75 protein-coding genes and 2 tRNA genes (1 of these 77 cut by a window edge) are annotated in these 88,077 nt (G+C 57.1%); 44 read left to right on the forward strand and 33 right to left on the reverse strand.

All coding sequences use genetic code 11. From position 1 onward, the window contains the following. The 6 genes from ACR0KC_RS20310 to ACR0KC_RS20335 all read left to right on the forward strand — a co-directional run. On the forward strand, positions 1–326 hold the 3' portion of the coding sequence (locus ACR0KC_RS20310) for a CCA tRNA nucleotidyltransferase (protein ID WP_480772196.1). The gene continues 829 nt to the left of window position 1, outside the view; the window shows 326 of its 1,155 coding nt (coding positions 830–1,155); its start codon lies off the left edge, out of view; its stop codon occupies positions 324–326. Between the two features lie 194 nt (positions 327–520). Beyond that, positions 521–2,359 carry an ABC transporter ATP-binding protein gene (locus tag ACR0KC_RS20315; protein ID WP_170636716.1) on the forward strand — a complete coding sequence of 613 codons (1,839 nt, stop codon included), beginning with the start codon at positions 521–523 and terminating at the stop codon, positions 2,357–2,359. Beyond that, a complete protein-coding gene (locus ACR0KC_RS20320; RefSeq protein WP_170399345.1) occupies positions 2,356–4,188 on the forward strand; it encodes an ABC transporter ATP-binding protein in 1,833 nt (610 codons plus the stop codon). Before ACR0KC_RS20315 ends, ACR0KC_RS20320 begins: the two co-directional genes overlap by 4 nt. A gap of 39 nt (positions 4,189–4,227) precedes the next feature. Further along, positions 4,228–5,451: a class I SAM-dependent RNA methyltransferase gene (locus tag ACR0KC_RS20325; RefSeq protein WP_480707511.1), complete on the forward strand. Its 1,224-nt coding sequence runs from the start codon at positions 4,228–4,230 to the stop codon at positions 5,449–5,451. Between the two features lie 22 nt (positions 5,452–5,473). After that, entirely contained in the window at positions 5,474–6,259 is a 786-nt protein-coding gene (locus ACR0KC_RS20330; protein WP_170408783.1) for an ion transporter, read from the forward strand. A 62-nt stretch (positions 6,260–6,321) separates the two neighbouring features. After that, positions 6,322–6,840, forward strand: coding sequence for a L,D-transpeptidase family protein (locus tag ACR0KC_RS20335; protein ID WP_170399336.1), 519 nt, complete (start codon positions 6,322–6,324; stop codon positions 6,838–6,840). Between the two features lie 7 nt (positions 6,841–6,847). Here the strand turns inward: ACR0KC_RS20335 and ACR0KC_RS20340 are convergent, their stop codons facing one another. From ACR0KC_RS20340 to cysQ, 7 genes are all read right to left on the reverse strand, one after another. Beyond that, positions 6,848–8,281, reverse strand: coding sequence for a nodulation protein NodH (locus tag ACR0KC_RS20340; protein ID WP_480707512.1), 1,434 nt, complete (start codon positions 8,279–8,281; stop codon positions 6,848–6,850). Positions 8,282–8,287: 6 nt separating this feature from the next. Continuing rightward, positions 8,288–9,988 (reverse strand): DUF5927 domain-containing protein, encoded by a 1,701-nt coding sequence (locus ACR0KC_RS20345; RefSeq protein WP_480707513.1) that lies wholly within the window; start codon positions 9,986–9,988, stop codon positions 8,288–8,290. Beyond that, the gene (locus tag ACR0KC_RS20350) at positions 9,985–10,971 is read right to left on the reverse strand and encodes a glycosyltransferase family 2 protein (RefSeq protein WP_480707539.1); all 987 of its coding nucleotides are present in this window, start codon (positions 10,969–10,971) and stop codon (positions 9,985–9,987) included. Before ACR0KC_RS20350 ends, ACR0KC_RS20345 begins: the two co-directional genes overlap by 4 nt. 146 nt (positions 10,972–11,117) lie before the next feature. After that, positions 11,118–12,191, reverse strand: coding sequence for a glycosyltransferase family 2 protein (locus ACR0KC_RS20355; RefSeq protein WP_480772197.1), 1,074 nt, complete (start codon positions 12,189–12,191; stop codon positions 11,118–11,120). Next, positions 12,161–13,144: a UDP-glucose 4-epimerase GalE gene (gene galE, locus ACR0KC_RS20360; protein ID WP_480707515.1), complete on the reverse strand. Its 984-nt coding sequence runs from the start codon at positions 13,142–13,144 to the stop codon at positions 12,161–12,163. Before galE ends, ACR0KC_RS20355 begins: the two co-directional genes overlap by 31 nt. After that, on the reverse strand, positions 13,141–13,941 hold the full coding sequence (locus ACR0KC_RS20365; RefSeq protein WP_170408777.1) for a 3-deoxy-manno-octulosonate cytidylyltransferase family protein: 801 nt from the start codon (positions 13,939–13,941) through the stop codon (positions 13,141–13,143). The genes galE and ACR0KC_RS20365 overlap by 4 nt, the downstream gene beginning before the upstream one ends. Continuing rightward, positions 13,941–14,738: a 3'(2'),5'-bisphosphate nucleotidase CysQ gene (cysQ, locus tag ACR0KC_RS20370; protein WP_480772198.1), complete on the reverse strand. Its 798-nt coding sequence runs from the start codon at positions 14,736–14,738 to the stop codon at positions 13,941–13,943. The genes ACR0KC_RS20365 and cysQ overlap by 1 nt, the downstream gene beginning before the upstream one ends. A gap of 122 nt (positions 14,739–14,860) precedes the next feature. Here cysQ and ACR0KC_RS20375 point away from each other — a divergent pair, with 122 nt between their 5' ends. Next, the gene (locus ACR0KC_RS20375; RefSeq protein ID WP_170408775.1) at positions 14,861–15,688 is read left to right on the forward strand and encodes an ABC-2 transporter permease; all 828 of its coding nucleotides are present in this window, start codon (positions 14,861–14,863) and stop codon (positions 15,686–15,688) included. 54 nt (positions 15,689–15,742) lie between these two features. On the opposite strand, the gene ACR0KC_RS20380 is transcribed toward ACR0KC_RS20375, so the two are convergent. Continuing rightward, positions 15,743–16,345: an alpha-ketoglutarate-dependent dioxygenase AlkB gene (locus ACR0KC_RS20380; protein WP_170613526.1), complete on the reverse strand. Its 603-nt coding sequence runs from the start codon at positions 16,343–16,345 to the stop codon at positions 15,743–15,745. Positions 16,346–16,557: 212 nt separating this feature from the next. Here ACR0KC_RS20380 and dnaK point away from each other — a divergent pair, with 212 nt between their 5' ends. From dnaK to radC, 3 genes are all read left to right on the forward strand, one after another. After that, positions 16,558–18,465 carry a molecular chaperone DnaK gene (dnaK, locus tag ACR0KC_RS20385; RefSeq protein WP_170399312.1) on the forward strand — a complete coding sequence of 636 codons (1,908 nt, stop codon included), beginning with the start codon at positions 16,558–16,560 and terminating at the stop codon, positions 18,463–18,465. 74 nt (positions 18,466–18,539) lie between these two features. Continuing rightward, positions 18,540–19,691 carry a molecular chaperone DnaJ gene (gene dnaJ / locus ACR0KC_RS20390; RefSeq protein ID WP_170399308.1) on the forward strand — a complete coding sequence of 384 codons (1,152 nt, stop codon included), beginning with the start codon at positions 18,540–18,542 and terminating at the stop codon, positions 19,689–19,691. 159 nt (positions 19,692–19,850) lie between these two features. Further along, the gene (gene radC / locus ACR0KC_RS20395; RefSeq protein ID WP_170515434.1) at positions 19,851–20,606 is read left to right on the forward strand and encodes a RadC family protein; all 756 of its coding nucleotides are present in this window, start codon (positions 19,851–19,853) and stop codon (positions 20,604–20,606) included. Between the two features lie 3 nt (positions 20,607–20,609). On the opposite strand, the gene ACR0KC_RS20400 is transcribed toward radC, so the two are convergent. The 3 genes from ACR0KC_RS20400 to secA all read right to left on the reverse strand — a co-directional run bounded on the left by ACR0KC_RS20400 (position 20,610) and on the right by secA (position 25,927). Further along, entirely contained in the window at positions 20,610–22,166 is a 1,557-nt protein-coding gene (locus tag ACR0KC_RS20400) for a phosphate ABC transporter substrate-binding/OmpA family protein (RefSeq protein WP_480772199.1), read from the reverse strand. Between the two features lie 25 nt (positions 22,167–22,191). Continuing rightward, a complete protein-coding gene (locus ACR0KC_RS20405; protein ID WP_480772200.1) occupies positions 22,192–23,109 on the reverse strand; it encodes a hypothetical protein in 918 nt (305 codons plus the stop codon). A gap of 100 nt (positions 23,110–23,209) precedes the next feature. After that, the gene (gene secA / locus ACR0KC_RS20410) at positions 23,210–25,927 is read right to left on the reverse strand and encodes a preprotein translocase subunit SecA (protein WP_480772201.1); all 2,718 of its coding nucleotides are present in this window, start codon (positions 25,925–25,927) and stop codon (positions 23,210–23,212) included. Positions 25,928–26,102: 175 nt separating this feature from the next. Here secA and ACR0KC_RS20415 point away from each other — a divergent pair, with 175 nt between their 5' ends. The 3 genes from ACR0KC_RS20415 to mutT are packed head-to-tail and all read left to right on the forward strand — an operon-like array spanning position 26,103 to position 28,577. After that, a complete protein-coding gene (locus tag ACR0KC_RS20415; RefSeq protein ID WP_170399297.1) occupies positions 26,103–26,951 on the forward strand; it encodes a peptidylprolyl isomerase in 849 nt (282 codons plus the stop codon). Positions 26,952–26,955: 4 nt separating this feature from the next. Continuing rightward, positions 26,956–28,182 carry a bifunctional glutamate N-acetyltransferase/amino-acid acetyltransferase ArgJ gene (argJ, locus tag ACR0KC_RS20420; protein WP_170399294.1) on the forward strand — a complete coding sequence of 409 codons (1,227 nt, stop codon included), beginning with the start codon at positions 26,956–26,958 and terminating at the stop codon, positions 28,180–28,182. Beyond that, positions 28,179–28,577: an 8-oxo-dGTP diphosphatase MutT gene (gene mutT, locus ACR0KC_RS20425; protein ID WP_223117286.1), complete on the forward strand. Its 399-nt coding sequence runs from the start codon at positions 28,179–28,181 to the stop codon at positions 28,575–28,577. The genes argJ and mutT overlap by 4 nt, the downstream gene beginning before the upstream one ends. Positions 28,578–28,593: 16 nt before the next feature. On the opposite strand, the gene ACR0KC_RS20430 is transcribed toward mutT, so the two are convergent. Beyond that, positions 28,594–29,103, reverse strand: a complete 510-nt coding sequence (locus ACR0KC_RS20430) for an LCCL domain-containing protein (RefSeq protein ID WP_170613516.1) — start codon at positions 29,101–29,103, stop codon at positions 28,594–28,596. Between the two features lie 189 nt (positions 29,104–29,292). Between ACR0KC_RS20430 and ACR0KC_RS20435 the strand changes: the two genes are divergently transcribed. The 10 genes from ACR0KC_RS20435 to ACR0KC_RS20480 all read left to right on the forward strand — a co-directional run bounded on the left by ACR0KC_RS20435 (position 29,293) and on the right by ACR0KC_RS20480 (position 40,187). After that, positions 29,293–31,236, forward strand: a complete 1,944-nt coding sequence (locus tag ACR0KC_RS20435; protein ID WP_480707540.1) for an AMP-binding protein — start codon at positions 29,293–29,295, stop codon at positions 31,234–31,236. Positions 31,237–31,311: 75 nt separating this feature from the next. Then, positions 31,312–32,130, forward strand: coding sequence for an ABC transporter ATP-binding protein (locus ACR0KC_RS20440; RefSeq protein WP_170426283.1), 819 nt, complete (start codon positions 31,312–31,314; stop codon positions 32,128–32,130). A gap of 29 nt (positions 32,131–32,159) precedes the next feature. Beyond that, complete coding sequence (locus tag ACR0KC_RS20445; protein WP_170408767.1) at positions 32,160–33,146, forward strand: branched-chain amino acid ABC transporter permease; 987 nt, start codon at positions 32,160–32,162, stop codon at positions 33,144–33,146. 3 nt (positions 33,147–33,149) lie between these two features. After that, positions 33,150–33,407: a hypothetical protein gene (locus tag ACR0KC_RS20450; RefSeq protein WP_170408766.1), complete on the forward strand. Its 258-nt coding sequence runs from the start codon at positions 33,150–33,152 to the stop codon at positions 33,405–33,407. A gap of 3 nt (positions 33,408–33,410) precedes the next feature. Then, positions 33,411–34,487, forward strand: coding sequence for a branched-chain amino acid ABC transporter permease (locus tag ACR0KC_RS20455; protein WP_170408765.1), 1,077 nt, complete (start codon positions 33,411–33,413; stop codon positions 34,485–34,487). A 73-nt stretch (positions 34,488–34,560) separates the two neighbouring features. Beyond that, complete coding sequence (locus ACR0KC_RS20460; protein WP_170408764.1) at positions 34,561–35,844, forward strand: ABC transporter substrate-binding protein; 1,284 nt, start codon at positions 34,561–34,563, stop codon at positions 35,842–35,844. Positions 35,845–35,916: 72 nt separating this feature from the next. Continuing rightward, the gene (locus tag ACR0KC_RS20465; protein WP_170399269.1) at positions 35,917–36,750 is read left to right on the forward strand and encodes an ABC transporter ATP-binding protein; all 834 of its coding nucleotides are present in this window, start codon (positions 35,917–35,919) and stop codon (positions 36,748–36,750) included. Positions 36,751–36,769: 19 nt separating this feature from the next. Then, complete coding sequence (locus tag ACR0KC_RS20470; RefSeq protein ID WP_170426281.1) at positions 36,770–37,987, forward strand: acyl-CoA synthetase family protein; 1,218 nt, start codon at positions 36,770–36,772, stop codon at positions 37,985–37,987. A 106-nt stretch (positions 37,988–38,093) separates the two neighbouring features. Further along, on the forward strand, positions 38,094–39,758 hold the full coding sequence (locus ACR0KC_RS20475; protein ID WP_170515416.1) for an ABC transporter permease: 1,665 nt from the start codon (positions 38,094–38,096) through the stop codon (positions 39,756–39,758). A 78-nt stretch (positions 39,759–39,836) separates the two neighbouring features. Further along, positions 39,837–40,187, forward strand: coding sequence for a DUF2794 domain-containing protein (locus ACR0KC_RS20480; protein ID WP_480707521.1), 351 nt, complete (start codon positions 39,837–39,839; stop codon positions 40,185–40,187). On the opposite strand, the gene ACR0KC_RS20485 is transcribed toward ACR0KC_RS20480, so the two are convergent. The 3 genes from ACR0KC_RS20485 to ACR0KC_RS20495 all read right to left on the reverse strand — a co-directional run bounded on the left by ACR0KC_RS20485 (position 40,184) and on the right by ACR0KC_RS20495 (position 42,754). Next, positions 40,184–40,921: a C40 family peptidase gene (locus ACR0KC_RS20485; protein ID WP_480707522.1), complete on the reverse strand. Its 738-nt coding sequence runs from the start codon at positions 40,919–40,921 to the stop codon at positions 40,184–40,186. The two genes, ACR0KC_RS20480 and ACR0KC_RS20485, sit on opposite strands and share 4 nt — an antisense overlap. After that, entirely contained in the window at positions 40,918–42,300 is a 1,383-nt protein-coding gene (locus ACR0KC_RS20490; protein ID WP_480791480.1) for a leucyl aminopeptidase family protein, read from the reverse strand. The genes ACR0KC_RS20485 and ACR0KC_RS20490 overlap by 4 nt, the downstream gene beginning before the upstream one ends. A 64-nt stretch (positions 42,301–42,364) precedes the next feature. Beyond that, positions 42,365–42,754: a hypothetical protein gene (locus ACR0KC_RS20495; protein WP_170399254.1), complete on the reverse strand. Its 390-nt coding sequence runs from the start codon at positions 42,752–42,754 to the stop codon at positions 42,365–42,367. 214 nt (positions 42,755–42,968) lie between these two features. Between ACR0KC_RS20495 and ACR0KC_RS20500 the strand changes: the two genes are divergently transcribed. The 3 genes from ACR0KC_RS20500 (at position 42,969) to ACR0KC_RS20510 (ending at position 45,165) form a co-directional block, all read left to right on the forward strand. Continuing rightward, on the forward strand, positions 42,969–43,448 hold the full coding sequence (locus tag ACR0KC_RS20500; protein WP_170399250.1) for a phosphoribosyl-AMP cyclohydrolase: 480 nt from the start codon (positions 42,969–42,971) through the stop codon (positions 43,446–43,448). An 86-nt stretch (positions 43,449–43,534) separates the two neighbouring features. Next, positions 43,535–44,071, forward strand: coding sequence for an SRPBCC family protein (locus tag ACR0KC_RS20505; protein ID WP_170399247.1), 537 nt, complete (start codon positions 43,535–43,537; stop codon positions 44,069–44,071). Between the two features lie 401 nt (positions 44,072–44,472). Beyond that, complete coding sequence (locus ACR0KC_RS20510) at positions 44,473–45,165, forward strand: M48 family metalloprotease (RefSeq protein WP_480444271.1); 693 nt, start codon at positions 44,473–44,475, stop codon at positions 45,163–45,165. Positions 45,166–45,308: 143 nt separating this feature from the next. Here ACR0KC_RS20510 and ACR0KC_RS20515 read toward each other — a convergent pair whose 3' ends face one another. The 3 genes from ACR0KC_RS20515 to ACR0KC_RS20525 form a co-directional block, all read right to left on the reverse strand. Further along, complete coding sequence (locus tag ACR0KC_RS20515; RefSeq protein WP_170399241.1) at positions 45,309–46,331, reverse strand: aspartate-semialdehyde dehydrogenase; 1,023 nt, start codon at positions 46,329–46,331, stop codon at positions 45,309–45,311. A gap of 113 nt (positions 46,332–46,444) precedes the next feature. Continuing rightward, on the reverse strand, positions 46,445–47,479 hold the full coding sequence (locus ACR0KC_RS20520; protein ID WP_480707525.1) for a glycosyltransferase family 4 protein: 1,035 nt from the start codon (positions 47,477–47,479) through the stop codon (positions 46,445–46,447). Positions 47,480–47,494: 15 nt separating this feature from the next. After that, the gene (locus ACR0KC_RS20525) at positions 47,495–48,667 is read right to left on the reverse strand and encodes an MFS transporter (RefSeq protein ID WP_480772202.1); all 1,173 of its coding nucleotides are present in this window, start codon (positions 48,665–48,667) and stop codon (positions 47,495–47,497) included. A gap of 145 nt (positions 48,668–48,812) precedes the next feature. Between ACR0KC_RS20525 and ACR0KC_RS20530 the strand changes: the two genes are divergently transcribed. After that, positions 48,813–49,955, forward strand: a complete 1,143-nt coding sequence (locus ACR0KC_RS20530) for a DUF3095 domain-containing protein (protein WP_170567238.1) — start codon at positions 48,813–48,815, stop codon at positions 49,953–49,955. Here ACR0KC_RS20530 and ACR0KC_RS20535 read toward each other — a convergent pair. After that, positions 49,952–51,361, reverse strand: a complete 1,410-nt coding sequence (locus tag ACR0KC_RS20535; RefSeq protein WP_480772203.1) for a pyridoxal phosphate-dependent decarboxylase family protein — start codon at positions 51,359–51,361, stop codon at positions 49,952–49,954. The two genes, ACR0KC_RS20530 and ACR0KC_RS20535, sit on opposite strands and share 4 nt — an antisense overlap. A 127-nt stretch (positions 51,362–51,488) precedes the next feature. Between ACR0KC_RS20535 and hpaR the strand changes: the two genes are divergently transcribed. Together hpaR and ACR0KC_RS20545 are read left to right on the forward strand one after the other, a co-directional pair. Then, complete coding sequence (gene hpaR, locus ACR0KC_RS20540; RefSeq protein WP_170426263.1) at positions 51,489–51,923, forward strand: homoprotocatechuate degradation operon regulator HpaR; 435 nt, start codon at positions 51,489–51,491, stop codon at positions 51,921–51,923. Positions 51,924–52,086: 163 nt separating this feature from the next. Next, complete coding sequence (locus ACR0KC_RS20545) at positions 52,087–53,001, forward strand: helix-turn-helix transcriptional regulator (protein WP_170399212.1); 915 nt, start codon at positions 52,087–52,089, stop codon at positions 52,999–53,001. Here ACR0KC_RS20545 and ACR0KC_RS20550 read toward each other — a convergent pair. Both ACR0KC_RS20550 and ACR0KC_RS20555 read right to left on the reverse strand, forming a co-directional pair. After that, complete coding sequence (locus ACR0KC_RS20550) at positions 52,994–54,208, reverse strand: winged helix-turn-helix domain-containing protein (protein ID WP_480772204.1); 1,215 nt, start codon at positions 54,206–54,208, stop codon at positions 52,994–52,996. The two genes, ACR0KC_RS20545 and ACR0KC_RS20550, sit on opposite strands and share 8 nt — an antisense overlap. Positions 54,209–54,214: 6 nt before the next feature. Next, a complete protein-coding gene (locus tag ACR0KC_RS20555) occupies positions 54,215–55,240 on the reverse strand; it encodes a LacI family DNA-binding transcriptional regulator (RefSeq protein WP_170399205.1) in 1,026 nt (341 codons plus the stop codon). A 114-nt stretch (positions 55,241–55,354) separates the two neighbouring features. On the opposite strand from ACR0KC_RS20555, the gene ACR0KC_RS20560 reads away from it, so the two are divergent. Further along, positions 55,355–55,431 (forward strand) — tRNA-Arg (locus ACR0KC_RS20560). 88 nt (positions 55,432–55,519) lie between these two features. On the opposite strand, the gene hmgA is transcribed toward ACR0KC_RS20560, so the two are convergent. Continuing rightward, complete coding sequence (gene hmgA, locus ACR0KC_RS20565) at positions 55,520–56,881, reverse strand: homogentisate 1,2-dioxygenase (protein ID WP_480772205.1); 1,362 nt, start codon at positions 56,879–56,881, stop codon at positions 55,520–55,522. A 309-nt stretch (positions 56,882–57,190) separates the two neighbouring features. Next, a tRNA-Leu gene (locus ACR0KC_RS20570) sits at positions 57,191–57,277 on the reverse strand. A gap of 198 nt (positions 57,278–57,475) precedes the next feature. Between ACR0KC_RS20570 and ACR0KC_RS20575 the strand changes: the two genes are divergently transcribed. Beyond that, positions 57,476–58,459, forward strand: a complete 984-nt coding sequence (locus tag ACR0KC_RS20575; protein ID WP_480772206.1) for a complex I NDUFA9 subunit family protein — start codon at positions 57,476–57,478, stop codon at positions 58,457–58,459. Here the strand turns inward: ACR0KC_RS20575 and ACR0KC_RS20580 are convergent, their stop codons facing one another. Then, complete coding sequence (locus ACR0KC_RS20580) at positions 58,460–59,263, reverse strand: undecaprenyl-diphosphate phosphatase (RefSeq protein ID WP_480707530.1); 804 nt, start codon at positions 59,261–59,263, stop codon at positions 58,460–58,462. 228 nt (positions 59,264–59,491) lie between these two features. On the opposite strand from ACR0KC_RS20580, the gene ACR0KC_RS20585 reads away from it, so the two are divergent. From ACR0KC_RS20585 to ACR0KC_RS20615, 7 genes are all read left to right on the forward strand, one after another. Next, positions 59,492–60,925 carry an NAD(P)-dependent oxidoreductase gene (locus ACR0KC_RS20585; RefSeq protein ID WP_480772207.1) on the forward strand — a complete coding sequence of 478 codons (1,434 nt, stop codon included), beginning with the start codon at positions 59,492–59,494 and terminating at the stop codon, positions 60,923–60,925. A 109-nt stretch (positions 60,926–61,034) separates the two neighbouring features. After that, positions 61,035–65,567, forward strand: a complete 4,533-nt coding sequence (gltB, locus tag ACR0KC_RS20590; RefSeq protein ID WP_480791477.1) for a glutamate synthase large subunit — start codon at positions 61,035–61,037, stop codon at positions 65,565–65,567. A 185-nt stretch (positions 65,568–65,752) separates the two neighbouring features. Then, positions 65,753–66,703, forward strand: a complete 951-nt coding sequence (locus tag ACR0KC_RS20595) for a Hint domain-containing protein (protein ID WP_480772209.1) — start codon at positions 65,753–65,755, stop codon at positions 66,701–66,703. Positions 66,704–66,741: 38 nt separating this feature from the next. Next, entirely contained in the window at positions 66,742–67,482 is a 741-nt protein-coding gene (mtgA, locus tag ACR0KC_RS20600; RefSeq protein WP_170636748.1) for a monofunctional biosynthetic peptidoglycan transglycosylase, read from the forward strand. A gap of 60 nt (positions 67,483–67,542) precedes the next feature. After that, a complete protein-coding gene (fzlA, locus tag ACR0KC_RS20605; RefSeq protein WP_170399162.1) occupies positions 67,543–68,208 on the forward strand; it encodes an FtsZ-binding protein FzlA in 666 nt (221 codons plus the stop codon). A 76-nt stretch (positions 68,209–68,284) separates the two neighbouring features. Then, positions 68,285–69,322, forward strand: a complete 1,038-nt coding sequence (gene queG / locus ACR0KC_RS20610) for a tRNA epoxyqueuosine(34) reductase QueG (RefSeq protein ID WP_170515246.1) — start codon at positions 68,285–68,287, stop codon at positions 69,320–69,322. A gap of 62 nt (positions 69,323–69,384) precedes the next feature. Then, the gene (locus ACR0KC_RS20615; protein WP_480772210.1) at positions 69,385–71,388 is read left to right on the forward strand and encodes a hydantoinase/oxoprolinase family protein; all 2,004 of its coding nucleotides are present in this window, start codon (positions 69,385–69,387) and stop codon (positions 71,386–71,388) included. A 26-nt stretch (positions 71,389–71,414) separates the two neighbouring features. On the opposite strand, the gene msrA is transcribed toward ACR0KC_RS20615, so the two are convergent. Both msrA and msrB read right to left on the reverse strand, forming a co-directional pair. Further along, on the reverse strand, positions 71,415–71,927 hold the full coding sequence (msrA, locus tag ACR0KC_RS20620) for a peptide-methionine (S)-S-oxide reductase MsrA (protein ID WP_480616042.1): 513 nt from the start codon (positions 71,925–71,927) through the stop codon (positions 71,415–71,417). After that, on the reverse strand, positions 71,927–72,373 hold the full coding sequence (gene msrB, locus ACR0KC_RS20625) for a peptide-methionine (R)-S-oxide reductase MsrB (RefSeq protein ID WP_170399151.1): 447 nt from the start codon (positions 72,371–72,373) through the stop codon (positions 71,927–71,929). The genes msrA and msrB overlap by 1 nt, the downstream gene beginning before the upstream one ends. Positions 72,374–72,516: 143 nt before the next feature. On the opposite strand from msrB, the gene ACR0KC_RS20630 reads away from it, so the two are divergent. Beyond that, positions 72,517–73,038, forward strand: a complete 522-nt coding sequence (locus tag ACR0KC_RS20630; protein ID WP_480772211.1) for a glutathione peroxidase — start codon at positions 72,517–72,519, stop codon at positions 73,036–73,038. On the opposite strand, the gene ACR0KC_RS20635 is transcribed toward ACR0KC_RS20630, so the two are convergent. From ACR0KC_RS20635 to ACR0KC_RS20660, 6 genes are all read right to left on the reverse strand, one after another. Continuing rightward, on the reverse strand, positions 73,014–73,901 hold the full coding sequence (locus tag ACR0KC_RS20635) for a DMT family transporter (protein WP_480707533.1): 888 nt from the start codon (positions 73,899–73,901) through the stop codon (positions 73,014–73,016). The two genes, ACR0KC_RS20630 and ACR0KC_RS20635, sit on opposite strands and share 25 nt — an antisense overlap. Positions 73,902–74,082: 181 nt before the next feature. Beyond that, complete coding sequence (locus ACR0KC_RS20640) at positions 74,083–75,630, reverse strand: hypothetical protein (protein ID WP_480707534.1); 1,548 nt, start codon at positions 75,628–75,630, stop codon at positions 74,083–74,085. A gap of 174 nt (positions 75,631–75,804) precedes the next feature. Further along, positions 75,805–76,092, reverse strand: coding sequence for an HU family DNA-binding protein (locus tag ACR0KC_RS20645; protein WP_010442901.1), 288 nt, complete (start codon positions 76,090–76,092; stop codon positions 75,805–75,807). A 130-nt stretch (positions 76,093–76,222) separates the two neighbouring features. Continuing rightward, positions 76,223–77,686, reverse strand: coding sequence for an AMP nucleosidase (locus tag ACR0KC_RS20650; RefSeq protein WP_480707535.1), 1,464 nt, complete (start codon positions 77,684–77,686; stop codon positions 76,223–76,225). Continuing rightward, positions 77,683–79,485 carry an adenine deaminase gene (ade, locus tag ACR0KC_RS20655; RefSeq protein WP_480772212.1) on the reverse strand — a complete coding sequence of 601 codons (1,803 nt, stop codon included), beginning with the start codon at positions 79,483–79,485 and terminating at the stop codon, positions 77,683–77,685. Before ade ends, ACR0KC_RS20650 begins: the two co-directional genes overlap by 4 nt. 157 nt (positions 79,486–79,642) lie before the next feature. Beyond that, on the reverse strand, positions 79,643–80,518 hold the full coding sequence (locus ACR0KC_RS20660) for a LysR family transcriptional regulator (protein ID WP_170399135.1): 876 nt from the start codon (positions 80,516–80,518) through the stop codon (positions 79,643–79,645). A 117-nt stretch (positions 80,519–80,635) separates the two neighbouring features. On the opposite strand from ACR0KC_RS20660, the gene ACR0KC_RS20665 reads away from it, so the two are divergent. Together ACR0KC_RS20665 and ACR0KC_RS20670 are read left to right on the forward strand one after the other, a co-directional pair. Beyond that, positions 80,636–81,391, forward strand: a complete 756-nt coding sequence (locus ACR0KC_RS20665) for a class II aldolase and adducin N-terminal domain-containing protein (protein WP_170515321.1) — start codon at positions 80,636–80,638, stop codon at positions 81,389–81,391. A gap of 24 nt (positions 81,392–81,415) precedes the next feature. Continuing rightward, positions 81,416–82,402 carry a sterol desaturase family protein gene (locus tag ACR0KC_RS20670; protein WP_170613458.1) on the forward strand — a complete coding sequence of 329 codons (987 nt, stop codon included), beginning with the start codon at positions 81,416–81,418 and terminating at the stop codon, positions 82,400–82,402. A gap of 65 nt (positions 82,403–82,467) precedes the next feature. Here the strand turns inward: ACR0KC_RS20670 and ACR0KC_RS20675 are convergent, their stop codons facing one another. Then, the gene (locus ACR0KC_RS20675; RefSeq protein WP_170408735.1) at positions 82,468–83,100 is read right to left on the reverse strand and encodes a class I SAM-dependent DNA methyltransferase; all 633 of its coding nucleotides are present in this window, start codon (positions 83,098–83,100) and stop codon (positions 82,468–82,470) included. An 88-nt stretch (positions 83,101–83,188) separates the two neighbouring features. Between ACR0KC_RS20675 and ACR0KC_RS20680 the strand changes: the two genes are divergently transcribed. From ACR0KC_RS20680 to katG, 3 genes are all read left to right on the forward strand, one after another. Further along, positions 83,189–84,046, forward strand: a complete 858-nt coding sequence (locus tag ACR0KC_RS20680) for an SDR family oxidoreductase (protein ID WP_170515316.1) — start codon at positions 83,189–83,191, stop codon at positions 84,044–84,046. A 46-nt stretch (positions 84,047–84,092) separates the two neighbouring features. Continuing rightward, on the forward strand, positions 84,093–85,076 hold the full coding sequence (locus tag ACR0KC_RS20685; protein ID WP_170567193.1) for a glycosyltransferase: 984 nt from the start codon (positions 84,093–84,095) through the stop codon (positions 85,074–85,076). Between the two features lie 423 nt (positions 85,077–85,499). Next, the gene (gene katG / locus ACR0KC_RS20690; protein WP_480772213.1) at positions 85,500–87,701 is read left to right on the forward strand and encodes a catalase/peroxidase HPI; all 2,202 of its coding nucleotides are present in this window, start codon (positions 85,500–85,502) and stop codon (positions 87,699–87,701) included. Positions 87,702–88,077: the final 376 nt, after the last annotated feature.

Here is an 88,077-nt window from a genome sequence, read left to right on the forward strand (position 1 = left end):
GTCTTAGCCGCGCGCAACTGCAGCGTCTGGCTCGGATGCGCGACGAAGCGATGGCGACGACCAGTGTCGCAGAATTGGGTTATCGCTATGGGTCGGAAGGCGGATTGCACGAGACACTTTTGCGTCATGCATTTCTTGAACAGCCTTGGTCCGAAGACCTGAACCGAGCTTTGCAAAAAGGGTCTGCGGCCAGTTTCCCGATCAAGGCGGCGGATTTGATCCCCGCCTTCTCGGGCTCCGCGCTGGGCGCAAAACTGGCCGAGCTTGAGGCGCGTTGGATCGCGTCGGATTTCGCGCTTAGCCGCGAAGAATTGCTGGCCGACTGATTTGAAGTCTCAAAAAGGGATGACAAACCCGATTTGATTTGGCAGGGTGCGCCTGACTCATATGGAGGGAGGAATGCGAATGTATTACGGGATCTGGTTCGGCTAAAGCCCGGAACACTTTGACCCGTGGGGGTGGTGTTCTGGCGCCATCTTTCTTCGCATGACCTATTTTCTGCTCAATCGGAGCACTCTCCATGTTTCGCTACTTCGAAAATCTCATTGACCCTTTTGTTGCCTATGAACAGGTTGACAAGCCACCGACGCGGCTGTGGCCTTTCATGCTGGGATACTCGCAGCCTTTCAAACGCGTTTTTGTATTGGCCGCGCTGATGTCCGTGGTCGTTGCTGCTGTCGAGGTCGGGCTGATCTTTTATATGGGTCGCGTTGTGGACCTGTTGGGCAGTTCTCCTGCTGAATTCTGGCAGGCGCACGGGACTGAATTGGTCGTGGTTGCCGCCTTGATCCTGTTTATTCGTCCCATCCTTCAGCTTGTTGACGTCTTGCTGCTCAACAACACAATCCTGCCGAACTTTGGCACTCTGATCCGTTGGCGGGCGCATAAACATGTTCTGCGTCAATCGGTTGGCTGGTTCGAGAATGACTTTGCCGGGCGCATCGCAAACCGGGTTGTTCAGACCCCGCCCGCCGCGGGCGAGGTGGTGTTTCAGGTCTTTGACGCGATTTCATTCTCGATCGCCTACATGATCGGCGCGGCCATTTTGCTGATGGCAGCTGATCCGCGCCTGTTGCTGCCGTTGCTGATTTGGCTGGTGTTCTATGGGGCCTTGGTGCGGTGGACCGTCAAGCGGGTCGGCCCCGCGTCGCAGGCGGCGTCGGATGCAAGATCTACCGTGACGGGCCGGGTGGTGGATAGCTATACCAACATCCACTCCATCAAGATGTTTGCCCATGACACTCAGGAACAGGACTATGCGCGCGAGGCGATTGCGGAAACCCGCCGCACTTTCCAGATCGAGATGCGGATTTTCACCATTATGGATGCCGCGCTGGTTGCATTGAACGGTGTGCTGATCGTGGGAGTCGTTGGTTGGGCGATCTTGCTTTGGACGCAAGGTAGCGCAACGGTCGGTGTGGTGGCCGCCGCCACAGCCTTGACGCTGCGGCTGAATGCCATGACCGGGTGGATCATGTGGGCGCTGACCAGCTTCTTTCGCGAATTGGGTATCGTTGCCGAGGGTATGCAGACCATCGCGCAGCCCATCGATCTGTTGGACGAACCTGATGCGAAACCTTTGCGGCTGGGTAATGGCCAGATCGAAATACGCGATCTGTCTCATCACTATGGACGGGAAACCGGTGGTTTGGATCACGTCAACTTGACCATCCGGCCAGGCGAAAAGATCGGCCTGATCGGTCGCTCAGGTGCCGGAAAATCGACCCTAGTAAAGCTGCTTTTGCGGTTTTACGACGTCGAGAAGGGTGCGATCCTGATCGATGGCCAGGATATCTCGAAGGTCACGCAGGACAGTTTGCGCAGCCATATTGGCATGGTTCAGCAGGACAGTGCTCTGTTGCACCGCTCGGTTCGGGCCAATATCCTCTATGGTCGGCCTGATGCGACCGAAGAACAGATGATTGCCGCTGCGAAACAGGCCGAAGCGCATGAGTTCATCCTCGATCTGCAAGACCCGGAGGGCCGCACTGGCTATGATGCGCATGTGGGCGAGCGGGGCGTGAAACTGTCGGGCGGTCAGCGGCAGCGTGTAACGCTGGCGCGGGTGATCCTGAAAGACGCGCCGATTTTGCTATTGGACGAGGCGACATCTGCCCTAGATTCCGAAGTCGAAGCCTCGATACAGGAAACACTCTACGGCATGATGCAAGGCAAGACCGTGATCGCCATCGCGCACCGGCTCAGCACGATTGCTCAGATGGATCGCATCCTTGTGATGGATGGCGGCCGGATCGTTGAACAAGGTGGTCATTCCGATCTGTTGGCGCAAGGAGGGCTTTACGCTCAGTTCTGGGCGCGGCAATCTGGAGGCTTCCTAAACCCGGAGGCCGCTGAATGAGGATTGCCGACCTCATCCAACCGTTCAAAGACACAGAAACGCCCCCGCCGCAAACGCTGGGGGCGTTCATCCGTTGGAGCTTGTCCGGCGCCTGGCCGATGCTGTTCGTCGCAGCCGCCTTCTCGGCGATCGCGGGTGCGATGGAGGCTGGCACCGCCTGGGTCTTGGGCCGCGTGATTGATCTGACCACCAACAGCAGCCCCGAGGCGTTTCTGACCGGCGGCAATCTCGCGATCATTTTGGGTGCTGTCGCATTCTTCATGCTTCTACGCCCCGCACTGTTCGGACTGTCATCGGTGGCAAACAACTACATCGTCATGCCCAACATCACGCCGTTGGTTTTGGCAAAACTGAACCGCTGGACGCTGGGCCAGTCTGTGACCTATTTCGATGACGATTTCGCCGGACGTATCGCCCAAAAACAGATGCAGACATCGAACGCCATGACGCAAGTGGTGTCCGAAACAATCAGCGCTATTGTCTTCGCTATTGCCTCACTTGCAGGCTCATTGCTTTTATTAGGGTCTATTCACCCGCTTGTGATGCTGCCATTTGTTGCCTGGCTTGTTGTCTATTTCCTGCTGGTGCGCTGGTATCTTCCACGCATCCGCGTACGCTCTGCTGCGCGGGCGGGGGCGCGGGCGATGGTGTCGGGGCAGGTGGTCGATACGATCACCAACATCAAGACCGTCAAGCTGTTTGCCCATTCCGAGTTCGAAGATCATACCGCCCGAAATTCCATGGTCGACCTGCGTGAACGGTCGCTGGAATTCGGCAAACTATCGGCCAGTTTCCGGTTCATCCTGATGACTCTGGCGGGGGTTCTGCCGGTCCTGTTGATCGGCGCAACGCTATGGCTGTGGCGGGCGGGTGGCGCGACCGCCGGGGATATCGTAGCGGCGGGGGCCGTGGCGATCCGTATCTCACAAATGACAGGCTGGGTTAGTTTCACACTGATGGGTCTTTACGCAAATGTCGGTGAGATTGAAAACGGGATGCATACTCTGACCAAGCGCGACCGGGTCGAGGACGCGATGAACGCCTCTGAACTGATCGTCTCAGAAGGGGAGATTGCGTTTGATCATGTCAGTTTTGCTTATGGCCGCGATATTGGCGGTGTCTCCGATCTGCATTTCACCGCCGCACCGGGCGAAAAGCTGGGCATTGTCGGGGCGTCTGGTGCAGGGAAATCAACGTTGGTTTCACTGCTGCTCAGGCTCTATGACGGCGAAAAAGGCGTCATTCGCATCGACGGGCAGGATGTCAGCCAAGTCACTCAGGACAGCTTGCGCCGCCAGATCGGCATGGTCACGCAGGAAACCGCAATGTTCAATCGTTCGGCGCGCGAGAACATCCTCTATGGTCGTCCTGACGCGACTGAAGATGAGCTGATAGAGGCCGCGACCAAAGCCGAGGCGCATGAATTCATACTCGGTCTCGAGGATGCGCAAGGACGCAAGGGCTATGACGCGCATCTGGGCGAACGCGGCGTGAAGCTGAGCGGCGGGCAACGACAGCGGATCGCCTTGGCTCGCGCTATCCTGAAAGACGCACCGATATTGGTTCTGGACGAGGCGACGTCGGCATTGGACTCCGAGGTCGAGGCAGCGATTCAGACGGCACTGCACCGGGTGATGCAGGGCAAGACCGTGCTGGCTATTGCCCACCGCCTGTCCACGCTTAGCGAGATGGATCGGATTATTGTTCTGGACCACGGTCACATCGTTGAAAGCGGGACGCACGAGGCTCTGCTGGAGCGTGGCGGGTTGTACGCCCGGTTCTGGCATCGCCAATCGGGCGGCTTCATTCAGGCCGAGGCTGCAGAATAAAGGGTTTTGTTGCGCTCAAACCCCAGTTATCAGGCCTCCATGACGCAGCAATACACAATAAACCGCCTTGGACATCAGGGCGACGGAATCGCCGATGGTCCGATCTATGCGCCACGCACTCTGCCGGGTGAAGTGGTCAGCGGTACGTTGCTGGGTCAGTTTTTGAACGATATTCGCGTCGAAACACCCTCGGATCAGCGGGTGAAGGCACCCTGCCGTCATTACAAGGCCTGCGGCGGCTGCCAGTTGCAACATGCGACCGATAATTTTGTCGCCGAGTGGAAAGTTGAGGTGGTGCGCAACGCGTTGGCCGCGCAGGGGCTCGATGCCCCGATGCGGCCCATTCACACTTCGCCTGATCGATCCCGCCGTCGGGCCACCATCGCCGTGCGGCGCACCAAGAAGGGTACGCTGGCCGGGTTTCATGGTCGCGCTTCTGACACGATTACCGAAATCCCGGATTGCCATTTGCTGCACCCAACCTTGATTGCTGCCATCCCGGTGGCCGAAGCCTTGGCGTTGTTGGGTGGCAGTCGGAAAGGTGTGTTGGCCGTAACGCTGACCCTGTCCGAAGGCGGATTGGATGTTGCGGTCAAGGGCGGCAAACCGCTGGATGGACCGTTGGAGCTGGCGCTCGCGCAGGCGACCGAGCATCACGGCCTTGCCCGGCTTAGTTGGGATGATGAGGTTATCGCCATGCGTGTACCTCCGATCCAACGCTTTGGAACCGCTGGCGTCACCCCACCGCCCGGAGCGTTTTTGCAAGCCACAAAAGACGGAGAACAGGCTCTATTACAGGCCGTTTCCGATGCGACGCAGGGGGCCAAGCGGATTGTCGATCTATTCGCGGGCTGCGGAACCTTCTCGCTGCCGCTGGCGCAGACGGCCGAGGTGCATGCGGTTGAAGGTGAGGCCGAGATGACGAAGGCCTTGGATCAGGGCTGGCGCAAGGCGCAAGGCTTGAAACACGTCACAGCCGAGGCCCGAGACCTGTTCCGCCGCCCGCTCATGCCCGATGAACTCAAGAAATTCGACGCCGTTGTGCTTGACCCGCCGCGTGCTGGGGCCGAGGCGCAGGTGGCCGAGCTGGCGCAGGCCATGCGCCCGGTGGTTGCTTATGTCTCGTGCAACCCGATCACCTTTGCCCGTGACGCAAAAATGCTGGTTAACGCCGGATATGCCCTTGAATGGGTACAGGTGGTTGACCAATTTCGATGGTCGTCACACACCGAACTTGCTGCTCGGTTCATTTTGAACAAATAACCCTGAGATAAGGACCGCCCGCATGGTGATCGCCCAACGACTGCTGCCCATCATCGAAGCACCGGCTTTCGGGAAATTCATCACCGGTGTGATCCTGTTCAACGCGGTACTGCTGGGGATGGAGACATCGCCTACGCTGATGGACGCAGCGGGCCCGCTGATCGTGACGCTGGACAAGCTGTGCCTTTCCATATTCGTCATCGAAATCGTCATGAAACTGATCGCCACAGGGCGCCGGTTCTTCACCAGCGGCTGGAATGTGTTTGATTTCGTGATCGTGGGCGTCGCCCTAGTTCCCAGTGCAGGGGCGCTTTCAGTTCTGCGGGCACTGCGTATCCTCCGGGTGCTGCGCGTCATCTCGGTCGCGCCGCGCCTGCGCCGAGTGGTCGAAGGCTTCATCTCAGCCCTGCCGGGCATGGCCAGCGTGTTCCTGCTGATGGCGATCCTGTTTTACATCGGCGCTGTGATCTCAACCAAACTTTTCTCGGGCACGTTCCCCGATTGGTTCGGCGATCTGGGTCTGTCGGCCTATACGCTGTTCCAGATCATGACGCTGGAAAGCTGGTCCATGGGCATTGTCCGCCCTGTGATGGAGGTGTATCCCTACGCTTGGCTTTTCTTTGTTCCCTTCATCATGGTGACCACCTTTGCGGTGGTGAACTTGCTGGTCGGTCTCATCGTGAACTCGATGCAGGATGCGCACCATGCCGAGGATGAGGTCAAGACCGATGCCTATCGTGATGAGGTTCTTGAAAGGCTGGAATCGATCGAACGCCGCCTGACGGAACAGTCGAACAGCAAAAAGTGATTTAAGTTTCGCGAAAATCTGGCATAATAATTGACAAAAAAGAGCATCAGGCAGTGAAAATAATGGATCGTCGAGCATTCGGAATGGGCGCAATGGCAACGCTGAGCCTTTCAGCGTGTGCCTCAGCGAAACCCAGATTTCTTTCTTATCGCGGGCCCGAGGTGACCTCGATGGTCATCAACAAAGGTGCACGCAAGCTGTATTTGCTCCATAACGAGCAGATTTTGCGGGAGTATGATATCGATCTAGGATTTGCGCCCACCGGCACGAAAAACAAAAAAGGCGATGGCCGTACGCCCGAGGGCACCTATCTGATCGACCGTCGCAATCCGCGCAGCAGGTATCATCTATCGTTGGGTATATCGTATCCCAATTCGGAAGACTTGGCTAAAGCCAAGGCCGCAGGTGTTGATCCGGGCGGCGACATCTTCATTCACGGACAACCCAATCTGCGATCCGAGTTCAAGCGGGCGAAGAAGACCCCGGATTGGACGGCAGGTTGTATTGCGGTCAAGAATGATGAGATCGAAGAGATCTACGCCATGGTGAATGAAGGAACCGTGATTACCCTGCGCCCCTAAGCAAGGTTCAAAGCGGTTTCCAGTCACCAAATCCAAATATTGTATAGTCGCGCTGGTATGCTTCCTTCGCCAGCGCTTCAAGCTGTGCGTCGTAAATCTGATCAAGTGCAAACGGCGCGTCCGGCTTGGCCCTGTTTGGGGTTGGCGGGGCTGTATGCCCAACTTTGTAGGCAAGGTCGGGCAAGGCGGTTTCCATCTCATCCTCGCGCAGGATCAGGTCGGGCATGGTGAAACCGGCCATGCCTTCCAGCGTCTGCGCCTGTCCGCACCATTCCCCATCCACACGGATCGGGGTTTGACCCGCCAGAATACTGCGCAGCATGCCCAAAAAGGCCGCGAACGCCTCGGAATGCTGATCGCGGGTATAATTGCTGAGATCACCCTTGGCAGGCAGCGGGACCTTGTACCGTCGGCTCAGCATATTGCGAATGCTGACATATGCGCCGGGGCCTGTGTGCAGAATACGGTCGCAGAACACAGCGTGCGCGCGCGCCAGCGGATGGCGCAGCACCGTGAATTTGAGGTGACCGGGATGATCCTGCATCCATTGACGGGTCTGTTTTTGATTGCGGCCGGTGATCAGGTCGGCTTGTGACACCCCGTCCAGATCGGCAATCCACTGCACCACTTCAGCCTCGGGGCCGCCGCGCACCGGAAGGTACATCAGCGAAGTTTGCGCAGCACCCACATAGCGCGAAACAGCCGGCCCGCGGTGCGGCTCGTAACTTGGGATATGGTGTAGCTTGAAGCGGTCACGTTGCGACAGGGCCAGCTCCATATCATCCGGATTGGTCACTTTCGACAGGGCAGGCGCTGGGTTTTGACGTTTGAGATGCTGGTTCAGCTCCTTAAGACGTGCGCTGACGCCAAGCCACGCGGCAAGGCCGTTCAGAACGTCCAAATCTGTTAGATCGTCATAGTCGATATAGAACGGTGTTTGCCCGGTGGTCTGCAGATGTTTGAGCACTGTTTGTTGAAATGCTTGCCGCTGGTCGAGCTGTTCGGCGAATTCTTCGGCATCGAAGGTGATTTGCGCCTCCCGCCGTTGCTTGATGTTTACCAACCGCCACTGCTTTGTTTCCAAGGCGATTTTCCACGATATGTAGCTATCCAGAGGGTTGCGCATCAGAATGATTTTGGCGCAGCGCGGATCATCCAGCGCCGGTGGCAGCGCCCGCGCATCGTGGTCGCTGAAAAAACGAAAGCCGTTCATCTCGCCCGGCGCCTTTCGGATAGCGTCGATTAGCGCCATCGGGTCGCGTTCACGATCTTCCAGGGTAAAGCCCAGAACACTGTCCAGTTTTGGCAGGCCGACGAAATAGGGGTTAAACGCTTCTCCGTGACACGTGACGCCATCCAGCGTGTTCAGCTGCAATTCAAGCAGGTTCGAACCGGTCCGCATATCGGCCAGAACGATGAAATAATCGAAGCGGCGGGTCATTTTATGTTACTGCACCAAATAGGGCTTCTTGAACGATTTGGACTGTGCGCCAAACACGTCATTCACAGGGAAATCCCCCATCAGATAGGGATGCATCCCCTGGTTCTTGAGGTTTTGCAGGAACTTTCCGAACCCGGTCAGATCCACCATCGTCGGTGCCTCGGTCAAATGGGTGGGCTTGGGCGCGCCCATGTCTTCCAGAACGGTCTGCAGTTGCTCCATCGGGGATTCCACAAACTCCGCCATTGTCCATATTCGAATGCGCGTCTTTGCGCGGGCGGCATCCAGCAGCTTGAGCTGTTTGCTTTCGATCTGTTGTAGGCGGGCAGCTTCGCACCGGATATCGGCAAAATTCAGGTTCGAACGGAACAATGGAACCGCCCAGGCCCCCGAGATGACCGCAATATGTGCATTCTGGTCTTGCGTCAGGAATTCATTGATTTTCTGAATATCCGTTGGCCCGAATTGAAAGCACTGACGCTCGCCTCGTGTATTCCAGATGAGGTTCGCCAGAAAGGCCGAGGGGTTATAGTCGCGTAGCGTGGCGCAATCGCTGAGCGCACCGTTGATGATCGTCTCATCTTCGGCAAATTGCGCCCGTTCGGGACCGAACAGGTGCCCATGCACCCGCCCGCCGATGGCGTTTGTCAGCCAAGGTTCGAAATCCTCGAACAACTCGGTAAAGCCTTGAAACACCGAATAGGGAAAGGCTGTCAGGCTGCGTTCCGTAGCCGCGCGGGGGAAGCGGCTTTGCATATAAAGACCATCCCGTCCGCGAACGCGCCGCTCGACCGCTTTGGAAAACACCCGGTCGATCTTGCCGGGGTTGGGCTCGGCGGGGGTCAGTGCGCCTTCGTGGTCGGTCAGGAAGGTCTGATACAACCGGTTCGCGCTGTGCCAGACTTTGCGCGCCACGAAACAGTCGGACCGGCGCAGCAATTGCAGGTGATCGTCGTAGAACATGTGCGGCCGACCTTGATAGTCGAACTTCGAAAGGGTCAGCGATCGGCTTTCGATATGGGTGGAATAGAGCCGTGCCAGTGTCTGAAAATAGCTTTCATCGGGAATCCAGACCTGGCGAAAATAGCGATCATATTCGGCGCGTTTGGGATCCTGAAGAATGGCCGACAAGGTTTGGCGGGTCAGACACCACCACTGGCTGCCCATATGGGGCACCAGACCGTCTGGAATTCTGCGGCGCAGACCGAGGGCGCGTTGCAACCGCACGTAATTGTCAAACAGTTTTCGTTGCCTGCGCCATGAGAAGGGGAAACTCAGGGTGAAACGTTCCAGATCCAGGCCGCCGATCGTCCAGCTGACGTCGCGCGTGGTTGCGCTTTCGATGAAATCGACACGGGGCCGGTCGGCCAGATAGTCGATCAGATCAGCGACCGGACGCAGCGGCAGACACGCGCCCGAGGACAGATATACATGCCGGACGTTCGGAAACCTCTCCAACATCAGCGATGCAGCGGATTGCGATGCGGCGACAATACCCCAGCCGCCCCATTCACAGACATGGCGTTCGGAAAACAGAATAAGCGGTTCATCCGAACAAGCGGCGACAAAATCGGAATAAGCCGGATCGCCGACTTTCTGATCTACATGAATGACCACAGGACAGCCCGAGGCGGCCCAATGGCGTGCCACCTGCTCAACCCGATCCAGCGCAGTGTGCACCAGCATTATGATGCCCAAGCTGCTCATGCCCAGTTCCCCTTGGACATCAGGCCGAGGATCTCAATCTGTCGCCAGTTGATGTATTTCTCGGACCATTTGTTCCAGAAAACCGGATTATCCTCTAACTGCTTGGCATAAGCCTTGTACTCGCCCGACGCAGCATAGTGCTGTCCGCGCAGCAACTCTTCTTTAGCTTTTTCCCCAAGCGTATTGATCAGCTTTGCATGCAACAGTGCTCCGCTGGTTTTTTCACCGCCCTGCTCTTCATAGACCTGATTGAGCCCGCGCGGCAGCAAGGCGTGGGTTGAGCTGACATATGCGTAGCGCCGGTGCCATTTCACAAGAGGTATCTTGTTCAGGGCCGGAGCCTTCAGGGGATTGTCCTGAAAGAAAACCCGTGCGCGTGCACCGCCTTGAATCCACAGATTCCCATAGGTCGGGTTGCGGGTAATCATGAAGTTGCCTGAATCGAACCAAGGCGCGACTTCAAAGGGGTTCTGGCCCTCATGATAGGGCGCATCCATGATTCCGGTTTCGGGATACATGTCGATCAGCATGGTGCCGAAACTGCGCACACCAGTATCGTCCAGCCAGTCGGTCAGGGCGCGGATCGGGCGGGTATCGCAAAAAGGATAGATAAAGAATTCATCCGGATCGACCGTCAGAACCCAGTGCTTATGCGCATAGCGGCGCAGCAGGTAGTTGGACCAATCCAGACCAAAGGTCGCATTCTTGTAACCTACATCCGTCCACCACACCGAAACGTCCGGCTGGCCGCTCAGGTATTCATGGGTGCCGTCATCGCTGTTGTTGTCCACGCACAGGAAGTGATTGATACCAAGCTTTCGATAGTACTCAAAAAAATAGGGAAGGCGGATCTTTTCGTTCCGCATCACACTCATCAACAAGATGTCGTTTTCTTTGATCTTGTTGGTGTTATCTTGCACCGCTTTCAGATCCCGGCGCCGACGCAGGCAACGCAGCAGGCGGCGCTTGCGCCGCAATCTCATGCGATAGGAATCCAAAAGGCTCACGCGGCTGCCCAACCTTTTTTGATACGCGCGTCTGCCCGGGGCCGCCTGAGGCCTGAGTGGTGCCGGACATTAACGTTTTATGACATCTCTGCACCTTGTGAGGCAACGGGTTTAAATCCGGTTTACTTCCCCCCTGTGGCAGGAAATCCGCCCGCGTTCATGAGCCCAAGGTCTTGTAACTGTTGCCAATCACCTAGTTTGACCGAGTCAGAAGTCCAAAGATCAGGCCCGCTGATGATCCCGTCATAATAGGCGTCGAACCGATCGGGGTCATGAAAATGTTGCCGCCTCTGTTTTTCGATCCGCGATTTGTCGACAACCTCGGGCAGGAATTTCGTGTGTAACAACACGCCCGAGGCGGTCTGCCCACTCGGACCGTCATATTCAAAATTCAGGAACCGGGGCAGCGCGGAATGGCACGAATTCACATAGGCCATATGCCGTGACCACCGGGTTAGAGGGATTTTGTTCAGGGTCGGTGATTTTTGGGGCTGATCTGCAAAAAACACCCGCTCGCGTACGCCTCCCTGAACCCAAAGGTTGCCCATCGGCCTTTGGCGCTGGGCACGATAGGGGCCGGGGTCAAACCAGTTCAGGCAATCGGTTGGATCGGAATGCGGATCATAACTTTGCTTGCCCAGCCGACCTTTGGGATAGAGATCCAGCATCATCGCCCCAAACGTGGTTTGACCGCGCGCGTCCAGCCATGCAGTTAAATCGCGCATCGTATGGGTGTTGTGATGGGCGTAGATCAGCAACTCATCGGCGTCGACCATCAACGTCCAGTGGTCGTGCCCAAATTTCCACTGCAGCCAAGTCAGCCAATCCAACCCGAACCGAGACGCTCGATAGCTCGCCGTAGTCCGCCACAGCGACACATCCGGCTGTTTAAGCAAATACGGGACCGAGCCGTCATCGCTGCCATTATCCACCATCAGAAAATGATCAACGCCCAGCGTGCGATAATGGTGAAAGAACCACGGCAGACGGCTGATCTCATTCCGCAGCGTGGTAAAGGCCAGAATGGCGCCGGGTGTGATCTTTTGCGTGTTGTCAGTCAACGACTTCAGTTGATGGCGGCTGCGAAAGGATCGCCACAACAGCCGCTTGCGTTTCAGGCGCAGCTTGTAGCGCTGCACCCAGGTAAGCGGCTGATCCTCAAGGTTCACTTGGTATAGCTGCCATTCTGATGCCAACGCCAGGCATCCGTGATCATCGTCTCTAACGTTGATCTTTTTGGTGTCCAGCCCAGCTCTTCCTTGGCTCGGACCGAGCCTGAAACTAGACGCGTGCAATCCCCGGCTCGGCGCGGGCCGATGCTATACGGCACCGCACGGTTGGTGACGGCTTTGGAATGCTCGATGACTTCCATCACCGAAAACCCCGACCCGGTGCCCAGATTGAACACGCGGCTTTCTTTGCCCTGTTCTAGCCACTTTAGCCCCAGTACATGTGCATCGACCAGATCACAGACGTGTACATAATCGCGGATGCAGGTGCCGTCGGGTGTGTCGTAATCGGTGCCGAATACAGTCAAGCCACCCCGCTTGCCATCGATGGCGTCCAGCATCAGCGGCACCAGATGGGTTTCTGGTTGGTGAAACTCTCCAACTTCGGCATCCGGGTCGGCCCCGGCCACGTTGAAATAGCGGAAGATCACGTGCTTTAGGCCATATGCGGCTTGGAAATCACGTAAGATGTCCTCGATCGCTCGTTTCGAAGCACCATAGGCATTCAATGGCTGCTGCTGAGTGCTCTCGTCCAGCACAACGTTGTCATGTTCGCCATAGATGGCGCAGGTCGACGAGAACACAAAGTTCAAACATCCCGCATCCACAGCCGCTTGTATCAGTGTCAGCGAACCGGTGACATTGTTCGACCAATACGTTCCGGGCTCAGCCATCGCTTCGCCGACCTGACTGAGGGCGGCGAAATGTATCACGGCGGCGGGTTGGTATTTGGCGAACACTTCGTCCAGCCGGGCGCGGTCCAGCAGGTCGCCCTGCTCGAAAGGGCCGAATTTCACCGCGTCCTGCCATCCGGTGACAAGATTGTCATAGGTTACGGGCGTATACCCCGCCCTTGCCAGTGCCTTGCAGGCATGAGAGCCGATATAACCTGCACCACCTGTAACCAGAATATTTGTCATTCAAGCCCCATAGCGGCCATCATTTCTTCGATCTTGGCCACGTCCTGCGGGTTGTTCAGCTCCCAGAACTGACGACCTTTGGCTTCAACTTCGACACACAGAACCTTGCGGCCGTTTTCCATGAAGCGCAGCTGTTCCAACCCTTCCAGTGTCTCCAGCGGACCGCTAGTCCAGCCCGGATAAGCAGTCAGAGCGTCAGGCCGATAGGCATAAACTCCGACGTGGTGGAATACCGGTGTCGGGTCACTGCTGGCATAGGTCTCGGCTGTGAAAGGGATCACTTCTTTCGAGAAGTAAAGCGCGCTGTGGTCATTGCCGAACACCGCTGTAGTGCCCCCGACCCGGCCTTGCTTGCGATCGTTCAGTAATCCGTTCAGTGCGTCCCCGTCACAGCGCAGCACGGGGGTGGCCACACCCGCATCTGGCGCGTTGCGCAGACCCGAGATCAGGTCTTCAACAAACCAATGCGGGGTCAAAGGCGCATCCCCTTGCAGGTTGACGACGATGTCATAACCGCCACCCAGAGCCGAGTGCGCCTCGGCGCAGCGTTCGGTACCGTTGCGGCAGGTGTCTGAAGTCATCACCACCTCGGCACCAAATCCCTCTGAGACTTCGCGGATACGGTCATCGTCGGTTGCCACAACCACGCGATCTACGCCTGACACGGAAATCGCAGCGCGCCAGGATCGTTCGATCAGAGTCATGCTGGTTCCGTTTGCCCCGGTCAGCGGAACCAGAGGTTTGCCTGGATAGCGGGTCGAAGCGTAGCGCGCGGGAATGGCAATCAATACTGACATCAGGCTTCCTTCAGCTCAACGCCTGGAGCATAGGCGATGAAAAATGGATTGGCATAGCCGTCTTTGCCATAGGTCAGCGGCGAATGGTCGTCAAAGCGCACCACATGTCCGCCCGCACCGGCCAGAACCGCGTGGCCCGCAGCGGTGTCCCACTCCATGGTGCGGCCAACACGGGGGTAGAGGTCGGCCTCTCCCGTCGCCACCAGACAGAACTTCAGCGACGACCCGGCACTTTTGGTGTCGCGCACCTGATATTTGTTGATGTAATCCTCGGTCGCCTGATCCCGATGCGACTTGGATGCAACGATCATCAGCGCCGAATTGTCTGGTTTAGAGACTGATATTGGCGTCAACACACCCGGCTGATCTTTGTCCAGTGCGCCGGTTTCCTCGACAGCTTGCCCATCGGCTTGCGTATAGAACATCCGCCCCCGCGCCGGTGCGTAAACCACACCGCGCGTCGGCACGCCGTTCTCGACCAGAGCAATATTTACCGTGAAATCGCCCCGCCGGTTGACGAACTCTTTGGTGCCGTCCAAAGGATCAACGATCAGAAAGGTTTCACCCTTTTCGGAATGCGAAGCTGCCTGTTCCTCGGTCACCAGCAGGATATCTGGAAAAGCCTCGCGCAATCCGGCCGAGATCAAAGCATCCGCCGCCTCGTCCGCCTCGGTTACCGGGCTTGAGTCTGACTTGACCTTGACGCCGAAATCATCCGCTTCATAGATCTGCATGATCTTGTCGCCTGCCTGCAAGGCCAGCCGCCGGATGACGGGAATAAGCGCGTCATAGGTCACAAAAAAGCTCCGTTCCTGTGGTTTGTTGATCAGGGCATCTCACGGACTTATGATGCGATGGATACGGAACAGCAAGAATTTCGTGCCAATTTGCGGCTGACACAGCAGGAAAGAGTATTCGAGTGTTTCACTACAAGCGAAATCAGTCGTTGCTGGGCGGGGTTTTCACCACCGCCGAGCTTATATTCCATGCGGTGGTCCGCAATATCCGCTCGCAGCATTCAAATGCGGTGATCGCAATCCTGATAAACATTGTTCAGGTCGTTCTTCTGGTGACGGCGTTTTATATACTTATGACGCTAATTGGTCGAATGACCGGCATGGCCAAAATCCGGGGCGAGATGGTGTTGTTCCTGCTCTCCGGAGTTTTTCTGTTCCTGACGCATATCAAGTCTGTCGCTGCTATCGCCGGGGTTGGATCCGGCAACAATCCGATGACACTGCATTCGCCGATGACCATGATGGTGATGTTGTCAGCATCTGCCTTCGGTATTCTGTACACGCAGCTTGTCTCGATCCTGGTCATCCTGTTCGTCTACAGCGTAGCCGTCTCGCCCCTTGTAATTCAGGAGCCCGGCGGTGCTTTTGGGATGCTTTTGCTGGCATGGTTTGTAGGATGCTCAGTCGGTCTTGTGTTTCTGGCGCTAAAGCCCTGGTTTCCAAATACGGTAAGCATCCTGACAAGTATGTACCGTCGTCTGAACATGATATTTTCTGGCAAGATGTTCGTCGGCAACGCATTGGGTGGGTTCATGCTGACTATGTTTGCGTGGAACCCGCTGTTTCACATCATAGATCAATGCCGTGGTTTTGTGTTCCGAAACTACTTTCCCCGCAACTCCAGTTGGGAATACGCGCTTTGGGTCGGGATAATCCTGACGATGATCGGCCTGCTGGGCGAGTTCTATACCCGTAAGCAGGTCTCGAAAAGCTGGGATGCGCGACGCTGATCTTGGCGGTGCACACTTTATCCTGAAAAGCTGATCCCGAATTTGGATTGTGTTTCACGTTGCGACTCTCAAAGTCAGGTTGATGCGTCCGCCCTTTGGCAAAAGTTTGGATGATCCAAACCGGATGCGATCAACCCCGTGATAGGTCAAGCGTGCCGGGCCGCCCATGATCACCACATCGCCCGAGCTCAGCCAGATCGACTCGGTCTTGCCGCCCCGTGTTGTATTGCCGATGCGGAATAGCGCGTCATCGCCCAATGAAATCGACAGCACGGGCCACGAGAAATCGGCCTCATCCTTGTCCTGATGCAGGCCCATCTTGGTGCCTTCACCGTAATAGTTGATCAGACAGCAATCGGGCCGGCGATCCGCGCCCGTCAGGTCCTGCCAGATGGTCAAAATCTCATCTGGAATCGCGGGCCATGTCATGCCCTTTGGGTGCGTGTCCTGATACCGATAGCCCGCCCGGTCAGTGACCCATCCCAGCACCCCGGCCGAGGTCATGCGCACTGACATTTCCTTGCCCGAAGGTGTCACGGGCCGATAAAGCGGTGCCACTTTCAGAATCGGCCTAAGCAGGTCAACTAGATGCGACTGCGCCGCCGCATCCAAATAGCCTTTCCGAATATCAAATCCGCGCAATAACAGCCGCGCCATTCCAGAATCCCCAAACCTTGCCAAAACCTTGCCAAAAAGGCCACAGATTCCCGAAAACCTGCGTTTCTGAACGCTTGCAGGCCCCTGTTCTCGCCCTTATATACGCCTCGACGCGCGATGGTGTAGTGCTGTCGCGCACATCAATCGGGGGCAGGATGCCGCAACGGGTCCAACCCTCGGGACATCGCCTTGAATGGAAAGGGATTGAAAATATGGGAAAAGTAATCGGGATTGACCTCGGTACCACCAACTCGTGTGTGGCCATCATGGACGGCTCGCAGCCGAAGGTCATCGAAAACGCCGAAGGGGCGCGGACCACGCCCTCGATCGTCGCTTTTACAGAAGATGAGCGTCTGGTCGGTCAGCCTGCAAAACGTCAGGCGGTCACCAACCCCGACAACACGATCTTTGGCGTCAAGCGTCTGATCGGTCGTCGTGTGGATGATGCAGAAGTCGAAAAAGACAAGAAAATGGTGCCCTACGCCATCGTTGATGGCGGCAATGGCGACGCGTGGGTTGAAGCCCGCGGTGAAAAGTACTCCCCAAGCCAGATCTCGGCCTTCACTCTGGGCAAGATGAAGGAAACCGCAGAAAGCTATCTGGGTGAGGAAGTCACGCAAGCAGTCATCACCGTTCCGGCATACTTCAACGATGCTCAGCGTCAGGCCACCAAAGACGCCGGTAAAATTGCCGGTCTGGAAGTGCTGCGGATCATCAACGAGCCGACAGCGGCTGCTCTGGCCTATGGTCTGGACAAGGAAGAAACCCAAACCATCGCGGTTTATGACCTTGGTGGTGGTACTTTCGACGTAACCATTCTGGAAATCGACGACGGCCTGTTCGAGGTGAAGTCGACCAACGGCGATACCTTCCTAGGTGGTGAAGACTTTGACATGCGCATCGTCAACTATCTGGCGGATGAGTTCAAAAAGGAACACGGTGTCGACCTGTCTGCCGACAAGATGGCCCTGCAGCGTCTGAAAGAAGCCGCTGAAAAAGCCAAGATCGAGCTATCCTCGACCTCGCAGACCGAAATCAACCAGCCGTTCATCTCGATGGGTTCGAACGGTCAGCCGCTGCACATGGTCATGAAACTGACCCGTGCCAAGCTGGAATCGCTGGTTGGCGACCTGATCAAGAAGTCGATGAAGCCTTGCCAGGCTGCCCTGAAAGACGCGGGCCTGTCGGCTGGCGACGTGGATGAGGTTGTTCTGGTCGGTGGTATGACCCGGATGCCGAAAGTGATCGAAGAGGTCACCAAGTTCTTCGGTAAGGAGCCGCACAAAGGTGTGAACCCGGACGAAGTTGTTGCCATGGGCGCCGCCATTCAGGCCGGCGTTCTGCAGGGCGACGTCAAAGACGTGGTTCTGCTGGACGTGACCCCGCTCAGCTTGGGCATCGAGACACTGGGTGGCGTGTTCACCCGACTGATCGACCGCAACACGACCATTCCGACGAAAAAGTCCCAGGTCTTCTCGACCGCCGAGGACAACCAGAACGCCGTGACCATCCGCTGTTTCCAGGGTGAGCGCGAAATGGCTGCGGACAACAAGATCCTCGGTCAGTTCAATCTGGAAGAGATCCCGCCCGCACCGCGCGGCATGCCTCAGATCGAGGTGACTTTTGACATCGACGCCAACGGCATTGTCTCGGTTTCGGCCAAGGACAAAGGCACTGGCAAAGAGCAGAAGATCACCATTCAGGCCTCGGGCGGTCTGTCGGACGAAGATATCGACAAGATGGTCAAGGATGCCGAGGAAAACGCCGAGGCAGACAAGGCCCGCAAAGAGCTGGTCGAAGCCAAGAACCAGGCCGAAAGCCTTGTCCACGCGACCGAGAAATCGATCGAGGAACATGGCGACAAGGTCGACCCGTCGACCGTAGAAGCGATCGAGCTGGCCGTTGCTGCGCTCAAGGATGAGCTGGAAACGGACAATGCCGACAAGATCAAGTCGGGCATCCAGAACGTGACCGAAGCGGCCATGAAACTGGGTGAGGCGATCTATAAGGCACAGGCGGAAGAGGGCGAAGATGAGCCCGCAGCCGCAGATGCCGCGCCGGGTGACGATGACATTGTCGACGCCGAGTTCGAAGATCTGGACGACGACAAGCGTAACTAACGGGTAACCGGGCCAATTTGGGCCGGTCCGGTTGCCGGGCCGGCCCGATTACGTTGAGGCAGAAGGAAATACTGATGTCCAAACGCGACTATTACGAAGTGCTCGGCGTGTCCAAGGGCGCTTCTGCGGATGAGATCAAGAAAGGCTTTCGCTCGAAAGCCAAACAGCTGCATCCCGATCGCAACAAGGACAACCCCGATGCCGAAGCGCAGTTCAAAGAGGCCAACGAGGCTTACGATGTTCTGCGTGATGCTGACAAGAAAGCCGCTTATGACCGCTTTGGTCACGCTGCGTTTGAAAACGGCATGGGTGGCGGCGGCGGCCGTCCCGGTGGCGGCTTCGGTCAGGGCGATTTCTCCAGCGCGTTCTCTGACGTGTTCGACGATCTGTTCGGCGACTTCATGGGTGGCCAGCGTGGGGCAGGCGGGGGCCGTCGCGCTGCACGCGGTTCAGACCTGCGCTATAACCTGCGGGTCACGCTGGAAGAGGCTTATGCAGGCCTGCAGAAAACCATAAACGTTCCTACGGCTGTGGCCTGTTCCTCTTGCGAGGGAACTGGTGCCGAAGGTGGTGTTGAACCTACTGCCTGTCCGACTTGTTCCGGCATGGGCAAGGTTCGCGCGCAACAGGGCTTTTTCACGGTTGAGCGCACCTGCCCGACCTGCTCTGGTTTGGGTCAGATCATTAAGAACCCTTGTAAGTCGTGCCAAGGTGCGGGGCGTGTTGAAAAAGATCGCGCATTGTCCGTGAACATCCCTGCCGGTGTCGAGACCGGCACCCGGATTCGTCTGGCCGGTGAGGGTGAGGCCGGAATGCGTGGTGGTCCTCCGGGTGACCTCTATATTTTTGTCGAAGTTTCCGAGCACAAGCTGTTCGAACGTGACAGCGTGAACCTCTATTGCCGTGTGCCAGTCAGCATGGCCAAGGCAGCACTTGGCGGTTCGATCGAGGTGCCGACCATCGACGGTGGTCGCGGTCGTGTACAGATTCCTGCCGGCAGCCAGTCGGGTCGCCAGATGCGCCTGCGTAGCAAAGGCATGCCCGCTCTGCGTGGCGGAGGCATCGGGGATATGTTCATCGAACTTGCCGTGGAAACTCCGGTCAATCTGACCAGTCGTCAGAAAGAACTTCTGCGTGAGTTTGACGATTTGGGTGAGGATAACCATCCGGAATCTAAAAGCTTTTTCTCTTCTGTAAAGTCCTTCTGGGATGGCATGAAGGGTTAAACGGTTAAGCAGGGGGGCTCTGCCCCCATCGCCCTTTGGGCGACCCCCCCCGAGATATTTATGGCCAGATGAAACAGGGGATCCGTGTGTTGCCGATCCGGCGGGCAGGGATAGAGCGCGTTAACTTTTCGGAAACCGATTCTGCGTCAGAGTGGTGTTATGACCCAAGACGCCTTTGCCGAAGCCCCCATGCTGTTCGATACGGATGAAGCACCGGCGCAGCCGCTGCCCGTTGGTCGGTTACCCTCCTACATCAAAGACCATCGCAAGCGGCTGCGCGAAAGGTTCATGTCTGGCGGATCAGCAGCGATGCCGGATTATGAACTGCTGGAACTTGCTCTGTTCCGATCCATCCCGCGTCAGGATGTGAAACCGCTGGCGCGCGCGCTGATGGATGCGTTTGGTGATTTCAATCGTGTGTTGACTGCACCCGAGGAACGGCTGCGTCAGATCAAAGGCGTTGGGGACACGGTGATTACCGATCTGAAAATCCTTGAGGCCTGTGCCCATCGCATGGCGCGTGCCCGGGTGATGCAACGGCATGTGATCTCGGGATGGGATGCGCTTCTGGACTATTGTCACACCACGATGGCGCACCGCGAGATCGAGCAGTTTCGTGTGTTTTATCTAGATCGCAAGAATGTGCTGATTGCGGATGAAGAGCAGGCCAAAGGCACAGTCGATCATGTGCCGGTCTATCCGCGAGAGGTCGCGAAGCGGGCGTTGGAACTCAATGCCTCGGCTCTGATCCTGGTCCACAATCATCCATCCGGTGATCCGACGCCGTCGCAGTCGGATATCGATATGACCAACCGGATTCAGGATGCGTGTTCCGCCCTTGGGCTGACTTTGCATGATCACCTGATCATCGGGAAATCGGCTGAACTGAGTTTCCGCTCGCAAGGCTATTTGTAAGGGTTATCGGATCCAAACTTCGACCCGACGATTCACCTTGCGGCCCCATTCGGTGTCGTCGCAGGCCATCGGCATGGCCTCGCCAAAGCCCTCGACACTGATTTCGATGCTGTCGGGGAGGCTGGTTTCGACCGATGCCAGCACTGCGTTTCGGACGGTTTTGGCTCGCTGCAGGGCAATACGTGAATTGGCGACCGCCGCGCCCTCGCCGTCACTAAACCCAACAAAGATCAATTGACGCGCCTCCAACGTTCCGCTCTCCAAAGCTTGCGCAAGGTTCAAGATGTTTGACCGGGACTGCGCATCGGGTCGCGACGACCCCGGTTCGAACCGAAAGGACAAAGATAGCCGCGAAAGTGGACGGAGAGTTTCGATCATGCGCTGCAACTCTTGCAACCCGACCTCAACTCCACCGGTGCTGATCGCATTGGCCAGCCGATCGCCTTGCAGCCCAACCTGGATTGTTTCAAGGGATTGATCGACAAATCCGGCTTGCCGGATGACCATCTGTGCGGCGCTGCTTTGGGTATAGGCCAAAAACTGTCGCGCGACTTTGGGCAATCGTCTTTGTGGCAAATAGAAAAACATGGGTGAGGTCAGCGGATAATCTTCGGTCTTGACCGATTGCCGTGTTGCCGACAGGGCATGTCCGCACCCACCGGTCAGAGGCAGGGCGCGCACAGTCCCGGCCTCGGCAAGACTGGCGACGCCGAGCGCGAACGGGTCGTTCGAGACCGTGCGCACCAGATTGCTGTTTCGATCGTGGCGCGTGATCTGAGCGGTCATATGTGCGTTGGCAGGTGCTAACAGCAAATCCTCGACCGCCTGATCCAGCCCGGAACCGACCTGTGGCAGATGCAGAGAGATCGGCGCATCAGGCCCACCGAGATCGCCCCAATTTGCGACCTCGGCGGTGAAAACCTTCACCAGATCAGCAAGCGATATCTGGCGCACGGGATTGTCGGCCGACACGATTGGCACGATTGCATCCAGAGCCAAGACACGCGACCGGCGGGTTTGCGTCAGATCTCCGAGCCCAGCGGCTCTGGTCAACTCCAGTTCGTCTGATCGAATTTCCCGCTGCGCCAACACGACATCTGCGGTGTTCTCAACCAGATCGATAAAGCCGTCAGCCGTATCCGTTGCACGAAATATGAACCTCGCCAAAGGCGCCTGCCGATCAGGCTGATTCAGGGCGTAGACCCGCAGGTCTCCGGTGCCCTCGGGCTGTGACAGGGTTAACCCTTCCTCGATGGCAAAGCCCTGTGCAAGCGCGGGCAGCAGTGTCTCGGCGATCACTGATGAGCCAGAGAAACGAACTTCGGCCACAAAATCCGTCAGGTTGGGGCAAGCTGGGCCGTCGCAGGTGACCCCCGATCCATCGACCGTCAGCTCTCCGAATTGCGTATCGACACGGTAGAATTCACCGTCGTAACCAAGAAGGGTGCCGACCACCTCTACCTTGCCGTCATGCGAGGTCAAAGTGATGTCCTGCGCGAATACGCTTTGTGCCAAGGATAAGGCAAAAAGCGCGGCGAACGCCGCACGAAGAATGTTCATTGGAAACCGTAGATCTGCCTGCTGCTTATTTGGCAGCGATTGTCAGGTCTGAGAACAGATTATTCAACACCAGAAAATCGCCAGCTGCCTCACAACCGGGCATATCCAGCGACAGGTCGCGTGAGCGGAGCCGTTCCGCGCGCCATTCCAATGATTGCACGTTTAGGGGCTTGCCGCAATTTGCTTCAGTGACCTCAGTTTCAACCGACAGTGTGATACTTCCGGCCTCGGTTGCGGTCTCGATGGGGTATGAATAAACCTCGATATTGCGCGCGACGTCCGAACCGCCCTGACCCAGATGGATCACCGAGCCCGAGCCGCCGGTCTGGGACCCGGACCACACGTGGCCTTCTTCCCCGTAACCTGCGCCGAATTCCAGCGCATGAAGCTGCAGATCGGTTTCGCCCTGCCACTGCAAGGCAACCCGGTTGAAGCTGTTGATCTCGGGCACATGCGTCGTCGCAACGGTGCCTTTCTCATCCGGCAGCGAGATCAGGAAAATAGCGTATTCCGACAGCGCCGGGATGGTCAGGTTCAAGCCGCCAAGCGCATCGGTCTCGGTGCTGAAAACCAGCCCGTTGTGATGAACCTCAATGATCTCATTGGCGTGGCAGGGAGCCTTGACCCGCAGCCGTACGTTGGCGCCGGGCACAGCCATGGCGCGCGCGCTCATATCGCAATTCGAAGGCAAACGGCTGGTTTCTTGCGCCGGGCGCGTGGATTGAGATAGATCCTTGGGACGCGCTTCTGTCGGGGAAGAAGAGGTCAGGACAACGCTTTCCAGTCCGGTCAGGTCCGAGTCCTGCTCCGAGATCGAAGCGACGCGTTCACCGCTCGGCTCAGCATTGGGTTGCTGCGCCGATCCGTTTTGCATCAAATATCCAATGGCCAGAGCGCAGGCAACGGTTCCGCCCGTGGTCACGTAGTTCTTAATGACAAACAAGACACCCTCCCCAGTTGAAGGAGCGATTCGCAATTTGCTTCCCAATCAAGGCCAATATGTGGCCGTGAGGCGGACTCATTGTGGTGGAAAGCAGGTGACGTTAAGTCAACCTGCCGTGGCAATGTTTGAATTTTTTCCCCGAGCCACAGGGGCAAGGATCATTGCGTGACGGGTTACCCCAAGTCGAAGGATCATCCTCAACAAAACCCGGACGACTGTCACCAGACGCTTCGGCTTCGGCGATCGCCTCGGCATTCCCGGCAGCTTGATCCACAGCTTTCTGCGCCTGTGCCTGTTGCGCTGCCATCTGCGCGAGCATTTCCTTCTGTTCTTCTTCGCTCAGCGGGCGCACGCGCGACAATTGCTGAGTGACGGTTTCGCGCAAGGAATCAAGCATCCCTTCGAACAGCTGGAAGCTTTCGTTCTTGTACTCGTTCAGCGGATCGCGCTGTGCATAGCCACGGAAACCCACGACCGAGCGCAGATGTTCCAGCGTCAAAAGATGTTCGCGCCATTTGCCATCGATAGTCTGCAGCAGAACCTGCTTTTCGATGTTGCGCATGTTTTCCGGGCCAAACGCCACGGCCTTCTGCGCCATCATTTCATCGGCGGCCTTGATCAGACGTTCGCGGATTTGCTCGTCATCTACGCCTTCCTCGGCGGCCCAGTCCTGAACCGGCGCATCGATGGTCAGCTTCTCTTTGACCGCTTCGTGCAGACCTTCTGTATCCCATTGATCTGCATATGATTTTGGCGGCATGAATTCGTCGATCATATCGTCGATCACCTGCTCACGCATATCGGACACGACATCCGACAGATCATCTGCTGACATGATTTCACGCCGCTGGCTGAACACGACTTTCCGCTGATCGTTCATCACGTCGTCGAATTTCAGAACGTTTTTGCGCATGTCAAAGTTGCGACCTTCGACCTTGGATTGCGCCCGTTCCAGCGATTTGTTCACCCAGGGGTGAATGATTGCCTCGCCCTCTTTCATGCCCAGCGTGGTCAGGACCTTGTCCAGACGTTCCGAACCGAAGATGCGCATCAGGTCATCTTCCAGGCTCAGGTAGAACACGGTGCGGCCCGGGTCACCCTGGCGTCCCGAACGCCCGCGCAGCTGGTTGTCGATCCGGCGGCTTTCATGACGTTCGGACGCCATTACGTAAAGACCACCGGCCTGCAGCACCTTTTCCTTTTCTTCCGCGTGCTTGGCTTCTTCTGCCGCACGCAAGTCGGCCGGGTCAGCCTCGGGGTTTTCGGCCAGCGCCTGCAGCACCTTCATCTCGACATTGCCGCCCAGCTGAATATCGGTGCCGCGGCCCGCCATGTTGGTGGCGATGGTCACCGCGCCAAGACGGCCTGCATCGGCCACTATCTGCGCTTCCTGTTCATGCTGGCGGGCGTTCAGAACGTTGTGCTCGATTCCCTCTTTGTCCAGCATCTGGCTGATCACTTCGGACTTTTCGATCGACGTGGTACCGACAAGAACCGGCTGACCTTTTTCACCGGCCTTTTTGACCTGTTCAATAATGGCACCGTATTTTTCGGCTGTCGTGCGATAGACCTGGTCGTCTTTGTCCTCACGCGCGATTGGTTTGTTGGTCGGAACCTCGACCACACCCAGACCATAGATTTCCTGAAATTCTTCCGCCTCGGTCAGCGCAGTGCCGGTCATGCCGGACAGCTTGTCATAGAGGCGGAAATAGTTCTGGAATGTCACGCTGGCCAGCGTCACATTCTCGGGCTGAATCTGTACGCCTTCCTTGGCTTCGATAGCTTGGTGCAGACCCTCCGACAAGCGGCGGCCCGGCATCATCCGACCGGTGAATTCGTCGATCAGCACCACATTGCCATCCCGAACGATATAGTCCTTGTCCCGTTGGAACAGTTTGTGCGCGCGCAGGCCCTGATTGACGTGATGCACTACAGTGGTGCTTTCGGGGTCGTACAGCGAATGCCCTTCGGGCAGCAGACCCGCTGAAAGCAGTTGCTGCTCCAAAAACTCGTTGCCTTCATCGGTGAACGTCACGCTGCGGCTTTTTTCATCGAGCGAGTAATGATCGTCCTGCAGCGTCGGGATCACGGTATCGATGGCAGTATAAAGGTCCGATCGGTCTTGTGCCGGCCCCGAGATGATCAGCGGCGTCCGCGCCTCATCAATCAGGATCGAGTCGACTTCGTCGACGATCGCGAAATTGTGGTGCTTCTGATAGACCTGTTCCAGATCGGCCTTCATGTTGTCGCGCAGATAGTCGAAGCCCAACTCATTATTTGTGGCATAGGTGATGTCACACTTGTACGCCGCCATCTTCTCGGCATCCGGTTGGCCCGACCAGATCACACCGGTCGTCATGCCAACGGACGCAAACACCTTGCCCATCCATTCCGAGTCGCGCTTGGCCAGGTATTCGTTCACCGTGACCACATGCACGCCCTTGCCGGTCAGTGCATTCAGATAGGCGGGGAAGGTGGCGACCAGGGTTTTGCCCTCACCCGTTTTCATTTCCGAGATGTTGCCCTGGTGCAGGAACAAACCACCCATCAACTGCACATCAAAGGCCCGAAGACCCAGGGCGCGCTTGGCCCCTTCGCGGACATTGGCAAATGCTTCCGGCAGCAAGTCATCCAGCTTTTCACCGTCCAGCGCTCGTTTGCGCAGCTCAGCGGTTTTCTCGATCAGGCCATCGTCGGTCAGGATCTCGAACTCCGGCTCCAGCGCATTGATCTTTTCGACCAGCGGGCGGGCCGCCTTGATCTTGCGGTCGTTCGGTGTTCCGAACACCTTTTTGGCGAGCGTTCCGAGTCCCAGCATGTTCACTCCAGCGGATCTGTTTTTTCTTGGTTGCGACAGGCTTGCCCACCTTGCGCGCAGCCCCTAGATACGGGGGGTGAAAGGCGGCCCTGTCCAAGGCTTCAAAGCGATGTAAGGGGCAGGTTCCACAGTGTCAACGCTGCGCCCTGTCGCGGCAAAGAAATAGGATAGTTCCATGCCCAAAGGCCTCACTTTTCTGCCATCGCTTGCGCTTGCTGCCGTGATGGCGTTGCCGCTGGCCGCCCAGGACGCACCGGATGCCAACACCGTGGTTGCCCGCGTGAACGGCGACGAGATCACATTGGGTCACGTCATCGCCACCGCCTCGGCGCTGCCGGCGCAGTATCAGCAGCTTGAAGATGAGGTGCTATATGATTTCATCCTCGAGCAACTGGTCCAGCAGCACCTGCTGAGCCTTGAACAGGAAGAGCTGAATACACTAAACGCCCTTCGACTGGAAAACGAAACCCGGTCCCTGCGCGCCGTACAAACCGTCGAAGCGCTGACAGCCGCCAGTGTCACTGATGAGGCCATACAGGCCGCCTATGACACGCAATTCGCCGAGTTTCAGGGCGAAGACGAGTTCAATGCCAGCCACATTCTGGTCGAATCCGAGGACGAAGCCAAAGCTGTCAAAGCCCAACTTGAAGAAGGCGCAGATTTCGCTGAGCTAGCGAAAGAAAAATCCACAGGACCCTCTGGCCCCAATGGCGGTGCGCTGGGCTGGTTCGGCAAAGGCCAGATGGTGCCCGAGTTTGAAGGTGCCGTGCTTGGCCTTGAAAAGGGTCAGGTCTCGGATCCGGTGCAAACCCAGTTTGGTTGGCACGTGGTCACGCTGAACGACAAGCGCAAGACCGAGGCCCCCGAATTGGCGGTCGTGCGCGATGAATTGGCTCAGACCATTCGGCAAGAAGCAATTCAGGCCAAGATTGACGAGTTGACGCAGCAAGCGCAGATCGAGCGTCCCGCGCTCGAGGGCGCCGGCCCCGAGGTCATGCGCCAGCTGGAGCTGCTGCAGGAGTAACCCCGTGGCCACGATAACCAAGGTTTCACCGCTGGCCCCGGCGGCCTTCCCCGAATTGCCCGCGATCGACGGTGTGCGCTTCGCCACTGTCGAGGCTGGTGTCCGATATCAAGGCCGCACCGATGTGATGCTGGCCGTTCTTGATCCGGGCACCTCGGTGGCCGGAGTGTTCACCCGCTCGGCCACCCGTGCGGCCCCCGTTCTGGATTGTCAGGACAAGATCGGCGGGCCCGGCGACGGGCCTGCAGCGATCCTTGTGAATTCGGGCAACGCCAATGCGTTTACCGGCCATTACGGGCAGACCTCAGTGGCCGAGGTGACGCAAGCCGTCTCCAAAGCTACCGGTGTTGAGGTAGATCGGGTTTTTACCTCGTCGACCGGTGTCATCGGCGAGCCGCTGCCCCATGACCGCATCGTTGCACAGCTTGAGGCGTTGAAGGCGGGCCTCAGCCGTCACGCGATCGAGGACGCGGCGCGCGCGATCATGACCACCGACACCTTCCCGAAGGGGTCGTCGGCGCAGGTCGATATTGGCGGCCAAACAGTCTCTATTGCGGGGATAGCGAAGGGTTCCGGCATGATCGCGCCCGATATGGCGACGATGCTGGTTTATATCTTCACCGACGCTCAGATCGAGCAGACAGCGCTGCAGGCGATGCTGGGCGCGCAGACCGACCGGACCTTCAACTGCATCACTGTGGATAGCGATACCTCGACATCCGACAGCCTCTTGCTTTGCGCCACCGGGGCATCGGGCGTCGATGCCACCGGCAATGCCGCTTTCGCGCAAGCGCTGGAAACAGTGATGTTGGACCTTGCGCAGCAAGTGGTCCGCGACGGCGAAGGGGCCACGAAATTCGTCGAAATTCGTGTGACCGGCGCCGCCACGGATGCTGATGCCAAAACCCACGGGCTGGCTATCGCCAACTCCCCGCTGGTCAAAACCGCCATCGCGGGCGAGGACCCGAATTGGGGCCGCATCGTCATGGCCATCGGCAAATCCGGTGCTGCTGCAGACCGCGACCTTTTGAGCATATCGTTCGGAGACATCCTTGTGGCTGAAAAAGGCTGGGTCAGCCCCGACTACCGCGAGGAAGACGCTGCGGCCTATATGAAAGGTCAGGATTTGGTGATCGCAGTCGATCTGGGACTGGGTCAGGGCGCTTCCACCGTCTGGACCTGCGATCTGACCCACGGATATATCGAGATCAACGCGGATTATCGCTCGTGAAGACAGTATTGGTGTCTGCTGTCGCTCTGATCGACATCGAGGGCCGCGTCCTACTGGCCCAACGCCCCGAAGGCAAATCCATGGCCGGTCTCTGGGAATTCCCCGGCGGCAAGATCGAACCCGGAGAAACCCCCGAGGCCGCCCTGATCCGCGAATTGCACGAGGAACTGGGCATCGACACCTGGGCCTCGTGCCTCGCGCCGCTGACCTTTGCCAGCCACAGCTATGACGATTTCCACCTGCTGATGCCGCTGTATGCCTGCCGCAAATGGGAGGGGATACCGCAATCGAAAGAAGGACAGGCGCTGAAATGGGTGCGGGCGAATGATCTGAGGAACTACCCGATGCCTGCGGCAGATGTGCCGTTGATCCCGATTTTGCGGGATTGGCTATAAGCCCTTAAAAAAGACTCTAATCTGACTCAACTGGCAAAACGACAAAGCTTGGCAAATCACTGTGGTGCATGTCATTGCTGAACATATCGTTACGAAGGCAACCGACGTATTCTGCTTGAGGTTCCCTTTGTTCGATCCGGACTGGCCCGCCCTCACGCGTAGCAATTCCCGCATGCACCGCGGCCATACAAATGTTGCTCCACCAAGCGTACACTTCGCATCCCTGTACATTGAACGGCCGTATCCGTTGCGCCTCTTTTGTGCACATGCACTCAATGGGTAAGTCAAGTTCACCAATATGGCCGGGGCAATCCTGTAACTCATCGGCTGAAATCGGTCGACTCCCGCTACCAGCGATCACAAAAATCGCGATGGCCACAAATATGATCTGCTGAGCTCTATGCATTATCAATTCTATCACGAACTCACGCATTGCCCAAAGAAACGCGGAGGTTGTATTCGCTTTTGGCAGCGCTGGTTTATCCAGTTCAACGATTTTTACATCTTGTACAACTCGGAACTTCACTCCTCCGCCCCTGTTACAATTCGTAAGAATTGAGAAAACATCAGGCAAAACTTGACGCTGATCGTTACGACGTCCCTTATCGGGGCATTGGCGTTCGGGCACCATCCCGAACCCGCCATTTTCGGCCCGGGGAGGGGTCGGATGGGGAGGAGAAAAAGATTGGCTCAGACGCAGTCGGGCGCTGAAGGGATGGACTCTCTTCCGGCGCTATTACACCGCAATGTGACCCAGTTCGGGGATGCCCCGGCCTATCGGGAAAAGGAATTCGGGATCTGGCAATGCTGGACCTGGGCGGAAGCCGCCAAAGAAATCCGTGCCATCGCGCTTGGGTTTCTAGAACTTGGCGTTGAAAAGGGTGACCATATTGCTGTGATTGGTCGGAACCGTCCCGCCCATTACTGGTCGATGGTTGCCGCTCAGATGGTAGGCGCGGTGCCGGTGCCTCTGTATCAGGACTCGGTCGCCGAAGAGATGGCCTATGTGCTGGAACATTGCGGCGCGAAATATGTGGTCTGCGGTGATCAGGAGCAGGTCGACAAAGTCATCGAGATTCAGGAAAATCTCCATCAGGTCAAACACATACTTTATACCGACAAGCGCGGGATGCGGAAGTATGACCACTCGCAGATGAACGCGCTTGAGGACATCATGGCGGAGGGCAGCGCCGGTCATGCACGGTTTGACGCCGAACTGGACAAGCGCATCGCTGCGATCACCTATGACGACACCTGCGTAATGCTCTATACCTCGGGCACCACGGGCAAGCCCAAGGGCGTGGTGCTGTCGAACCGGAATGTCATCGAGAGCGCCAAGAACTCGGCCGAGTTCGATCGTCTGACCCGGAATGAAGATATTCTCTCATACCTGCCGATGGCGTGGGTTGGGGATTTCATCTTCTCCATCGGTCAGGCCTATTGGTGCGGTTTCTGTGTGAACTGCCCCGAAAGCGCCGACACGATGATGACCGACCTGCGCGAGATCGGGCCAACCTACTTCTTTGCTCCGCCGCGTGTGTTCGAGACGCAGCTGACCAATGTGATGATCCGGATGGAGGATGCGGGCAAGCTGAAACAACGGATGTTCCACCACTTCATGGCGCATGCCAAAAAAGTCGGTGGTCTGTTGCTGGACGGCAAGCCGGTGGGCTTTGGCGACAAGCTGAAATACGCACTGGGTAACCTGCTGGTTTACGGTCCGCTCAAGGACACTTTGGGCTACGGTAGGTTCCGTGTTGGCTATACAGCGGGCGAGGCGATTGGGCCGGAAATCTTTGATTTCTATCGCTCTTTGGGCATCAACCTGAAACAGCTATATGGTCAGACCGAAGCCACCGTGTTCATTACAGTGCAACCGGATGGGGAGGTACGGGCCGATACGGTCGGCGTCCCCGCACCGGATGTTGAGCTGAAAATCGACGATAAGGGTGAGATCCACTATCGCTCGCCCGGGGTGTTTGTTGAATATTACAACAACCCGGACTCCACAGCTTCGACCAAAGATGCCGAAGGCTGGGTCGCCACTGGGGATGCCGGGTTCATCGAGGAGAACTCGGGCCATCTGCGGATCATCGATCGCGCCAAAGACGTGGGCAAGATGGCCGATGGCTCGATGTTTGCGCCGAAATACGTCGAGAACAAGCTGAAGTTCTATCCTGACATTCTTGAGGTCGTGCTGTTCGGTAACAGCAAGGATCGCTGCGTAGCCTTCATCAATATTGACCTGACAGCTGTCGGAAACTGGGCCGAACGTAACAATGTGGCCTACGCGTCCTATCAGGAGCTAGCGGGTCATCCCCGTGTGTTAGAGACGATTCGGAGCCATGTGGAAGAGGTGAACAAGTCGGTTGCGGCGGATGAAATGCTGTCGGGCTGTCAGGTGCATCGTTTCGTGGTTCTGCATAAGGAACTGGATGCGGATGATGGTGAAATGACCCGGACCCGCAAGGTGCGGCGTGGGTTTGTCGAGGACAAATTCAGCGACATTATTGCGGCGTTGTACGACGGGTCGTCGAGCGTTTCGACCACGACTGAAGTGACCTATGAAGATGGTCGTAAGGGATCGATTTCTGCGACGTTGGAAATTGTCGATGCGCCAGTGGTTCCGGTCGCGCAGCACAAGGTGGCGGCGGAATGAGTGGGCTGACGCGCGCCGCTCGACCTGCGGTCATCGCCCCGCCCGCCGTCCCGTTTTTGTGTCAGGGAGGTTCTGATGCTGGATAACTCCGAAGGATATGTCACCGAAGACGGCCGCAAGATCGGCGGTGTGGTGATGGAGATGAAGAACATCACCCTGCGCTTTGGCGGCGTGGTGGCGATCAAGGATATCTCGTTCGACATCCGTGAGGGTGAGATCCGTGCGATCATCGGGCCAAACGGGGCGGGTAAGTCCTCGATGCTGAATGTGATCTCGGGCTTTTATGTTCCGCAAGAGGGTGAGGTTTGGTTTCACGGTGCCAAACGCCCGCCGATGCGGCCCTTTGAAGTAGCCCAGCAAGGGATCGCGCGGACGTTCCAGAACATTGCCTTGTTTGAAGGGATGAGCGTTCTGGACAACGTCATGACCGGGCGTTTGGGTTTTATGAAGACCAATATTCTTCAGCAAGCGCTGTGGAAGGGCAAGGCCGAGGCAGAAGAGACCGAGAATCGCGAGGCGGTCGAGAAGATCATTGATTTCCTTGAGATTCAGCACATCCGCAAAACGCCGGTGTCCCGGCTGCCTTACGGGTTGAAGAAACGCGTCGAACTGGCGCGCGCGCTGGCAGCGGAACCGAAACTGCTGCTGCTGGATGAGCCGATGGCCGGGATGAACGTCGAAGAGAAAGAGGACATGAGCCGCTTTATCCTCGACGTGAATGACGAGTTTGGCACCACGATTGCGCTGATCGAGCACGATATGGGCGTGGTAATGGATCTGAGCGACCGTGTGGTTGTGATGGATTACGGCAAAAAGATTGGTGACGGCACCCCGGATGAGGTGCGCAACAACCAAGAAGTCATTGATGCCTATTTGGGGGTCAGCCATGACTGAGGTCCGGGCAGAATTGGGGAGGGGCTGGCATGCCTGAACAATTAATCTTCGCGATGGAGGTCATCCTCAACGGTCTGATGGCTGGGGTGCTGTATGCGCTGGTCGCGCTGGGCTTTGTGTTGATCTACAAGGCGTCGGGGATTTTCAATTATGCCCAAGGGGTTATGGCCCTGTTTGCGGCGATGACGCTGGTCGGAATCATGAACGGGCAGGTGCCTTTTGCGCACCTGATCAACGCGACTTTCGGCACGCACGTCTATAATTTTGGTTGGAATGTGCCCGCGTTGCTTGCGATTATTCTGACCATGGCCGTGATGGTGTTGCTGGCCTGGTGCGTGCAGCGGTTCGTGATGCGCCATCTGGTCGGACAGGAACCGATCATCCTGTTCATGGCGACCATCGGTCTGGCCTATTTCCTTGAGGGCGTCGCCGACCTGATGTGGGGGTCCGAGATCAAGACGCTGGATGTGGGTCTGCCGCAGGGTATCAACCTGTGGATTGACGAGACGACTTTTAACATCTTCGACTACGGTTTCTTCATCGACAATCTGGACATCGTGGCCACGATCATCGCAGCACTTCTGGTGGCGGCTCTGGTGGCGTTCAGCCAGTACACCAAGCAGGGTCGGGCGATGCGTGCGGTGGCGGATGACCATCAGGCGGCGCTATCGGTCGGGATTTCGCTGAACTTCATCTGGATCATGGTCTGGTCGGTCGCCGGGTTTGTGGCGCTGGTCGCGGGCATCATGTGGGGCACCAAATCGGGCGTCCAGTTCTCGCTGTCGCTGATCGCGCTGAAGGCGCTGCCGGTGCTGATGCTAGGCGGGTTCACCTCGATCCCCGGAGCCATTGTCGGTGGCCTGATCATCGGTGTGGGTGAGAAACTGTTCGAGTTCGCCATCGGCCCAATGGTTGGCGGTGCGACTGAGAACTGGTTTGCCTATGTATTGGCGCTGATATTCCTCGTGTTCCGACCTCAAGGCCTGTTCGGCGAGAAGATCATCGAGAGGGTGTAGGGCGTGACCAAGCTGATTGCCATCATCAACGTGATCGCATGGGCGGGGTTTTGGGCTTTCGGCTACATCGCCCTGACATCGAGCGATCTGACCGAGGGCCAACTTGTGATCGCTGTAATTCTGGCCTTTGCCGGGCTGGTCATGGGCATCCTGGCTTACATGAAACTGGTGCGCGCTTCCGAGGCCACCGGATATGCCAAAGGGTCCAATCAACTGGACGCCGCTGCCCGCAATCGGGCGCAGGAAGAATGGGGAAAGTAAGTTATGTTCTATCGTGAGGCCGGGGATTTCAAAACCTCATATATCGCCGACAGCCAGACTTTCCCGATCAAGTTTGACCGGTATCGGTATTATGTCGTGCTGGCGGTGGCGTTCGGGATCATTCCGTTCATCATCAACGACTATTGGGCCAACGCGCTGCTGCTGCCATTCCTGATCTATGCCATCGCTGCGATCGGGCTGAACATTCTGGTGGGCTATTGCGGACAGGTGTCGCTGGGCACCGGCGGGTTCATGGCTGTGGGGGCCTATGCCTGTTACAAGTTGATGACGGCCTTTCCCGATGTTAGCATGTTCATCCATGTGATCCTAGCCGGCGGCATCACCGCCATTGTGGGTGTCCTATTCGGCTTACCATCACTGCGGATCAAAGGCTTTTATCTGGCGGTTGCCACGCTGGCGGCGCAGTTCTTTCTTGTGTGGCTGTTTAACCGGGTGCCGTGGTTCTACAACTACTCGGCCTCGGGCCAGATCAATGCGCCGGAACGCGACGTATTTGGGATCATCATCACCGGCCCGAATGCTCCGGCATGGGCGACTTATCTGTTCTGCCTGATCTTCCTGACCGTCTGCGCGATCATCGCGCGTAACCTGACCCGCGGCACCACTGGTCGTACCTGGATGGCAATCCGCGACATGGACATCGCGGCCGAGATCATCGGGGTGAACCCGCTCAAGGCCAAGCTGACCGCCTTTGCTGTCAGTTCGTTCTTCGTGGGCGTGGCCGGCGCGCTGTTCTTTGCGGTCTATCTGGGCGCGGTCGAGGTTGGAGAAGTGTTCGGCATTCAAAAATCGTTCCTGGTGCTGTTCATGGTGATTATCGGCGGATTAGGGTCTATTTTTGGATCCTTTGCCGGTGCCGCCTTCCTCGTGCTGCTGCCAGTCGTTTTGAAACTGCTTGGCGTCGATCTGCTGGGCTGGCCCACAGATATCGTGGCGCACCTGAACCTCGTCATCGTCGGTGCTCTGATCATCATGTTCCTGATCCTCGAACCGCACGGTCTGGCGCAGCTCTGGCGTGTGGCGAAAGAGAAACTCAGACTCTGGCCGTTCCCGCACTAAGGACCGGCCCAACGAAAAGACGGGTGTGAAACCCGAAACCCAACATCGGATCAACCAAGGGAGGAGACACCCGATGAAAAAGAAACTGGCAACCCTGGCGCTGGGCGCCGTGATGGCCGCAGGTCCGGTCATGGCCGACCTCGTATTCCCGTCGCTCAGTTACCGGACCGGGCCTTATGCGGCCGGCGGTATCCCATTTGCGGACGGATATGCCGACTACTTCACACTGCTGAACGAACGCGATGGCGGTATCGGCGGTGTTGCGGCCAACGTGATCGAATGCGAGACCGGATATAACACGGAAAAAGGCGTGGAATGTTATGAATCGACCAAGGGCGAAGGTGCTCTGGTCTATCAGCCCCTGTCCACCGGCATCACCTATCAGTTGATCCCTAAAGTGACCGCAGACGGCATTCCGCTGCACACAATGGGTTATGGCCGCACCTCGGCGGCGAACGGTAAGGTGTTCAGCAACGTGTTCAACTATCCTGCCAACTACTGGAACGGGGCGTCGGGCGCGATCAACTATCTGCTGGACGAAAACGGTGGCGACTTGAGCGGCAAAAAGATCGCGCTGGTCTATCACAACTCGGCCTATGGCAAGGAACCGATCCGTACGCTGGAAACACTGGCTGAAAAACATGGCTATGACCTGACCCTGCTGCCGGTCGACCACCCCGGTCAGGAGCAGAAGTCGCAGTGGCTGCAAATCCGCCGGGAAAAGCCCGACTATGTGATCATGTGGGGCTGGGGCGTGATGAACCAGGTCGCCGTGCAAGAAGCCGCCAATATCCGCTTCCCGATGGAGAACTTCATCGGCGTCTGGTGGTCCGGGGCCGAGTTTGATGTTGAGCCTGCGGGTGATAAGGCCACCGGTTACAAAGCGCTGACCTTCACCGGTCTGGGCGACGACTATCCTGTCTATGACGACCTGAAGAAATATGTCGTCGATGCGGGCAAAGCTGCAGGCGCCGGTGATCAACTGGGTACGGTGCAGTACAACCGCGGCCTCTATGCTGCGATGCTGGCCGCAGAAGCAGTGAAAACCGCGCAAGAGATGCACGGCACTGCCGAAATCGACGCATCGATGATGCGCGATGGCATGGAGGCGCTGGAGATCACCAACGCCAAGATGGAAGCGTTGGGTATGGCCGGTTTCGGACCTGAATTCGCGGTCTCGTGCGAAAACCACGGCGGCCCAGGCCTTGTCGGCGTTGTTCAGTGGGATGCAGCGGCGGGTACCTGGAACTCGATTCAGGGCTTCGAACCGACTGACGCTGAGGTCATCAACGCACTGATCGACGAAGACTCGGGCGCATATGCTGCTGAGAACAATATTTCTCAGCGCTGCGAATAAGGTGCTCTGAACCAAACGGGGCGGCGGATCGCTGCCGCCCCGAACCCCACACTCGCACAAGGACACGCGCTGATGTTGGATGCGGCACAAACCACTGACGTGCAGGCGGAAACCCTGCTTGAGGTCAACAATATCGAGGTGATCTACAACCATGTGATCCTTGTTCTGAAAGGCGTTAGCCTGACTGTGCCCAAGGGCGGCATCACAGCCCTACTGGGTGGCAATGGTGCGGGAAAGACAACCACATTGAAGGCCGTGTCGAACTTGCTGCATTCGGAACGGGGCGAGGTCACCAAAGGCTCGATTAAATATCGCGGCGAGGGCGTGCATGAAAGCGACCCGGCTGCCTTGGTTGAGAAGGGCGTCATTCAAGTCATGGAAGGCCGCCACTGTTTCGAACACCTCACAGTCGAGGAAAATCTGCTGACCGGTGCCTATACCCGGAAGGACGGGTCTGCCGCGATCCAGCAGGACCTTGAATTGGTTTACAATTACTTCCCACGCTTGAAGGAACGCCGTCGTAGTCAGGCCGGTTATACTTCGGGCGGTGAGCAGCAGATGGTGGCGATGGGCAGGGCTCTGATGTCGCGCCCCGAGACCATCCTTCTTGATGAACCCTCAATGGGTCTGGCTCCGCAACTTGTCGAAGAGATTTTTGGCATCGTAAGGGACCTGAACGAGAAGGAAGGCGTGTCCTTCCTGCTGGCCGAGCAGAACACAAATGTGGCTCTAAGGTTTGCTCATTACGGTTATATTCTGGAATCTGGCCGCGTGGTGATGGACGGCCCCGCCGCTGAATTGCGCGAAAACCCGGACGTAAAGGAATTTTATCTCGGCATGTCTGACGAAGGCCGCAAGAGCTTTCGAGACGTGCGCTCATACCGCCGCCGCAAGAGATGGCTGTAAGCGGGTGGAGGATATTTCAATGACCTATTTTGATAAGCTTGAAACCCGATCCGCTGACGAGCGCACCGCTGATCACGCGCGCGCCTTGCCAGAACAGATTGCCCGCGCGCAAAAAGCGCCCGGATATGCCGGCATTCTGTCCAACGTGGACGCCGGCACAGTGACAGACATGCAGGCGCTGGCACAACTGCCGGTTCTGCGAAAATCCGATCTGACAAAGGCGCAGGGCACCCGACCTCCGTTTGGAGGGTTCACCGTCAAACCGGCGCGGAATTTCCAACACGTCTTTCAATCTCCGGGTCCGATTTACGAGCCCGGCAGCACTGATCACGACTGGTGGCGCATGGGCCGGTTCCTGAATGCAGCCGGGGTTGGTCCGGGCGATATCGTTCAGAACTGTTTTGGCTATCACCTCACCCCCGCGGGCATGATCTTTGAAAGCGGCGCGCAGGCCGTTGGCGCGTCGGTCCTGCCTGCAGGTACAGGTCAGACCGAGTTGCAGGTGACCGCTGCGCGCGATGTGGGTTGCACCGCATATGCAGGTACGCCCGACTATCTGAAAGTCATTCTGGATAAAGCCGAAGCCATGGGCGTCGCGCTGAAATTTTCCAAGGCCGTTGTGGGTGGCGGGGCGCTGTTTCCAAGCCTACGACAGGATTACGCCGATCGGGGCATCGTCTGCCTGCAATGCTACGCGACCGCTGATCTGGGCAACATAGCTTATGAAAGCCCTGCGATGGAGGGTATGATCATCGACGAACACGTGATCGTTGAGATCGTCACCCCCGGCACAGGAACCCCGGTTGCACCTGGTGAAGTAGGTGAGGTGGTTGTGACCACGCTGAACCCCGATTACCCGTTGATCCGTTTTGCCACCGGTGATCTGTCGGCGATCATGCCCGGAGAGTCTCCGTGCGGGCGCACAAATATGCGTATCAAAGGCTGGATGGGTCGCGCCGATCAGACCACCAAGATCAAGGGCATGTTCGTCCGCCCCGAACAGGTGGCCGCGCTGGTCGACAAGCATGATGAAATCGTCAAGGCGCGTGTCATTGCGGCGCGACAGGGCGAGATGGATACCATGACCGTTCAGATCGAAAGCCCCTGCGAGAACGATGGTGCCTATGCAAAATCGGTGGTCGAAGTCCTGAAACTGAAAGGCGCGATTGAAGTTGTGGCGCCGGGCTCTTTGCCCAAAGATGGCTTGGTGATCGAGGATCAGCGCGTTTATGAATAGGGATCTGTGGCAAACATTGCCGCAGTTTTTGTTAGTGGGCCCACTGGTGTTTCTTAGAGTTTTAGTCGATTAAAGGCAGACCCTATGGGATTCTCAGTCAGACGCGATGGCCGAAGTCGAATATTCAGAACACGGAACGCATAACCGCGGCGCCCTAGGCACACGCTTTGTGGGCGGCATTGCCTATGTCGTGGCAGCCGCCTGTCTGTTGCCAATGGTGGCGGTTGTTCTGGCGGCGGTGACCGGTGGCACCGACACAATTTCCCATTTGTTAGAGACTGTTTTGCCTGGCTATGCGCTGACCACGGTGATCCTGGTGGTGCTGGTCGCAGCAGGGACGTTTTCGATTGGCGTCGGCGCTGCGTGGCTGGTCACGATGACCCGCTTTCCCGGAGTGCGGTGGCTGGAAATCGCTCTGGTCCTGCCGCTGGCCTTTCCGGCTTATGTGCTGGCCTATGCCTATACCTTCATTCTGGATCACCCCGGAATCGTTCAGACCACGCTGCGGGATGTGACCGGCTGGGGCCCGCGCGACTATTGGTTCCCCGAGATTCGCTCGACCGAGGGCGCGGCGGTGATGTTGATCCTGGTGTTGTATCCCTATGTCTATTTGCTGGCGCGCGCGGCATTTCTGCAGCAAAGCGCCACGGCCTTTCTGGCGGCCCGGGCGCTGGGCAATGGCCCCTGGCATGCCTTTTGGCGCGTATCCCTGCCGATGGCACGCCCGGCGATTGCGGGGGGCGTCTTGCTGGCGGTTATGGAAACCATCGCCGATTTTGGCACAGTCGCCTATTTCGGAGTGCAGACTTTTGCCACTGGCATCTACACAAGCTGGTTTTCCATGGCTGATCGCGCTGCTGCGGCGCAACTCGCCCTTTGTCTGTTGGGTTTTGCGCTTGTCATGGCCGTGGCCGAGCGGACACAGCGCGGCAAGGCCAAATACTATCAGGCAGGCAAGCGCCACGCAGGTCTGCCAGCGGCGCAACTCAAGGGATGGCAATCACTCGCGGCATTTCTGCTATGCGCAATTCCCGTCCTGTTCGGATTCCTTCTGCCTGTGGTTATCCTTGTGCAGATGGGGTTGGAATCCGAGCAGAACCTGCTGTCGCGCCGATATATCGGGTTCATACAGAACTCGCTGACACTGGCGGGGGCTGCGGCGGTTATCACCGTCAGCGCGGCGATTTCGATAGGATTCTTCCAACGCCTGCGCCCCGGGCGCGGGTCCGCCATGGCGGCTTATGTGGCGCGGTTGGGCTATGCAGTGCCGGGTGGCGTGATCGCCGTGGGGCTGATCGTCCCCTTTGCGGGATTCGACAACGCACTGGATGCGTGGATGCGCCAAACCTTTGGTATCTCGACCGGACTGCTGGTCACTGGATCCATCTGGTTGTTGATCGCGGCCTATATGGTGCGCTTTTTGGCCGCCGCGCTCAGCGCCTATGAAGGTGGGCAGAGTACCGTTCACGCCAATATGGATGCCGCCGCGCGGTCACTGGGTCAAACCCCGTTAGGAACGCTGCGCCGGGTACATCTGCCGATCCTTACGCCTTCATTGCTGACGGCACTGTTGATTGTCTTTGTGGATGTGATGAAAGAGCTGCCCGCGACCCTGATCATGCGGCCTTTTAACTTCGACACGCTAGCAGTGCAGGCCTATCGTCTGGCCTCGGATGAGAGGCTTGAAGGTGCAGCGGTTCCGTCGCTGGTTATTCTGGCTGTCGGGTTGCTGCCGGTGATCTTGATTTGCCGTCAGGTTGGGCGCAGATAGCGGGCGGGCGATCCAAAAATACAACACCTTGATGCCAGTGGGCTTGATTCGACGGCGATTTCCGGCAAGGCTTGTCATATGAACATGCAGCCTCCCAGCCGGTTCGGGTCCGGCTCTGCCCAGATGCCGGTCGCGTTTGACCGGCGCGAGATGTCTCAAATCCTGTCTGTTTATGGCCGAATGGTTGCTGCCGGTGAATGGCGCGACTACGGAATCTCGAACCTGCGGGATATGGCGGTATTTTCGATTTTTCGGCGCACGGCGGAACATCCCATCTACAGGGTCGAGAAGCACCCGCGCCTGCGGCTACGTCAGGGCATGTATTCCGTGGTCGGCATGGATGGGCGTATTTTGAAGCGCGGGCACGATCTGCGCTCGGTTCTGAGGGTTCTGGAACGCAAGCTTATCCGTGCGGTTGACCTGGATTAGAGCCTTTTATGCGCTGTAACCGGCCCGTCGCCCTGGGCGGCGATCCGGGCAATCGCCTGATCCATCGGTTCGAGCGCAACGGCCATGTGATAGGCGTTGGCGTGAAGTAGAAGGTTTTCGGCGGCAACCCAGGCAACATGGCCTTTCCAGAACAGCAAGTCTCCGCGCCGTGCGGGATCGCCCTCGGGCACCGATCCACCAACTTCGCGTTCCTGATCGCCGCTGTCTCCGGGACAAGGAACGCCGCAGGCGAGCAGTGCGAGCTGCACGAGGCCCGAGCAATCCAGCCCGAATCGACTGTTACCACCCCAAAGATAAGGGGTGCCGAGAAAAAGTTCGGCCGCGGTAACGGGATCGGTCAGCAGGGAATAGGCGGGCACGGCATGCACCCCCGGAATGAACCCGATTGGCGTTTCCAGAAACCCGCCCTCCTCAGACAGAGCCCTGATTTTACTGCCAAAGCTAAGAGAGGTCAGATCGCGGCTTTTTATATCGGGCTTCTGATAGGCATGGGTCGAAGCGGCGACGATCCAGTGAGTCTGTGGCTCAATTGGTCCCAGATCGTCCGTCGCCACCCATCCGGTATAGCCGTCCTTGCTGGCTGAGATCTTGCTCCAGCCGTTTTGGTCGTCCAAAACAGTGACCGTGTCGCCGAACAACAATTGCCGGTCGCGCGGACCGTCAGGGTGGCGCAGCAGGTCTATGACCGGTTGAATGATGCGCGCCTGAGTCATAGGCCAAGGATCTCTGGCAAAGCCCCCAGGAGGGCACGCGGGCCTTGGCCCAAACCACCCTTGCTGCGACCGGGTTCCTTACTGCGTTGCCACGAATAGATGTCAAAATGCATATAGCGACTTTCGGCAGCGAACCGGCGCAGGAACAGTGCCGCGGTGATAGAGCCTGCAAATCCACCAGAAGGCGCATTGTCGAGGTTAGCGATGCCGGGTTCGATCATCGCTTCATAGGGGTCATGAAAAGGCATACGCCAGACCGGATCAGCGGCAGCCCGGCCAGCACGCGCCAGCACGTCGGCGGCTTTGTCGTCATCGGTATAAAACGGGGCCAGATCAGCGCCCAATGCAACCCGGGCCGCGCCAGTCAAAGTGGCCATCGAGATGAGCAGGTTTGGCGCCCCTTCATGCGCCAGAGCAAGGGCATCGGCCAGCACCAACCGACCCTCGGCATCAGTGTTGTTGATCTCAACCGTTAGCCCATTACGCGCCGTCAGGATGTCGCCGGGGCGGAAAGCATTGCCCGCTACTGCGTTTTCGACCGCCGGGATCAGGACCCGTAATTGCACTTTCAGATCCAGCGCCATGATCATACGGGCCAGACCCAGCACATTGGCCGCTCCGCCCATATCTTTTTTCATCAACCCCATCGACGCACCGGGTTTCAGATTCAGGCCGCCTGTATCGAAACAGACCCCTTTCCCAACTAATGTTAGTTTTGGCCCTTGATCGCCCCAGTTCATCTCGATCAGACGCGGGGCCTGTTCGGCAGCACGCCCCACCGCGTGGATCATCGGAAAATTCTGTTCCAGCAACGCATCGCCTGTGATGACCGAGATGTCTGCACCGTGTTCCCGTGCCTGTGCCTCAACCGCGTGTTGTAATTGCACCGGGCCCATGTCCGAAGTGGGTGTGTTGACCAGATCCCGTGTCAATGCCTCAGCATTGGCCATGATTTCGATCCGCCGGGCATCTATGCCCTCGGGCTCAATAAGCGTGGCGTTGGCCGGGCTTTGCGCGGCATAGCGATCAAAGGCATATCCCGTCATCAGCCAGCCCAGGCATTCAGCCTCAAGCACATCTGCGGGAACGCCCGAGGCGATATGATAGGTGCCCTTGGGCAGCGATTCTGCGGCAGCGGCTAGCGGAAATCGCTTGCGTACCCGTTTTGCCGCGCTGCCATATCCCGCCAAGGCAAACTGCGGATTACCATCTGTGCCGGGCACCAGAAGTGTTTGACCCAGAGCTCCGGAAAACCCATCGGCCGCAACCCAAGCTCGGATATGATCCGGCTGATCGGTCAGCCAGCTTTCAAAATCTGATTGCTCTAACACATGTAGTGGCAGCGATGGGTCGGAGGCAGGGGCGAAGGACAGGGTCATGCGTGTCTCGGCTGGTTGGATTTTCGCCCAGACTATCTGTCTGCGGCGCACTCGCAACCCCCTCTCAGACAGATAGATCTTGTTGGTCCCAGACGGCAGTCAGCGATCGCTCGCCCACCCGGATCAGGCGGCTCAGAGTCGCCCCTGTCGCGACCGCATCGCCAGCGTCGACAGTACAGGCTACATCGCCTGCCACACGTGCCAGTGCTGTCATGCCGATTTGCTCGGATATGGCTACGAGAGATTTTGCGCATTTGCGCAGCCCGGCCCAATCGCGTTGCCGCCAAAACCGTTCACAATTCGACAGCCGCAACGCCAGTTCTTCAACCGTGCGGCACAGCACGTCCATCGCGTTGGTGTCGCCGAGCTGATTGTACAGGCTGCTCAGGCGGTCCGGGTCCAGACGCACGGGTTCCTTCTGTTCCAGTGTGATAATCTTGTCCACCACATTCACCCCAATTGAAATGCCCCCACGGCACAGTCAGAGATTGGCGGCAAAATACTTTGCAAAACCTTGCACCGGTTCAGAAGAATGGGTCGAATTTTCTGAGAATTCAGGCTTCCACGCGGTTCTGTGGGCAAAACCGGGCGAGAGTCCGGTCACACCTCTTGCGTTGACGCTCACTTGCTGCCAGTACCGTAGAAACCGGACAGAGAAGGACAGGATCATGCCGATTACCACTGACGAGCTGGCCGCTGCCCGTACCGCCTGGGGCGATGGGTTGATTGCGATCTCCAAAGCTTTTGAAGACGGTGGGATCGATGCGGCCCGTTCCGTTGCCGAGGGTGTTCTGGATGCGGCATACGGCTATAATCTGGGTCCGGTCCTGTTCAAACCAACTATGGCGTCCGGAGATCAAACCTTTCGCCCGACTCGCCACGGTGCACTGGCCTATTTTGTCGGTCACGATGCCGAATTTCCGCTTGATGGCGGTTTCGGAATCAAGGGTTGGCGCGAAATGGCAAGTGAGACTTCGGCCAGCTTCGTCGAAGGCGATGTCGCCATGTGGATGGGCAAGGTCATTCTGACGGATAGCCAAGGTAACATCACGCAAGTCGACAAAAGCTTCGGCTACAAAAAAGACGCTGACGGAGTGCTTCGCATCGTGCTGCACCATTCGTCGCTGCCTTACCAGCCACCGGCCTGATCCTGCGGGTCATACGATCGGGCCTCTGAAATTACGTCGATTTTTTGATATGTTTCCGATGATGTTGTCAGAATCGGATCGAGCTCATGAAATTGATTAAACGTATTCTCGTCACTCTACTGGTGATCATTCTGGCGCTTGTCGGAGTATCATATCTTTTGCCTGGTCAGGCCGAGGTGTCCCGCAGCATCACAATCGACGCACCAGCCTCGGCGATCTTTCCCTATGTGAATTCGATGCAGGAGACCGAGAAATGGTCCCCCTGGCTGTCCCGAGACCCCGAAACCAAGCTGAGCTATAGTGGCCCGGAAGCGGGTGTCGGAAACACACTGAACTGGGCCTCGGATAACCCGCAGGTGGGCACCGGTTCGCAGGAAATCACCGAGAGCACCCAGGATCAGTCCGTGCAAACCGCACTGGATTTTGGCCCGATGGGGACAGCCACCGCCTCGTTCCAGTTGCGGCCCGAAGGATCAGGCACACAGGTTACCTGGGGATTCGTATCCGACCTTGGTATGAACCCCATGTCCCGCTGGATGGGCCTAATGATGGACAATTGGGTCGGCGGAGATTACGAGCGCGGGTTGGAGAATTTGAAGACGCTGGTCGAGGGACAGGGGTGAACGATCAGGCAGGAGGCATCTCTCTGATGACTGCTTTGAGGCCATACCAGAAACGATTGTTGAACTGTACGTGCGCTCATAGCAGTCCCTTTGCCGCGCAGGAGGCTGGGATCAAGCCATCGTGCAGCGCAAATCGCCTCCGCTGATGCGGTGTTCAACTCGGTTCAAGCCCATACAGAACGGGGCGTGGATCGGTTGGTCCTTCGCTTCAATGCCATTTGTAGTGCCTACCATTTTGACGACAGCTTAATCGGGGCGACCACCGACAACCCGTCTGTTATTGAATATCAAATCGTGAAGACCGTAGGTTCGAATGTGCAAGTTGGTTTCTCGAAAGCCACAGATTCGATTTTGATGCTCTGAACATTTGGAAAGGTGTGTTTATGAGGCGAACGGTATTGATGTTAGCTGTTTTGGCATTAGCGGGATGCGCTTCAACCACCACTCCTCCATCAGCACCTATTCCAAACCCCGGTCGCGCGAGCGCGCCCGTCAGTTCACAACAGGCACAAATAAGGTTCCGTCAGGTCGCCTCACGAATAGAACCTGTGGCAGAACGAGAATGCCGCCGCCGCACTAAGAATGTGAATTGTGATTTTTTGATCCGCATTGATCCAGACAAAAAAGCACCCTCAAACGCGTATCAGAGTTTAAGCAAGTCGGGGCGCCCCGTTATCACAATGACTCAAGCGCTGATACGGAATGTAAACAACACTGACGAACTTGCATTTGTTATGGCGCATGAGGCCGCTCACCACATTCAAGGGCATTTGGCGCGACAGGCCCAAAATGCGGCGGCTGGTGCGGTGCTTTTGGCCGGTCTAGCAACAATTGCGGGGTCAGGGCCGAATGACATTGCCGCAGCACAAGACATTGGAGCCTTTGTTGGCGGCCGCAGCTATTCAAAGAACTTTGAATTGGAAGCTGATCGACTAGGCACTGTAATAGCCTACAAAGCGGGTTATGATCCACTCAAGGGTGCGCTGTACTTCGCACGAGTTCCTGATCCTGGTGATCGCTTTCTGGGGACGCATCCCCCAAACTCTCAAAGATACCATGCGGTAAAAGCGACAATGTCCCAGATCGGTGGCTGACCAACTGGTGCTGGATAGGCAATGGCAACGCATGCACAGGGCGGCTTTGCCCCGCAATATTGCCATCTCTGCCCGTCCACAAAATAATAAACCCCACTGGCGGTGCAGCGGGGTTTAATAGAGTCATAACCAACTGGCGAAGGTTACCCCTTCTTCAGAACTTCACGGCCCAGCAATTCTGCAATTTGAACAGCGTTCAACGCCGCGCCTTTGCGCAGGTTGTCGGATACGCACCACAGGTTCAGGCCGTTCTCGATGGTCGAGTCCTGACGGATACGGCTGATGAAGGTGGCGAAGTCGCCCGCGCATTCGATGGGCGAGACGTAGCCACCGGCTTCGCGCTTGTCGATCACCATGATGCCCGGTGCTTCGCGCAGGATGTCGCGGGCTTCGTCTTCGTCGAGGAACTCTTCGAACTCGATGTTCACGGCCTCGGAGTGGCCGACGAATACCGGAACGCGAACGCAGGTTGCGGTGACCTTGATCGACGGATCGACGATCTTTTTGGTCTCGACAACCATCTTCCACTCTTCCTTGGTCGAGCCGTCTTCCATGAAGACGTCGATCTGCGGAATGACGTTGAAGGCAATCTGCTTCTGGAATTTCTTCGGTTCAACCTCGGTCGTGGGATTATAGATGGCCTTGGTCTGATCCCAAAGCTCATCCATGCCTTCCTTACCGGCGCCCGACACCGACTGATAGGTCGACACAACCACGCGCTTGATCTTGGCACGGTCATGCAGAGGCTTCAGCGCGACGACCATCTGCGCGGTCGAGCAGTTGGGGTTGGCGATGATGTTTTTGTTTTTATAGTCGTGGATCGCCTCGGGGTTACATTCCGGCACGATCAGCGGAATGTCCGGGTCATAGCGATAGAGCGAGCTGTTATCGATCACCACGCAGCCAGCCGCTGCCGCCTTAGGGGCGTAAACCTTTGTGGCCTCGGAACCCACAGCAAATAGCGCCATGTCCCAACCAGTGAAATCGAATGTGTCCAGATCTTTGGTAGTGAGCGTCTTGTCGCCAAATGTCACCTCAGTACCCAGCGAACGACGGCTTGCCAGAGCAGCAAGTTCATCGACAGGGAACTGGCGTTCCGCCAGGATGTTCAGCATTTCGCGGCCCACGTTACCCGTGGCGCCGACGACTACGACGCGATAGCCCATTTCATGTCTCCAAAGTTAAGGACGCGCGTTCATAGCCGCGTTGCGGCAAAGAAAAAAGAGGCGTTTCGGCTTATTTCACCCCGTCACACCGATTTGACACAGTTCAGTACCGTTCAGGGTTGTTTCAGCAAGGATCGATAAACCTCGACAATCGCCTGCGCTTCGCCTTCGATTCGAAAATTCTGCTCGACATGGGCGCGCGCGGCTAGTCCCGCAGCGGCCAGCGCAGCGCGGTCCTGCACCATATCCTCCAGCGCGTCGGCCAGTGCAGGGGCATTGTCTTTCTCGACCAGTCTTCCGGTCTCACCATCCTTGATTTGCGCACTAAACGCTCCGACCCCGTGACTGGCTATGGCGGGCACGCCCGAGGCCATCGCTTCAAGCGGTGTAAGGCCGAACCCTTCGTGCCGTGCGGGCGCAACGAACAGATCGAGCGCGCGATAGGTCTCGACAATCTCATCCCAAGGACGCTCACCCAGAAAATGCACGCGGTCGCCCAGCCCGGCGTCCTGCAGCTTTTGCTCCTGCTCAGCCTGAAAAGCCTCAAATTCGTTGGTGGTACGCCCGGTAAAGATCACATGCGCATCGGGGTGATTAGGTAGCATCTTCAGGGCGGCATCGACCAACAAGTCGACCCCTTTCTGAGGGCGGATACGGCCAAAACACCCGATCAGCAGCCCGTCTGGCAGACCAAGTTTTTGGCGCAGGGCGCTTTTGTCCTCGGCCGGGTGAAACAGCTCGGTGTTGACGCCATGCATGATAACAGTAGCGGGATGCTCCAGAAAGGAAGCGGCTTGAGGCGTCGTCGCGATCAGCGCGTCCATTTTCGAAATCAGCCGCTTGGTGAACCCGGAATGATCACGTTGCGCGGCTGAGGTGAATAGCAGTTTGTAGTTGCGTCGAAGCACCGAACGCAAGACCAGACCCATCAACATCTCGGTATTCCGGCGTGCATGCCAGACCCGTTTGCGATTGGGTAGAAACAGTAGTTTCCAGAGTCTGATATGGGGCAAATCTGCCGGCAGGCCGGGACCGGTGGCACGGATGCCGATCATTTTCTGCTGGATTGGCAGCAGACGGATCACCGTCGTTGTCACGCCCGACAGGGAATGCTTCAGATTGGGTGCAATCACCTCAATGTCCTGCACGGGCGGTCTCCGGTTTCAGTCCACGCTGTCCCGACTGAATAGATAGATCACGCAGCCAATGGCAAGGGTGACCGCGAAAAAGCCGAAGATCGCCGTATAAGGTGCGGAGGGGCTGATCCCGGCGCTGGCTGCATGGATGCGCCCGGTGGCAAATTGCGCCAGACCGACGCCGCCGACGCCAAAAAGGTTTAGCAGGGTGACGCCCCGCCCGACCAGATGCGGCGGCACGAAGGCCCGGCCATGGGCCATGATCACCGGAAAACTGGCGCCCAGAAAGCCGATCACTGCCAACAGCAGCACCGAGACCCAAACGCCGCTGTCGACCCACAGGCACAACAGGCCGAGCGTCGTGGCCCCCAACACGTTACCGCCCAGGATCACCCATTTCCGGGTGCCCAGGATACGGTCCAGCGGCCCATAGGCGAAGGTTCCCGCGATCATCGCGGCCCCCATGATCAACGTTGCCGTCCCGATCTGAGCGGTGCTGAGCCCGAACACGTCATTCAAATACGGCCCGGCCCAAAGCCCTCGGATCGCACCCGATGGCGCATAAGACACAAGCATGAGCGGCAGAATGGTCCACAGCGCAGGTTCTTTCAGCAGGTCCAGAAGTGATCCTTTTTGCTCGGTTTTTACCTTTTCAGGGTCATGCACCGTCAGCCAGATCCCTGCAGCCACCGCAGCAGAGATAATCGCCAGACCGGCCAGCGTAGCGCGCCAGCCCATCAGCTCGACCGCCAGCGCCGTGGGGTATGAGGCGACCAGATTGCCGACAGAACCCACACCCAGCATCACCGCGGCGAGCGTGGCAAATTTGGCGGGTGGAAACTCTCGGGCAAAGATATAGTAGGACGCCATCAGAACGGGCGAACATCCAACCCCGATCAGCGCCATGGCGAGTGCCACATGGAATGGGGTCGTTGCGACCGCAAACAGGCCAGCCCCGCCAGCCCCGCCGATCAGTAGCAGCACCGCAGAACTGCGCCGAGGACCGACGCGGTCCAGTGCCCAGCCCACCGGGATCTGCATCGCCGCAAAGATTAGAAACCAAAGACCTGAGGCAAAGGCGAGGTCTTCGGGTGTTGCGCCGATATCGCGTCCCAGATCGGTGCTTAAAACTGCCAGAAAAGCGCGGAAAAACTGGCTGAGTACATAGGCCAGACACAAGATCACCAAACCTGCCTGCATTTCTTGACCTATTGTCTAGCTGCCCCGCCCCGATGCTTTGCACGCCGCGTTGATCGGCACAAGTGCCATGATTGAATCGATTGGGGCGGACATTCTTCACAATTGAGCTATCATCACGGCAGATTTTGGATTTCCCGAGTGTGTTATGACCCTCTCAGACTCTGTATTTTATGACTCCGTCCCCATTTCGGACAATTTCCTCAGCCTCAGTGACCCCGCGCAGTTCACACCTTTGCCAGAGACATGGGTTCTGGGCGTCGCCGATATCGTAGATTCGACCGGTGAAATCGCGCGGGGCCGGTACAAGACCGTCAACATGGTGGGGGCGGCCGTGATTTCAGGCATGATCAATGCGCTGGGCGGGCGCATATTCCCGTATGTCTTCGGTGGTGATGGTGCTGGATTCGCCGTATCGGACGAGGATGCCGAGATCGCGCGGGACACGCTGGCAACATTGCAAAGCTGGGCCGAAACGGAATTCGCCATCACTCTGCGCGCGGCGCTGGTTTCGGTGGCCGACATCCGCGCCGCTGGACGTGATCTGCGTGTTGCTCGCTTTGCGCCGTCCACCGGCGTTGACTATGCGATGTTTACCGGCGGGGGACTGGCCTGGGCCGAGGCTCAGATGAAATCCGGGCAACTTGTTGTGCAACCAGCCGGACCTGACGCGCAGCCCGATCTGACCGGCCTATCTTGTCGTTGGTCCAACAGTCCAGCGAGGGTTGGTCAGATCGTTTCACTGGTTATTCAGCCCACATCAGAGTCTAATGAGGCTGAATTCGCCGCCCTGACTCAATCCATCCTGTCCGTCGCCGAAGGGCTAGAACGCGCCGGTCACCCGGTTCCGGCCAAAGGACCTCCGATGAGTTTCCCTCCGCCCGGCGTCGATATCGATGCCCATGTCTCACGCGCGGGTCGGAATCTTCTGATGCAGAAAACACGCTTGATGATCGGGAATATGTTGATCGGCTTGTTGTTCAAAACCGGGATGCGCCTGGGTCAATTCGAACCCAAGCATTACAAGGAGATGGTCAGTCGCAACGCTGATTTCCGAAAGTTTGATGACGGTCTGAAAATGACGCTGGATTGTGACTCGAGCACGTTGGAAAAGCTCACTCAGATGCTGGAAGACGCGCAAACAAAAGGCAAAATCAGATATGGCATGCACGCCCAGCAAGAGGCGATGATGACCTGCTTTGTTCCCTCGGCCATGCGTGACGACCATGTGCATTTTGTTGACGGGGCCTCGGGGGGATACGCGCAGGCTGCAGCGTCAATGAGGGCCTAAAGCCCTCGAGCGATTTCAGTGATCACGTCATAGGCCATCATCACGTCCTGTTCTGTGGATTCAAACTGACCGGCCTGAAAGCGGATGACCAGATCGCCATCCACGCGGGTCTGTGTCAGGTAGATCCGCCCATCATCATTGATAGCATTCACCAGCCGCAGGTTCAGATCATCCAGATCGTCGGCCCCATCCGGCTCGTATCGGAAGGTCCAAAGAGACCACATTGGAGGCGTCACGATCCGAAAATCCGGTTCTGCTGCTAGACGATCATGCAGTGCGCGCGACCAATTGACGTGATTCCGCAGCCGTTCGCGCAACCCCTCCAGCCCATAGGTGCGGATGACGAACCACAGTTTCAGCGCGCGGAACCGACGTCCCAATGGCACCGACCATTCCGAGTAATTGATGATCCCGTCCTTGCCGTGGGTTTTCAGATATTCCGGGCTGATCGCAAGCGTGCGGACCAGATCATCGGGGTTTTTCAGGAAATGCGCACAGCAATCGAATTGCACGCCCAGCCACTTATGGGGATTGAATACAATGCTGTCGGCCTGATCGATCCCCGGCCAGTAGTGACGATATTCGGGGCAGATCATCGCCGACCCCGCCCAGGCTGCATCGACATGGGTATAAAGGCCGTATTTCTGTGCGATCGCCAGGCAGTGATCCACTGGATCAGTTGCCCCGGTTCCGGTCCCTCCAACACAAAGGATCACGCCCGCCGGGTGGAAACCAGACTCTAAATCTAATTGAATCGCTGCTTCAAGCGCATCGGGGTTCATTCCACGCCAATCACCTTGCACGGGGATGCGCACCAGATTGTCCTGTCCAATCCCCGCAACCCAGATGGCGCGGTCGATTGAGGTATGAACCTCGGAAGAGCAATAAATGCGCAGTGGCTTTTGACCGAACAGCCCCAGCGTGTTGCCCTGCCAGTTCATCGCCTTCTCGCGCATGGTCAGCACAGCCGCCAATGTCGCAGATGACGCCGAATCCTGAATAACCCCGGCAAACCCTTTGGGCAGGTCCAGCGCTTCGCGCAGCCAGTCCATCATTCGTGTTTCCATCTCGGTTGCGGCGGGCGAGGTCTGCCACAGCATACATTGCGGCGCGATGGCGCTGGCCAGGAACTCGGCCAGAACAGACGGGGCCGAGGCGTTCGAATTGAAGTAGGCGAAGAACCGAGGGTGTTGCCAATGGGTAATGCCGGGCATCACGATTTGTTCGAAATCATGAAAGATGTCCTCGATCGGCTCGCCCTGCTCAGGGGGATGCGCGGGCAGAGCGTTCAGGATATCGCCCGGCTCGGTCCAGGCGCGCACGGGCTTGTCGCCCACCGTCAGGTGATAGTCTTGCGTCCACTCGGCAACCTTCTTGCCCCAATCGGAGAATTCATTCCATTTCATCTTATCCGCCTCGGTAGCCTTTTTGTCAGTATCATATGCTAAACAAGTTAAGTAAAGCCCAGTAAACGAAACTCAACCACAACCAACGTTCTATTGCGAAATATTTGGAATTGCGCGAAAATTCCATATGTCAAGAAACTTACCACAGACGTCCCGATCATTGCCGATAGCGCTGTTGCGCGCTCGGGAAAGGGTGATGGGGCCTATTCGTGGTGTGCTAACGGATGCTGGCGTCACCGAGCAACAATGGCGCGTTCTGCGCGTTTTGCAGGAAGAAGGACCTCAGGAGCCTACTCAGATCGCCGAGCGCGCCTGCCTCTTGTTGCCCAGCCTGACGCGCATTCTGAAAAAGCTCGAAGACAGCAAGCTGATCATGAGGCGGCCGGATACCAAAGACCGCCGCCGACAGATTGTCGAAATCAGCGAGAATGGGTTGCAAATTATCGACGCAAATCTGGCGGAAATGTTGGAGCTGGCGGAACACACCCGCTCTTTGCTCGGGGCAGAGCAGCACGAGAAGTTGCTGGACCTTCTGGTAGAGCTTCACCAGCTGGAAGGCTGAGCGCAATGCTCAGAACAGGCTCTGACCAAACTGCTTGTCGTCGTTCAGACCTCGTTCAGGGCCCCAAACGATAAGCATTGTGGGCGGAGAAGGTAATATTCGTTGCCCGTAGATGGTTCGCGTCGTAGCCTCATCCTTACCTTTAACAAACGGTTCAATGCAGATGGATGGGCCCAAACCGCCAGAACCGGCACTGCCTGCACATATTGCAAAGCAGGATTTAAGCGAGCGAGTGGGCGCGCGTGTACGCCGGGCGCGTCAAATGCGAGGCATCCCGCGCCGGATCCTGTCTGAGAACTCGGGCGTTTCCCCACGCTATTTGGCGCAGCTTGAGGCGGGTGAGGGCAACATCTCGATCGGCGTGTTGCACCGTGTCGCACAGGCACTGGATTACAAAGCCGAATGGTTGATTGGTGAAGATGATCCGTGGGATTCGGATGCTTTGCAGATAGTTGAGCTTTTCCGACAAGCCAGCGACGACGTCAAAGAAAGCGTCAGGCGTGCATTGCAACCTCACCCAGATGAGGATGCACGTGCGCATCGGGTTTGTCTGATTGGGTTACGCGGAGCGGGTAAGTCAACTCTTGGCGCTATGCTGGCTGCCGCACAAAGACTGCCGTTTGTTGAACTCACAGCCATGATTGAAGAGATGGCCGGCATGCCCATGTCTGAAGTGATGGCGTTCTACGGGCAAGACGGGTATCGCAATCTGGAAGCGCAGGCGCTGGATCGGGTGATTGCAGAGCATGATCGGGTCGTGCTGGCAGTCGCGGGCGGGATCGTATCAGAGCCTTCGACCTATGCTACCCTGCTTGGCCGGTTTCACACCATCTGGCTGCGCGCGTCACCGACCGAGCATATGGACCGCGTGCGCGCCCAAGGCGACGAACGCCCGATGGCCGGAAATCCCAAGGCGATGGAACAGCTCAAGAACATATTGGCCAGTCGCGAGGCTTTGTATGGGCGGGCAAATGCGCAGCTAGATACATCGGGCAGGGCGCCCCATGTTTCGCTGAACGAGCTGCGCCTACTGATTGAGGAACAAGGTTTCCTGATCGAAAAATTGGGTTCTATTTAGGATCTTTCAGCCAATCCTTTTCAAATTCCACCCCGTCCAGTTCCGCAAATCGCCGTACCCGGTCCAATTCGGCCTGCAGGCGGCGGGTTCTTGCGTCAGACCAACGCACCGACCGTTCTGGCCATACGGATCGGACTTGCAACAGTCCACGGTCTCGCTGGGCCTTCATGTCGATGCGTCCGATCAACCGGTGCCCTTCAAGCAACGGAAAGACATAATAGCCGTAGGTACGCTTGGGTTCGGGTACGAACACCTCGATCCGATAGTGGAATCCGAACAACCGCTCGGCCCGGTTCCGGTCACGCAACATAGGGTCAAAAGGGCTGAGAACTCTGATCCGGCCCGGCGCATCGGGCAGCTCTGTAGCGTGTTCACATAGACCGGGGCGGGCGAACACTTTTCGTTCCCGCCCGTCTGCGCATTCGACGCAGATCTCTTCGATTTCACCCTGTGTTAGAGCCCGTTGGCACCAGGATTTTGCCTCGGCAGCGCTTACCGTATCCCAGAACGCGGCAAGCTCTCCCGATGTGGCGAACCCCAGCCGGTCGAGTGCGGCGTTACACAACCAATCCACAGTTTCATTTGCGTCGCAATGCAAATTGCCGGGGCAAAGTTGAGTTTCTATAACCCGCTCTGTCAGGTCATAGCGTTTCTGAAACCCATCGCGTCCAACCACGGTCAGCGCGCCGGATCGCCAGAGATATTCCAGCGCGGTCTTGGATGGATGCCAGTCCCACCAACCGCCAGATCCCTTTTTCTCGTCTTTTCCGACATCGGACGAGCCAACCGGACCATGGTCGCGGATATGTTGTAGGACGGTTTCGAACTTTTGCTCAAACCCGTCACGCCGCCAGTTCTTCCAGCGGGCTTTCAACATGTCGGCATCGCGCAGGAACCGCAGATGCCAATGGCGATAGAATTCCATTGGGATCACCGCCGCATCGTGCGTCCAATGCTCAAACAGCGCGCGGTCGCGTTCGTAGAGCTGCTTGAGGTAGCGCGAACGATAGCTGGGCTTACGCGCATATAGGATCATGTCATGCGCGCGGGCGACGGTGTTGATACTGTCGAGCTGGACAAACCCTAAACGATGGATCAGCTGTAACAAGTCATCGCCTTTGGAACTTCCAGTAGGCTGTTCCAAAAGCGCGTGCCGATCCATGAACAGCGCCCGCGCCGCGCGGTTGTCCAGACGTTGCTGCGCCATCTGGCGTTATCGCCGTTTCAGCGTGTCGCCGTAGCTGATCTTGGGGGTTAGGGTAACGCGGGTTTCAACCTCGGAATCCGGATCGGCCAGCTTCGCCGCAATGATCTCGGCCGCGGTGCGCCCAATCTCGGTCCGGCAGGCATCCATCGTGGCCAGCTTGCGTGGTAGCCCCTGCAGCAGCTCCACATTGTTGAATCCGGCCAATCCGATCTGACCGGGCACATCAATCCCTTGATCCAGCAAATACAGCAGCCCACCTGCGCCGATCATATCGTTGGAATAATAAAGAAAATCCAACTCGGGCGAGCGTTCAAGCATCGCTTGTGTCATCTCGCGCCCCTTGGCCAGCGCCGACCCGCCCGAGTAGAATTCGCGATCTTCGATCTCGATCCCGTGCTTGCCCAATACTTCGGTGAAGCCTTCGAACCGTTTACGGGCACGGTGGTCCAACGGCATCTTGGTGCCCATAAACCCGATATGCTCATAGCCCGCCTTCAGGATTGCCTGCGCCATTTCGCGCCCGGCGCGGCGGTGAGAGATTCCCACCATCGCATCCACCGGTTTGCCATCAGTATCCATGATCTCGACCACCGGTATGCCAGCCGAATCCAGCATAGCGCGCGCGGCTTCGGTATGCTCCAGTCCGGCAATGATCACGCCTGAGGGCCGCCACGAGAGCATCTCGTACAGCACTTTTTCTTCTTTTTCTGGCAGATAGTCCGTGACGCCAACCACCGGCTGCAGTTCAGTATCTTCCAGCACCTGATTGATACCGGTTAAAACTTCGGGGAAGACCATATTTGACAATGACGGGATGATCACAGCGACCAGATTCACCCGGCTTGACGCCAATGCTCCCGCGATCTTGTTGGGCACATATCCCAGCTCTTTTGCGGCGGCCAAAACACGGGTACGGGTGGCATCCGACACATCCCCGCGATTACGTAGCACCCGGCTAACGGTCATTTCGGATACTCCGGACGCTTCCGAGACATCACGAAGGGTAAGCGGGCGTTTTGTTTCTGTTGTCACCGAGATACCTGCATTGTTTGTTTGGCCGATGGTAGCGTGAACAGGGCGAATTGTTCAACTGTTGTGCAAAGCCCATGACAATCTGAAAAAACCCCGCTAGAGAAAACGACGCGCGGCCCCGTGGCTCAACTGGATAGAGCAGCCCCCTCCTAAGGGGCAGGTTGCAGGTTCGAATCCTGCCGGGGTCGCCAAGCTTTTCTGAACGTACCCGATTAAATGCGTTACAGACCAAGCGTTCTAATTCTCTGCCCTTTGGGAGACGAAGGAATTATACCCTCGTCACTTCTTGCCGGGTGTGCCGTCGAATTTCTTTTCGATGTCGCTCCAACAGTCGATGTAATCGTCCTGCAGTGGTGCCTCATTGGCGGCGAACGCTGTGAGATGTTGCGGAAAGCGGGTTTCGAACATGAAGGACATGGTGTTTTCCAGCTTGTCTGGTCCCAGGTTTGAATTCGATGCTTTTTCAAAGGCTTCGCGATCCGGGCCGTGGGGCAGCATCATGTTGTGCAGGCTCATACCGCCGGGAATAAAGCCCTGCGGTTTCGCATCATATTGGCCGTAGATGTTGCCCATCAGCTCGGACATGATGTTCTTGTGGTACCAGGGCGGGCGGAAGGTATCTTCCATGACCATCCAGCGCTCGCGGAACAGAACAAAGTCGATATTTGCGGTGCCGGGCTGGCCTGAAGGTGCGGTTAGAACGGTGAAAATCGACGGATCCGGATGATCGAACAGGATGGCTCCGACCGGGCAATATGTACGCAGGTCGTATTTGACGGGTGCATAGTTGCCATGCCACGCCACCACGTCCAGCGGGCTGTGACCGATTTTAGTCTGGTGAAACTGGCCGCACCATTTGACGGTCACGGTTGAAGGCACTTCGCGGTCCTCAAACGCCGCGACCGGTGCTTTGAAATCACGCGGGTTGGCCATGCAGTTGGCGCCGATCGGGCCGCGGCCAGGCAGTTCGAATTTCTGGCCGTAGTTTTCGCACACGAACCCGCGCGCAGGGCCTTCCACAACTTCGACCCGGTAGACAAGGCCGCGTGGAATGATAGCGATTTCCTTGGGTTCAAGGTCGATGATCCCTAATTCGGTGTAGAATCTCAGAACGCCCTCTTGCGGCACCACCAGCAGCTCGGAGTCAGCCGAGAAGAAGTAATCATCCTGCATCGAAGTATTCACCATATAGATATGGCTGGCCATCCCGACCTGAGTGTTCACATCCCCGGCAGTGGTCATGGTGTGCATGCCCGTGACCCAGGTTGTCTGTTCACCGGTATGGGGCACCGGATCCCAGCGGTACTGTCCCAAGCTGACAACGTCAGGATCGACATTTGGCGCTGATTTCCAATAGGGAACTTCGATTTTTTCATAGCGATGTGAATGCTTTACTGACGGGCGGATTCGATAGCACCAGGTGCGCTCGTTCTGGTGCGAGGGTGCCGTGAACGCAGTACCTGAAAGTTGCTCTCCATAGAGGCCGTAATTGCATTTCTGCGGGCTGTTCATACCCTGGGGCAGAGCATCAGGAAGCGCTTCAGTTTCGTAATCGTTGCCAAAGCCCGGCATGTACCCTTCGTGCGGCCCTTTCAAGGATGGGGCAACTGTCATGCGTTCATTCTTGGTCGGCTCATTCATTTTGCACGTTCCTTCCGGACAGATACGATCGAATTTAATCGGTGTGGTAATAGTTGACTTTGTAACTAACAAGCGTGACGGGAAGGTATCCTCAAAAAAGATGAGTTTGATTTGCAGGAAATTGCCATAGCATTGCACCATGTCCTTCTTCGACTGGCAAAAGGTAGTGCTACAGAGACTGTTAATTCCGGTAGCTACGGGTCGATTCTCGGGGTCAAACAAAGAAATTGACTCAGACAGGCCAAACCAGTCTGATTGTACATCGGTCAAGTGACCGGAAGTGCCAGGGTTCAAATTTTATGGAGATTTTGGTGCCCAGGAGAGGACTCGAACCTCCACGTCCATACGGACACTAGCACCTGAAGCTAGCGCGTCTACCAATTCCGCCACCTGGGCAGGTGTCGTGGAGGGGCGTTTAAGCTGACTGGCAGTGGGCGTCAACCAGATTCGGGGGTGTTTTTGAAAGTTTTTTGATGCGTGCCCCAACTTCTGGTTCACGCGACGGATTTTCAGAGAAGCGCGGCGTTATTGCGCCTTGTTCGACGGGCTCGTGGGCGCTAGATCAATTCAGACCAAGACAGCAGGAGCGCCATCATGTCGAAACTCGTCACGATTTACGGTGGATCGGGCTTTGTTGGCCGATATATCGCGCGGCGTATGGCTGCCGAAGGCTGGCGTGTCCGCGTCGCTGTGCGGCGGCCCAATGAAGCGATGTTCGTCAGACCCTATGGCGCGGTTGGTCAGGTCGAGCCTATCTTGTGCAATATCCGTGATGACGCCTCGGTCGCTGCAGCGATGCATGGTGTGGACGCCGTGGTGAATTGCGTTGGCGTATTGAATGAGCTGGGCAAGAATGCGTTCGACGCAGTGCAGGCCGAAGGTGCCGAACGGATCGCCCGGCTGGCGGCCGCTCAGGGTATTGACCGCATGGTTCATATCTCGGCCATCGGTGCGGATCCCGAATCCGACAGCCAATATGCACGCACCAAAGCGCAGGGCGAGGCGGGCGTTTTGCAACACATGCCGGGTGCCGTCATTCTGCGCCCATCAGTCATTTTCGGCACCGAAGACCAGTTTTTCAACCGCTTCGCAGGAATGACGCGGATGAGCCCGTTCCTGCCGCTTGTTGGGGCGGAAACGAAATTTCAACCTGTCTATGTCGATGATGTTGCGCAAGCGGCAGTTCAAGGCGTTCTGGGCAAAGCGTCTGCCGGTGTTTATGAACTGGGCGGGCCAGAGGTAAAGAGTTTCCGCGCCTTGATGCAGCAGATGCTCGACGTAATTCATCGCCGCCGGATCATCATCGGGATGCCTTTCTGGGCGGCGAAAATCATGGCGGGTGTGTTGGATATCGCGAAGTTCGTCAGTTTTCAGTTGTTTCCGAACAATATCCTGACCCGTGACCAGCTTAAAAATTTGCGGCGCGATAATGTGGCGGCGGATGACGCTAAAGGTTTTTCGGACCTCGGGATCGAGCCCGCAACGTTGGAGTCGGTGCTGCCAGAATATCTGTGGAAATTCCGCCCCGCGGGTCAGTATGACGATATTCAGAACTCGGCCAAGAACCTGCGCATCTGATCAGCTATAGGCAATCATTAGCAGTATTGCTCCGAGGATGACCCGGTAGATCACATAGGGTGTGAAACTGACGCTGCGCAGAAGCCGCATCATCAGGTTAAGCGCGAGCAGAGCCGAAACAAAGGCGAAGGCTGCGGCAATCGCGCCGTCCTTGGCCAGCTGTGTGTCCGCCTCACGGACGACGTCGACCGAAAGCAGGACGCCCGAAGCGACAATCGTTGGGATCGACATCAGCATGGCAATCCGCGCACCATCTTCGCGTGTATAGCCAAGCTGACGAGCGCCTGTGATCGTAATCCCCGAGCGTGAAGTCCCCGGGATTAAGGCCAACATCTGCCACAGCCCCATGATCATTGCGTCCTTTAAGCCCCAGTCCGAACTACGTTTGGTTTGTACCCCCTTTTGATCCATCCAATACAGCACTAACCCGAAGCCAAGCATCGCCCATCCGATGACGGCGACTGAACGCAGAGCCTGCTCAAGCCCCGTCAGGTACACGATCCCGCCCGCAATGACTGTCGGAATCGTGGCGATGACCAAGCCCAGTGCCAACCGCGCCTGAGGCGTCTCAATTCGTCCTCGGATAATTTGGGGTATCCCGGCTAGGGCTTGTTTCACATCTGACCAGAAATAAAGAATAACCGCGCCAAGTGTTCCTACATGGACGGCGACATCGATTGCCAGGCCTTGATCATCCGCGCCAGTCAGGCGGGGCAGCAGGATCAGGTGCCCGGATGAAGATACAGGCAAGAATTCGGTGACGCCCTGAATGATCGCCACAAGAATCAAGTGAAAAAGGCTCATCTGCTCTGCCGGTACCGTGCTCGTTTTGTTGAGAACAATGGGTATAAGCGGGCAACGGGAAAGTGAAGTGTCCAGATAGGTCCGAATCGGAACTAAAAACACGACAAATTTCTCTGAAAAAACATCGAGCGATGCAGTTTTCTCAATATAGGTCAGTACAGTTGACTTTTCATCCAGAATGACATCACTTAAAGAACCCTGACCAAGCCAATTCATGGAGTCTGACCCGTGGCCAAGCAACCGATGCTGAAATTTGTGCAGATCGATCGTGTCATGCCTGAAAAGCGTGCCGCCAGTGACCGCAAAGAGGATTTCGATGAAATCTATGCCGAGTACGCCGCGGAGAAGGCGGCCGAACAGGCCAGCCGATGCAGCCAGTGCGGAGTGCCCTATTGCCAATCCCATTGTCCGCTGCACAACAATATCCCTGATTGGCTGAATCTGACGGCAACCGGGCGGTTGGAAGAGGCGTTTCAAACAAGCCAGGCTACCAACACTTTCCCTGAAATCTGCGGTCGCATTTGCCCACAGGACCGTCTGTGCGAAGGCAATTGCGTGATCGAGCAATCAGGCCACGGTACGGTCACCATCGGCTCGATCGAGAAATACATTACCGATACAGCCTGGGATAAAGGCTGGGTCAAACCCGTTCAGCCCCGTGCCGAGCGCGACGAAAGCGTGGGTATCATTGGCGGTGGACCCGGTGGATTGGCTGCGGCGGATATGCTGCGCCGGGCGGGTATTCAGGTCACGGTCTATGATCGATATGACCGTGCGGGGGGGCTGCTGATGTACGGCATTCCCGGATTCAAGCTGGAAAAGGATATCGTCCAACGCCGAAATGACCTGCTGGCAGATGGTGGTGTTGCATTTGAGCTGAACTGCGATGTGGACGCCGCGAAATTCGCGGAAATCCACGCGAAACATGATGCGGTGATTATTGCAACGGGCGTCTACAAATCCCGTGATCTGTCCATGCCCGGCAGCGGTCTGGGTGGGATTGAAAAGGCGATCGATTTTCTGACAGCCTCGAATCGCAAAAGTTTTGGCGATGCGGTTGATGACTTCGACAATGGCCGCCTGAACGCGGAAGGTAAGAAAGTGGTCGTCATCGGCGGGGGCGATACCGCAATGGATTGCGTGCGCACGTCGATTCGTCAGGGTGCGACGTCGGTCAAATGCCTCTATCGTCGGGACCGCGCCAATATGCCGGGCTCGCAGCGTGAGACCCAGAATGCCGAGGAAGAAGGCGTGATCTTCGAATGGCTTAGCGCACCCAAAGGCTTTACCGGCGATGAGCAGGTAAACGGTGTCATGGTGCAGAAGATGCGTCTGGGCCAGCCCGATGCCTCGGGCCGTCAGGCTCCCGAAGTGATTGAGGGCGCAGACTATGTCGAAGAGGCCGATCTGGTGATCAAGGCGCTTGGATTCGAACCCGAAGACCTGCCCACCCTGTTTGGTCAACCCGATCTACCCGTGACCCGCTGGGGTACCGTCAAAGCCGCGTTCCAGACCGGTGCGACCGAGATGGAGGGCGTTTATGCCATCGGCGACATCGTGCGCGGTGCTTCGCTGGTGGTCTGGGCGATCCGTGACGGGCGCGATTGCGCAGATGCCATAATTGAGCGTTTTAACGCCAAATCCGCCATCGCAGCCGAGTGAAACAAAACGCAAAAGCAATTCGAAAAATCCCAGCGGGTATGCGTTCGAAAGCGAACGCCGACAGATGAACAAAAGCCTGTGTGCCCCCTTGGGAAGAAGGAGACAGCCAATGACCAAATATGATGCCGATTGGGTGCGGGCCGAAGAAGCCAAGCGCAAATGGATGGCAGAAAACGGTCTCTATTCAGAGGAAGAAGAGCATTCCTCATGCGGTGTGGGCCTTGTTGTGTCCGTCGATGGTAAGCCGTCACGCAAGGTGGTGGATGCCGGGATCGATGCGCTAAAGGCAATCTGGCATCGCGGCGCGGTGGATGCGGACGGTAAAACCGGGGATGGCGCAGGTATCCATGTGCAGATCCCGGTCCCATTCTTCTATGATCAGATTCGTCGCACGGGTCATGAACCAAACTTGGATGAACTGGTTGCTGTCGGTCAGGTTTTCCTGCCCCGCACGGATTTTGGCGCGCAGGAACAATGCCGGACTATAGTGGAAACCGAAGTTCTGCGCATGGGTTACTATATTTATGGCTGGCGACATGTGCCGGTTGATGTGACCTGTCTGGGCGAAAAGGCCAACGCGACCCGGCCCGAGATTGAGCAAATCCTGATCTCGAACTCCAAAGGCGTGGATGAAGAGACATTCGAGCGTGAGCTCTATGTCATTCGTCGCCGTATTGAAAAAGCGGCGCTGGCCGCAGGAATCTCGGGGCTGTATCTGGCGTCGCTGTCTTGCCGGTCGATCATCTATAAAGGCATGATGCTGGCCGAGCAGGTCGCTGTTTTCTACCCCGACCTGATGGATGAGCGGTTCGAGTCCGCTTTTGCGATTTACCACCAGCGCTATTCGACCAACACGTTCCCGCAATGGTGGCTGGCCCAGCCCTTCCGTATGTTGGCCCACAACGGTGAGATCAACACGCTGAAAGGCAACATCAACTGGATGAAAAGCCACGAGATCCGCATGACCTCGGATAGCTTTGGCGTCTATGCCGAGGATATCAAACCGATTATAGCGGGCGGATCGTCGGATTCCGCCGCATTAGACTCGGTATTCGAGGTCTTGGTGCGTGCGGGGCGCTCGGCGCCGATGGCGAAAACCATGCTGGTTCCGGAAAGCTGGTCCAAGCAAGCTATCGAGCTGCCGCAAAGCTGGCGCGACATGTATTCCTACTGCAATTCAGTGATGGAACCTTGGGATGGCCCTGCTGCGCTGGCAATGACGGATGGCCGCTGGGTATGTGCCGGTTTGGATCGGAACGGTCTGCGCCCGATGCGCTATGTGGTAACCGGCGATGGTCTGGTCATCGCGGGGTCCGAGGCGGGTATGGTGCCGATTGATGAGGCCACCGTGACCGAAAAAGGCGCGCTGGGACCGGGCCAGATGCTGGCTGTCGATATGAAAAAGGGCAAGCTGTTCCGCGACAAGCAGATCAAGGACAAACTGGCCCGAGCACTGCCGTTTGGCGACTGGGTCGGCAAGATCAACGATCTGGACGAGTCACTTGCGGGCGTGACGGAACACCCGAAATTCATCGGAGAAGAACTGCGCAAGCGTCAGATCGCGGCCGGGTATTCTGTAGAAGACCTAGAACAGATTCTTGCCCCGATGGCAGAGGACGGCAAAGAGGCGCTGGCTTCGATGGGGGATGATACGCCCTCGGCTGTTCTGTCCAAGCAATACCGCCCGCTTAGCCACTTTTTCCGGCAGAACTTCAGCCAGGTGACGAACCCTCCGATCGACAGTTTGCGTGAATACCGTGTGATGTCGCTGAAGACGCGGTTCGGCAACCTTAAGAACGTGCTGGACGAAGACAGCAGCCAGACCGAGATCATCGTTCTGGAAAGCCCCTTTGTCGGCAATGCACAATGGGACACCCTGGTCAATCAACTGGGTTCACCCCTTGCGGAGATCGATTGTAGCTTTGAACCCGGCCGAGGCGCTCTGAGCGCCGCCTTGGCACGTGTTAGAGCCGAAGCAGAGGAAGCCGTGCGCTCGGGCGCGGGTCACTTGGTTCTGTCTGACATGAATTCAGGGCAAGGTCGTGTGGCGATGCCGATGATCCTGGCCACCAGTGCTGTGCATTCGCATTTGACCCGTCAGGGTTTGCGGACCTTTTGTTCGCTGAACGTGCGGTCTGCTGAATGTGTTGATCCTCATTACTTTGCGGTTCTGATCGGCTGTGGCGCGACTGTTGTGAACGCCTATCTGGCCGAAGATTCACTGGCTGATCGCATTGACCGTGGTCTGCTGGACGGCACCCTGACCGAAAACGTTGCGCGCTATCGCGAAGCCATCGACCAGGGTCTGCTGAAGATCATGGCCAAGATGGGTATTTCGGTGATCTCGTCCTATCGCGGTGGTCTGAATTTCGAAGCCGTGGGTCTCAGCCGCGCGATGGTGGCCGAGTATTTCCCGGGTATGACCAGTCGTATCTCCGGCATCGGTGTCACCGGCATTCAGACCAAAGTCGAAGAAATCCATGCCAAAGCGTGGGACAGCGGTCTGGATGTTCTGCCCATCGGTGGTTTCTACAAAGCGCGTAAATCGGGTGAGACCCACGCGTGGGAAGCAACCTCGATGCACATGATGCAAATGGCCTGTAACCGTGCCTCGTACGAGCTGTGGAAGCAGTATTCGGCCAAGATGCAGTCCAATCCTCCGATTCACTTGCGCGATCTGATGGATTTCAAGCCGCTGGGCAAGCCGGTGCCGATCGAAGAGGTCGAATCGATCACTTCAATCCGCAAACGCTTTGTCACTCCAGGCATGTCGCTGGGCGCCCTCAGCCCCGAGGCGCACAAGACACTGAACGTGGCGATGAACCGGATTGGCGCGAAGTCGGATTCCGGCGAAGGTGGTGAAGACCCGGCGCATTTTGTGCCTGAACCCAACGGTGACAACCCGTCGGCCAAGATCAAACAGGTGGCCTCGGGCCGGTTCGGCGTGACCGCCGAATACCTGAACCAGTGCGAAGAGCTTGAGATCAAGGTCGCCCAAGGCGCGAAACCGGGTGAGGGCGGTCAGCTGCCGGGTATGAAAGTCACAGACCTGATCGCGCGTCTGCGGCATTCTACCAAGGGCGTGACCCTGATCTCACCGCCGCCGCACCACGACATCTACTCGATCGAGGATTTGGCGCAGCTGATCTATGACCTGAAACAGATCAACCCGCGCTGCAAAGTGACGGTTAAGCTGGTGGCGTCCTCGGGCGTTGGCACGATTGCTGCCGGTGTGGCCAAGGCGAAAGCGGATATTATCCTTATTTCGGGTCACAATGGCGGCACTGGGGCCTCACCTGCGACCAGCATCAAATATGCCGGCCTGCCATGGGAAATGGGCCTGACCGAAGCCCATCAGGTTCTGGCGATGAACAACCTGCGCGACCGTGTGACTCTGCGGACGGATGGTGGCCTGCGCACCGGTCGTGACATCGTCATGGCCGCGATGATGGGCGCTGAGGAATACGGCATCGGTACCGCCGCCCTGATCGCAATGGGCTGTATTATGGTGCGTCAGTGCCAGTCGAACACCTGTCCGGTGGGCGTGTGTACGCAGGACGAATCGTTACGTGCCAGGTTTACTGGCAACGCGGACAAGGTGGTGAACCTGATCACCTTCTACGCACAGGAAGTGCGAGAACTGCTGGCTAGCCTCGGCGCACGTTCGATTGACGAAATCATCGGTCGTGCTGATCTGCTAGCACAGGTCAGCCGCGGATCGGCGCATCTGGATGATCTGGACCTCAACCCGCTGTTGATCACCGTCGATGGCGCACATGATATCGTCTACAACCGCGACAAGGATCGTAATGCAGTGCCGGATACGCTGGATGCCGAGATTGTGCGCGATGCGGCGCGATTCCTGAAGGACGGTGAGAAGATGCAACTATCTTACGCGGTGCAGAACACGCATCGGACCGTGGGTACACGTGTCTCAAGCCACATCGTCCAGAATTTCGGCATGCGGAACACGTTCCAGGACAATCACTTGCATGTGAAACTGCAGGGTTCGGCCGGCCAGTCGCTGGGGGCTTTTGCCGCTCCAGGTCTCAAGCTGGAGGTCTCGGGTGATGCCAACGACTATGTCGGCAAGGGGCTTTCGGGCGGCATGATCGTTGTGCGGCCCCCGCAGGTGAGCCCCCTCAAGGCGGAATATAACACCATCATTGGCAACACCGTCCTATACGGTGCCACCGATGGCCACCTATTTGCAGCAGGCCGCGCAGGTGAGCGGTTCGCGGTGCGAAATTCAGGTGCCAGAGTGGTGATCGAAGGCTGCGGCTCGAACGGATGTGAATACATGACCGGCGGCGTTGCGGTTATTCTCGGCGATATCGGTGCCAACTTTGGTGCGGGGATGACGGGTGGTATGGCTTATCTGTACGACCCCGAAGGCAAGGCCGAAGCGCTGATGAACATGGAGACGCTTGTCACCTGTCCGGTGACAGTGGACCATTGGGAAGATCAGCTGAAAGCAATGATCGAGCGCCATGTTGCGGAAACCAATAGCCGCAAAGCCATTGATATCTTACAGCATTGGGATGTGGAAAAGACCAACTTCCTGCAGGTTTGCCCAAAAGAGATGTTGAACAAGCTCAGTCATCCTCTGACCACCGAAGTGGCGGCGGTTCCTGCAGAATAGGTCTTGAGAGATCTAAATCTTTGGCCCGGCGTGTCGTTCCCAACACGCCGGGTATTCTTTTGTCTGGCCATATTGTTTCCAATTCTTGTGTAATGCCGTGCATAACGCCTAGCTTTAGTCATAGTTTATTCGGGAAATGCAGGCATGCTGCTATCCCAATGATGTGAGTGAAGTGGAATATCGGTGTGCCCACGACGTATACAGACCAGTTTTTTGTGCTCGACCCGGCCAATCCGGGTGCGAACGGAACCGTTGTTGGATCCACGCTGAACGTCGAGTTCTTTGATATCATCGATCAGAATGACGATGATCTGGTCAACCGGCTGAATGGAGACTCGGTTGATGGATCTGATATCACTGCGTCTTACTTCGATGATATGGTGACGATCGAGTTGCCGGGTGGTGCGCAGGTTACATATACCGGCGTTACCTTCTACCTTGCTGACGGGCGCGAGGTTTTTACCCCAACAGACGGATCGGTTCTGCAGCAAGGCACGTTTGTTTCTTCTTCAGTCACCGATTTTAGCGATGATGGGGCTTCGTTTGGTTCGATCGATATCGCCAACGGTGATCTCGGTCCGCCCTGCTTTACGCCCGGCACATTGATTAATACCCCCGATGGGCCCCGACCGGTCGAGGACCTGAAACTTGGAGATCTGGTTACGACCGCGGATAGCGGCGCCAAACCTGTGCTCTGGATTGGTCGGACCAAGGTAGCAGCCGAGGGTAAACTGGCCCCAATTCGGTTCGAGACAGGGATGTTCGGGCTCACGCGCCCTCTGCTTGTTTCGCCGCAGCACAGGATGCTGATCGATGATTGGCGTGCACCCTACCTGTTTGGCCATGAAGAAGTTCTGATCGCTGCCCATTGTCTTGTGAACGGAACAACAGTCACGCGTGTCGAAGGGGGCGAGGTGGATTATATCCACATTCTGTTCCGGCGACATGAGATCGTGTTCGCCAATGGCGCCAAAAGTGAAAGCTACTACCCGGGACATGCACTGACCCAGGCCGAGCGTCGGACGCAAGCAGAAGTATTGGCCTTGTTCCCGGAGTTGGCGGCGCGCGGAGCAGCCTCAGTCAGAACTGCACGCCCGGTTGTGCGACCGCGCGACGGACAGATGTTGTCGAAATAATCCGTTTCAAATACGCCCTTCGCGGCGTATAGCAAGGCATGGCAAAAAAAGCAGTCCGCAAACCGCGCGGTAAGAAAAAGAAGGCGTCCAGATCAAACAAAACAACAGGCCTCATCGCTCGGATACGGCGCTGGACCCTTCGTGTTGTTCTGGCGATGGTCGTGGCTTTTGTGTCTTTGGTTCTGATCTATTCAGTCGTGAACCCGCCGGTCACGCATACGATCTGGTCCGAGTGGCGGCGGCTTGGGAAGGTTGATCGCGAGTGGGTGCCGATCGAAGAGATTGCCCCGATCATGGCGCGGTCGGTCGTAGCAGCCGAGGATGCCAACTTCTGCCTGCATTGGGGCTTTGATGTCGAAGCGATCCGCGATGCGCTGGAAGATGGCGGCAGCCGGGGTGCATCGACCATCACGCAGCAGGTGGTCAAGAATGTATTTCTCTGGCAGGGGCGCAGCTGGGTCCGCAAGGCACTTGAAACCTCGATGACTCCGATTGTTGAAATCGTCTGGAGCAAGCAGCGCATTCTCGAAGTGTATCTGAACGTCGCGGAAACCGGACAAGGGATCTTTGGCGTCGAGGCCGCGGCGCAGAAGTATTATGGCGTGAGTGCGGCAAAAATGTCTCCGACACAAGCGGCGCGTGTGGCGGCGATTCTGCCATCCCCGCGCAACCGGTCGGTTACGGATCCATCGGTGCGGACCCGCAGGCGTGCCGCGTCAATTCTGGATGGAGCGGCCACCATCCGCGCAGATGGACGCGCCGCGTGTTTCGAGGATTGAAACCCAGACCCCTCAGCGGCTAAAGCTTGAAGGGTACTCTACTGGTTCGAATGGAAGTTCATGGCGCGTCTGTTTCACGTTCCCCTCTCGCCCTATTGCCGCAAGGTTCGCCTGTCTCTGGCCGAAAAGAAGATCGAGGTTGAGCTGGTCGAAGAACGATACTGGGAACAGGACCCGGATTTTTTGCGCCGCAACCCGGCGGGTAAGGTTCCTGTGCTGCGACTGGATGGTCAGATCATGGCCGAGAGCGCCGCGATCTGCGAATATATCGAAGAGACCCGACCCGAGCCACCCTTGATGCCTAAAAAAGCCGAAGCACGTTATGAGGTGCGGCGTTTGGTAGGCTGGTTTGATGACAAGTTTCACCACGAGGTGACCTCAAAGCTACTGTATGAGCGGGTGAACAAGAAAGTAACGGGGCAAGGCTATCCGGACAGCAAGAACGTCAAGGAGGGCGCGCGCGCGATCAAGTATCATCTGGATTATATGGCCTGGTTGCTGGATCACCGTCGCTGGCTGGCCGGAGATCAGATGACATTGGCCGATTTCGCCGCGGCGGCGCATCTGTCGGCGCTGGATTACATTTCGGACGTAGATTGGAACCGAAGCTCTGCGGTGAAGGACTGGTACGCCAAGATCAAATCCCGCCCGGCGTTCCGCTCGATTCTGGCGGATCAGGTTCCGGGATTCCGGCCACCGCCACATTACGCGGATCTGGATTTCTGATAGATTGAGGGGTAGGGGGCTGTCCGCCCCCTCTTGGCCATTGGGCCAATTCACCCCCGAAGGTATTTTTGGCCAGATGAAGAGCGGATCGGAGTTGAAACAGCGGTTGGTGGAGCAAGCCTTGTCTGAGGGGTTTGTCGCCTGTCGGGTTTGTCGTCCTTGGGATGTGCCCCTTGTTCCCGAACGGTTGGATGCCTTTCTACAAGCCGGATATCATGGCCAGATGGGCTGGATGGCTGAGCGGGCTCATTGGCGCGGTGATCCGTCTGTGCTGTGGCCTGACGCGCGGTCGGTGATCATGCTTGCGGAGAGCTATACGCCCGAGCATGACCCGACTGCGGTGCTGGCGCATTCCAACTTGGGCGCCATTTCGGTTTATGCGCAGAACAAGGATTATCACGATCTGGTTAAGAAGCGCCTCAAACGATTGGCGCGCTGGCTGATTGCCGAGGGTGGGGGTGAAGTGAAGGTGTTTGTCGATACTGCTCCGGTGCCAGAGAAGGCGCTGGGGCAGGCCGCTGGGCTGGGGTGGCAGGGCAAGCATACCAATCTTGTCAGTCAGGATTGGGGAAATTGGGCCTTTTTAGGGTCTGTTTTCACAACTTTGGATTTGCCTGTGGATGGCGCTGAGGTCGACCATTGTGGCTCATGCCGCGCGTGTTTGACGGCCTGTCCGACCGACGCGTTTCCGGCACCGTATCAGTTGGATGCGCGGCGCTGTATTTCGTATCTGACCATCGAGCATAAGGGGCCGGTGGAGGAAGAGTTGCGCGCGCTGTTGGGCAACCGAATCTATGGCTGCGATGATTGTCTCGCGGCCTGCCCGTGGAACAAGTTTGCGGTCGCGGCCAGTGACCTTCGCTATGCGGCGCGGGAGGAGCTAAAGGCGCCTCCGTTGGCGGAACTGGCGCAGCTGGATGATACAGCATTCCGCGCGATGTTCTCGGGCTCGCCGATAAAGCGGATCGGCCGGAATCGGTTCGTGCGGAACGTGCTTTATGCGATTGGGAACTCAGCGGTGCCGGCGTTACTGCCGGTTGCACAGGCGCTGACCGATGATCCGGATCCGACCGTGGCTGATGCAGCGCGCTGGGCGGCATCCCGGTTGTCGTAAACAGGCTGGACGCGCCGCAGGAAAACGCTACACCCGGTTCTGGCGAACAGATGGAGGACCCGATGGCGTTGGCTTTGGGGGTGGATACGGGCGGAACCTATACGGATGCGGTGCTGATCCGGGATGAGCGCGAGGTGATCGCGTCGGCCAAATCGCTGACCACACGAGCGGATCTGGCGATTGGTGTGGGCCGCGCGGTTTCTGCCGTGCTGGAGACGGCTGATGTGTCTCCGGATCAGATTGGGATGGCATCGTTGTCGACAACGCTGGCCACCAATGCGTTGGTCGAAGGCCAGGGCGGGCGCGTGGCGTTGATCTATGTCGGGTTTCGGGAAAGCGACCTTGAGAAACACGGTCTAAGAGAGGCATTGAAGGGCGATCCGGCTTTGGTTCTGGCCGGGGGGCACAACCATGCCGGGGGTCAGGTCGCCGAATTGGATGTTGCAGGGCTTGAGGCCTTTTTAGACTCACATTCAGGCATTTCCGGCTATGCGGTTGCAGCACAGTTCGCGACCAGAAATCCGGCACATGAACTGGAAGTGGCGCGCGTGATTTCCGAGCGTACGGGAGTGCCGGTCACGTGCTCTCATCATCTGTCGGCCAAGCTGAATGGGCCAAAGCGTGCAGTGACCGCCGTGCTGAATGCACGATTGATCGGGATGATCGACCGCTTGATCGGGCGCGCGCAGGATCAGTTGCGCGCGCAGGGCATCACCGCCCCAATGATGGTTGTGCGCGGGGATGGCGCTTTGATGAGCGCCGAGCAGGCGCGGGAGCGTCCGATTGAAACGATCCTAAGTGGCCCTGCGGCCTCTATCGTTGGCGCGCGCTGGCTGACCGATGTTGAGAACGCGCTGGTGTCCGATATCGGCGGGACTACGACCGACGTCGCGCTGATCAGAGATGGCAAACCTGCCATCGACCCCGCAGGCGCGCAGGTTGGGGGGTTCCGGACCATGGTGGAAGCGGTTGCGATGCGGACTCATGGTTTGGGCGGTGACAGTCAGGTGCATGTGGTGACCGAAGGCCTAGGCGGTGGTGTCTTCCTTGGGCCGCGTCGGGTGCTGCCGGTGTCGCTGATCGCAGCTGAGGCCCCGGATGTGGTACATGCGGCATTGGATGAGCAATTGCGGGCGACGACCGTAGGTGAACATGACACGAGGTTTGCCCGTCGTGTGTCGGGTATCCCCGCCGATGGGGTCGGGCCGCGTGAAACAGTATTACTGGACCGGTTGGAGGATCGTGTTGTGCCGCTCAGCAGTCTGTTGCAAACCCGGATGGAGCATGGGGCACTGGGCCGTTTGGTGGATCGCGGGATCGTACAGGTCTCGGGTGTCACCCCTTCGGATGCCAGCCATGCTCTGGGGCGGCTTGCGGATTGGGACTGCTCGGCAGCGCTTAAGGCGCTGGAACTGATGGCGCGTAAGCGGGTTGGATCAGGGGACAGGCTGGCAGCATCGCCTGAAGCGCTGGCTCAGCTCATTGTCGATCAGTTGACGGAACAAACCTCATTGACCTTATTAGAGACTGCTTTTGCCGAGGAAAGCCATGGGTTTGACCAGCCTGCAAGAGATCTGGCCCGGCATGTTCTGACGCAGCGCGGGCTGGCGAAACACCGTGGGTTGTTGGCATTGGATGCCGCGCTGAATGTGGATGTCGTGGGCCTTGGGGCTTCGGCCCCCAGCTATTACCCGGCAGTCGGAGAGCGGTTGCATTGCAAGATGGTCCTGCCAGAGCATGCCGGTGTTGCAAATGCCATCGGTGCGGTTGTCGGGCGGCTGACCCTTCGGCGGGCCGGTTCAGTTACGTCCCCGGCCGAAGGCCGCTATCGGGTACATCTGGAAGAGGGGCCGCAGGATTTCTCGGACTCGAATTCCGCTCTACAGTTGCTTGAAGATGTGCTGCGCAACGAGGCTGAGGGCGCGGTGCGCCAAGCAGGTGCCGAGGATATACGCGTGACAGTCGACCGCGATATCCGCACCGCCAAGATTGAAGCGCAAGAGGTATTCGTCGAAGCGTTGATCACGGTCGAGGCCAGTGGACGACCTCGTGTGGCGGTCGGATAGCCCCGCAAGGGGCTATACCGCGCAAGTCATTCTGCCGCACTGGAGCGTTTTGGCAGCACCCAGTCCGGGCGCGGGAAATGGCAGGTGTATCCGTTGGGGATGCGCTCTAGGTAATCTTGATGCTCGGGCTCGGCTTCCCAGAAATCGCCGACGGGTTCGACTTCGGTCACCACATTGCCGGGCCAAATGCCGCTGGTGTTGACATCGGCAATTGTATCTTCGGCCACCTGTTTCTGGGCATCGTCCACATAGTAGATCGCCGAGCGATAACTCATTCCGCGGTCATTGCCCTGACGATTCAGGGTGGTCGGGTCGTGGATCTGGAAAAAGAACTCTAGCAGATCGCGATAGGTGATCTGGGTCGGGTCGAACCAGATTTCGATCCCTTCAGCATGGGTGCCGTGGTTGCGATAAGTTGCGTTTGGCACATCGCCACCGGTGTACCCGACGCGGGTGCGCGAGACGCCGGGCAATTTGCGGATCAGGTCCTGCATGCCCCAAAAGCAGCCTCCGGCCAGAACGGCGCGTTCATCGGTCATCAGATATCCTCCACATGGATCAGAAATTCGCCATACCCTTCGGCCTCCATCTCGTCGCGATGAATGAACCGCAGCGAGGCGGAATTGATGCAATAGCGTAGCCCGCCATGTTCGCGGGGGCCATCGGGAAACACATGGCCCAGGTGGCTGTCGCCGTGTTTCGAGCGGACCTCGGTCCGGATCATGCCATGAGTGGTGTCGCGAAACTCTTCGACATGTTCATGTATGATTGGCTTGGTGAAACTGGGCCAGCCGCAGCCGGATTCGTATTTGTGGGTCGAGGCGAACAACGGCTCGCCCGAGACGATATCCACGTAGATGCCCGGTTCCTTGTTGTTCAACAGCTTGCCAGTGCCCGGGCGTTCGGTGCCGCTGCGCTGGGTGACGTGAAATTCTTCAGGTGAGAGGGCCGCAATGACCTCGGGGTCTTTGGTATAACGGGACATGGATCCTCCGGTGTTTGAATGATGATGTCCTATTTGGGCATAGATGCGCAGGAATCAAAACCATATTACAGCGCGCTCGCGGGTCTGTGCAGTTGATCCAAACGAATGCACGGCGCGTATGATTTATAACAGGAGGTGAAGTGATGTTCCGTATGGCTCTGTTGACTGCTCTGATCTTGTTGGGCAAAGCCCTTCAGGCGGCACCACTGACGGGCGAATTTTCATCAATCGATGGTGGGACAATATCACTGGAAGACTGGCGCGGACAGCCCGTGCTTGTGGTCAACACGGCGTCGCTTTGCGGCTTTACCGGACAATACGCAGCGTTGCAGGAGCTGTACGAAACATATGAAGAACGCGGGCTGGTAGTACTGGCGGTCCCGTCGAATTCGTTCAAACAAGAGCTGGCGTCGTCGAAAGAGGTCAAGAATTTTTGCGAACTAAATTATGACCTTACGCTTCCGATGACGGATATCACTCCAGTGAAAGGTTCGGATGCCCATCCGTTTTACCAAGCTGTTGCTGCGCAGACTGGCTTTGTCCCGAAATGGAACTTTAACAAAGTGCTTATTGGCCCCGAGGGTGAGGTCGTTGCCACCTATGGGTCAAGCACCAAGCCAAATGCGCCTAAGTTGATAGATCAGGTCGAGGCGTTGCTGCGCTGACCGGGTTCGCGCGACAGCTGTACGGCAAGAATTCCCAGCGTTGTGATCAGAACCCCCACCGCATCCAATGGGCCAAGCTTCTCACCCAGTAAAATGGCTGCGATGGTCACGCCGAATACCGGGTTGAGGAAATGGAATGTTGCCGCACGGATCGGGCCGATGCGATCCAGTAGCAGGAACCAGATGAAAGTTGCCAGAAGGCCCGGGAATAGCGTGGTGTAGGTAAAAGCCAGCATAAAAGGCAGTGTGGCGTGGATATGAATAGACTCGAACACCGGGGCGGCGAGAAACAGCACCGCCGATCCGATAAGCATCTGCAGCCCAACCACCATCATGAAGTTACCGCCCGAAGTCGCCCCCCGAACAGCCAAGGTGGCAAAGGTCAGCGCCAGCGCCCCGATTCCGCAGAGCAGAACCCCGAACAGATCGACACCAGCGTTAATCCGGCTACCCATGATCAGCGCGACACCGACAAAACCTGCCAGCAAGCCGACGATGCCCAGCGGGCGTATCCGCTCACCCAATAGCAGCCAGCCGGCTAGGGCTACCAGCAGGGGCATAGTCGAGGCGATGATCGCCGCGACCGAAGCCTCGACTGTCTGCATCGCATAGAAGTTTAGACCCAAATAAAGGGCATTTTGGCAGATTCCGAACAGAATAGTGGCGCGCCATTGGTTGCGAGTCAGGCGCCAGCTTTGCCCCATGGCGCGTGCGATCGCCACGCCCAGTAGTCCCGAAATCAGAAATCGCAGCGCCAACGAGAACAGAGGCGAGGCATCGGCAACGATGATCCGCGCCGAGCTGAAGGCCGAAGACCAGATGAGGGCGAAAACAAGCCCCATGGCGATGGCGCGCAGGTCCATTACGGCCTCCTGATGAAATTCGGGCGACTGTTCCTGATTTTAACATGAGCTGCAAGGACCCATTGCGTCGAATAGCGGGGTCGCCCGATAGTTGGCATCAATGAGCTTGCGCGCAATGAGAATGAGCAGAGCTTTTGTAGAAAAGCACTGCTCATCATTATGATTCAGCTTGTCGCTTGATTCAGGCGAAAAAGCTAAGATCGTCCATCGAGAACCAACCCGCGTTCTCAACGTGCTCGTTGATGATTTCACCTCCCGATGCGACGAACTCGACGTGATCAATATCGCGCCAGTCAAACTCGTGTGTGACGTGATCGAATGTCAGATCGACCTCTGCGGAGTGCACCAGCTCATCGCCATTATAGGCATTGATAGTGACTTGGTTTGCCCAGTTCGATTCAGGAATATACGTGGTGTCCGATCTGGAAGCATTGGCCAAGGAAACGCTGTTGAAGTTGAATTCTTCGCCATCGCTTTTCGAGAAGCCGACAGTTGCCCCCCAGGAATTGAACGCCTCCAGGTCGGGGTCGGGGTTTGAGCCACCGTATTCGTATGGGGTTAGAATACCATCAGTGTTGCTCTGCCCTTTGCTAACACTTGCAATAAATGCACCATTCAGCACCTGATCACTGTCATTGATGCGGGTTCCGTCATTGAAATCCAGCACGAACTCTTCAAGCGGGTCAGGCGCGGTCAGTTCCGGGAAGTATTGGAACAAGGATTCAGGGATGTCCTCGACCTTTTCATACAAAGAAATCTCTTTCCCGCCTGCGTCTGGATAGCTGGTGACCTTCAATGCCCAAGAAGCACTGTCGTCCCCGTCCAGTTGCAGCACGTCAGAACGGTTTCCATCCGCATAAAGTGTAACGGTTACGTCCCCGTTATCTTTCTCCAGCCGACGTTCTGAGATTTGTCCGTCCTGATAGGTGGTCGTGATCGAATCCCAGGATTTCGCATCCAGCTCATCAGTCTGGCTGATGCTGACGCGCTGGCTATCTGACCAGACCTCGTGCTTCACGACGCCGTTGTCATATGTCTTTGTCTTTTCAGATTTCTTTCCACTGCCATCAAATGAGGTGCTGATGGTTTCCCACGACTTTATGTCGCTTCCGTCTGTCTGCGTTACGTTGCTACGCTGTCCGTCTGTCCACGTTTCCTGTTTGACAATTCCATTGTCATAGGTGGTCGTCCGTCCGGTTGTTTCTCCGTTGACATCGAAGAACGTGTCGATCCGATCCCAGGATTTGGTTTGTAGAAAGTCCTGAACAGTACTGAAATGACCGGGCGCGAAGGCTTCAACCGTCCGGGCACCATTATCGTTTGTTATCGTGCGGCCTATGATATTGCCCGACGCATCATAGCGTAGAACGATCTGGTCCCAGGGTTTTGCACCGTCTCCGAAAAACCCATCTTGGATGAGAATCTCATTCGGAACTCCATTTTGAAAGGTCTCGGTCACGCGGATACTGTCTGGATAAACCGTTCCGCGTTCGGTCATTATGCCATTGGCGTCATAGTCAATGAACCGATTATCAAAGCCCAATGCCTCTTCTGTTTCGACATAAAATTCCTGACGCAAAACGCCGTCTTCGTAAGTCCCGAAGACCTCGTATCCGGCATCAAAAGTCGTCCGCGTTGCAACGACAACATCGTCTTCAATCGTGTATTGGATGCTTGCCCAGTCGAATTGATTTTCTGTATCGAATTCAGTGGTTTGATATCGTGCCAAAAATCGAGATTCCTCAATAATACTTCCCATTAAGCGAGTGGATGAGGAATATGACACAACTATGGCGATAGTTGCAAAAACTCGATATTAATCAGATGTTTACATAGCTTATTCAGGCAAAAAAAGGGCCGCCCGGTGGCGACCCCTTCGATCTTGCTATCTGTCTTCGGCGAATTAGCCGTTGACGCTGTCTTTCAGAGCTTTCGCGATGGTCATTTTGACCACTTTGTCGGCTTCTTTCTTGAACTGCTCGCCGGTGGCGGGGTTGCGCACCATGCGCTCGGGGCGCTCGCGGCAGTAGATTTTGCCAACGCCGGGCAGGGTGACGGCACCACCGGCCGAAACTTCGCGGGTGATCAGGCCTGTCATGGCCTCCAGCGCAGCGTTTGCGGATTTCTTGTCAGTTCCCATTTCCTCAGCGAGAGCAGCCACCAGCTGAGTCTTTGTCATAGGCTTTGCCATTTCTTGGTCTCCTTAACGTGCCCGATCTATAGGGCCTCACCGCGTAACTGTAACGGGATATTGTGGCTGAACACAACGAATAGTAGCACTAAAAACCCCAAAAATAGGGGAAATTCGTTGCTTTTTTGCTTCAGAGAAAGGCCGTTTCGTCGAACGAACGCAATTTCCGGCTGTGTAATCGTTCCAGCGGCATGCAGCGCAAGTGTTCCATCGCCCGGATTCCGATCGCCAAATGACGACTGACCTGAGTGGTATAGAACGCCGAAGCCATGCCGGGAAGTTTTAATTCACCATGCAAGGGCTTATCCGAGACGCACAGCAACGTGCCATAAGGAACCCGAAACCGATAACCGTTGGCAGCGATTGTTGCACTTTCCATATCCAGCGCAATCGCACGGGACTGGCTGAGCCGTTGCACCGGGCCGGACTGATCGCGAAGCTCCCAATTGCGGTTATCGACCGAGGCGACAGTACCTGTTCGCATGATACGTTTCAGCTCGTAGCCTTCCAACTCGGTTACCTCGGCCACAGCCTGTTCCAGCGCGACCTGAACCTCGGCCAGCGGTGGGATCGGCACCCAGACGGGCAGGTCGTCGTCCAGCACTTTGTCCTCGCGCAGGTAGGCATGTGCCAGTACGAAATCCCCAAGCGCCTGCGTGTTGCGCAGACCGGCGCAGTGGCCGACCATCAACCAGGCGTGCGGGCGCAGAACCGCAATGTGGTCGGTGGCCGTTTTGGCATTCGATGGCCCGACGCCGATATTGACCAGCGTGATCCCAGACCCATCCGCGCGTTTCAGGTGGTAGGTTGGCATTTGCGGCAGTTTAAGGGGCTGTTCCAGTACGGCTTCGGCGTCCGTGATCTCAACATTCCCGGTCGAGACAAAGCTGGTATAGCCGCTGTCGGGATCGGCCAGTTGAGCCCGTGCGTAGCTCTCAAATTCCGAGACATAGAACTGATAGTTGGTGAACAGCACATGGTTTTGGAAATGGCCGGGGTCAGTCGCCGTATAATGCGACAGTCGTGCAAGCGAATAGTCCACCCGCTGGGCTGTGAAGAGCGCAAGGGGTTCCGCTTCGTTTTCCAGCTCGTGCACGCCATTCACGATATCGTCGTTTGTTGTATTCAGGTCCGGTACATCGAACGCATCGCGCAGAGTGAACCCAGCTGCACCCTGATGCGGGACAACCAGATCCGGGTTATTGGCGACAGCGAAATGGACCGGGATCGGCGTTTCCGAAGCTCCGATTGTGACCGGCTGATCGTGGTTCTTGATCAATAGCGCGATTTGCTGGGTAAGGTAGGACCGGAACAGATCGGGGCGCGTCACTGTCGTGGCGTGCGTGCCCGGCTCGGACACGTGACCGAAGCTCAGCCGGCTGTCGACCTGCGCGTAAGACGAGGTCCTGATCCGGATTTCGGGGTAGAACGCCCGAAACCTCTCGGTAGGAGCGCCGTTCTTAAGTGCATTTGCAAACCTATCGCACAGGAATTTTGTCGCCTGTTCATAGAGCTCTTCTAAACGTGCGACAGCTGCAAGCGGATCGCTAAATTTCTCGGGGTTGGGAACGTCAGGTGTTCGGATAGTAGTCATGCAAGGGGTTCCAGAAGGTCGATCTTTTCGAATGTACGTACGTCCACCAGCCCAAGGTCCGAGATCCGCAGTTCTGGGATCACAACCAGGGCCAGCAGAGAATGCTGCATATATGCGTTGTTAAGCTGACAGCCGCAGGTCTTCATCGCCTCGACCATTTGTTCTGCTTTGGCGGCAACCTCAGTCGCTGGGTTGTCGGACATCAGGCCTGCGATCGGCAGTTCCACCAAGGCCAGTTCCTCGCCATCGCGAAAGATTGTGATGCCTCCGCCCACTTCGGCCAGCCTGTTCGCGGCCAGCGCCATCTGTTCACGGTCGGTACCGACAACAATCATATGGTGGCTGTCATGCGCAACGGTCGAGGCCATGGCCATTTTGCCTTGATACCCAAAGCCCGAGACAAAGGCGTTAGTCACACCCCCCGTGGCGCGATGCCGCTCGACCAATGCGATCTGGCACACGTCGCCTTCGCCTTCAACAAGCCCTTCGATAATCGGCAGCTCGGATTTCAACGCTTGCGTTGGGGCCTGATTTTCAACCACCCCGATCACGTTGGCCGTGACACGGTTCGCTCCGGCAGGGGCTGCGATTTCAAAGTCTGTCGAGGTCAACGCATGCCCTAGGTGTACGGTATTTCGCGCCTTAGCGGGCCAGTTCAGATGCGGGCATTCGACCGTTACCGTCCCGTTTTCAGCCACAATCTGACCGCGCGCAACCACGGTTTCGATCGGAAGCTCTACCAGATCAGAACTCACGATAATGTCAGCGCGCCGCCCGGGTGTGATCGAGCCGATCTCGCGTTCCAACCCAAAATGGGTCGCCGTGTTGATCGTCGCCATTTGCAGCGCAACCAGAGGATCGCAACCACAGGCAATCGCATGTCGCACTACGCGGTTCATGTGTCCGTCATTTACCAGCGTTCCCGAATGGCAGTCGTCGGTGCACAAGATGAAGTTGCGCGGGTCCAGCCCTTTTTCAGTCACCGCAGTAATCTGGCTTTCGACATCATACCAAGCCGACCCCAACCGCATCATTGACCGCATTCCCTGACGGACACGTGCGATGGCGTCTGCCTCGCAGGTGCCCTCATGGTCATCAGCAGGGCCGCCGGCGACATATGCCGCGAAATCAAACCCTAAATCAGGCGAAGCATAGTGCCCGCCAACAATTTTCCCGGCGCGCTGTGTGGCTGCGATCTCTGCCAACATTTTCGGATCGCCATGAATGACACCGGGAAAGTTCATCATCTCGCCCAGTCCGATGATACCGGGCCACGACATCGCCTCGGCCACATCCTCAGCAGTGATTTCGTACCCGGTCGTCTCCAACCCGGGAGCTGATGGCGCGCAAGACGGCATCTGGGTGAAGATGTTCACCGGCTGCATCAGCGCTTCGTCATGCATCAGACGCACGCCTTCCAACCCCATCACGTTTGCGATCTCATGCGGGTCGGTGAACATCGAAGTTGTGCCATGCGGAATGACTGCGCGGGCAAATTCTGCCGGGGTCAACATGCCCGATTCGATATGCATATGCGCATCGCATAACCCCGGCACCAAATAGCGACCGTGCGCCTCGATGATCTGAGTCTCAGGACCGATACAATGCGCGGCGTCCGGCCCCACAAAAGCGACGCGCCCCGCAGCGATCGCCACGTCATGGTCAGGCAGGGTTTCGCGGCTATGCACATTGATCCAGACGCCGCCACGGATCACCAAATCGGCAGCCTCGCGGCCAGCAGCAACAGCGATGAGACGAGGGGCGGTATCGGGCCAACTTGGGAAGGGAGTGTATTCCATGGCCCAACTTTCCCGAATGCGGCGCAAGGTGCAACCCCCACTATTAAGGTATCATGGAATCATCACAAAACCTGCCATCCGCAGCGCGCCAGCGCTGCCACGCCCAACCAGAGGAGAGGCCCGAAGGGCATTGACGATGGGTGGGAGCGACCCGCGATTAGTTGTGGCGATCGGCTTCAATCTCCGCGCGCAGCCAGTCGACAAACGCCAACGCGCCCGGCGTTTCCTCGGCTTGGGGCGATAGCAATAGATAATAGGCCTCGGGCATAGCAGCGCGATGGTTGAACGGTGCGATCAGGCGGCCTTCTTCAATCAACCGTTTTGCGATCATGTCGTGGGCTAAACACAAGCCTCCTCCGGCCATCGCAACCGACAGGCTGACCAGATAGGTCGTCGAATAGGTTACCTTGGGTTTTTGCCAAGTTAGACTCTGATCTGTGATCCAACTCTCCCAATTCGACAACAAATTTGAACAGTCGAATAGGGGCTGTTCCTGCAGAGTTTCCAGCGTCACCGGGAAGTCGGGGGCACAGACAGGATAGTAGTGATCTGTTCGCAGCAATTCCGTTCGCACCGTATCGGCTGGGCGCAGCGAATAGCGGATTTCCACCGCCGCGCCTTCGGCCATTTCACGCGGCTCCCAGAGCTCAGTGAAGATATTCAGATGTACATCCGGATGCAGTTCCCGAAACCGGGGTAGGCGCGGAGCCAGCCAGTTGACGGCAAATGTGATGTTGCTCTGGACCTGAACCGCGTTTTGTTGTGCGCCCGTGACGGCTTGTGTCCCCCTTACCAGAGTTCGAAAGGCTTCACGCACGACCGGCAGATAGGTGATACCAGCTTCGGTCAGCTCCAATGCACGCGGACGACGAAGGAATAAGGGCTGACCCAAATAGCCCTCTAGTGATTTGATTTGCTGGCTGACTGCGCTTTGCGTCATGTTCAAATCCCGCGCCGCCCCCGTGAATGACAAATGACGGGCCGCCGCTTCAAATGTGCGTAGCCAGCCGAGCGGTGGAAGTGATTTCTGCATGCTCATAACTCTGCCAGTAGTTTTACTAATGAACTAGGCATGTTTTTTTCGTTGGTCAAACGTTTGCGGTGAAGGCACGATTTCCCAGAAGTCAATTGACCAGCGAAGGAGCCCGGCATGAGCGTTACAAACCTGCGTCCCAACATCGATCATTGGTCCGAACGCGTGGACATGGCCGCCGCATTCCGCTGGACCGAACGGTTGAACATGCATGAAGGGGTGGCGAACCATTTCAGCCTTGCGGTGAACGAAGACGGCACGCAGTTCCTGATGAATGCCAATCAGATGCATTTCGCGCGTATCAAGGCGTCAAATCTGCTGCTGCTTGATGCCAATGACAAAGATGTCATGGACCAGCCCGGCGCACCGGATCCGACGGCTTGGGGGCTCCACGGATCGATCCACCGCCATTGCCCGCATGCGCGCTGCGTGATGCACGTGCATTCGATTTTTGCGACGGTTCTTGCCTCGCTGGCAGACAGCAGCTTGCCGCCGATCGATCAGAACACCGCAACTTTCTTCAATCGCTACGTAATCGATGAAGAATTCGGAGGTCTGGCTTTTGAAAACGAAGGTGAGCGCTGTGCCGCGATGCTGTCGGACCCGAAAAAGAAAGTCATGATCATGGGCAACCACGGGGTTTTGGTGATCGGCGACAGTCCGGCAGATGCCTTTAACAGACTCTATTATTTTGAACGCGCCGCGGAAACGTACATTCGTGCTCTTCAAACCAGGCAACCTTTGCGCGTTCTGTCCGATGAGATTGCTGAGAAAACCGCGCAAGAGCTTGATGAATATCCCGGTCAGGCCGAAGCACATCTACGCGAAATCAAATCTGTTCTGGATGCCGAAGGCTCGGATTACGCAACCTGAAGCGCACTGTTAGGAGTTTCAGCCATGACCGATATGCATGATGCAGAAGCCGCCCGATGGAATTACCGCCCCGAAGGGCCCGTCGGTTTGAACCCTTTGTTCAACTGGCCGCCGCGTCCTGCGGCTATCCTGAACTGGTACAAAGGGGCTTGGCTTCCCCTTACGTCGCTGACGCTTTGCATGGTGATGGCTTTTGCCGCCTATTTCGTGTTTTTACCTCCATTAGAGACCATGCAGAGTTTCGCGCCCGGCTGGATGTTCCGTATCTGGCTGCTGAACATGGTGCCTCAGATCATGATAGCAGGAGGTCTGCATTGGTGGCTTTACATGCGCAAAGGGCAGGGCATGTACAAGAAATTCGACCGGCGTGATCTGACACGTGACAATGGGTCGTTTACCTTTCGAAATCAGGTTTTGGATAACATCTGGTGGACGCTGGGAAGTGCGATGACTGTGGCGACGGTCTATCAGTGGCTGATCTACTGGGCGATGGCGAATGGCTATGCGCCAGTGATAACCTGGGCCACGGCCCCCGTTTGGTTCGTGATCTGGATGCTTTTCATCCCGATGTGGTCAGGGCTTCATTTCTACTGGGTGCACCGATTGGAACATCACCCGAAACTCTACAAGCACGTTCATGCTGTGCACCATCGCAACGTCAATATCGGACCATGGTCAGGAATATCGAACCATTGGTATGAAAACCTTCTCTATTTCACCACCTACTTCATCCATCTGATTGTACCATCGCATCCGCTGCATCTGCTGTTTCACGCCTACTTCCAGCAGATCAGCCCTGTACTGTCTCACTCGGGTTTCGAAAAGCTGAAGGCTGGTGAAACGGATGCCGCGCGGGCAGGGGACTTCTTCCACCAGCTTCATCACCGGTATTTCGAGTGTAACTACGGCACATCCGAGATTCCGTTCGACAAGTGGTTCGGCACTTATCACGATGGTTCAGCCGAGGCGACAACGCGGACACGGGCTTTCAAGAAGCAGATGTATACTTAAACACGAAGGCGTTCTGCCCCGCCGAGTTCTGCATAGGTCCGTATATGACCTACGCAGAGCTTTGGTCAGGTTTTCTCAAACAATGCGATCAAAGCGACGTCATCTTTGTTGGGGCCGGCAGCAAGATCGCCATAAATCCGGACCTGCGTTAAAGATAAGTCTCTGATCTGATCCGCCTCGAGGCGGCGGAAGGTATCGGCGAACCCGAGCGCCTCAAAGTGTTTTGCGTTGATCGACAGGGCGAACTGCGCACCGTGGCGTGCGACACGCAAGAGCGCTGGCAAAACTTCTGGCCCAAGATGGCCATGGGTGAACGTTCCGGACGAGACGACACCGGCATAGCTGCCGCGCGGAACCGGCAGGCCCTGATTGAGATCGGCTTCGATCGCGTCGCGATAGATATCCTTGCGCATCGCCTCGTCCAGCATTTCGGCGCTGATATCGGTGGCGTCGATCGGACCCACGCCTAACCCGGCCAGAATAGCTCCGCATAACCCAGTGCCTGCGCCTACATCCAATACCGGGCCTTGTCCGCCTGCACCCACAAAAGCGCGCGCCGTGTGGATGTGGAGTTGATAATCCTCAAGCGCTGCGAAACTGTCGTCATATTCCCCTGCCCATTCCGCATAAAGGCGCTTGTTCTCCTCGGGCGATTTCAGGGAGTAGGCTGCGTGCAAGTCAGGTGTCTTTTTGGTCATTTCTCAATGAATGCGCATCAGAGGATTCGAATCAAGTGCGTCCATCCGGCGCTTGCATCCACGTGCCGGGCAGATCATCAAAGGGACCATGACACAGACACTATTCTCCTTCGGCCACGGCTATTCTGCCCGAGCGATATCGAGGCAACTGGATCCAACCACATGGCGGGTCATCGGAACCACGCGTGATTCCCAACAACTTGAGACAATTCGCGATTCGGGTGCCGAGCCTCGTGTCTGGCCAGGGGATCGGCCTGATCTGGACGGGGTGACGCATCTGCTTGTCTCTACAGCACCCACAGCCGATGGTGATCCGGTGCTGGCGGAATTGAAGGATGAGATCGCCGCGCGGATCGGACAGTTCAAATGGGTCGGCTACCTGTCGACCACAGCCGTTTACGGGGATCACCAGGGAGGCTGGGTGGATGAGACGACGCCCGCCACACCGACGGCTGAACGTGGCCGTTGGCGCGTGCGTGCCGAGGAGCAATGGGGCGGCATTCCGGGCCTGCCCTTGCATATCTTCCGACTGGCAGGGATTTACGGGCCGGGTCGCGGGCCGTTTTCAAAGCTGAAACGCGGAGGTTTGCGGCGGATCATCAAGCCGGGCCAGGTGTTTTCGCGCATTCATGTTGACGACATCGCACAGGTTTTGATCGCGTCGATGGCCAAACCCAATCCGGGTGCGATCTACAATGTCTGTGATGATGAACCGGTGCCACCGCAGGATGTGATCGGTTATGCCGCCGAGTTGCAAGGTCTGCCGATGCCACCTGCTGTTCCGTTTGATGAGGCTGATCTGACTCCGATGGCGCGCAGTTTCTATAATGAGAACAAGCGCGTTCGGAATGATCGGATCAAGGATGAACTGGGCGTCTCATTGCTCTATCCGAACTACCGTGTAGGGTTGGAAGCACTGATGCAGCATCAGAAGGATGCCACTTGATCACCGCGCCTTGCCAAGAAACCGGCACGGATTGTATGGGATTTCGATGAAAGACCGCTCTGTCCCGCTGAACATTACCGTTTCGACCCTGACCCGGCAGCGGCCCGAGATGCTGGCCGCTTTGATTCGAAGCTGGGGAGAGATGAAGCTGCCGCCCGACTGCTCGGTGCGATGTTTGGTGGTGGAAAACGACAGCGCAGCGCTCAGCGAAGGTACCGTGCAGGCAGTAGGGGAGAAGCTGCCTAATGGAGCAAGTCTGAACTATGTCCTTGAGACCGAACTCGGCATCCCGTTCGGACGCAACCGAGCCGCACGCGAAGCGTTGGAGAATGGCTCGGATCTGCTCTGTTTTGTCGATGATGACGAAGTGGTGGCGGTCGATTGGCTTGAACGGTTGGTCGCCGGATATCGCAACAGCTCTGCCGTGCTAATGGGCGCTCCGCTTCGTGCGGCGGGGCCATCGGGGCAGGAGACCGCGATTCAGCGGCTGATGTTGCGCAATATCAGCAATCGTTACCTCGACAAGGAAAACGCGGCTGCAAAGAAAGCCACGTTGAACGGTACCGGTGGCGTGACCATCGTGACAAATAACTGGCTGGGCGAGACACGTCTGTTCAGCGAAACCGGCCTTTGGTTCGATGAAACCATGCGGATGACCGGCGGGACGGATGCAAAGTTTTATGCCGAGACCGTTGCTGCAGGCTTACCGGTCGGCTGGGTGCCCGACGCTTTTGTGTACGAGACCATTCCTCCCGAAAGGTTGTCATTCTGGTATCAGACCGCCCGGGGAAGGGACCAGTCCAACACCCATATGCGCCGTAAGCTTGATCAGAAGCCAACAAAGGCGATCTTGGGGTTTTTGAGCACCCCCTTTCGCTTGTTGGCGCTGTTAGGGGCAATCCTTCTGTTTCCGTTCCAACCAGATCGGCGATTGATCCAGATCGCCCGAACGGTTGGGTGGCTTGTCGGGGTATTGGGAATTCCCTTCGGCTATAAATCGGCCCTTTATAAGAAGGTCAGTGGCCACTGAATCTGGGCCGGTCAATCCGTTTTGCGCTAACTCAGTTCAGTCGTTTCATGCGCGGCCATCATCGTAAGCTTATTTGCGTCCACTCTCTCTCGTGCCCGACTTGCGAGGCACGGTGAAGCTTGGTGGTGCAATCGCAATCACGCGCTTCAGGGCCAGGCTGCGCGCAGATGTTCAAGTGATAGCTCTGGATTATCAATATCATCAAAAAACAAAACTTATATGAATGACTTGGATTTGCTAAATCTACACCCAAACAGAAAGAACGAGTCGTTAATGCTATTTCCTACAATGAAGGCAGGGCCGATCTGCGCGATCCCGCGTAACGCCCTTGCCAAGGACGAGCGCAAAAACACTCAAGACCCCTGTTTCTCGTTTCAAAGTTAACCGCGCGACGCACACATCTAGCCAGGACTGGAGATCGATATGGACGGAAGTGATACCCCCAACATGGGCAAATGCCCGGTAATGCATGGCGCCGAGGCCCGGTCCAACCGGGATTGGTGGCCGAACCAACTGAACCTGTCGATTCTGCATCAGCATAGCCCTGCATCGAACCCGATGGGCGAGACATTCGACTATGCCGAAGAGTTCAAGAAGCTCGACCTGAAGGCACTGAAGGAAGACCTCTATGCGCTGATGACGGATTCGCAAGATTGGTGGCCCGCAGATTATGGGCACTATGGCGGTTTGTTCATTCGTATGGCCTGGCACGCAGCGGGCACCTACCGCACGGCAGATGGCCGCGGTGGCGCATCGACCGGCAATCAGCGGTTCGCTCCGCTGAACAGCTGGCCGGACAATGGCAACCTGGACAAGGCGCGCCGTCTGCTTTGGCCGATCAAGCAGAAGTACGGCAACCAGATCTCGTGGGCTGACCTTTACATATTGGCGGGCAACTGCGCGATCGAATCCATGGGCGGTACAACATTTGGATTCTCCGGTGGTCGTGAAGACATCTGGGCACCCGAAGAAGACATTTATTGGGGTGCCGAGACCGAGTGGCTGGCCCCAACCGAGAACCCGCACAGCCGCTATTCGGGCGAACGTGATCTGGAAAACCCGTTGGCCGCTGTGCAAATGGGTCTGATCTATGTGAATCCCGAAGGTCCAGATGGTCAGCCAGATGCCTTGGCTTCAGGTCGCGATATTCGCGACACCTTTGGCCGAATGGCGATGAATGACGAAGAAACCGTTGCTTTGGTTGCGGGTGGTCACACCTTTGGTAAGGCCCACGGCGCCGGTGATCCCGGTCTTGTCGGTCCCGAACCCGAGGCCGCCCCGATGGAGGCGATGGGCTTTGGCTGGATCAACGACTTTGGCAGCGGCAAGGGTGATGATACCACCACCAGCGGCATCGAGGGTGCCTGGACCGCAAACCCGACCAAGTGGGACAACGGTTACTTCGACCTGCTGTTTGGCTACGACTGGAACCTGACCAAGAGCCCAGCGGGCGCATGGATCTGGGAACCTGTTGGGGTCAAGGAAGAGGACATGGCCCCGGCAGCGGGTGATCCATCGAAAAAGGTCAAGACTATGATGACCACCGCCGACATGGCGATGCGCATGGACCCGATCTATGGCCCGATCTCGAAGCGCTTCCACGAAAACCCGGACGAATTTGCCGATGCCTTTGCCCGCGCGTGGTTCAAACTGACCCACCGCGACATGGGTCCGCGTGCGCGTTATCTGGGAGCCGAGGCACCCAGCGAAGAGCTTATTTGGCAAGACAACGTCCCGGCCGTCGATCACGCGCTTATTGACGACGCTGATGTAGCCGATCTGAAAGCCAAGATACTCGCGACGGGATTGTCTGTCTCAGATCTGGTGTCGACCGCTTGGGCTTCGGCCTCGACCTTCCGGGGATCGGATATGCGTGGCGGTGCCAACGGTGCGCGCGTTCGTCTGGCCCCGCAGAAGGATTGGGAGGTCAACGAACCGCTGAAACTGTCCAAGTCGCTGGATGCGCTGGAAGGCGTTCAGAAAGCGTTCAATGACGCACAGTCTGGTGGCAAGAAGGTCGCATTGGCCGATCTCATTGTCTTGGGTGGTGGTGCTGCCATCGAAAAGGCAGCCAAGGCCGCAGGTCATGACGTTGATGTTCCCTTTAGCCCCGGCCGCACCGATGCTTCGCAAGAGCAGACGGATGTCGAGTCTTTCGCGGTGATGGAACCGATAGCGGACGGTTTCCGCAACTACCTGCACAAGGAATACTCGGTTCCGGCCGAAGCCCTGCTGGTGGACAAAGCGCAACTGCTGACGCTGTCGGCACCGGAGATGACTGCGCTTGTAGGTGGGATGCGTGTGCTGGGCACAAACTTTGACGGAACTTCTCATGGTGTGCTGACCGAACGGGTCGGCACGCTCAGCACCGATTTCTTCGTGAACCTGCTGGATATGGGCACCGAATGGAAACCATCCGGTGACGGCATCTATGAAGGCCGCGACCGCGCAAGTGGTGACGTGAAGTGGACAGGTACCCGCGTGGATTTGGTCTTTGGGTCGAACTCGCAGCTGCGGGCACTGGCGGAGGTCTATGGTCAGGACGACGCAGGTGGCAAATTTGTCTGCGATTTCGTCTCGGCCTGGAACAAGGTGATGAACGCGGATCGTTTTGATCTGAAGTAACCCTATAACCATCGCAGTAAATTGCGCCGCCCGAGGAGAGTCGGGCGGCGTTTTCATGCGCCTGGCTCAGGGCGCGTACCAAGCATTGGGTACGATTCCGCCGAGAGACTGTTCTTTCTCTTTCTATAAACCTCTTTTTTGTGAGTTTTCGGGAGGATTTGTTAAGCTAACCTGTTGTTTTTATTAAGGTGAAGAGGAAGGTGGTCGGAAATGTGAAGTTTTTTCAAATTGGGGGTTGCAGGTCCCAGACCTAATCCGTAAATACCCCTTCACCGGCGCTGCTGAGGTGCTGGGACGCGGTGGAAGCTGCGGAGACGCTCGGGAGAGACTGGGGGCATCTGAGGTTTTTGATTGGGCGGTGGCGCTGAGAGATTGG

The organism is Ruegeria sp. CF3, assembly GCF_056537365.1.

Excerpts from the sequence above, each read along its gene's own strand:
- ACR0KC_RS20535 (WP_480772203.1), bottom strand. The coding sequence starts at position 51,361 with ATGAAATGGAATGAATTCTCCGATTGGGGCAAGAAGGTTGCCGAGTGG.
- ACR0KC_RS20645 (WP_010442901.1), bottom strand. The coding sequence starts at position 76,092 with ATGGCAAAGCCTATGACAAAGACTCAGCTGGTGGCTGCTCTCGCTGAG.
- ACR0KC_RS20315 (WP_170636716.1), top strand. The coding sequence starts at position 521 with ATGTTTCGCTACTTCGAAAATCTCATTGACCCTTTTGTTGCCTATGAA.
- ACR0KC_RS20635 (WP_480707533.1), bottom strand. The coding sequence starts at position 73,901 with ATGGACCTGCGCGCCATCGCCATGGGGCTTGTTTTCGCCCTCATCTGG.
- ACR0KC_RS20350 (WP_480707539.1), bottom strand. The coding sequence starts at position 10,971 with ATGAGATTGCGGCGCAAGCGCCGCCTGCTGCGTTGCCTGCGTCGGCGC.
- ACR0KC_RS20665 (WP_170515321.1), top strand. The coding sequence starts at position 80,636 with ATGAGCGTTACAAACCTGCGTCCCAACATCGATCATTGGTCCGAACGC.
- ACR0KC_RS20440 (WP_170426283.1), top strand. The coding sequence starts at position 31,312 with ATGCTGGATAACTCCGAAGGATATGTCACCGAAGACGGCCGCAAGATC.
- ACR0KC_RS20580 (WP_480707530.1), bottom strand. The coding sequence starts at position 59,263 with ATGAGCCTTTTTCACTTGATTCTTGTGGCGATCATTCAGGGCGTCACC.
- dnaK (WP_170399312.1), top strand. The coding sequence starts at position 16,558 with ATGGGAAAAGTAATCGGGATTGACCTCGGTACCACCAACTCGTGTGTG.
- ACR0KC_RS20485 (WP_480707522.1), bottom strand. The coding sequence starts at position 40,921 with ATGACTCAGGCGCGCATCATTCAACCGGTCATAGACCTGCTGCGCCAC.
- ACR0KC_RS20320 (WP_170399345.1), top strand. The coding sequence starts at position 2,356 with ATGAGGATTGCCGACCTCATCCAACCGTTCAAAGACACAGAAACGCCC.
- ACR0KC_RS20345 (WP_480707513.1), bottom strand. The coding sequence starts at position 9,988 with ATGAGCAGCTTGGGCATCATAATGCTGGTGCACACTGCGCTGGATCGG.
- ACR0KC_RS20325 (WP_480707511.1), top strand. The coding sequence starts at position 4,228 with ATGACGCAGCAATACACAATAAACCGCCTTGGACATCAGGGCGACGGA.
- mtgA (WP_170636748.1), top strand. The coding sequence starts at position 66,742 with ATGGCAAAAAAAGCAGTCCGCAAACCGCGCGGTAAGAAAAAGAAGGCG.
- ACR0KC_RS20455 (WP_170408765.1), top strand. The coding sequence starts at position 33,411 with ATGTTCTATCGTGAGGCCGGGGATTTCAAAACCTCATATATCGCCGAC.
- ACR0KC_RS20680 (WP_170515316.1), top strand. The coding sequence starts at position 83,189 with ATGACACAGACACTATTCTCCTTCGGCCACGGCTATTCTGCCCGAGCG.
- msrA (WP_480616042.1), bottom strand. The coding sequence starts at position 71,927 with ATGACCGATGAACGCGCCGTTCTGGCCGGAGGCTGCTTTTGGGGCATG.
- ACR0KC_RS20340 (WP_480707512.1), bottom strand. The coding sequence starts at position 8,281 with ATGACCCGCCGCTTCGATTATTTCATCGTTCTGGCCGATATGCGGACC.
- ACR0KC_RS20550 (WP_480772204.1), bottom strand. The coding sequence starts at position 54,208 with ATGGCGCAGCAACGTCTGGACAACCGCGCGGCGCGGGCGCTGTTCATG.
- ACR0KC_RS20515 (WP_170399241.1), bottom strand. The coding sequence starts at position 46,331 with ATGGGCTATCGCGTCGTAGTCGTCGGCGCCACGGGTAACGTGGGCCGC.
- gltB (WP_480791477.1), top strand. The coding sequence starts at position 61,035 with ATGACCAAATATGATGCCGATTGGGTGCGGGCCGAAGAAGCCAAGCGC.
- ACR0KC_RS20630 (WP_480772211.1), top strand. The coding sequence starts at position 72,517 with ATGTTCCGTATGGCTCTGTTGACTGCTCTGATCTTGTTGGGCAAAGCC.
- ACR0KC_RS20505 (WP_170399247.1), top strand. The coding sequence starts at position 43,535 with ATGAAATTGATTAAACGTATTCTCGTCACTCTACTGGTGATCATTCTG.
- dnaJ (WP_170399308.1), top strand. The coding sequence starts at position 18,540 with ATGTCCAAACGCGACTATTACGAAGTGCTCGGCGTGTCCAAGGGCGCT.
- radC (WP_170515434.1), top strand. The coding sequence starts at position 19,851 with ATGACCCAAGACGCCTTTGCCGAAGCCCCCATGCTGTTCGATACGGAT.
- ACR0KC_RS20460 (WP_170408764.1), top strand. The coding sequence starts at position 34,561 with ATGAAAAAGAAACTGGCAACCCTGGCGCTGGGCGCCGTGATGGCCGCA.
- ACR0KC_RS20380 (WP_170613526.1), bottom strand. The coding sequence starts at position 16,345 with ATGGCGCGGCTGTTATTGCGCGGATTTGATATTCGGAAAGGCTATTTG.
- katG (WP_480772213.1), top strand. The coding sequence starts at position 85,500 with ATGGACGGAAGTGATACCCCCAACATGGGCAAATGCCCGGTAATGCAT.
- ACR0KC_RS20475 (WP_170515416.1), top strand. The coding sequence starts at position 38,094 with ATGGCCGAAGTCGAATATTCAGAACACGGAACGCATAACCGCGGCGCC.
- ACR0KC_RS20615 (WP_480772210.1), top strand. The coding sequence starts at position 69,385 with ATGGCGTTGGCTTTGGGGGTGGATACGGGCGGAACCTATACGGATGCG.
- secA (WP_480772201.1), bottom strand. The coding sequence starts at position 25,927 with ATGCTGGGACTCGGAACGCTCGCCAAAAAGGTGTTCGGAACACCGAAC.
- ACR0KC_RS20525 (WP_480772202.1), bottom strand. The coding sequence starts at position 48,667 with ATGCAGGCAGGTTTGGTGATCTTGTGTCTGGCCTATGTACTCAGCCAG.
- ACR0KC_RS20670 (WP_170613458.1), top strand. The coding sequence starts at position 81,416 with ATGACCGATATGCATGATGCAGAAGCCGCCCGATGGAATTACCGCCCC.
- ACR0KC_RS20415 (WP_170399297.1), top strand. The coding sequence starts at position 26,103 with ATGCCCAAAGGCCTCACTTTTCTGCCATCGCTTGCGCTTGCTGCCGTG.
- ACR0KC_RS20685 (WP_170567193.1), top strand. The coding sequence starts at position 84,093 with ATGAAAGACCGCTCTGTCCCGCTGAACATTACCGTTTCGACCCTGACC.
- ACR0KC_RS20365 (WP_170408777.1), bottom strand. The coding sequence starts at position 13,941 with ATGTCAGTATTGATTGCCATTCCCGCGCGCTACGCTTCGACCCGCTAT.
- ACR0KC_RS20465 (WP_170399269.1), top strand. The coding sequence starts at position 35,917 with ATGTTGGATGCGGCACAAACCACTGACGTGCAGGCGGAAACCCTGCTT.
- queG (WP_170515246.1), top strand. The coding sequence starts at position 68,285 with ATGAAGAGCGGATCGGAGTTGAAACAGCGGTTGGTGGAGCAAGCCTTG.
- ACR0KC_RS20470 (WP_170426281.1), top strand. The coding sequence starts at position 36,770 with ATGACCTATTTTGATAAGCTTGAAACCCGATCCGCTGACGAGCGCACC.
- hpaR (WP_170426263.1), top strand. The coding sequence starts at position 51,489 with ATGTCAAGAAACTTACCACAGACGTCCCGATCATTGCCGATAGCGCTG.
- ACR0KC_RS20500 (WP_170399250.1), top strand. The coding sequence starts at position 42,969 with ATGCCGATTACCACTGACGAGCTGGCCGCTGCCCGTACCGCCTGGGGC.
- msrB (WP_170399151.1), bottom strand. The coding sequence starts at position 72,373 with ATGTCCCGTTATACCAAAGACCCCGAGGTCATTGCGGCCCTCTCACCT.
- ACR0KC_RS20480 (WP_480707521.1), top strand. The coding sequence starts at position 39,837 with ATGAACATGCAGCCTCCCAGCCGGTTCGGGTCCGGCTCTGCCCAGATG.
- ACR0KC_RS20330 (WP_170408783.1), top strand. The coding sequence starts at position 5,474 with ATGGTGATCGCCCAACGACTGCTGCCCATCATCGAAGCACCGGCTTTC.
- galE (WP_480707515.1), bottom strand. The coding sequence starts at position 13,144 with ATGACAAATATTCTGGTTACAGGTGGTGCAGGTTATATCGGCTCTCAT.
- ACR0KC_RS20445 (WP_170408767.1), top strand. The coding sequence starts at position 32,160 with ATGCCTGAACAATTAATCTTCGCGATGGAGGTCATCCTCAACGGTCTG.
- ACR0KC_RS20335 (WP_170399336.1), top strand. The coding sequence starts at position 6,322 with ATGGATCGTCGAGCATTCGGAATGGGCGCAATGGCAACGCTGAGCCTT.
- ade (WP_480772212.1), bottom strand. The coding sequence starts at position 79,485 with ATGGAATACACTCCCTTCCCAAGTTGGCCCGATACCGCCCCTCGTCTC.
- ACR0KC_RS20510 (WP_480444271.1), top strand. The coding sequence starts at position 44,473 with ATGTTAGCTGTTTTGGCATTAGCGGGATGCGCTTCAACCACCACTCCT.
- ACR0KC_RS20650 (WP_480707535.1), bottom strand. The coding sequence starts at position 77,686 with ATGACTACTATCCGAACACCTGACGTTCCCAACCCCGAGAAATTTAGC.
- ACR0KC_RS20400 (WP_480772199.1), bottom strand. The coding sequence starts at position 22,166 with ATGAACATTCTTCGTGCGGCGTTCGCCGCGCTTTTTGCCTTATCCTTG.
- ACR0KC_RS20490 (WP_480791480.1), bottom strand. The coding sequence starts at position 42,300 with ATGACCCTGTCCTTCGCCCCTGCCTCCGACCCATCGCTGCCACTACAT.
- ACR0KC_RS20435 (WP_480707540.1), top strand. The coding sequence starts at position 29,293 with ATGGACTCTCTTCCGGCGCTATTACACCGCAATGTGACCCAGTTCGGG.
- ACR0KC_RS20545 (WP_170399212.1), top strand. The coding sequence starts at position 52,087 with ATGGATGGGCCCAAACCGCCAGAACCGGCACTGCCTGCACATATTGCA.
- fzlA (WP_170399162.1), top strand. The coding sequence starts at position 67,543 with ATGGCGCGTCTGTTTCACGTTCCCCTCTCGCCCTATTGCCGCAAGGTT.
- ACR0KC_RS20660 (WP_170399135.1), bottom strand. The coding sequence starts at position 80,518 with ATGCAGAAATCACTTCCACCGCTCGGCTGGCTACGCACATTTGAAGCG.
- ACR0KC_RS20575 (WP_480772206.1), top strand. The coding sequence starts at position 57,476 with ATGTCGAAACTCGTCACGATTTACGGTGGATCGGGCTTTGTTGGCCGA.
- hmgA (WP_480772205.1), bottom strand. The coding sequence starts at position 56,881 with ATGAATGAGCCGACCAAGAATGAACGCATGACAGTTGCCCCATCCTTG.
- ACR0KC_RS20530 (WP_170567238.1), top strand. The coding sequence starts at position 48,813 with ATGACCCTCTCAGACTCTGTATTTTATGACTCCGTCCCCATTTCGGAC.
- ACR0KC_RS20675 (WP_170408735.1), bottom strand. The coding sequence starts at position 83,100 with ATGACCAAAAAGACACCTGACTTGCACGCAGCCTACTCCCTGAAATCG.